This is a genomic window from Streptomyces sp. NPDC041124, from assembly GCF_055592385.1.
This window is the reverse complement of the sequence record NZ_JBVIYR010000004.1, coordinates 1-114,068: the sequence shown is the minus strand read 5'-3', so window position 1 is coordinate 114,068 and position 114,068 is coordinate 1. Positions and strand designations below refer to the sequence as shown.

The 114,068-nt window shown below is 72.5% G+C and carries 101 protein-coding genes, 2 pseudogenes and 2 riboswitches (1 of these 105 running past the window's edge); of the genes and pseudogenes, 59 read left to right on the top strand and 44 right to left on the bottom strand.

Annotated features, from left to right (window positions below; all coding sequences use genetic code 11):
• Positions 1–782, top strand: partial view of an 8-oxoguanine deaminase gene (locus tag ACZ6A9_RS12220; protein WP_468983289.1) — the 3' portion only. Its footprint begins 598 nt before the window's first position; 782 of the gene's 1,380 nt are visible here — the last part of the coding sequence; the start codon falls outside the window, past its left edge; the stop codon is at positions 780–782.
• Positions 783–868: 86 nt separating this feature from the next.
• Here the strand turns inward: ACZ6A9_RS12220 and ACZ6A9_RS12215 are convergent, their stop codons facing one another.
• The 7 genes from ACZ6A9_RS12215 to ACZ6A9_RS12185 all read right to left on the bottom strand — a co-directional run bounded on the left by ACZ6A9_RS12215 (position 869) and on the right by ACZ6A9_RS12185 (position 6,237).
• Complete coding sequence (locus ACZ6A9_RS12215) at positions 869–1,528, bottom strand: peptidoglycan recognition protein family protein (protein ID WP_468983287.1); 660 nt, start codon at positions 1,526–1,528, stop codon at positions 869–871.
• Positions 1,529–1,640: 112 nt separating this feature from the next.
• Positions 1,641–2,525 (bottom strand): lysozyme, encoded by an 885-nt coding sequence (locus ACZ6A9_RS12210; RefSeq protein WP_468983285.1) that lies wholly within the window; start codon positions 2,523–2,525, stop codon positions 1,641–1,643.
• A 465-nt stretch (positions 2,526–2,990) separates the two neighbouring features.
• Positions 2,991–3,902: a DUF1963 domain-containing protein gene (locus ACZ6A9_RS12205; protein WP_468983282.1), complete on the bottom strand. Its 912-nt coding sequence runs from the start codon at positions 3,900–3,902 to the stop codon at positions 2,991–2,993.
• Positions 3,903–4,100: 198 nt separating this feature from the next.
• A complete protein-coding gene (locus ACZ6A9_RS12200) occupies positions 4,101–4,523 on the bottom strand; it encodes an acyl-CoA thioesterase (RefSeq protein ID WP_468983280.1) in 423 nt (140 codons plus the stop codon).
• Positions 4,524–4,586: 63 nt separating this feature from the next.
• Positions 4,587–5,216: a hypothetical protein gene (locus ACZ6A9_RS12195; RefSeq protein ID WP_468983277.1), complete on the bottom strand. Its 630-nt coding sequence runs from the start codon at positions 5,214–5,216 to the stop codon at positions 4,587–4,589.
• Positions 5,213–5,410, bottom strand: a complete 198-nt coding sequence (locus ACZ6A9_RS12190) for a DUF397 domain-containing protein (RefSeq protein WP_468983275.1) — start codon at positions 5,408–5,410, stop codon at positions 5,213–5,215. Before ACZ6A9_RS12190 ends, ACZ6A9_RS12195 begins: the two co-directional genes overlap by 4 nt.
• Complete coding sequence (locus ACZ6A9_RS12185) at positions 5,407–6,237, bottom strand: helix-turn-helix domain-containing protein (RefSeq protein ID WP_468983272.1); 831 nt, start codon at positions 6,235–6,237, stop codon at positions 5,407–5,409. Before ACZ6A9_RS12185 ends, ACZ6A9_RS12190 begins: the two co-directional genes overlap by 4 nt.
• A 158-nt stretch (positions 6,238–6,395) precedes the next feature.
• Here ACZ6A9_RS12185 and ACZ6A9_RS12180 point away from each other — a divergent pair, with 158 nt between their 5' ends.
• Together ACZ6A9_RS12180 and ACZ6A9_RS12175 are read left to right on the top strand one after the other, a co-directional pair.
• Positions 6,396–6,848, top strand: coding sequence for an ATP-binding protein (locus tag ACZ6A9_RS12180; protein ID WP_468983268.1), 453 nt, complete (start codon positions 6,396–6,398; stop codon positions 6,846–6,848).
• Positions 6,849–6,888: 40 nt separating this feature from the next.
• The gene (locus tag ACZ6A9_RS12175) at positions 6,889–7,458 is read left to right on the top strand and encodes an SMI1/KNR4 family protein (protein ID WP_468983265.1); all 570 of its coding nucleotides are present in this window, start codon (positions 6,889–6,891) and stop codon (positions 7,456–7,458) included.
• A gap of 66 nt (positions 7,459–7,524) precedes the next feature.
• On the opposite strand, the gene ACZ6A9_RS12170 is transcribed toward ACZ6A9_RS12175, so the two are convergent.
• Both ACZ6A9_RS12170 and ACZ6A9_RS12165 read right to left on the bottom strand, forming a co-directional pair.
• On the bottom strand, positions 7,525–7,851 hold the full coding sequence (locus ACZ6A9_RS12170) for a hypothetical protein (protein ID WP_468983262.1): 327 nt from the start codon (positions 7,849–7,851) through the stop codon (positions 7,525–7,527).
• A 46-nt stretch (positions 7,852–7,897) separates the two neighbouring features.
• Positions 7,898–9,106 (bottom strand): pyridoxal phosphate-dependent aminotransferase, encoded by a 1,209-nt coding sequence (locus ACZ6A9_RS12165; protein ID WP_468983259.1) that lies wholly within the window; start codon positions 9,104–9,106, stop codon positions 7,898–7,900.
• A gap of 81 nt (positions 9,107–9,187) precedes the next feature.
• On the opposite strand from ACZ6A9_RS12165, the gene ACZ6A9_RS12160 reads away from it, so the two are divergent.
• Positions 9,188–9,817, top strand: coding sequence for a winged helix-turn-helix transcriptional regulator (locus ACZ6A9_RS12160; protein WP_468983256.1), 630 nt, complete (start codon positions 9,188–9,190; stop codon positions 9,815–9,817).
• A gap of 52 nt (positions 9,818–9,869) precedes the next feature.
• Here the strand turns inward: ACZ6A9_RS12160 and ACZ6A9_RS12155 are convergent, their stop codons facing one another.
• Genes ACZ6A9_RS12155 through ACZ6A9_RS12145 form a run of 3 tightly spaced genes read right to left on the bottom strand, consistent with a single transcriptional unit; the run spans position 9,870 to position 13,504 of the window.
• The gene (locus ACZ6A9_RS12155; protein ID WP_468983252.1) at positions 9,870–10,679 is read right to left on the bottom strand and encodes a hypothetical protein; all 810 of its coding nucleotides are present in this window, start codon (positions 10,677–10,679) and stop codon (positions 9,870–9,872) included.
• A complete protein-coding gene (locus tag ACZ6A9_RS12150; RefSeq protein ID WP_468983249.1) occupies positions 10,679–11,953 on the bottom strand; it encodes a VWA domain-containing protein in 1,275 nt (424 codons plus the stop codon). Before ACZ6A9_RS12150 ends, ACZ6A9_RS12155 begins: the two co-directional genes overlap by 1 nt.
• A gap of 45 nt (positions 11,954–11,998) precedes the next feature.
• Positions 11,999–13,504, bottom strand: coding sequence for an IucA/IucC family protein (locus tag ACZ6A9_RS12145; protein WP_468983247.1), 1,506 nt, complete (start codon positions 13,502–13,504; stop codon positions 11,999–12,001).
• Between the two features lie 107 nt (positions 13,505–13,611).
• Here ACZ6A9_RS12145 and ACZ6A9_RS12140 point away from each other — a divergent pair, with 107 nt between their 5' ends.
• From ACZ6A9_RS12140 to ACZ6A9_RS12125, 4 genes are all read left to right on the top strand, one after another.
• Positions 13,612–15,171, top strand: a complete 1,560-nt coding sequence (locus ACZ6A9_RS12140) for an IucA/IucC family protein (RefSeq protein WP_468984570.1) — start codon at positions 13,612–13,614, stop codon at positions 15,169–15,171.
• A gap of 81 nt (positions 15,172–15,252) precedes the next feature.
• Positions 15,253–16,206: a TerC family protein gene (locus ACZ6A9_RS12135; RefSeq protein WP_468984567.1), complete on the top strand. Its 954-nt coding sequence runs from the start codon at positions 15,253–15,255 to the stop codon at positions 16,204–16,206.
• A gap of 138 nt (positions 16,207–16,344) precedes the next feature.
• Positions 16,345–16,512 carry a hypothetical protein gene (locus ACZ6A9_RS12130; RefSeq protein WP_468983245.1) on the top strand — a complete coding sequence of 56 codons (168 nt, stop codon included), beginning with the start codon at positions 16,345–16,347 and terminating at the stop codon, positions 16,510–16,512.
• A 72-nt stretch (positions 16,513–16,584) separates the two neighbouring features.
• Positions 16,585–17,520 carry a HipA family kinase gene (locus ACZ6A9_RS12125; protein ID WP_468983243.1) on the top strand — a complete coding sequence of 312 codons (936 nt, stop codon included), beginning with the start codon at positions 16,585–16,587 and terminating at the stop codon, positions 17,518–17,520.
• Positions 17,521–17,551: 31 nt separating this feature from the next.
• On the opposite strand, the gene aceB is transcribed toward ACZ6A9_RS12125, so the two are convergent.
• Both aceB and ACZ6A9_RS12115 read right to left on the bottom strand, forming a co-directional pair.
• Positions 17,552–19,177 (bottom strand): malate synthase A, encoded by a 1,626-nt coding sequence (aceB, locus tag ACZ6A9_RS12120; RefSeq protein WP_468983239.1) that lies wholly within the window; start codon positions 19,175–19,177, stop codon positions 17,552–17,554.
• Positions 19,178–19,385: 208 nt separating this feature from the next.
• Positions 19,386–19,985, bottom strand: coding sequence for a nucleotidyltransferase family protein (locus ACZ6A9_RS12115; RefSeq protein ID WP_468983237.1), 600 nt, complete (start codon positions 19,983–19,985; stop codon positions 19,386–19,388).
• A 241-nt stretch (positions 19,986–20,226) separates the two neighbouring features.
• Here ACZ6A9_RS12115 and ACZ6A9_RS12110 point away from each other — a divergent pair, with 241 nt between their 5' ends.
• On the top strand, positions 20,227–20,514 hold the full coding sequence (locus ACZ6A9_RS12110) for a DUF5955 family protein (protein WP_468983234.1): 288 nt from the start codon (positions 20,227–20,229) through the stop codon (positions 20,512–20,514).
• Positions 20,515–20,555: 41 nt separating this feature from the next.
• Here ACZ6A9_RS12110 and ACZ6A9_RS12105 read toward each other — a convergent pair whose 3' ends face one another.
• The gene (locus tag ACZ6A9_RS12105; RefSeq protein ID WP_468983232.1) at positions 20,556–21,362 is read right to left on the bottom strand and encodes an IclR family transcriptional regulator; all 807 of its coding nucleotides are present in this window, start codon (positions 21,360–21,362) and stop codon (positions 20,556–20,558) included.
• Between the two features lie 263 nt (positions 21,363–21,625).
• On the opposite strand from ACZ6A9_RS12105, the gene allB reads away from it, so the two are divergent.
• Both allB and alc read left to right on the top strand, forming a co-directional pair.
• On the top strand, positions 21,626–22,966 hold the full coding sequence (gene allB, locus ACZ6A9_RS12100; protein WP_468983229.1) for an allantoinase AllB: 1,341 nt from the start codon (positions 21,626–21,628) through the stop codon (positions 22,964–22,966).
• Positions 22,967–22,997: 31 nt separating this feature from the next.
• Positions 22,998–24,101, top strand: coding sequence for an allantoicase (gene alc / locus ACZ6A9_RS12095; RefSeq protein WP_468983226.1), 1,104 nt, complete (start codon positions 22,998–23,000; stop codon positions 24,099–24,101).
• A 45-nt stretch (positions 24,102–24,146) separates the two neighbouring features.
• Here the strand turns inward: alc and ACZ6A9_RS12090 are convergent, their stop codons facing one another.
• The gene (locus ACZ6A9_RS12090; protein WP_468983223.1) at positions 24,147–24,923 is read right to left on the bottom strand and encodes an SDR family oxidoreductase; all 777 of its coding nucleotides are present in this window, start codon (positions 24,921–24,923) and stop codon (positions 24,147–24,149) included.
• Positions 24,924–25,069: 146 nt separating this feature from the next.
• On the opposite strand from ACZ6A9_RS12090, the gene ACZ6A9_RS12085 reads away from it, so the two are divergent.
• Together ACZ6A9_RS12085 and ACZ6A9_RS12080 are read left to right on the top strand one after the other, a co-directional pair.
• Positions 25,070–25,696 carry a dihydrofolate reductase family protein gene (locus ACZ6A9_RS12085; RefSeq protein ID WP_468983220.1) on the top strand — a complete coding sequence of 209 codons (627 nt, stop codon included), beginning with the start codon at positions 25,070–25,072 and terminating at the stop codon, positions 25,694–25,696.
• Positions 25,697–25,785: 89 nt separating this feature from the next.
• Positions 25,786–26,673 carry a universal stress protein gene (locus ACZ6A9_RS12080; RefSeq protein WP_468984565.1) on the top strand — a complete coding sequence of 296 codons (888 nt, stop codon included), beginning with the start codon at positions 25,786–25,788 and terminating at the stop codon, positions 26,671–26,673.
• 4 nt (positions 26,674–26,677) lie between these two features.
• Here ACZ6A9_RS12080 and ACZ6A9_RS12075 read toward each other — a convergent pair whose 3' ends face one another.
• A complete protein-coding gene (locus ACZ6A9_RS12075; RefSeq protein ID WP_468983219.1) occupies positions 26,678–26,878 on the bottom strand; it encodes a hypothetical protein in 201 nt (66 codons plus the stop codon).
• Between the two features lie 212 nt (positions 26,879–27,090).
• On the opposite strand from ACZ6A9_RS12075, the gene ACZ6A9_RS12070 reads away from it, so the two are divergent.
• The 3 genes from ACZ6A9_RS12070 to ACZ6A9_RS12060 all read left to right on the top strand — a co-directional run bounded on the left by ACZ6A9_RS12070 (position 27,091) and on the right by ACZ6A9_RS12060 (position 29,566).
• Positions 27,091–28,341: a sensor histidine kinase gene (locus ACZ6A9_RS12070; RefSeq protein ID WP_468983217.1), complete on the top strand. Its 1,251-nt coding sequence runs from the start codon at positions 27,091–27,093 to the stop codon at positions 28,339–28,341.
• Positions 28,342–28,423: 82 nt separating this feature from the next.
• Positions 28,424–29,098, top strand: coding sequence for a response regulator transcription factor (locus tag ACZ6A9_RS12065; protein ID WP_468983214.1), 675 nt, complete (start codon positions 28,424–28,426; stop codon positions 29,096–29,098).
• Positions 29,099–29,137: 39 nt separating this feature from the next.
• Complete coding sequence (locus ACZ6A9_RS12060) at positions 29,138–29,566, top strand: PaaI family thioesterase (RefSeq protein WP_468983211.1); 429 nt, start codon at positions 29,138–29,140, stop codon at positions 29,564–29,566.
• Positions 29,567–29,581: 15 nt separating this feature from the next.
• On the opposite strand, the gene ACZ6A9_RS12055 is transcribed toward ACZ6A9_RS12060, so the two are convergent.
• Complete coding sequence (locus ACZ6A9_RS12055) at positions 29,582–30,604, bottom strand: Gfo/Idh/MocA family protein (RefSeq protein WP_468983208.1); 1,023 nt, start codon at positions 30,602–30,604, stop codon at positions 29,582–29,584.
• Positions 30,605–30,720: 116 nt separating this feature from the next.
• Here ACZ6A9_RS12055 and ACZ6A9_RS12050 point away from each other — a divergent pair, with 116 nt between their 5' ends.
• The 5 genes from ACZ6A9_RS12050 (at position 30,721) to ACZ6A9_RS12030 (ending at position 38,563) form a co-directional block, all read left to right on the top strand.
• Positions 30,721–31,470 carry a GntR family transcriptional regulator gene (locus ACZ6A9_RS12050; RefSeq protein WP_468984563.1) on the top strand — a complete coding sequence of 250 codons (750 nt, stop codon included), beginning with the start codon at positions 30,721–30,723 and terminating at the stop codon, positions 31,468–31,470.
• A 185-nt stretch (positions 31,471–31,655) separates the two neighbouring features.
• Positions 31,656–32,804, top strand: a complete 1,149-nt coding sequence (locus ACZ6A9_RS12045; protein WP_468983205.1) for an ROK family glucokinase — start codon at positions 31,656–31,658, stop codon at positions 32,802–32,804.
• A complete protein-coding gene (locus ACZ6A9_RS12040) occupies positions 32,801–33,379 on the top strand; it encodes a sugar kinase (protein WP_468983203.1) in 579 nt (192 codons plus the stop codon). Before ACZ6A9_RS12045 ends, ACZ6A9_RS12040 begins: the two co-directional genes overlap by 4 nt.
• Before the next feature lie 94 nt (positions 33,380–33,473).
• Entirely contained in the window at positions 33,474–36,368 is a 2,895-nt protein-coding gene (locus ACZ6A9_RS12035; protein WP_468983200.1) for an SNF2-related protein, read from the top strand.
• Entirely contained in the window at positions 36,365–38,563 is a 2,199-nt protein-coding gene (locus tag ACZ6A9_RS12030; RefSeq protein ID WP_468983198.1) for an SWIM zinc finger family protein, read from the top strand. The genes ACZ6A9_RS12035 and ACZ6A9_RS12030 overlap by 4 nt, the downstream gene beginning before the upstream one ends.
• Before the next feature lie 27 nt (positions 38,564–38,590).
• On the opposite strand, the gene ACZ6A9_RS12025 is transcribed toward ACZ6A9_RS12030, so the two are convergent.
• Positions 38,591–39,001, bottom strand: a complete 411-nt coding sequence (locus ACZ6A9_RS12025; RefSeq protein WP_468983195.1) for an ArsR/SmtB family transcription factor — start codon at positions 38,999–39,001, stop codon at positions 38,591–38,593.
• Between the two features lie 203 nt (positions 39,002–39,204).
• On the bottom strand, positions 39,205–39,579 hold the full coding sequence (locus tag ACZ6A9_RS12020) for a roadblock/LC7 domain-containing protein (protein WP_190097696.1): 375 nt from the start codon (positions 39,577–39,579) through the stop codon (positions 39,205–39,207).
• A gap of 334 nt (positions 39,580–39,913) precedes the next feature.
• On the opposite strand from ACZ6A9_RS12020, the gene ACZ6A9_RS12015 reads away from it, so the two are divergent.
• The 5 genes from ACZ6A9_RS12015 (at position 39,914) to cbiE (ending at position 46,698) form a co-directional block, all read left to right on the top strand.
• Positions 39,914–40,366, top strand: a complete 453-nt coding sequence (locus tag ACZ6A9_RS12015) for a hypothetical protein (protein WP_468983192.1) — start codon at positions 39,914–39,916, stop codon at positions 40,364–40,366.
• A gap of 13 nt (positions 40,367–40,379) precedes the next feature.
• On the top strand, positions 40,380–42,611 hold the full coding sequence (locus ACZ6A9_RS12010) for a DUF6571 family protein (protein WP_468983189.1): 2,232 nt from the start codon (positions 40,380–40,382) through the stop codon (positions 42,609–42,611).
• Positions 42,612–42,614: 3 nt separating this feature from the next.
• Positions 42,615–43,196, top strand: coding sequence for a hypothetical protein (locus tag ACZ6A9_RS12005; RefSeq protein WP_468983186.1), 582 nt, complete (start codon positions 42,615–42,617; stop codon positions 43,194–43,196).
• A 217-nt stretch (positions 43,197–43,413) separates the two neighbouring features.
• The gene (locus ACZ6A9_RS12000; protein WP_468983183.1) at positions 43,414–45,300 is read left to right on the top strand and encodes an ABC transporter ATP-binding protein; all 1,887 of its coding nucleotides are present in this window, start codon (positions 43,414–43,416) and stop codon (positions 45,298–45,300) included.
• A 111-nt stretch (positions 45,301–45,411) separates the two neighbouring features.
• Entirely contained in the window at positions 45,412–46,698 is a 1,287-nt protein-coding gene (gene cbiE / locus ACZ6A9_RS11995) for a precorrin-6y C5,15-methyltransferase (decarboxylating) subunit CbiE (protein WP_468983179.1), read from the top strand.
• A 67-nt stretch (positions 46,699–46,765) separates the two neighbouring features.
• On the opposite strand, the gene ACZ6A9_RS11990 is transcribed toward cbiE, so the two are convergent.
• Entirely contained in the window at positions 46,766–47,884 is a 1,119-nt protein-coding gene (locus tag ACZ6A9_RS11990; protein ID WP_468983175.1) for a cobalt-precorrin-5B (C(1))-methyltransferase, read from the bottom strand.
• A gap of 45 nt (positions 47,885–47,929) precedes the next feature.
• On the opposite strand from ACZ6A9_RS11990, the gene ACZ6A9_RS11985 reads away from it, so the two are divergent.
• Positions 47,930–48,700, top strand: coding sequence for a cobalt-precorrin-6A reductase (locus tag ACZ6A9_RS11985; protein WP_468983173.1), 771 nt, complete (start codon positions 47,930–47,932; stop codon positions 48,698–48,700).
• Between the two features lie 18 nt (positions 48,701–48,718).
• Here ACZ6A9_RS11985 and ACZ6A9_RS11980 read toward each other — a convergent pair whose 3' ends face one another.
• A complete protein-coding gene (locus tag ACZ6A9_RS11980) occupies positions 48,719–49,351 on the bottom strand; it encodes a precorrin-8X methylmutase (protein ID WP_468983169.1) in 633 nt (210 codons plus the stop codon).
• Positions 49,352–49,530: 179 nt separating this feature from the next.
• Positions 49,531–49,626: riboswitch (cobalamin riboswitch) on the top strand.
• Between the two features lie 380 nt (positions 49,627–50,006).
• Between ACZ6A9_RS11980 and ACZ6A9_RS11975 the strand changes: the two genes are divergently transcribed.
• From ACZ6A9_RS11975 to ACZ6A9_RS11965, 3 genes are read left to right on the top strand one after another with little or no spacing between them, the layout of a single operon-like run.
• The gene (locus tag ACZ6A9_RS11975) at positions 50,007–51,107 is read left to right on the top strand and encodes a FecCD family ABC transporter permease (RefSeq protein ID WP_468983165.1); all 1,101 of its coding nucleotides are present in this window, start codon (positions 50,007–50,009) and stop codon (positions 51,105–51,107) included.
• Complete coding sequence (locus ACZ6A9_RS11970) at positions 51,107–51,880, top strand: ABC transporter ATP-binding protein (RefSeq protein ID WP_468983162.1); 774 nt, start codon at positions 51,107–51,109, stop codon at positions 51,878–51,880. The genes ACZ6A9_RS11975 and ACZ6A9_RS11970 overlap by 1 nt, the downstream gene beginning before the upstream one ends.
• 39 nt (positions 51,881–51,919) lie before the next feature.
• Positions 51,920–52,939 carry an ABC transporter substrate-binding protein gene (locus tag ACZ6A9_RS11965; protein WP_468983158.1) on the top strand — a complete coding sequence of 340 codons (1,020 nt, stop codon included), beginning with the start codon at positions 51,920–51,922 and terminating at the stop codon, positions 52,937–52,939.
• Positions 52,940–52,953: 14 nt separating this feature from the next.
• Here ACZ6A9_RS11965 and ACZ6A9_RS11960 read toward each other — a convergent pair whose 3' ends face one another.
• From ACZ6A9_RS11960 to ACZ6A9_RS11945, 4 genes are all read right to left on the bottom strand, one after another.
• The gene (locus tag ACZ6A9_RS11960; RefSeq protein ID WP_468983155.1) at positions 52,954–53,406 is read right to left on the bottom strand and encodes a hypothetical protein; all 453 of its coding nucleotides are present in this window, start codon (positions 53,404–53,406) and stop codon (positions 52,954–52,956) included.
• A 69-nt stretch (positions 53,407–53,475) separates the two neighbouring features.
• Positions 53,476–54,123 carry a class F sortase gene (locus ACZ6A9_RS11955; protein ID WP_468983152.1) on the bottom strand — a complete coding sequence of 216 codons (648 nt, stop codon included), beginning with the start codon at positions 54,121–54,123 and terminating at the stop codon, positions 53,476–53,478.
• Positions 54,116–54,955, bottom strand: coding sequence for a DUF4397 domain-containing protein (locus tag ACZ6A9_RS11950; RefSeq protein WP_468983149.1), 840 nt, complete (start codon positions 54,953–54,955; stop codon positions 54,116–54,118). The genes ACZ6A9_RS11955 and ACZ6A9_RS11950 overlap by 8 nt, the downstream gene beginning before the upstream one ends.
• A 107-nt stretch (positions 54,956–55,062) precedes the next feature.
• On the bottom strand, positions 55,063–55,683 hold the full coding sequence (locus tag ACZ6A9_RS11945; protein WP_468983147.1) for an RNA polymerase sigma factor: 621 nt from the start codon (positions 55,681–55,683) through the stop codon (positions 55,063–55,065).
• A gap of 93 nt (positions 55,684–55,776) precedes the next feature.
• On the opposite strand from ACZ6A9_RS11945, the gene ACZ6A9_RS11940 reads away from it, so the two are divergent.
• From ACZ6A9_RS11940 to ACZ6A9_RS11925, 4 genes are all read left to right on the top strand, one after another.
• Positions 55,777–56,778, top strand: a complete 1,002-nt coding sequence (locus tag ACZ6A9_RS11940) for a MerR family transcriptional regulator (RefSeq protein WP_468983144.1) — start codon at positions 55,777–55,779, stop codon at positions 56,776–56,778.
• 109 nt (positions 56,779–56,887) lie between these two features.
• Positions 56,888–58,174, top strand: coding sequence for an NAD(P)/FAD-dependent oxidoreductase (locus ACZ6A9_RS11935; RefSeq protein WP_468983142.1), 1,287 nt, complete (start codon positions 56,888–56,890; stop codon positions 58,172–58,174).
• Positions 58,175–58,280: 106 nt separating this feature from the next.
• The gene (locus ACZ6A9_RS11930) at positions 58,281–59,495 is read left to right on the top strand and encodes a lycopene cyclase family protein (RefSeq protein WP_468983139.1); all 1,215 of its coding nucleotides are present in this window, start codon (positions 58,281–58,283) and stop codon (positions 59,493–59,495) included.
• Positions 59,496–59,856: 361 nt separating this feature from the next.
• A complete protein-coding gene (locus tag ACZ6A9_RS11925) occupies positions 59,857–61,368 on the top strand; it encodes an FAD-dependent oxidoreductase (RefSeq protein WP_468984561.1) in 1,512 nt (503 codons plus the stop codon).
• 62 nt (positions 61,369–61,430) lie between these two features.
• On the opposite strand, the gene ACZ6A9_RS11920 is transcribed toward ACZ6A9_RS11925, so the two are convergent.
• The 9 genes from ACZ6A9_RS11920 to ACZ6A9_RS11880 form a co-directional block, all read right to left on the bottom strand.
• Complete coding sequence (locus ACZ6A9_RS11920; RefSeq protein ID WP_468983137.1) at positions 61,431–62,441, bottom strand: DUF5914 domain-containing protein; 1,011 nt, start codon at positions 62,439–62,441, stop codon at positions 61,431–61,433.
• Positions 62,438–63,433 (bottom strand): phytoene/squalene synthase family protein, encoded by a 996-nt coding sequence (locus ACZ6A9_RS11915; protein WP_468983134.1) that lies wholly within the window; start codon positions 63,431–63,433, stop codon positions 62,438–62,440. The genes ACZ6A9_RS11920 and ACZ6A9_RS11915 overlap by 4 nt, the downstream gene beginning before the upstream one ends.
• A complete protein-coding gene (gene crtI, locus ACZ6A9_RS11910; RefSeq protein WP_468983131.1) occupies positions 63,420–64,994 on the bottom strand; it encodes a phytoene desaturase family protein in 1,575 nt (524 codons plus the stop codon). Before crtI ends, ACZ6A9_RS11915 begins: the two co-directional genes overlap by 14 nt.
• On the bottom strand, positions 64,991–66,133 hold the full coding sequence (locus ACZ6A9_RS11905) for a polyprenyl synthetase family protein (protein ID WP_468983128.1): 1,143 nt from the start codon (positions 66,131–66,133) through the stop codon (positions 64,991–64,993). The genes crtI and ACZ6A9_RS11905 overlap by 4 nt, the downstream gene beginning before the upstream one ends.
• A gap of 148 nt (positions 66,134–66,281) precedes the next feature.
• Positions 66,282–67,688, bottom strand: coding sequence for a cryptochrome/photolyase family protein (locus ACZ6A9_RS11900; RefSeq protein WP_468983126.1), 1,407 nt, complete (start codon positions 67,686–67,688; stop codon positions 66,282–66,284).
• Positions 67,689–67,750: 62 nt separating this feature from the next.
• Positions 67,751–69,322: an SDR family oxidoreductase gene (locus tag ACZ6A9_RS11895; RefSeq protein ID WP_468983124.1), complete on the bottom strand. Its 1,572-nt coding sequence runs from the start codon at positions 69,320–69,322 to the stop codon at positions 67,751–67,753.
• 158 nt (positions 69,323–69,480) lie between these two features.
• Positions 69,481–70,377, bottom strand: coding sequence for an SDR family oxidoreductase (locus tag ACZ6A9_RS11890; RefSeq protein WP_468983121.1), 897 nt, complete (start codon positions 70,375–70,377; stop codon positions 69,481–69,483).
• Positions 70,378–70,646: 269 nt separating this feature from the next.
• Complete coding sequence (locus ACZ6A9_RS11885) at positions 70,647–71,459, bottom strand: DeoR/GlpR family DNA-binding transcription regulator (RefSeq protein WP_468983118.1); 813 nt, start codon at positions 71,457–71,459, stop codon at positions 70,647–70,649.
• A gap of 120 nt (positions 71,460–71,579) precedes the next feature.
• A complete protein-coding gene (locus ACZ6A9_RS11880) occupies positions 71,580–73,316 on the bottom strand; it encodes a VanW family protein (protein WP_468983116.1) in 1,737 nt (578 codons plus the stop codon).
• Positions 73,317–74,006: 690 nt separating this feature from the next.
• Here ACZ6A9_RS11880 and ACZ6A9_RS11875 point away from each other — a divergent pair.
• From ACZ6A9_RS11875 to ACZ6A9_RS11810, 14 genes are all read left to right on the top strand, one after another.
• Positions 74,007–74,735, top strand: coding sequence for a YybH family protein (locus ACZ6A9_RS11875; protein WP_468983113.1), 729 nt, complete (start codon positions 74,007–74,009; stop codon positions 74,733–74,735).
• 261 nt (positions 74,736–74,996) lie between these two features.
• Positions 74,997–76,205, top strand: coding sequence for a 3-deoxy-7-phosphoheptulonate synthase (locus ACZ6A9_RS11870; RefSeq protein WP_468983111.1), 1,209 nt, complete (start codon positions 74,997–74,999; stop codon positions 76,203–76,205).
• Positions 76,193–76,816, top strand: a complete 624-nt coding sequence (locus ACZ6A9_RS11865; RefSeq protein ID WP_468983108.1) for an isochorismatase family protein — start codon at positions 76,193–76,195, stop codon at positions 76,814–76,816. The genes ACZ6A9_RS11870 and ACZ6A9_RS11865 overlap by 13 nt, the downstream gene beginning before the upstream one ends.
• Positions 76,813–78,717 carry an anthranilate synthase family protein gene (locus ACZ6A9_RS11860; RefSeq protein WP_468983105.1) on the top strand — a complete coding sequence of 635 codons (1,905 nt, stop codon included), beginning with the start codon at positions 76,813–76,815 and terminating at the stop codon, positions 78,715–78,717. Before ACZ6A9_RS11865 ends, ACZ6A9_RS11860 begins: the two co-directional genes overlap by 4 nt.
• Positions 78,714–79,061 carry a hypothetical protein gene (locus ACZ6A9_RS11855; protein ID WP_468983100.1) on the top strand — a complete coding sequence of 116 codons (348 nt, stop codon included), beginning with the start codon at positions 78,714–78,716 and terminating at the stop codon, positions 79,059–79,061. The genes ACZ6A9_RS11860 and ACZ6A9_RS11855 overlap by 4 nt, the downstream gene beginning before the upstream one ends.
• Positions 79,058–79,678 (top strand): phenazine biosynthesis FMN-dependent oxidase PhzG, encoded by a 621-nt coding sequence (phzG, locus tag ACZ6A9_RS11850; RefSeq protein WP_468983098.1) that lies wholly within the window; start codon positions 79,058–79,060, stop codon positions 79,676–79,678. Before ACZ6A9_RS11855 ends, phzG begins: the two co-directional genes overlap by 4 nt.
• 43 nt (positions 79,679–79,721) lie before the next feature.
• Entirely contained in the window at positions 79,722–81,578 is a 1,857-nt protein-coding gene (asnB, locus tag ACZ6A9_RS11845) for an asparagine synthase (glutamine-hydrolyzing) (protein ID WP_468983094.1), read from the top strand.
• Between the two features lie 119 nt (positions 81,579–81,697).
• Positions 81,698–82,189, top strand: a complete 492-nt coding sequence (locus tag ACZ6A9_RS11840) for a PhzA/PhzB family protein (protein ID WP_468983091.1) — start codon at positions 81,698–81,700, stop codon at positions 82,187–82,189.
• Positions 82,190–82,275: 86 nt separating this feature from the next.
• On the top strand, positions 82,276–82,686 hold the full coding sequence (locus ACZ6A9_RS11835) for a VOC family protein (protein WP_468983088.1): 411 nt from the start codon (positions 82,276–82,278) through the stop codon (positions 82,684–82,686).
• A 76-nt stretch (positions 82,687–82,762) separates the two neighbouring features.
• Entirely contained in the window at positions 82,763–83,773 is a 1,011-nt protein-coding gene (locus tag ACZ6A9_RS11830) for a methyltransferase (protein WP_468983086.1), read from the top strand.
• Between the two features lie 76 nt (positions 83,774–83,849).
• Entirely contained in the window at positions 83,850–84,335 is a 486-nt protein-coding gene (locus tag ACZ6A9_RS11825) for a DUF488 family protein, N3 subclade (RefSeq protein ID WP_468983083.1), read from the top strand.
• The gene (locus tag ACZ6A9_RS11820; RefSeq protein ID WP_468983081.1) at positions 84,335–86,008 is read left to right on the top strand and encodes an asparaginase domain-containing protein; all 1,674 of its coding nucleotides are present in this window, start codon (positions 84,335–84,337) and stop codon (positions 86,006–86,008) included. The genes ACZ6A9_RS11825 and ACZ6A9_RS11820 overlap by 1 nt, the downstream gene beginning before the upstream one ends.
• 15 nt (positions 86,009–86,023) lie before the next feature.
• Positions 86,024–86,875, top strand: coding sequence for a PhzF family phenazine biosynthesis protein (locus ACZ6A9_RS11815; protein WP_468983079.1), 852 nt, complete (start codon positions 86,024–86,026; stop codon positions 86,873–86,875).
• A gap of 128 nt (positions 86,876–87,003) precedes the next feature.
• Positions 87,004–88,380, top strand: coding sequence for a replication-associated recombination protein A (locus ACZ6A9_RS11810; RefSeq protein ID WP_468983076.1), 1,377 nt, complete (start codon positions 87,004–87,006; stop codon positions 88,378–88,380).
• A 149-nt stretch (positions 88,381–88,529) separates the two neighbouring features.
• On the opposite strand, the gene ACZ6A9_RS11805 is transcribed toward ACZ6A9_RS11810, so the two are convergent.
• Entirely contained in the window at positions 88,530–88,925 is a 396-nt protein-coding gene (locus tag ACZ6A9_RS11805; RefSeq protein WP_217245961.1) for a RidA family protein, read from the bottom strand.
• 137 nt (positions 88,926–89,062) lie between these two features.
• On the opposite strand from ACZ6A9_RS11805, the gene ACZ6A9_RS11800 reads away from it, so the two are divergent.
• The 4 genes from ACZ6A9_RS11800 (at position 89,063) to ACZ6A9_RS11785 (ending at position 92,299) form a co-directional block, all read left to right on the top strand.
• On the top strand, positions 89,063–90,037 hold the full coding sequence (locus ACZ6A9_RS11800; protein ID WP_468983070.1) for a helix-turn-helix transcriptional regulator: 975 nt from the start codon (positions 89,063–89,065) through the stop codon (positions 90,035–90,037).
• A gap of 273 nt (positions 90,038–90,310) precedes the next feature.
• Positions 90,311–91,291 (top strand): ferric reductase-like transmembrane domain-containing protein, encoded by a 981-nt coding sequence (locus ACZ6A9_RS11795; protein ID WP_468983067.1) that lies wholly within the window; start codon positions 90,311–90,313, stop codon positions 91,289–91,291.
• A 32-nt stretch (positions 91,292–91,323) separates the two neighbouring features.
• Positions 91,324–91,472, top strand: a riboswitch (cobalamin riboswitch).
• A gap of 88 nt (positions 91,473–91,560) precedes the next feature.
• Complete coding sequence (locus tag ACZ6A9_RS11790) at positions 91,561–91,938, top strand: (2Fe-2S) ferredoxin domain-containing protein (RefSeq protein WP_468983064.1); 378 nt, start codon at positions 91,561–91,563, stop codon at positions 91,936–91,938.
• Positions 91,939–91,963: 25 nt separating this feature from the next.
• Entirely contained in the window at positions 91,964–92,299 is a 336-nt protein-coding gene (locus tag ACZ6A9_RS11785; RefSeq protein WP_468983060.1) for a transposase, read from the top strand.
• A gap of 54 nt (positions 92,300–92,353) precedes the next feature.
• Here the strand turns inward: ACZ6A9_RS11785 and ACZ6A9_RS11780 are convergent, their stop codons facing one another.
• The 3 genes from ACZ6A9_RS11780 to ACZ6A9_RS11770 form a co-directional block, all read right to left on the bottom strand.
• Positions 92,354–92,635 carry a hypothetical protein gene (locus ACZ6A9_RS11780; protein ID WP_102637709.1) on the bottom strand — a complete coding sequence of 94 codons (282 nt, stop codon included), beginning with the start codon at positions 92,633–92,635 and terminating at the stop codon, positions 92,354–92,356.
• Position 92,636: 1 nt separating this feature from the next.
• Positions 92,637–97,820 (bottom strand): DUF6531 domain-containing protein, encoded by a 5,184-nt coding sequence (locus tag ACZ6A9_RS11775; protein WP_468984558.1) that lies wholly within the window; start codon positions 97,818–97,820, stop codon positions 92,637–92,639.
• Positions 97,821–98,909: 1,089 nt separating this feature from the next.
• Positions 98,910–99,896, bottom strand: coding sequence for a glycoside hydrolase family 6 protein (locus ACZ6A9_RS11770; protein ID WP_468983056.1), 987 nt, complete (start codon positions 99,894–99,896; stop codon positions 98,910–98,912).
• Between ACZ6A9_RS11770 and ACZ6A9_RS11765 the strand changes: the two are divergent.
• A pseudogene (locus ACZ6A9_RS11765) lies at positions 99,778–100,227 on the top strand (glycoside hydrolase family 27 protein); the annotation flags it as partial. The gene ACZ6A9_RS11770 and the pseudogene ACZ6A9_RS11765 overlap by 119 nt on opposite strands.
• Positions 100,228–100,243: 16 nt before the next feature.
• Positions 100,244–100,765, top strand: a complete 522-nt coding sequence (locus ACZ6A9_RS11760; protein WP_468983053.1) for an SDR family oxidoreductase — start codon at positions 100,244–100,246, stop codon at positions 100,763–100,765.
• Between the two features lie 378 nt (positions 100,766–101,143).
• Here ACZ6A9_RS11760 and ACZ6A9_RS11755 read toward each other — a convergent pair whose 3' ends face one another.
• From ACZ6A9_RS11755 to ACZ6A9_RS11740, 4 genes are all read right to left on the bottom strand, one after another.
• Entirely contained in the window at positions 101,144–103,795 is a 2,652-nt protein-coding gene (locus ACZ6A9_RS11755) for a DUF7825 domain-containing protein (protein ID WP_468983050.1), read from the bottom strand.
• A complete protein-coding gene (locus ACZ6A9_RS11750; protein WP_467074392.1) occupies positions 103,792–105,156 on the bottom strand; it encodes an SWIM zinc finger family protein in 1,365 nt (454 codons plus the stop codon). The genes ACZ6A9_RS11755 and ACZ6A9_RS11750 overlap by 4 nt, the downstream gene beginning before the upstream one ends.
• A gap of 104 nt (positions 105,157–105,260) precedes the next feature.
• Positions 105,261–106,199 carry a DUF2071 domain-containing protein gene (locus ACZ6A9_RS11745; protein ID WP_468983047.1) on the bottom strand — a complete coding sequence of 313 codons (939 nt, stop codon included), beginning with the start codon at positions 106,197–106,199 and terminating at the stop codon, positions 105,261–105,263.
• A gap of 319 nt (positions 106,200–106,518) precedes the next feature.
• Positions 106,519–106,890 carry a winged helix-turn-helix transcriptional regulator gene (locus ACZ6A9_RS11740; RefSeq protein WP_061441704.1) on the bottom strand — a complete coding sequence of 124 codons (372 nt, stop codon included), beginning with the start codon at positions 106,888–106,890 and terminating at the stop codon, positions 106,519–106,521.
• 79 nt (positions 106,891–106,969) lie between these two features.
• Here ACZ6A9_RS11740 and ACZ6A9_RS11735 point away from each other — a divergent pair, with 79 nt between their 5' ends.
• The 4 genes from ACZ6A9_RS11735 (at position 106,970) to ACZ6A9_RS11720 (ending at position 111,435) form a co-directional block, all read left to right on the top strand.
• Positions 106,970–107,380 (top strand): RidA family protein, encoded by a 411-nt coding sequence (locus ACZ6A9_RS11735; RefSeq protein ID WP_467074388.1) that lies wholly within the window; start codon positions 106,970–106,972, stop codon positions 107,378–107,380.
• Positions 107,381–107,839: 459 nt separating this feature from the next.
• Entirely contained in the window at positions 107,840–108,175 is a 336-nt protein-coding gene (locus tag ACZ6A9_RS11730; protein ID WP_468983044.1) for a beta/gamma crystallin domain-containing protein, read from the top strand.
• A gap of 287 nt (positions 108,176–108,462) precedes the next feature.
• Positions 108,463–110,190 (top strand): protein kinase domain-containing protein, encoded by a 1,728-nt coding sequence (locus ACZ6A9_RS11725; protein WP_468983042.1) that lies wholly within the window; start codon positions 108,463–108,465, stop codon positions 110,188–110,190.
• 336 nt (positions 110,191–110,526) lie between these two features.
• Entirely contained in the window at positions 110,527–111,435 is a 909-nt protein-coding gene (locus tag ACZ6A9_RS11720; protein WP_468983037.1) for a DUF1963 domain-containing protein, read from the top strand.
• 393 nt (positions 111,436–111,828) lie between these two features.
• Here ACZ6A9_RS11720 and ACZ6A9_RS11715 read toward each other — a convergent pair whose 3' ends face one another.
• Complete coding sequence (locus ACZ6A9_RS11715) at positions 111,829–112,767, bottom strand: DUF1963 domain-containing protein (RefSeq protein ID WP_468983034.1); 939 nt, start codon at positions 112,765–112,767, stop codon at positions 111,829–111,831.
• 248 nt (positions 112,768–113,015) lie between these two features.
• Here ACZ6A9_RS11715 and ACZ6A9_RS11710 point away from each other — a divergent pair.
• Positions 113,016–113,717, top strand: a pseudogene (locus ACZ6A9_RS11710) (transposase); the annotation flags it as partial.
• Positions 113,718–114,068: the final 351 nt, after the last annotated feature.

Here is a 114,068-nt window from a genome sequence, read left to right as displayed (position 1 = left end):
CCATGACCCAGGTCGCCGTCGCCCCCTGTTCCCCGTTCTCCGTCTCCACCGAACTGATGCGTGAGGGCGCCGGCTCGGCCCGTCGTCTCGGCGTGCGTCTGCACACCCACGGCTCGGAGACGGTGGAGGAGGAGAAGTTCTGCCACGAGCTGTTCGGCGTGGGCCCGACCGACTACTTCGAGTCGACCGGCTGGCTCGGCGAGGACGTGTGGATGGCGCACTGCGTCCACATGAACGACTCCGACATCGCCGCCTTCGCCCGCACGGGCACCGGCGTCGCCCACTGCCCCTCCTCCAACGCCCGCCTCGCCGCGGGCATCGCCCGCGTCCCCGACATGCTCGCGGCGGGTGTCCCCGTCGGCCTCGGCGTGGACGGCACGGCCTCCAACGAGTCCGGCGAACTCCACACCGAGCTGCGCAACGCCCTCCTCGTCAACCGTCTCGGCGCCCACCGGGAGGCCGCCCTGACCGCCCGTCAGGCGCTGCGCCTGGGCACCCACGGCGGGGCCCGCGTGCTGGGCCGCGCCGGGGAGATCGGCTCCCTGGAGCCGGGCAAGCTCGCCGACCTGGTGCTGTGGCGGATGGACACCCTCGCGCACGCCTCCATCGCCGACCCGGTGGCCGCGCTGGTCCTCGGCGCGGCGGCCCCGGTCACCGCGTCGTTTGTCGACGGCCGGCAGATCGTGGAGAACGGCCGTCTGCTCACCGCCGACGAGGACGAGATCGCCCGCTCCACCCGCGCCGAGGCCCGGCGGCTGGCCCGGATCACCGCACAGGGCTGAGCCCGCCCGATTCTCCGGCCGGAGGGGACGGCCCCCGGCCCTCCGGGGCGCGAGTGCGCCGACCTCCGGATGCGCCGCGGACGGCGTCATGCGGACCGGGCCGCCGCCACTTCCTGCCGCAGCCGGGGCAGCATGTCGTGGTAGACGCCGGGGCACAGGGTGTCGCCGTAGTCCTTGTGGCCGTAGAGCTGGGTGGAGGGGATGCCGTAGCGGTCGCACGCGTACGCGCACAGGGTCACCAGGACGTCCCACTGGGCGGTGGGCGGGACCGCTCCGGCGTGGTAGGCGCCCTCGCACGCGATCCCGACGGCGTAGTTGTTCTGCCCGGAGGTGTGGGAGCCGAGGACGAAGTTCCGGCCTCCGGTCAGTGCCTGGAGGCTGCCGTGCCGGCCCTCGGTGATCCAGCCGCCCCGGCTGACCAGGAAGTGGTATCCGGTGTCCACCCAGCGGTTCTTGTCCAGGTGCAGGTCCTGCACCCAGTGGGCGTGCGCGTGTGCCTGGGCGCGGGAGAAGTCACCGGAGTTGGTGCTCACCGTGTGGTGGATGACGATCCTGCTCGGCCGGTACTGGAGGAGGCTGATCGTGCCCTGCGGGGCGCGGGCGCCCCAGACCGCGGTGGAGTCGATGTCCGGTTCGACGGCGTCGGTCTCCCGTGCCTGCGCGAAGCCCGGGAGGGCGGTGGCGGCGGCCAGGCCGGCCGCGCCGGCGATCAGCAGGCGGCGTCGTGAGGCGTTCTCGGGGTGCACGGTCACTCCTCGTCGGAGGGGAGAGGGTGGGGGGACGTGGGGCGCGGGGGAGCGGACGGCGGACCGCCGCCGGCTCCCCCGCGAGATCGCGTGCGGGAGGGGCCCGGTGCCGTCAGGTGTTGTTGGCGAGCGCCAGGAGCCGGTCGCGGGAGCCGTTGAACTTGTTGCGGTCCACGTTGCCGGCGACGCCGCCGACCGAACCGGTGCTGGTGTACTGCCACACCGTCCAGGTGGGGAAGCCGCTCGGGATGGTCGGGGCGGAGGCGGAGGTCCAGTGCGCCACCCACAGCGGGCTCTTGGTGGACATGCCGGTCCAGTTGCCGGTGCAGGTGTTCCACCAGCTCGCCGTCGTGTAGATGACGACGTCACGGCTGGTGCGCGCCTTGTACGTGGTGTAGAAGTCGTTGATCCAGGTGCGCATCTGCGTGGTGGACAGGCCGTAGCACATGGCCCCGTAGGGGTTGTGCTCGATGTCCAGCACGCCGGGCAGGGTCAGGTTGTCGCGGGACCAGCCGCCGCCGTTGGTGGCGAAGTAGTTCGCCTGGGTGGCGCCGCTGGAGGCGTTGGGGAGCGCGAAGTGGTACGCGCCGCGGATGACGCCCGCGGCGTGGGCGGCGGGGTAGTTGGTGTTGAAGCGAGGGTCCTTGTAGCCGGTGCCCTCGGTCGCCTTCATCCAGGCGAACTGGATGCCGGAGCCGCGGACCGACGTCCAGTTGATGGCGCCCTGCCAGTGGGAGACGTCGATGCCCTGGACGCCGTCGGTCGGGGCGAGCACGCCCATCGACGGCTCACCGGCGGGGGCGCCCTCGTGGACGCGGGTGCCCGCGCCCATGTACGCCTCGCCGGGTTCGATGGTGACGCGGTCCCGGTCGGGCCGGGGTGCGGCGGTCGCGCCGCCGACGCTGGTGGCCGTCAGGGCGAGGGCGGTACCGAGGACGCCGAGTGCCGTGACGGTGCGTCTGCGGGTGCCGGTCGTAAGGCGGGGGAGAGAGAACATGGGACTGCCTCCTGGGACACACATGTGGGGATGAGCGAAGGAGGTGACGTCGGCCGCTGCCACCTGGGCAGATCCGTGCTGCGAGACATGTCTTTGACGTGCGCGCGTCATTAGTTACGCACGTAGATTCCGGGCCTGTAAAGAGCCTTCGTTCCTCTCTGGTGGTCTGGTCCACTGTAGGAGTGGATGGCCTGGAAACTTGGGATCCGGGCGGCGGAAACTTTCAGTGCGGAAACAAGGACGACGGCTTACCGAGGTCGGCAATCAGCCGCACGCCTTCGTGGTGACCTCGCAGACGTGCGGCACCTCGTCACGCTGGTCCCGGACGCGTCTGCCCGCGACTGCGGAGCGGTGGACTCGCGCAGCGTGACGTCCGACGCCGGCCTCGCCGGCCCTCCGCTGCGGCCGCGGACCGACGTCAGCAGTCCGTCGTGTTCGAGCTCGCCGACGCTGCGGCGAACCTGATCACGGGGCCTCGAAAGTGGTCACGGACAGCGCCTTGTCCATCCGAGTGGCGGTCAAGTCGTCGTGGCGGATGACGAAACTCGTGCAGTACGCCTCGTAGACCCCGGCTTCACTGGCGAGCGACACCCATTCGCCCGTCAGCCGGTGCTTTTCCTTCTCCAGGTGGGAATACCACGTCGCCACCGGGATGGCCGGGATCTCGCCCGCCTTCTCGCGTCCCGCGAGGGTCTGCTCGGCAATGCTGTTGATCACCTCGTCGTCGGCATACCCGCCGATGAAGACGCCGGCGTCGGAGGACCAGAGGCCGTGGGCCAGATCCCGGAGTTCGTCCAGGTGCGGCAGGTCATTCTCCATGTACCGGGCCAACTGCTGCTGGAAGGGTGACATGTCCTCCCGGTCGAGATCCTCCCAGTACTCGTGCCAGTCCTCGTCGCCCTCCTGGAGCCAAAGGGGCAGTTCGGCTCTGAGCTCGGCGCCGACGTCGACCCGGTCGCGGACACGCACGGAGCCGGGGGCTTGTGCGACGGCGGTCTCGGTGCCGTCCGGTACATACACGACGCGCGCATACCTCCCGGACCGGTCCTCATGGTCCATCTCCTGGTCCACGAAGAAGAGCAGCGTCCCGTCCTCCGGCAGGCCGAAGCCGTCGACTCTCGGCAGCGCCCCGCAATCGACGGAGAAGAGCAACGGCAGCGGACTGTCCCCGGCGGCCGGCCACTCCATGCCCACCGGCAGCCGGGGCAACCCACCGAACTGCCCGACCGGAGAACCACCGCCCGCCCCGGACAACCCGATCGACAAACGAAGGTGCCGGCTGAACCGGCTGACCTCGGCGTCCGGGATGCCCGACTCGAGCGCCGCCCGGCGAAACTCTCCCTGGTGATCCATGCCCGAGACGATAACCGCGTCCAACGCGGCGCTGTCAGCGGGGTGTTGGTGGGCGTGGCAGGGCGTGAGGGAGCGCGGTCGGTCGAGTCCGTCACCGCCCTTGCGGTCCCTGGCACGGGTGTCGGTGAGCTGCCGGGAACGACTGGAACAGGGGTCGCGCGGGTGGGACGGAGAAGCGCCCGCTCCGGACCTGCACGCGCATGTTCCGCCGCCGCCAACCGGTTACAGTCCGAAGAGGCTCGGGTCTTTCGCCAGATCCCGGAAGACGGCCGCCGGATCCGGCAGGAGCTTGCGCTGCTTCAGGTCCATCAGCCCGCCGACGCCCGTGAGTTCGGCGGCCACGGTGCCGTCGGCCCTGGTGATCGTCTGCTCGATGGTGAAGATCTTGCCGCCGCTCCAGAGGAAGGCGCAGCTCACGTCGGCCTCGTCACCGGCGAGCAGTTCCCGCCGGTAGCGGATGGTGGTCTCCAGGGCGACCGGTCCGACGCCCTGGGAGAGCAGAGCGGACTGGGTGATCCCGGCCGCCTGGAGCAGCGACCAGCGCGCGTGCTCCGCGTAGTTGAGGTACACGGCCTGGTTGAGGTGGCCCTGCACATCGGTCTCGTATCCGCGCACGGTCACACGGACGGAAAACGGCTCGCTCATCCCGGCTGTCCCCTTCATGCCTGTTCGGTTGCCTGGCCCCACGCACCGATCTTGGCATGTGCCTCACACGCGGCGCGGAGAGGCCAGCAGATAGCGCGCCTGCGTCCTCGGCTCCGTGTACTCCCCGGCCTGCCAGCCCGCCCCCTCCAGCGTGGCCGCGCAGGCCCGCAGCGCCTCGCCGTCCGGCTCGTACACGGCGACCGCATCCGGCTGCGGCGTCTCCCGCACCCGGTAACCGCCGTCCCCGGAGTCCGCACCGCCCGGGCGGTGTCCGGCGGCCTCCAGAGCGAGCGCGGCGGCCCGCACCAGGTGCGAGCGCTCCCAGGCGCAGGGCCGGTCCGTCGCACCGTCGGAATTGGTCATCCGGCGCAGCTCCAGCATGCCCTGCCAGGCGCCGCGCACCTCCCGAAGACGGGCGGGACCGTCTCCGGGAGCCGTCTCCTCACCGCCCACCCGCGCCGCGAACCCGCCGGTCGTGGCCGGCTGCTCCGTCCGCTCGGGCTCCGGCTCCGCCTCCCGGACGCGGTGCCCCGCCGGTGTCAGGAAGTGATCGTGCGGCGGCCTCGCATGCCGGAACGCCAGCCCGCGCTTCACCAGCGCCGCGAGCTGCGCCTCCGACCCCTTCAGCCGCCCGGTCACGGGATCGGCGGCCTCGATGAGACGGCGCTGCGCGGCGGTGGGCGGTCGGTTCATCGGCGTCCGGAGGCGTAGGGGAGGAAGGCGGTCCACTGGCGGGGGGTGAAGGTGAGACGGGGGCCGTGTATGTGCTTCGAGTCGCGTACGTGGACGGTGTCCGAAGTGGTGGCGACTTCGACGCAAGCGGGGCCGTCGTCTGTGCTGTAGCTGCTCTTGGACCAGGTGAGTTCGGTACCGGGCTGCGCGGTCATGTCTCTCCAAGGATCTTTTCGATGAGGGCCAGCGACTCTCGTGGCGGAAGGGCCTGGGCCCGGATGACTCCGTACCGCAGTTCCAGAATCTGGATCTCCCTCCTCTCCGAGATCAGTCGGCTGGTCCGCTGAACCTCGTTGTGCGCCACTGTGCTGCCCTCCGTGAGCCGCAGCAGATGGAAGGGTCCGCCGAGCCCGGCGTTGTCCTCGCGATCCAGGGGAAGGACCTGGATCTCCACATTCCGCCTCTGCCCCACATCCAACAGCCGTTCGAGCTGGCGGCGCAGCACCATTCTGCCCCCGACCCGCCGTCGCAGCGCAGCCTCATCATGCACGAAGCTGAAGGACGTGCTCAGCCGTGTGCCCTCGATGATCTGCTGACGGGAGAGACGCGCAGCGACCAGTTGGTTCATCTCATCCTCGGAAAAGGCCGGCCGCCGTGACCTGAACACCGCCCGCAGGTACTCCTCGGTCTGCAACAGCCCGTTGACCACGGAGTTGTCGTAGGCGCAGATCTCGACCGCCTCCGCCTCCAGCTTCGCCAGGTCCCGTACCTTCTTCGGGAAGCGAGCCTTCTCCACGTCCTTCTTCAGCCCCGCGATGAGGCCGCCCGCGTCGAGGACCCGGTCGGCCGCGTCCAGGAACTCCTCCATCGGCGCCCGCCGTCCGCGCTCGACGGACGACACCTGCTCCTCGCTGTACCCGATCGCCGATCCGAGACCGGCCTGGGTCAGCCCTCCCCGCTCCCGGCACATCTTGATGACCCGCCCGACGGTCCGCAGGACCGCCGCCGACTCCTCGTCCGCCCCGTAGGGTTCCACGCTCATGTCCCCACACCTCCGTGCTCCACCCGGTGTCCAACACACCGCCGGTGCGGAACGTCACGCGTCGCGACCCGGACAGGCCCGGACAGCTTCCGTACGACGCGCCCGGGTACGGCCGCCGGGACTGTTCACGACGGAATCGCGCGACCACGCTGAGTGACATGAACGTCGAGATCGCCCCCGTGGACGAACACACCGGCCCCGCCCGCCACTTCCGCATCCGCCTCTCGCCCACGGCCCGGGGCGCCCGGCTCGCCCGTCACCTGACGGCCGGGCAACTCGATTCGTGGGGATGGCCGTACGACTCCGACGGCAACCGCACCGCGTCGCTGCTGGTGGCCGAACTCGCCGCCAACGCCGTACGGCACGGGCGCGCACGGGGCCGTGACTTCGGACTGCGCCTGACCCTCTACCCGCCGGACACACTCCGCATCGAAGTCACGGACGCCCGCCCCGACCGTCGTCCCCCGGCCCCCGGCACGCTCACCCTCGCGGACGTCGATACGGAGTCCGGCCGCGGCCTCCTCCTCGTCGAGGCCCTGTCCACCCACTGGGGCACGACCGCCGGAGACCCGTACACCAAGACGGTGTGGTGCGAAGTACCGTTGCAGTGACGGCTGTCAGGGATCCGGTCGAAGGGGCAGGGGCAGGACGATGAGCGTGGTGGAAAGCTGGTCCCGCGTGATGAGTCTGCTCAGGGATCACGCCCCGGCCGATCACGCGGATATGTCCGGACCCGCCACCGAGGAGGTGCTCGCGTCCGCCGAGGAGCGGATGGGGCTCTCCTTCCCCCAGGACCTGCGGGCGTGGCTGCTCCGCAACAACCTGGATCTCGCCGAGGAGGACGTGGACGACGACGTGCAGTGCTGCGGCTTCGCCGGCTTCACCGACGAGGGGAGCTTCTTCCTGGGCGTCCGTGCGATGGAGAGGCTGTACGCGAACCGCGTGACGTCCGTGGGCTTCGACCCTCCGGACCAGCCGGACCGTCCCTTCTGGCGCAACGAGTGGATCCCGTTCCAGTCGGACCAGGACGGCTGGACGGGCAAGTTCATCGACGCGCGGGACGGGCGCATCGGCAGGTGGTTCGTGGGCGAGAACACGGTCACGGGCGAATACGAGTCCCTGGCCGGCTACTTCGACTCCGTGGCCGAGACACTGACCGCCATCACCGACGGAAGCCACCCGGTGTGCCGGGTGGCCGAAGGCCGGCTCGTCTGGTCATGACCGCGGCTCGGGGCCACTCACCGCCGTCAGGTCCGATGCTGCGACCCGGTAGTACCGGTCTTCCGGTCAACCTGTGAACTCCGGTCGCTGGTAGGGCGTCCACCAGCTGAGCAGCCCCCAGAGCCCGAGCGCGAGCGCGCCCACGGCGAACACGGCCGCGAACCATGGGCGGCGGGACGTGCGCAAGGCCAGCAGCCAGGCGGCGAGCGGGACGAGCGCGCCGCCGGCGGCGATGAGGGGGAGATCGAGGTAGAGAACGCTCAGGTCCCGGTGCATGCCCTCGAACCCGCCGTGGACGCTGACCCGTGCCTTCGGTGCCCAGACGAGCAGCGCCGTGATGGCGCCCGCTGCCGCCAGGAGCAGCCCGCAGCAGCCCGCTCCGTGTTCCCTCATGCCCTGAACCGACGCGATCGTCGTCTCGGCGGTTCCCCCGGACACCTCACTGCCGGTACCCGCCCAGGAACCGCCCGATCCGGCCGATCGCCGTCTCCAGGACGTCCGCGTGGGGGAGGGTGAGGATGCGGAAGTGGTCGGGGGAGGGCCAGTTGAAGCCGGTGCCCTGGACCACCTGGATCTTCTCGCGGAGCAGCAGGTCGAGGACGAACCTCTCGTCGTCGTGGATCCGGTGCACCTTCGGGTCCAGGCGCGCGAACGCGTACAGCGCGCCCTTGGGTTTCACGCAGCTCACGCCGGGGATCTCGTTCAGCTTCTCCCAGGCGACGTCCCGCTGTTCGCGCAGCCTGCCGCCCGGCGCGGTCAGTTCACGGATCGACTGCCGTCCGCCGAGGGCGGCCTGGATGGCGTACTGGGCGGGCGCGTTGGCGCACAGCCGCATGGAGGCCAGCATGGTCAGGCCCTCGAGGTAGTCCTTGGCGTGCTGCTTCGGGCCGGTGACCACCAGCCAGCCCGAGCGGAAGCCCGCCACGCGGTAGGTCTTGGACAGGCCGCAGAAGGTGAGGACGACCAGGTCGGGGGCGAGGGCGGCGGCCGAGTGGTGCACGGCGTCGTCGTAGAGGATCTGGTCGTAGATCTCGTCGGCGAGGACCATCAGGCCGTGGCGGCGGGCCAGGTCGAGGATGCCCTCGACGATCTCCTTCGGGTAGACCGCGCCGGTCGGGTTGTTGGGGTTGATGATGACCACGGCCTTGGTGCGGTCGGTGATCCTCGCGGCCATGTCGTCCAGGTCCGGGTACCAGTCGGCCTGCTCGTCGCACAGGTAGTGGACCGCCTTGCCGCCGGAGAGAGTGGTCACCGCCGTCCAGAGGGGGAAGTCCGGGGCGGGGATGAGGATCTCGTCGCCGTCCTCCAGCAGTGCCTGCACGGCCATCGACACCAGCTCGGAGACGCCGTTGCCGAGGAAGACGTCGTCGACGTCGACCTCGAGGCCCAGCGTCTGGTAGCGCTGGGCGACCGCGCGGCGGGCGGAGAGGACACCGCGGGAGTCGGTGTAGCCGTGTGCCCGGGGGAGCATGCGGATCATGTCCTGGAGGATCTCCTCCGGCGCCTCGAAGCCGAACAGGGCCGGGTTTCCGGTGTTCAGGCGCAGCACGCTGTGCCCCGCCTCCTCCAGGGCGTTGGCGTGCTCGATCACCGGACCGCGGATCTCGTAACAGACCTCGCTGAGCTTGCTCGACTGCCGGAACTCCATGCGCCCCTCCGGATTCTGGTGTTGCTTGGTTTTACCAAGTGGAAGCTTGGAAAGTCCAACGACATGTCTAGACTGCGTCGCATGTCACCACGCCGAAGCTACGACCAGTACTGTTCCGCCGCCCGCGCGCTCGACGCCGTCGGTGACCGCTGGACGCTGCTGATCGTCCGCGAACTCCTCGCCGGCCCGCGGCGCTACACCGACCTGCACGCGGACCTGCCGGGCGTCAGCACGGACATGCTGGCCTCGCGGCTGAAGGACATGGAGCGCGACGGTCTCGCCACCCGCCGCAGGCTGCCCCCGCCCGGCGCGGCCTACGTCTACGAACTCACCGCCCGTGGGACCGCGTTGCTGCCCGTCCTGCAGGCCCTCGGCGCCTGGGGCGAGGCGGAACTGGGGGAGCGGCGCCCCACGGACGCGGTCCGCGCCCACTGGTTCGCGCTGCCCCTGCTGCGCGCCCTGGGGGACGAGACGGGACTCGTCGAAGTCCGGCTCGACGAGGGGGTGTTCCACGTGCACGCCGGTGCCGCTGCCGGACCCGTCTACGGGGACGGCCCCGCACCGGGTGAACCCGACGCCCGGCTCTCCCTGGACACCGGCACCTGTACGGCGATCGGCCGCGGCGAACTGACCCTGGCCGACGCGGTCCGCGCCGGACGGGTCGAGGTGGCCGGTGAGACTCCGCTGGCCAAGGAGCTGCGGGAGGGGTGACCGGGAACGCGGAAGGCCCGCACAGGGCGGGCCTTCCAAGGGAGTTGTCGTGTCACGCCGTCGGCGGCACCCCGGGCGGACGTCCGGAACCCCTCGTCAGGCGGTAGCCGGCGACACCGGCGAGCGCGGCCAGCGCGCCGCCCGCGGCCGTCCAGATCCAGCGGTCGGACCACCAGCCGGAGGTCCAGCCGTCCTCCGGTTCCAGGCCGGCCAGGACCGCGGTGGGCGAGTCGTCGTCCTCCGCCAGGTCCTGCTCGGCCGGGGTCGCGATGCCCGGCACCAGCGGCTCGGACAGCGTGCCGTCCACCGCCGCGGCACCGCCCATGTCCTGGGACTCGACCCGCAGTTCCGCGGAGACCGGCTGCCCCAGGTCGGACGTCGACAGCCGCAGCGCGGTCAGGCGCACGTAGTAGGTGCCCGGCAGCGGGTCGTCGGCCCACGGCTCCGACCAGGCGCGGACCGTGCGCAGCACGCACTCCAGCTCCAGCGAGGGCGCGTCGGCGCCCGCGGTACGGGTCTGCGCCCCGTACTGGCAGGCCTGGCGGCGGCGCAGACCGTCGTACACGTCGACCTGCCAGGTCTCGGCCGCGTGGCTCTCCGGCAGTTTCACCGTCGCCCGCACCGTGGGGCGCTGTCCGGCGTCCGCGGGGAACGACCAGTACAGGTAGTCGCCCGTGGAGGCGCGCGCGGTGGCGGTCCGCCCCTGCTCGACCTCCGTCGCGGTACGGAAGGACGTGCCCGCGCGGGTGGGGCCCTCACTCTCCCCGGACGCCTCCGGGGAGGGTGAGGAGTCGGCCGCCGCGGGGGCCGCGGCCAGTCCGAGCGTCAGCAGGGCCGCGCCCAGTACACGTATCGCGCGCATCAGTGGGTCCTCCAGACAGCGAACCGCCAGCGGGACAGCCAGCCCCAGAGCAGACCGGCGACGAAACCGGTCACGATCAGCGCGCCGAGCAGCCACCAGCCCCGGCCCAGACCGAAGGACGCCACGTCACTCGCCCCGTCCGGGCCGTCCACGACGTCGACGGTCAGCTCCAGCGGAAGACCGGGGGTGGTCTTCACCCCGGAGTCCGCCGAGAAGGAGTGGGTCACCACCAGGCACACCACCTCGGCGGCCGGCTTGTCGGCGTCGTCGTCGTCCCGCTCCGGCTTCGGATAGCGCAGGCCGGTGGAGAGGACGTCCGTACGGCCGTTGCCCGCGGCCTCGCCCCGCACGATCTCCCGGCCGTGCACCGTGACGGCCCGCAGCAGCACGCCGTGGTCCGGACGCACCGCCCGGTCCGCCGCCACGCTCACCGAGGCCCGCAGCTCCTGCCCGGCGATCAGCTCCACCCGGTACCAGCGCTGCTGCCCGAACTCCTCGCGGTCGGTGTAGAGGCCGGACTCCACCGCGGGCGCCTTCGCGCACGAGTCGGCGCCCCGCACCGCCACCGGGGTCACCACCGGCTCGGCCGCCCGGTCCACCAGTTCGTTGACCCGGTCGGTGAGTTCGTCCTGGTGCTCGACCGAGGCGTACGTACCGCCGGTCGCCTCCGCGATGCAGCTGAGCTGCCGGCTGAGCTTGGCGTTCGGGACCAGGCCCAGGGTGTCGATGGTCAGGCCGATGCCCTTGGCCGCGATCTCCCGGGCCACCTCGCACGGGTCGAGCGGGGCGCAGGTGTCCTCGCCGTCACTGATCAGAACGATGCGCTTGGAGCCGTCGCCGTCCCCGAGGTCGTCGGCGGCCTTCAGCAGCGCCGGGCCGATGGGGGTCCATCCGGTCGGCGCGAGCGTGGCCACCGCGGTCTTGGCCTCGGTGCGGTCCAGCGGGCCGACCGGGTAGAGCTGGGCGGTGTCCTTGCAGCCCTCCTTGCGGTCGTCACCGGCGTAGTCGGCGCCGAGCGTCCGGATGCCCAGTTCGACCTCCTCCGGTGTCGCGTCCAGCACCTCGTTGAACGCCTGCTTCGCCGCCGCCATCCGGGACTGGCCGTCGATGTCCTTGGCCCGCATCGAGCCGCTCACGTCGAGGAGCAGGTTGACCTTGGGCGCGTCCCGGCCCGTGGGTTCGTCGGCGGCCGCCCCGGCCGGGAAGGCGAGCCCGGCCGTCAGTGCGGCGAGCAGGACGCAGGCGCCTGCCACCGGCCGTTTTCTTCTGATCATCGGCGGATCCTATTGATCCGGCGTGCCCCGCTCCAAAACGGGGTGTCACAGAGACCCGGCCTGGAAGGGATTGGGCAGTTCCGCCCACTGGTCCCCGGCCGTGCGCGGTGACAGCCGCATCAGCGTCAGCGCCTTCGCCGGCAGCGGCCCACCGGTCAGCGCGGCCAGGTCCGGGGTGCGCGGCAGCTCCCGCACCGCGCTCTCCAGCGCCGCCCGCAGCACCGGCCCCGACCCCGCCGTCCCCGCCAGCGCACCCGCCACGAGCGAGCCGAACAGCTTGCGCCGCAGGGTGCGTTCGTCGTCCGTGACCATGCGGGCGGGCAGCTCGGGGAGCGGGACACCGTGCCGGGCCAGCCGCGCCGGTCCCACCCGCAGATCGGCCAGGTCGCGATAGACCAGCCGCACCGGATCCCCGTCCGCCGACAGCACCACGAGCAGATTCTGACCGTGCGCCTCCAGCGCCACCCCCAGCTCCAGCAACCGCAGCCCGACGGTCAGGGCGAGCACGGTGAAACGGGTCAACCAGCTTGGCGAGTCGGGCAGTTCGGTGGTGGCCAGCGCCGCCACCGGTACGACCCGCTCCCCGGCCGCCGCGTACACCCCGGGCGACTCGCGCAGCACCGCCGCGAGATCGGGCGACCCGGCCGCCACCGCGCCCAGCGTGCGGGTGATGTGCAGCAGTCCGTCCGTCCGCGCCGCCACCGCCTCCCCGAAGTCAGACAGCACCGCCGACGCGGCGACCGAACCCAGCGAGATGTCCCGCACCGAGGACGTCAGCCGGGCGCTCAGCGCCGTCTTGACGTGCGGCCCGTCCGGCAGTGCGAGGGTACGCAGCGCCATCAGCGGATGCGCCGGGAGCCGCCCCTCACCCGTCCGCTTCAGCACGTGGGCCGCCTGCCAGGGATGCACCGGGACGAGCAGCCGCCCCGCCTCCCGCAGCCACCGCGGCCACACCCCCGCCACCAGGCACTCCCCGGCCGGCACCGGCACCAGCCCCAGCTCCACCACCGGCCGGTGCTCGGGTCCGTAAGCGAGCTGCTCCGCCACCGAGAAGCCGGGCCGGGAACGGCAGCCGGGGTGGAACGGGTGACCGTCGCTCACCCGCTGCTCCCACTCCCAGTCCCGCGCCGGCCACTCCCGCGGGGGAGCGTCCCGCCCCGCCCGCGACAGCGCCAACGACGCCACACTGTGCCCGAGTTCGGCGGCGAACACCGCCGAGTGCGGTACGGCCAGCTCCGTCATCAGCCGCGCCGGGTCCTCGTACGCCGTCCCGTCCAGCCGTACGGCGGTGACGTGGGCGCCCGTCGCGTACGGGTCGGACCGCGGCCCGTGCAGCAGGCGCCCGTCCGCCAGCCGCAGGGTGAGCCCGTCGCCACCCGGTTCACGGCGCGTGACCCAGGGCAGCGGCTCGTGCGCGAGACCGCGCCACAGCCGGGACAGCACGGCCGCGCGGGCACCGGGAAGCCCTCCCGCGTACCCGGCGACGAGACCGGGCCGTACGGCGGCCAGCTCGTCGGCGACCTCGGCCTCGGCGGTGGGGGGACGGTGCACGGGCGGTCTCCTCGGGTACGTACGGAACGCGACGAACGGGGGGACGACGACAGACATACTGATCGTCTCCGCCGGACAGACGTAGGGAACCAGAACGCGTGGACCTCATGCCCCCGCCCGCAGACGACCACGCGGCGAGCCGCGCCGGCCCGGCCGGACGTGCCGACGCCTACGCGGCCGTACCGCTGCTGAACTGCCTGCTGCGCGAAGTGGCCGAGCCCCTGCCCGGACCGGAACCCGCCAGGGACGCGGACGCCCGCCGGACGTACCGGCTCCCCGGTACGGGCCGGCTGCTGAGGGTGTACGGCACCCGCCGCCCCGCCGCCCCCGAGGTGCTCACCGCGCACGCCTGGCACCGCCTCGGCCACCCGGAACTGGTCGAACTCGTCGCCGGGGAACTGCGCCGGCACACCGGCCTGTCCAATCACGAACTGCCCGCGGAGATGCTCGACAGCCGGGACGCGGTGGCCGCCCTGCTCGACGCCCGTGCGCGGGCCGCCCCGCCCGCCGACCCCTACCTGCGCTCCGAGCAGTCCCTGCTCACCGGCCACCCCCACCACCCCGCCCCGAAGGCGAGGGGCGGCGGCCCCGCGGCCGGCTGGCTGCCCTACGCGCCCGAGGCACACGCCCGCTTCCCGCTGACGCTGCTGGCACTGCGCGAGGACACGGTGGTGGAGGAGGGCGACACCGCCGCCCTCGACCGTCTGGGCGCCGCCCCGCCCGGCTACCGCCTGCTGCCCGCGCATCCCTGGCAGCTCGACCTCGCCGCCCGCGACCTCGCCCCCGCCTTCGCCGACGGCCGCCTCCTCCGGCTGGGCACGACCGCCTTCCCGGTGTGGCCCACCGCGGCGATCCGTACCGTGTACGCGCCCGGCGACGACCTGTTCCTCAAGTTCAGCCTCGACGTGCGCATCACCAACGACATCCGCCGGCTGTGGCGCCACGACCTGCGGAGACTGCACGGGACCGACGCGGCCGTGCGCCACGCCTTCGCCGCGTTCGACGGCCCGGCCGCCCCCGCCTGGCTGAGCGACCGGGGCCACCGCACCGCGGACTTCGCCTTCGAACAGCTGGCCGTGGTCGTCCGTGACGGACTGCGCGGCCACGTCGTGCCGGGCGCGACCCCCTGCCTCGCGGCGGCGCTGGCCGAGGGCTTCGACGGGAGCCCCCTCGCCGGCACCACCCGTCCGGCGCAATGGTGGGAGAGCTACCTGAACCGTGTGGTGCCCCCGCCCCTGACGGCGTTCGCCGAGCACGGCGTCGTCCTGGAGGCCCACCTGCAGAACACCCTGATCGCGATCGGCCCGGACGGCATGCCCGTACAGGCCCTCTTCCGGGACGCCGAAGGCGTCAAACTCCTCCCGGAGGCGTCCGGGACGGCCTCGCTGCCCACGGTGTCCCGGGCGGCCGGCTGGGAACGCCTGGTGTACTGCCTGGTCGTCAACCACCTCATGGAGATCGCCGCCGCCCTGGCCGAACACCACCCCGGCCTCGACCCCTGGCCGGCCGTCCGCCGGGAACTGGCCCGCCACGACCTTCCCGAGATGCCCGCCCTCCTCGGCGCCCCGACCCTCCCCGCCAAGACCAACCTCCTCCTGCGCTGGACGGCGGCGGACGGCGCCGACGCCCGCTACCGGCCGCTGCCGAACCCGCTGGCCGCCGGGTGAGGACGAACAGGCGACAACCCGGCACGTGCCCCACACTCTGAGAGGAGACTGCCGGCGGATCGCGCCCGAGGAGGCGTGCTTGTGCATGACGTGCCGTTGTGGCTGTGGATCGTGTTCGTTGTCGTCGTGCTGGTGTCACTCGCGGTCGACCTTCTCGCGCACCGCACGGCACATGTCATCGGCTTCCGTGAGGCGGCCGCCTGGAGCGCACTCTGGATCGGGCTGGCCATCGCCTTCGGAGGCGTCGTCTTCCTCGTGGTCGGCACGGACGCGGGGGTGGAGTACACCACGGCCTGGCTGCTGGAGAAGAGCCTGTCCGTCGACAACCTGTTCGTCTTCGCGCTCATCTTCAGCTACTTCAAGGTGCCGAGGGCCTACCAGCACCGCGTGCTGTTCCTCGGCGTCCTGGGCGCCCTGGTCTTCCGCGGCATCTTCCTGGCCGCCGGTGTGGCCGTGGTCAACCGCTTCACGGCCGTGCTGTTCGTCTTCGCGGCGATCCTCTTCTACAGCACCTACAAGATCCTCAAGGGTGAGGACGAGAGCTTCGACCCGGGCAAGAGCTTCGCGGTCAGACTGCTGCGCAAGTTCATCCCCGTCCGGGACGAGTACGCGGGCCCCCACTTCTTCGTCAAGGAAGCGGGCAAACGGGTGGGGACGCCGCTGCTGGCCGTCGTGGCCGCGATCGAGGCGGCCGACCTCGTCTTCGCCGTCGACAGCGTGCCCGCGGTCCTGGCCGTCAGCAGTGACATCTTCATCGTGTACACCAGCAACGCTTTCGCCATCCTCGGTCTGCGCGCCCTGTACTTCATGCTCGCCGGCCTGCTGGACCGCTTCCACTACCTCAGCGTCGGCCTCGCCCTGATCCTCGCCTTCATCGGCGTCAAGCTCGTCCTCCAGGCGTCCCACAAGACGATCAGCACGTCCGTGCCCGAGATCCCGTCCCTCCTCAGCCTCGCCGTCATCGTCGTGGTGCTGGGCGTGTCCATCGGGCTCAGCATGCTGCGTCCCCCACCGGAGAAGAAGAAGTCCGAGTAGGGGTGACCGGGACAGCCAGCTACCCCGAAAGGTGCAAAGCGGGCGTAACGTGCTGGTATGAGCCCTGACCGGAACCGCGACGGGACCCAGCCCTCCGGGCGGGTGTGCGGCTCGTGCCGACAACCGGTGGAGACCGTCGTGCGACGACACAAGACCTTCGGGATCTACGTCCCGCAGTGGACCGCGGGTCCCTGCCACAACCCCGACTGCGAGCACTGCGTCCCCGAGTGGGTGCCCGTGTACCCGCCGCGCGCCGCGCACGCCGGGACAGACCGCCGCCGGAAACAGACCGGGCCGCCCGCCTGACCGCCCGGGCCCTCATCACGCCCGGTTAGGATGCCCATTCGACGCCGGACGAGGACGGGGTGGACCGGGAGCATGCTGAAGCAGGTCACCGCCGTCCGCTACGTCGAACCCCTGCACTCCGGCGGCTCCGTCCCCGGCCTGTTCGAGACCGACGACCTGGGCACGTACGTCGTGAAGTTCACCGGGTCGGCGCAGGGGCGCAAGGCGCTGGTCGCCGAGGTGATCGTGGGGGAGCTGGCGCGGGCGCTCGGACTGCGCTTCCCCGAACTGGTCCTGGTGCACTTCGATCCGGTGGTGGCGGACAGTGAGCCGCACCAGGAGGTGCGCGATCTGCACACCGCCAGCGCCGGGGTCAATCTCGGCATGGACCATCTGCCCGGGGCCCGGGACTTCACCCCGGAGGTCGCCCAGGACTTCCCCGTGGACCCGATGGAGGCGGGGCGGATCGTCTGGCTGGACGCGCTGACGGTGAACGTGGACCGCACCGTCCACAGTTCCAACCTGGTGGTGTGGCCGACGCTCGGCGTCGCGCCCCCGCGGCTCTGGCTCATCGACCACGGTGCCGCGCTCGTCTTCCACCACCGCTGGGAGGGCTCCGACCCCTCCAAGGCGTACGACTTCCGCCACCACGCCCTCGGCCGGTACGGGCCCGACGTCCGCGCGGCGGACGCCGAGCTGGCACCGAAGGTCACCGGGGAACTGCTGCGGTCCGTCGCCGCGGAGGTCCCCGACGACTGGCTGGCCGGCGACCCGCGCTTCGCCACGCCCGACGAGGTCCGGGACGCGTACGTGGCGTACCTCCACGCACGCGTGCGGTCCTCGCAGTCCTGGCTGCCCACCGACTTCCCCGGCGCGCGGGAACTCGCCGAGGAGAACGCCCGGCGTGCGGCGCGGACCCGGCGGGGGCGTCCGGACTGGCTCAAACGCGTCCCGGACCTGCACGGCAAGCCCGCGGCGGAACAGGACTGGTCGGTCCACCTGGGCGGACGGCCGCGCCCGGGCGGGTGATCTCAAGGACCCACCCGCCCGGGCGCGCGGCTCAGCCCCTGAGCTGCTCGTACGCCGGAAGGGTGAGGAAGTCGGCGTACTCCTCGTCGAGGGCGACCTTCAGCAGCAGGTCGTGGGCCTGCTGCCAGGTGCCCGCCGCGAACGCCTCCTCGCCGAGCTCGGCACGGATGTCCGCCAGTTCCCGCGCGGCGATCTCGCGGGCCAGCCCGGCGGTGACCCGCTCGCCGTTGTCGAGGACGACACCCGCGTTGATCCACTGCCAGATCTGGGAGCGGGAGATCTCGGCGGTGGCCGCGTCCTCCATCAGATGGAAGATGGCGACCGCGCCGAGGCCGCGCAGCCAGGCCTCGATGTAGCGGATGCCGACCTGCACCGCGTTGACCAGGCCCGCGTACGTCGGCCTGGCGTCCAGGGAGTCGACGGCGATGAGGTCCTCCGCCTTCACGTCCACGTCCTCGCGGAGGCGGTCCTTCTGGTGCGGCCGGTCGCCGAGCACCCGGTCGAAGGACTCCATGGCGACGGGCACCAGGTCGGGGTGGGCGACCCAGGAGCCGTCGAAACCGTCGTCCGCCTCGCGGTCCTTGTCGGCGCGGACCTTCTCGAAGGCGACCTTGTTGACCTCCGGGTCCCGGCGGGAGGGGATGAACGCCGCCATGCCGCCGATGGCGTGCGCGCCGCGCTTGTGACAGGTGCGCACGAGGAGTTCGGTGTAGGCGCGCATGAACGGGGCGGTCATGGTGACCGCGTTGCGGTCCGGGAGGACGAACCTCGCGCCGCCGTCACGGAAGTTCTTGACGAGGGAGAAGAGGTAGTCCCAGCGGCCCGCGTTCAGGCCCGAGGCGTGCTCGCGCAGCTCGTAGAGGATCTCCTCCATCTCGTACGCGGCCGTGATCGTCTCGATCAGGACGGTGGCGCGGACGGTACCGCGGGGGATGCCCAGGTACTCCTGGGCGAAGACGAACACCTCGTTCCACAGCCGGGCCTCCAGGTGGGACTCCGTCTTGGGGAGGTAGAAGTACGGGCCCTTGCCGCGCTCGGTCAGCCGCCCCGCGTTGTGGAAGAAGTACAGACCGAAGTCGACGAGCGCGCCGGGCACCGGGGTGCCGTCCGGGTCCGTGAGGTGCCGCTCGTCCAGGTGCCAGCCGCGCGGGCGCACGACGACCGTCGCCAGCTCCTCGTCGGGGCGCAGGGCGTAGGACTTGCCGGACGCCGGGTCGGTGAAGTCGATGGTCCGGGTGAAGGCGTCGATCAGGCCGATCTGGCCGGTGACCACGTTCTCCCAGGTGGGCGACGAGGCGTCCTCGAAGTCCGCCAGCCACACCCGCGCACCGGAGTTGAGGGCGTTGACGGTCATCTTGCGGTCGGTGGGGCCGGTGATCTCGACACGGCGGTCGTTCAGGGCCTCGGGGGCCGGCGCCACCCGCCAGGAGTCGTCGGCGCGGATCGCGGCGGTCTCCGGGAGGAAGTCGAGCGTGCAGGTGCGCGCGATCTCGGCGCGGCGCTCCGCGCGGCGGGCGAGGAGCTCGTCACGCCGGGGCGTGAACCGCCGGTGCAGCGCGGCCACGAAGGCGAGGGCCGGCTCGGTGAGGACCTCCTCCTGCCGGGGCAGGGGCTCGGCGTCGACGATGGCCAGCGGGGACGGCGCTGGTGCGGACATCGGCTGTCACTTCCTTCGGCGTGCGGGGCGAGGGGCCGGTCGGCCCGGTGCGGCTCGGGACGCTCGTACGGACAGGTGCGCTTGCGGTGGGCGGGTGGATACTAATTTCCTCATGGTGGAAGTTCAATGTTCTGTTGAGGGCGAGGTGCTCCCGGGGCGGGGAAGGCGGCGCCCGGTGTTCCCGTCCCCTGCCCGCGGCCGGCCCGGCTCACTCGAGGTGCGCCAGATCCGCCTCGGTGTCGATGTCGTACGCCTCGGCCACGTCACCGCACTCGACGAGCGTGACCCGGTCCGCGTGTTCCGCCAGGTAGGCGCGCGCTCCCCGGTCGCCCGACGCGGACGCGGCGACACCGGCCCAGTGCGCGGCGCCGAACAGGACGGGATGGCCGCGCACGCCGTCGTAGACGGCGGAGGCGAGCGACGCGGGCGACCCGTACGCGCCGAGTACCCGGGAGACCGCCCGGGGCCCGATGCCGGGCTGGTCGACCAGGAGCACCAGCGCGGCCCGTACGCCCGTGCCGGCCAGGGAGTCCAGCCCGGCCCGCAGGGAACCGCCCATGCCCCGCTCCCACGCCGGGTTGTCGACGACCACACAGCCGGGCAGCGAGACGCGGGCGCGCACCTCCTCCGCCCGGGCGCCCAGCACCACGTGCACGCGCGCGCAGCCGCCGGCGCGCAGCACCCCTGCCGCGTGCTCCACCAGCGGCCGTCCGCGATGGGTGAGCAGCGCCTTGGGGCGCCCGCCGAGACGCCGCCCGCCCCCGGCCGCCAGCAGGATTCCCGCGATCCGGTCCTCGTCGTCCGCCATGGGTCCTGCATACCCCATCCGCCGTGCCGTGACGGGACGGCGGATGGGGTATGCGAGTGCCCCCGGCGCCCGGCTGTCACGCTGTGGAGCAAGCCGATGACGCAGCGGACTGGCGCAAACACCCCGTGGTGGCGTTTACTGGCGCGCACCGACCGGCGGCGGGGGTGCTGGGGCCGGGCGGGGAGGCGCGCGACGGCATGCCAGGGGGAGGACCGTGTTGCGGAGCGTTGAGCAGAGGCGTGTGCCCGGCAGTCAGGTGGATCCACGGGTGGCGGGGCTGCGCTCGGCCGTCGCCCGGTTACGTCGTCAGCTCGCCGCCCATCCCGCGGAGTTCCGGGACCGCGCCATCGCGGAGGAGGAACTCGCCGCACTGGCGGACCTGGCCGCCGGCGCCCCTCCCGACATCCCCGGCCTGCGCCGCTCCCTGCTGCTGGTCGCCGGGGCCATCGGCTCGGTGAGCGCCCTGGGGCCGGGCGTGCGCGAACTGCGTGAGGCGGTCGACCTGTTCGGCCGGCCGCCGCGCGGCTGACGCCCTCCGTCCGCCCCCGCGCCGGTCCGCGGCGCGTGCCGTCAGACGGCCGGCGCGGTGCCGGGGGTGGCGAGAGCCCGCGACAGGTCCACGGCGGCCTGCTGGAGCACCGGGACGATCCTCTCCGTCGCCGCCTCCGTGACCCGGCCGGCCGGACCGGAGATGGAGATCGCGGCCGCCGTGGGGGAGTCCGGCACGGGCACCGCGAGACAGCGGACGCCGATCTCCTGCTCGCTGTCGTCGATCGCGTAGCCCTGGCGGCGCACCTCCTCCAGCGCCGCGAGGAAGCCGTCCGGAGTGGTGATGGTCCTGTCGGTCGCGGCCGGCATGCCCGTGCGGCCGAGCAGGGCCCGTACGTCCTCCGGCGGGAAGCCGGACAGCAGGGCCTTGCCCACGCCGGTGGAGTGCGGCAGCACGCGCCGCCCGACCTCGGTGAACATCCGCATGCTGTGCTTGGACGGCACCTGGGCCACGTACACGACCTCGTCCCCGTCGAGCAGCGCCATGTTCGCCGTCTCCCCGGTCTCCTCCACCAGCCGGGCCAGGTACGGCCGCGCCCAGGTGCCCAGCAGCCGGGAGGCGGACTCGCCGAGCCGGATCAGACGGGGGCCGAGCGCGTACCGGCGGTTGGGCTGCTGGCGCACGTAACCGCAGGCGACGAGGGTGCGCATCAGGCGGTGGATCGTCGGCAGGGGCAGTCCGCTGCTCGCCGACAACTCGCTGAGGCCGACCTCGCCCCCCGCGTCCGCCATCCGTTCGAGCAGGTCGAAGGCGCGCTCGAGGGACTGCACGCCGCCGCTGGGGGCGGACCGGGCGGAGTCGGTGGTGCTGGCGCTGGACGTCGGCACGGCGCGTTCCTTTCGGGACTGGCGGGGAGGGCAGAGCCTACCCGGCAGCCGGTCGACCGCCCGCCGGCGCTCAGCCGCCTTCTGGTCATGGAAATGGTCGTTCCGCGGCGTGGAAATGTCGAGAGGGTGTCCGGTGGGCCGTCCCGCCGGGAAAGGTGCCCTTGACGGGGTGCGACCCGAGGGGAACACTCCTTCAACAGAACGTTGAAATCCGGCTTCGTGCCCATGTTCCCGCGCACCTGCGGAAGTCCAGGAGGATCCGGGTGTCCGACGCCGAACTCGTGCTGCGCTCGACGCGCGTCATCACTCCCGGGGGAACCCGGGCCGCCTGCGTCGCGGTCGCCGGCGGCACGATCACGGCCGTCACCCCGCACGACGCCCCCGTCCCCTCAGGCGCCCGCCTGGAGGACCTCGGCGACGACGTCCTGCTGCCCGGCCTCGTCGACACCCACGTGCACGTCAACGAGCCGGGACGCACCGAGTGGGAGGGCTTCTGGACCGCCACCCGCGCGGCGGCGGCCGGCGGCATCACCACCCTGATCGACATGCCGCTCAACTCCCTGCCGCCCACCACCACCGTCGGCCACCTGCGCACCAAACAGCGGGTCGCCGCCGACCAGGCCCACGTCGACGTCGGCTTCTGGGGCGGCGCCCTGCCGGACAACGTCCAGCACCTGCGCCCCCTGCACGAGGCCGGCGTCTTCGGCTTCAAGGCCTTCCTGTCGCCCTCCGGCGTCGACGAGTTCCCGCACCTCGGCCCGGACCAACTGGCCCGCTCCCTCCAGGAGATCGCCGCCCTCGACGGACTGCTGATCGTGCACGCCGAGGACCCGCGCCACCTCGCCGCCGCCCCGCGGCACGGCGGACCCAGGTACGCCGACTTCCTCGCCTCCCGCCCGCGCCGGGCCGAGGACACCGCCATCGCCCACCTTCTCGACCAGGCGAAACGCCTGAATGCGCGGGTGCACGTCCTGCATCTCTCCTCCAGCGACGCGCTGCCCGTGATCGCCGCCGCCAAGGCCGACGGCGTACGCGTCACGGTCGAGACCTGCCCCCACTACCTCACCCTCACCGCGGAGGAAGTCCCGGACGGCGCCAGCGAGTTCAAATGCTGCCCGCCCATCCGCGAGGCCGCCAACCGGGACCTGCTCTGGCAGGCCCTGGCGGACGGCACCGTCGACTGCGTCGTCACCGACCACTCCCCGTCCACCGCCGACCTCAAGACGGACGACTTCGCGACCGCCTGGGGCGGCATCTCCGGCCTCCAGCTCAGCCTGCCCGCCGTGTGGACCGAGGCCCGCGGACGCGGCCACGGCCTTCAGGACGTGGTGCGCTGGATGGCGGCGCGCACGGCCCGGCTGGCCGGCCTCGGCACCCGCAAGGGCGCCATCGCGCCCGGCCACGACGCCGACTTCGCCGTCCTCGCCCCCGACGAGACCTTCACCGTCGACCCCGCGGCGCTCCAGCACCGCAACCGCGTGACGGCGTACGCGGGCCGCACCCTGCACGGCGTCGTCAAGTCCACCTGGCTGCGCGGCCGGTGCGTCCTGGCCGGCGGCGAGTTCACCGAGCCGAAGGGCCGACTCCTCACCCGCTCCCCCTGACAGCGACACCGAGAGGCAGGACCGGAACACCGTGACGGCGATCCAGAGATTCACCGGCGACGCGCACCCCTACAGCGGCGGTGACCCGTACGCGGACTACCGCACCGCCGACTTCCCCTTCACCCACCACGTCGACCTCGCCGACCGCCGGCTCGGCGCCGGGGTCGTCGCCGCCAACGACGAGTTCTTCGCCCAGCGCGAGAACCTCCTGCTGCCCGGGCGCGCCGAGTTCGACCCCGGGCACTTCGGGCACAAGGGCAAGATCATGGACGGCTGGGAGACCCGTCGCCGGCGCGGCACCTCCGCCGCACACCCCTGGCCGGCGGACGAGGACCACGACTGGGCGCTGATCCGGCTCGGCGCGCCCGGGATCGTCCGCGGCATCGTCGTGGACACCGCCCACTTCCGCGGCAACCACCCCCAGGCCGTGTCCGTCGAGGGCACCTCCGTCGCGGGCACCCCGTCCCCGGAGGAACTCCTCTCGGACGACGTGCGGTGGACGACGCTGGTGCCGCGCACCCCGGTGGGCGGCCACGCGGCCAACGGCTTCGCCGTCGCGGCGGAGGAACGCCTCACCCACCTGCGCCTCAAGCAGCACCCCGACGGGGGCGTCGCCCGGCTGCGGGTGTACGGCGAGGTCGTCCCGGACCCGGCGTGGCTGACGGCGCTCGGCAGCTTCGACGTCGTCGCCCTGGAGAACGGCGGCCGGGTCGAGGACGCGTCCGACCGCTTCTACTCACCGGCCGTCCACACCATCCAGCCGGGGCGCTCCCGCAAGATGGACGACGGCTGGGAGACCCGGCGCCGCCGCGACCGGGGCCACGACTGGATCCGCTACGCGCTCGTCGCCCAGGCGCGGATCCGGGCCCTGGAGATCGACACGGCGTACCTGAAGGGCAACAGCGCGGGCTGGGCTTCGGTGTCGGTCAAGGACGGCAAGGACGGCGAGGACGGCGACTGGCGGGAGATCCTGCCGCCGACCCGTCTCCAGCCGGACACCGACCACCGCTTCGTCCTCCCGGAACCGGTGACCGCCACCCACGCCCGCCTGGACATCCACCCCGACGGCGGAATCTCCCGCCTGCGCCTCTTCGGCACCCTGACGGAACAGGGCACCGCCGGCCTGCGGACCTGACCCCCCGCCCGCGGCGCACCCGCGCCGCGGGCGGCGGGGCGCACGTCACGCCGCGTGGCCACCGTCCACGGAGAACTCCGCGCCGGTGACGTACGACGCCCCCGCCAGGTGGGCGATCGTCTCCGCCACCTCCTCGGCCGTCCCGAACCGACCCAGCGCGGTCATCGCCGCCTGCCCCGGCGCGTACGGCCCGTCCGCCGGGTTCATGTCCGTGTCGATCGGCCCCGGGTGGACGATGTTCGCCGTGATCCCCCGCTCGCCCAGCTCCCGGGCCAGCGCCTTCGTCAGCCCCACCAGCGCCGACTTGCTCATCGCGTAGAGCGTCCCGCCGGGCCCGGGCACCCGCTGGGTCATGCACGTACCGACGGTGATGATCCGGCCCCCGCGCGGCATGACGGCGACCGCCGCGCGGGAGGTGAGGAACACCCCGCGCACGTTCACCGCGAGCACCCGGTCGACATCGGCGGGGGTCAAGGTCTCCACCGGGCCGAGCAGACCGACGCCCGCGTTGTTCACGAGGACGTCGAGCCCGCCCAGCTCCCGCGCGGCGGCCGCCACCGCCCCCACCGCGTCCTGCGGGTCACCGGCGTCCGCCCGCACGGCCACCGCGCGGCGCCCCAGCGCCTCCACGGCCCGTACGACCTCCTCGGCCGCCTCCTTGCCGTTCACATAGGTCACCGCGACGTCCGCGCCCTCCCGCGCGAGCCGCAGTGCCGTCGCCGCGCCGATCCCGCGGCTGCCGCCGGTGACCAGGGCCGCCTTGCCGAGCAGGTTCATCTCCGTGTTGTGCGTCGTTGTGCCGTGTGTCGTTCGTTGCGTCATGCGTCCATCCCAGCGCGCCCGGCCTCCCGTCGCTGGCGGCGAACGGACGTCGACCTGGCCCGGCCGGCGATGAGTCGCGGGACCCGCCCCGGTCTGAACACGTGAGGGGACCACCCCACCCGACGCACGAAAGGCAGGAACCGGTCATGGGCAAGCTCGTAGTCACCGCCTTCGTCACCCTCGACGGCGTCCACCAGGCGCCCGGCGGCCCCCGGGAGGACACCAGGGACGGCTTCGACCAGGGAGGCTGGAGCGTCCCCTACGGCGACGAGGACTTCGGACGGTTCGTCGACGAGGTGTTCTCCCGCGTGGGCGCCTTCCTCCTCGGCCGCCGCACGTACGACATCTTCGCCTCCTACTGGCCGAAGGTGACCGACCCCGCCAACCCGGTCGCCGGGAAGCTGAACACGCTGCCGAAGTACGTCGCCTCCGCCACCCTCACCGACCCCGGCTGGGCCGGCACCACCGTGATCGGCGGTGACCTCGCCAAGGAGGTCACCGCCCTCAAGGAGCGCACCGACGGCGAACTCCAGGTGCACGGCAGCGGAGCCCTCGCCCGCTCCCTGTTCGCCCTGAACCTCGTGGACACCCTGCACCTGCTGACCTTCCCGGTGATCCTCGGCGCCGGACGCCGGCTGTTCCCGGAGGGCTCGCCGCCGACCGCCCTGCGGCACACCGGCGGACGGATCACCTCCGCGGGCGTGTCCGTCCAGTCCTACGACCTCGACGGACGCCCCCGGTACGGGGAGTACCCGCTCCCGGAGAACGCCTGACCGACGCGGGCCGAAGGGCCCAAGACAAGTGCCGGGGCGCGGGCGCCATACTGAGACCTGACAGCCGGAACGAAGCTTGGGGAGTCATGGTGAGCGGTCTCGTGGTCGTGGGCGTGGACGGATCGGCGTCGGGACTCGCCGCGGTGGAGGTCGCCGCGCGGGAGGCCGCGCTGCGCAAGGCGGGGCTGCGCGTGGTGCACGCCTGCGTCTGGCCGGCCATGCACGTGCCGATGGGGCCGTCCCCGATGGGACCGCCGGAGGGCGGCCTGCAGAACATGGTCGACCGCCTCATGGCCGAGGCCGTCGAGCGCGCCCGCGAGGCGGCGCCCGAGATCACCGTCGACCAGGTCGTGGTGACCGGCGACGCCCTCACCGCCCTCGAGGCGCAGTCGCGCGGCGCCGAGTTGGTCGTGGTCGGGACCCGCGGCATGGGCGGGTTCGTCGGACTGCTGGTGGGCTCGACCGCGGTCCACCTGGCGGCGCACGGCCGCTGCCCGGTCCTGGTGGTGCGCGAGGAACCGCAGGCGGACGGCCCGATCGTGCTGGGCGTCGACGGTTCCGCCGCCGGGCAGCGCGCCGTGGAGTTCGCCTTCGCCGAGGCCGCCCTGCGCAAGGCGCCGCTGGTGGCACTGCACACCTGGACCAACTGGAACGCTCCGATGCCCGCCCCGCAGGACGCCTCCGCGCCCTACGCGAACGAGCCGGGAGCGCTGGTGGGCGAGGAGGAGAGCCTGCTGTCCGAGGCGCTCGCCGGCTTCCAGGAGCGCTACCCGGACGTCACGGTCGAGCACCGGACCGTGCAGGGCGGCGCGCGGGAGGAGCTGATCGAGGCGAGCCGCTCCGCTCAGCTCGTCGTCGTCGGCGCCCGCGGGCGCGGCGGCTTCACCGGGCTGCTCCTGGGTTCGGTCAGCCAGGCCCTGCTGCACCACGCGCACTGCCCGGTCGCCGTGGTACGGGGCACGGGCGAGCGCACCTGAGGGATCAGCCGGCCTTCTGGCTCTCGGCGGCTGCGAACAGGGCACCGGCCAGCACCAGCAGGGCGATGCTCGCGTAGATCTCGTAGCCGTCGAGGAAACCCCACCGGTGCACGAGCCCCCAGTTCCAGTCGGTGAACTCGGTCACCAGGCCGGCCACCCCCTGCACCAGGGCGAGGAATCCCAGAACCTCCAGCGTCTGCTTCATGCCACCGACTCTCCTCCCGCGGCCACCGCGCCCGCGTCGGCCGCGGGGCGCGAACCGGTCCGCCGGAAGACGGTGACGGGGGCCGGCGGGAGCGCCGGAAGACGGTGACACCGGGCGGCGGGAGCGCCGAAGGTCTGCGCCGCCGCGACGTCGGTAGGCGATCCGTCCCGTGCGGCACCGCGCCGGACCGGCCGGACGTAGATTCGTCGACCGTGACTGGTGACAAGGCGGCGCAGACCGCCCCGGTGTTCACGGGGCGCCGGTGGTTCTTCCCCTCCGCCCTCCTCCACGAACTCGACCCCGCCGCGAGCCGCTCCGGGCGCCGGCCCCGGCGCACCGCACGCGACTGGATCGTCGACTTCGCCTGCTTCCTGCTGGCCGTCCTGGTGGGACTGCTCGGCGCCGAGACGCTCAGCGACAGCCCCCACCTCTCACCGGCGCTGGTCGCCGCCGACCAGCTGGTCGGCGCGCTGTCCTGCGGCGCCCTCTGGCTGCGGCGGCGGTGGCCGCTCGGACTGGCCGCCGTGATGGTCCCGGTGAGCTTCCTCTCGGAGACCTCCGGCGGCGTGGCCGTGATCGCCCTGTTCACGCTCGCCGTGCACCGGCCCTTCCGGTACGTGGCCTGGGTGGCCGGGGTCCAGACGCTGCTCGTCCCGCTCTACTTCTGGTGGCGCCCCGATCCCGATCTGCCGTACCTCGCCGCGGTCGTCCTCGTCGTGGTGCTGACCGTCGCGACCGTCGGCTGGGGCATGTTCGTGCGCTCCAAGCGGCAGCTCATGCTGAGCCTCAGGGACCGGGCCCGGCGTGCCGAGACGGAGGCGCGGCTGCGGGCCGAGCAGGCGCAGCGGCTCGCCCGGGAGGCCATCGCGCGGGAGATGCACGACGTGCTCGCGCACCGGCTGACGCTGCTGAGCGTGCACGCGGGCGCGCTGGAGTTCCGGCCCGACGCGCCGCGCGAGGAGATCGCGCGGGCGGCCGGTGTGATCCGGGAGAGCGCGCACGAGGCGCTCCAGGACCTGCGGGAGATCATCGGGGTGCTGAGGGCGGGCGAGTCCGAGGACACGGGCCGGCCGCAGCCGACGCTCGCGGCGCTCGGCACGCTGGCCGCCGAGTCCCGGGAGGCCGGTACGAGGGTCACCCTGGAGCAGCGGGTCACGGACCCGTCCGCCGTGCCCGCCTCCGTCGGCCGCACCGCCTACCGGATCGCCCAGGAGGGCCTGACCAACGCCCGCAAGCACGCCCCCGGCACGGAGGTCACCGTGACGGTCACCGGCGGGCCGGGGGAGGGGCTCACCGTGACGGTGCGCAACCCGGCACCCAAGGGGGAGGTACCGCACGTCCCCGGAGCCGGGCAGGGCCTGATCGGCCTCACCGAACGGGCCACCCTCACCGGCGGCACCCTGGAGCACGGGCAGGACCCCGACGGAGGGTTCACGGTACGGGCGCGGCTGCCGTGGGGGTGAGCGGGCTCCGGCGGCGCGGCCCCGCGGACCGACCGGGCGGCCCGGTGTTCCCGTCCCGCGCCGTCGTGATTACGTACCGCCCATGACTGCGATCAGACTGCTCCTCGTCGACGACGACCCGCTGGTGCGGGCGGGGCTGTCCCTCATGCTGGGCGGCGCCGACGACATCGAGATCGTCGGGGAGGCGGCCGACGGCGGCGAGGTCGGGGCGCTCGTGGACCGCACCCGCCCGGACGTCGTCCTGATGGACATCCGGATGCCGACGGTGGACGGCCTCACCGCGACCGAGTCGCTGCGCCGCCGCGAGGACGCCCCGCAGGTGGTGGTGCTCACCACCTTCCACGCGGACGAACAGGTGCTGCGCGCGCTGCGTGCGGGTGCCGCCGGTTTCGTCCTCAAGGACACCCCGCCGGCCGAGATCGTCGCCGCGGTCCGCCGGGTCGCGGCCGGTGACCCGGTGCTGTCGCCCGCGGTCACCCGCCAGTTGATGGCACACGCCGCCGGAACCGCCGGCGACACCCGGCGCAGCCGCGCGCGGGCGCGCGCCGCCGGCCTGGGCGACCGGGAACGCGAGGTCGCCGTCGCGGTCGGCCGGGGCCTGGCCAACGCCGAGATCGCCGCGGAGCTCTACATGAGCGTCGCCACCGTCAAGGCCCACGTCTCCCGGATCCTGGCCAAGCTGGACCTCAACAACCGCGTGCAGATCGCCCTGCTCGCCCACGACGCCGGCCTCCTGGAGGAGACCGACACGCCCTGACCCGCCGTCACCCCGTCGCCGACCCGAGGAGACCCGCCCATGACCGCGACCCCCGCACTCGACCTCGCCACCGCCCGGCGGACGCTGGACAGCCAGCCCTTCAGCAGACTCCTCGGCGCCCGCCTGGCCGCCTTCGGTGACGGCGCGGCCACCCTGGAGATCGACATCCGCGAGGAACTCCACCAGCAGAACGGCTTCCTGCACGGCGGCGTCCTCTCCTACGCCGCCGACAACGCCCTCACCTTCGCCGCCGGCGCCGCCCTCGGCCCGTCCGTGCTCACCGGCGGTTTCTCCGTCCAGTACCTGCGCCCGGCCACCGGCCGCACCCTGCGCGCCCACGCGGAGGTCGTGCACGCGGGCCGGCGGCAGGCCGTCGTGCGCTGCGATCTGCTCACCCTCGCCGAGGACGGCACGGAAACGCTGTGCGCGGTCGCCCAGGGGACGGTCCTGCCCGTCCAGGCTCCCTGAGCCGCCGCCCGCGCGTCAGGTCAGCGTCGCCTCCGACCCGCTCAGCAGCTCCGAGGGACGGACCGGTCTGCGCTCCCGCCGCGACGTCTCGCAGGCCTCCGCGATCAGCAGCGCCTGGAGGGCCTCACGCCCGTCGCAGGGATTGGCCCGCTCGCCCCGCACCACCTCCACGAACGCGATCAGCTCGGCCTCGTACGCGGGCCCGAACCGCTCCAGGAACCCCGTCCACGGCTTGTCCGCGGCCGGCGGTCCGGTCGGTTCCGTGGACGCGATCGGCGTGCGGTCGTCCAGGCCCACCGCGATCTGGTCCCGTTCCCCTGCGAGTTCCATCCGCACGTCGTAGCCGGCGCCGTGCAGCCGGGTCGCGGTGACCGTGGCGAGCGTGCCGTCGTCGAGGGTGAGCAGCGCCGCACCCGTGTCGACGTCGCCCGCGTCCCGGAACATCGCGGGCCCGGCGTCGGAGCCGGAGGCGTAGACGTCCACGACCTCCCGGCCGGTCACCCAGCGCAGCATGTCGAAGTCGTGGATCAGGGTGTCCCGGTACAGTCCGCCGGACTGCGCCAGGGCCCCGGCCGGTGGCGGCTCCGCGTCACTGGTGAGCGCCCGTACGGTGTGCAGCCGCCCGAGCCTGCCCGAGCGCACCGCCTCACGCGCGCCCGTGTAACCGGCGTCGAACCGCCGCTGGAAGCCCATCTGCAGCACCGTTCCGGCGGTCTCGACCTCCGTGATCGCCTGTAACGTGCCCGCGAGGTCCAGGGCGATGGGCTTCTCGCAGAACACCGGCAGCCCCGCGCGTGCCGCCCGGCCGATCAGCTCGGCGTGGGCGGACGTGGCCGCCGTGATCACCACGGCGTCCACTCCCCAGGTGTAGATCTCGTCCACCCCGGGTGCCGCCGTCTCACCGAGCCGGTGGGCGAGGGCCTGCGCCCGCGCCGGATCCACGTCCGTGAGGATCAGGGAGCCGACGTCGCGGTGCCTGCTGAGTGTGTGGGCGTGAATGGTGCCGATGCGGCCCGTACCGATGACCCCGATGCGCATGGAATCAAAGTGGGCCCCGCACCGCCCCCTGTCAATCCGTATGTCCGGACAACCGAACTACACGACTTCCCGTCAACAGCGCACGCGGCTACGCTCGGCCCGTGCCGAAACCAGAAGTGGACCCGACCGTACAACTGGAGCTGAGCGTCGACCGCGGCTCTCCCGTGCCGTTGTACTTCCAGCTGTCCCAGCAGCTGGAGTCGGCGATCGAGCGCGGCGTGCTGACGCCCGGCACCCTGCTGGGCAACGAGATCGAGCTCGCCGCGCGCCTCGGCCTGTCCCGGCCGACCGTCCGCCAGGCCATCCAGTCGCTCGTCGACAAGGGCCTGCTCGTCCGCCGCCGCGGGGTCGGCACCCAGGTGGTGCACAGCCAGGTCAAGCGCCCGCTGGAACTCAGCAGCCTCTACGACGACCTGGAGTCGGCCGGCCAGCGCCCCGCCACCCGGGTGCTGGTCAACACCGTCGTCGCCGCGCCCGCCGACGTCGCGGCCGCGCTCGCCGTGGCCGAGGATAGCGAGGTGCACAAGCTCGAACGGCTGCGGCTCGCCCACGGGGAGCCGATGGCGTACCTGTGCAACTACCTGCCGCCCGGGCTGCTCGACCTGGACACCGGACAACTGGAGGCCACCGGCCTGTACCGGCTCATGAGGGCGGCCGGCATCACCCTGCACAGCGCCCGCCAGACCATCGGCGCCCGGGCCGCCACCGCCGCCGAGGCCGAGCGGCTGGGCGAGCGGACCGGCGCCCCGCTGCTCACCATGCAGCGCGTCACCTTCGACGACACCGGCCGCGCGGTGGAGTTCGGCACCCACACCTACCGCCCCGACCGCTACTCCTTCGAGTTCCAGCTCCTCGTCCGCTCCTGACCGCACTTCGTCGCAATGTCCGGACAAGGGTGACCGGCATTCGGCAACCGTGTGTCGCAGCGCTCCCCAGGGGCGCGGGGAACCGCGCGACCAGCCACGACCGGCCCGCACCCGGCGGCGATCCACGCCGTTCCACACGGGATCCGTTCGGCTCCCGGCGCGAGCGTGCGGCAGAATCGCACACGATGAGCACCTACCGCGACTTCACCGCCCCCATCGGCTCCCGCCGCGCCCCGGTCCTGAGAACCGTCGGCACCCGGGAGCGCCGCTCCCACCTGACGGCGCCCCGCGTCCCGACGGTGGGCATCGACATCGGCGGCACCAAGGTGATGGCGGGCGTCGTCGACGCCGACGGCACCATCCTGGAACGGCTCCGCACGGAGACCCCGGACAAGTCCAAGAGCCCGAAGGTCGTCGAGGACACCATCGTCGAACTGGTGCTGGACCTGTCCGACCGGCACGACGTGCACGCGGTCGGCATCGGCGCGGCCGGCTGGGTCGACGCCGACCGCAACCGCGTGCTGTTCGCCCCCCACCTGTCCTGGCGCAACGAGCCCCTGCGCGACCGCCTCGCCGACCGTCTCGCCGTCCCGGTCCTGGTCGACAACGACGCCAACTCCGCCGCCTGGGCCGAATGGCGCTTCGGCGCCGGACGCGGCGAGGACCACCTCGTCATGATCACGCTCGGCACCGGCATCGGCGGCGCGATCCTGGAGGACGGCCAGGTCAAGCGCGGCAAGTACGGAGTGGCCGGCGAGTTCGGCCACATGCAGGTCGTCCCCGGCGGACACCGCTGCCCCTGCGGCAACCGAGGCTGCTGGGAGCAGTACAGCTCCGGCAACGCGCTGGTCCGCGAGGCGCGCGAGCTGGCCGCCGCCGACTCGCCCGTCGCCTACGGGATCATCGAGCACGTCAAGGGCAACATCGCCGACATCAGCGGCCCGATGATCACCGAGCTGGCCCGCGAGGGCGACGCCATGTGCGTCGAGCTGCTCCAGGACATCGGCCAGTGGCTCGGCGTCGGCATCGCCAACCTCGCCGCCGCCCTGGACCCGTCCTGCTTCGTCATCGGCGGTGGCGTCTCCGCCGCCGACGACCTGCTGATCGGCCCCGCCCGGGACGCCTTCAAACGCCACCTCACCGGCCGCGGCTACCGCCCCGAGGCCCGCATCGTCCGCGCCCAGCTCGGCCCCGAGGCCGGCATGGTCGGCGCCGCCGACCTCGCCCGCCTGGTCGCCCGCCGCTTCCGCCGCGCCAAGCGCCGCCGGGTCGAACGCTACGAGCGCTACGAGCGGTACGCGGAGGCCCGCCGCACCACCCAGGAGTCCCTGTGACCGGCGATCTCCCCCAGCGGCCGGGCGCACCGGGCGAGCCCCACCCGGCCGAGGACCGGCGCCACCGCATCCGCCGCCGGGCACTCACCCTGCTGATCATCGTGCTCCTCATCGGCGTCCCGGCCGGCTATCTGGTGATCTCGGCGAACCAGAGCCGGGCCAGCGGCAAGGACAAGGAGGCGAAGTACTCCGCGACCGGCCTCACCGAGGGCTGGCCTTCCAAGCTCCAGCGCCGCATCTACCAGGTCCCCCTGCCGCACCCGGCCTGGTGGGTGGCCTACTACGAGACCAACAACTGGAAGACCAGCCGCCTGTACGTCGAGTTCGAGACGACCGACGCCGGCCTGAGCGCCTTCCTCACCGGCATCGGTGTGCAGGAGAGCGAGCTGAAGCGGGGCGACCTCCCCATCGGCGCGCGCGACCGGGAGGTCACCGGCTGGACCTTCGACGGCCCCGGCACCTGGTCCGGACTGGTCCACGAGCAGGAGGACCCCGCACCCACGCACGACGTCGTCGTCAACCACGACAAGCCCGGCTACCCGCGGGTGTACGTCGTCTCGCGCACCGTGCCCTGATCCCGCACGCACCGGCCGCCGGGTCCGGTTGTCAGACCCCGCCCGTACAGTCGAAGACGACGGAGCGACACGCGGGCGGGAGGTGACAGGACGCATGGGCGGGCGGACCCCGACAGCGGGACCGGACACGGTCACCGGGCCCGGCGGCGCTCGCGCGGCGGACGTCCCCGTCCGGCTCGCGGCCGTCTTCCTGCCCGCGCCGCTCCCGCGCGACGGGCGGATCGCCTTCTACGACCCCGACGGCCCGGATCTCCCGCCGTTCCCCGAGGACCCCGACGCCCACGCGTATCGCACCGACCTCACCGTCGTCCGCGCGCACGGCACCGGGGTGCGCCGCCGGCCCGTCACCGCCCTCGCCCTCCCCGTCGACGAGGCACTGCCCCTGCTGGTCCGCGCCCGGCACGACCCCGCAGCCCACCCGGCCACCGCCTGCTGGGGCGCCGCCGCCCTGCACGCGCTGCGGCTCACCGCCCGCGGCCGGCTGCTCCCCGGCCTGACCGCCGCCGGCCACGACGCCTGGCGGGCGGGCCCGCTCGACCCGGACGACGTGGCACACCTGCGCGCGGTGGCCGCCGCCCTGCCCCACGAGGGGCACGCCGTCCCGCTGCCCGGACCAGGCCCGCTCCGGCTGCCCCGGCCGGAGGCACTGGTGCGCGCCTTCCTGGACGCGGTCGCCGACACCCTGCCCCGCACCCCGGCCGCGCCGTACGCGTCGGGCCTGCCGTTCGCCGCGCGAGCGCCGCAGCGGCTGCCCGGCGCCCACGACTGGGCCGCCGAGGTGGCCGCCGGAATGGACGCCGGGGTCCGGATCTCGCTGCGCCTGGACCTGTCCGCGTACGACCTCTTCGACGCCGGCGGGGGAGCGGGCGGCCAGGAGGGCGGCGCACGGAGCGCGGGCGCGGCGGTCGTGCAGGTGCACAGCCTCGCCGACCCGACCCTGGTGACCGACGCCGCGGCCCTCTGGACGGGCGCGGCGGACAGCGCGTTCGGCCCCCGCGCGCGCGTGGACACCGCCCTCGCCGTGCGCCGCGCGGCCCGCGTCTGGCCGCCGCTGGACCGGCTCTCCGGCCAGGACGTGCCCGACGTCCTGGCCCTGTCCGAGGACGAGCTGAACGACCTGCTCGGCGTGGCCGCCACCCGGCTCGCCGCGGCCGGGGTCGCCGTGCACTGGCCCCGCGACCTCGCCCAGGACCTCACCGCCACGGCCGTGGTCCGCCCGGCGCCCGGCTCGGCGACCGACGGCACCGCCTTCTTCGAGAGCGGGGACCTGCTCCGCTTCGGCTGGCAGATCGCCCTCGGCGGCGACCCGCTCACCGAGACCGAGATGGACGCCCTGGCCGAGGCCCACCGTCCCGTCGTCCGCCTGCGCGACCAGTGGGTGCTGGTCGACCCCGCCCTCGTCCGCAAGGCCCGCAAACGGGAGCTCGGGCTCCTCGACCCCGTCGACGCGCTCTCCGTCGCCCTCACCGGCCACGCCGAGATCGACGGCGAGACGGTCGAGGCGGTGCCCGCCGGAACCCTGGCCGCCCTCCGCGACCGTCTGACCGCCGGGGTACAACCCGCCGAACCACCGCCGGGACTGGACGCCACCCTGCGCGACTACCAGCTCCGGGGCCTGGCCTGGCTCGACCTCATGACCTCCCTCGGCCTCGGCGGCTGCCTCGCCGACGACATGGGCCTCGGCAAGACGATCACCCTCATCGCGCTGCACCTGAAACGCGCCCGCAGCGAGCCGACCCTCGTGGTCTGCCCCGCCTCGCTGCTCGGCAACTGGCAGCGGGAGATCACCCGGTTCGCGCCCGGCGTCCCCGTGCGCCGCTTCCACGGCCCCGACCGCACGCTGGACGGGGCGGACGGCGGCTTCGTCCTCACCACCTACGGCACCATGCGCTCCGCCGCGCCCGCCCTCGCCGGGCACGCCTGGGGCATGGTCGTCGCCGACGAGGCCCAGCACGTCAAGAACCCGCACTCCGCGACCGCGAAGGCACTGCGCACCCTCCCGGCCCCCGCACGGGTGGCCCTCACCGGCACGCCCGTGGAGAACAACCTCTCCGAGCTGTGGGCCCTCCTCGACTGGACGACCCCGGGACTCCTCGGCCCGCTGAAGTCCTTCCGCGCCCGGCACGCCCGCGCCGTGGAGACCGGCGAGGACGAGGAGGCGGCCGAGCGTCTCGCCCGACTGGTGCGTCCCTTCCTCCTGCGGCGCAAGAAGTCCGACCCCGGCATCGTGCCCGAACTGCCGCCCAAGACGGAGACCGACCACCCCGTACCGCTCACCCGGGAACAGGCCGCGCTGTACGAGGCGGTGGTGCGCGAGTCGATGGCCGCCATCGAGACGGCGCAGGGCATGGGGCGGCGCGGGCTGGTGCTGAAGCTGCTCACCGCGCTGAAGCAGATCTGCGACCACCCGGCGCTGTTCCTGAAGGAGGAGGCGCGTGCCGGGGGTGACCGGCTCGCGGCCCGCTCCGGCAAGCTCGCCCTGCTGGACGAACTGCTGGACACGGTGCTCGCCGAGGACGGCTCCGCCCTCGTGTTCACGCAGTACGTCGGGATGGCCCGCCTGATCACCGCGCACCTCGCCGAGCGCGCGGTCCCCGTCGACCTGCTCCACGGCGGCACGCCGGTGCCGGAGCGGGAGCGCATGGTGGACCGCTTCCAGAGCGGCGCGACCCCGGTCCTCGTACTGTCCCTGAAGGCCGCGGGCACCGGCCTGAACCTCACGCGGGCGGGCCACGTCGTGCACGTCGACCGCTGGTGGAACCCGGCGGTCGAGGAGCAGGCCACGGACCGCGCCTACCGCATCGGGCAGACCCAGCCCGTCCAGGTCCACCGTCTCGTCACCGAGGGCACGGTCGAGGACCGGATCGCCGAGATGCTGGAGTCCAAGCGGGCCCTCGCCGACGCGATCCTCGGCTCGGGCGAGTCGGCCCTCACGGAGCTCTCCGACCGTGACCTGTCCGCTCTAGTCTCCCTGCGGAGGCCGGCATGACGCCCCGCCCGTCCGACGAGGCCCGCGAGGCCCTGCGCGCGGCTCGCGAACGGGCGGCGCGCGAGCCGGCGGCCGGTCCGCCGTCCGGTCGGGCGCACCGTCCGGGCGACGCGGCCCGCGAGGCCCTCCGCCGCGCCCGCCGCGAAGCCCGGCCGGCCGACGACACGCCCGAGGAGGCGCGGCCGGGGGAGACGGCGGCCGAGGTGAGCGGCGGGACGCTTCCTGCCGGCCCCTCGCCGGCGGCTCGCGCGGCCGGCGCCGCCGGCGAACCCGCCGACAGCGCTCCGTCCGGCGGAGTGGAGGCGTCCGACGGCACGGGCGCCGCCGAGGCGGTGGATGACGCCGGGACGGACGGGGTGGGAGGGCGGAGCGCGCCCTTGACCCGTCGGGCGGCGTCTCGCGGCACACCCCCCGAGGCGTCCCGCGCCGACCAGCCCGCGCAGGCGGAGCAGGTCACGGCGCCCGAAACCTCCCGGCCCCACGCCCCGGCGCCGCCCGGTTCCGGGAGGGACACACCCCCGGCCGGGTCCGACACCTGGGCGGACGCCGGTGAGGAGGGGGCGGGCAGCCCGGTTCGGCGGCCCGGTGACGTAGTGCGGGAGGCGCTGCGCTCGGCCCGCGCGGAGGCGGAGCGCGCCCGTGCGCAGGGGGAGGACCGGGGCGGGCCGGTGCGACGGCGTGCCGTGTCGCCGGCGTCCCCGGTTTCCCGCACCACGCGCGGCGACCGTGTCGCCGACGCGCGGGCACGCGAGGTACGCGCGGTCCTCACGGACGCCTTCCGCATGCCCACCGACGAGGACGCCCCCCAGCCGGAGCCGGTGTCCGACGCGCGCACGCACCGGGAGAACCCGGCCGCCGCGCCGGCTCCGCCGGCCCCCATCGGCCCCCTCCCGCCGGAGACGCCCCCCGCCCCGCACGCCGTGCCCCGCTCCATGGCCGCTCCCGCCCGCGACAGCGACCTGCGCCGCACGTTCCCCGCGTTCCCGCCGCGCACCGCCGACGCGGAGGGCTTCGCCGGGACGTGGTGGGGCAGGGCGTGGGTCACCGCGCTGGAGGACGGCGCCCTGGACGCCGCGCGGCTCGCCCGCGGACGCGGGTACGCCGAGCAGGGGCACGTCGACGCCATCACCGTCACACCGGGGCTGGTCCTCGCGTACGTACGGGGCAGCCGCCCCCGGCCCTACCGTGTGCAGGTGCGGCTGCGGACGTTCGGGGACGCCGGCTGGGAGCGGTTCCTGGACGCCGCCGCCGAGCGGCCCGGACACATCGCGGCGCTGCTCGACAACGAGATGCCCCAGTCCCTCGCCGACTGCGGGGTCCCCCTGCTGCCCGGCCCCGGCGAGCTCGCCCCGCACTGCAGCTGCCCCGACTCCGGCCACCCCTGCAAGCACGCGGCGGCCCTCTGCTACCAGACCGCCCGGCTCCTCGACGCCGATCCGTTCGTGCTGCTCCTGCTGCGCGGACGCGGTGAACGCGAGGTGATCGACGCGCTGTCGAGGCGGAGCGCCGCCCGCGCGGCCCGCGCCGCCCAGGAGAGGGAACCGGAGCCCCTGCCCGGCGTCCGCGCCACCGAGGCGATCGCCCGCCGCGAACTCCCGGCCCTGCCGACCCCCTTGCCTCCGCCGCCGCACCCCGAGCAGCCGCCCGCCTACCCCGCCTCCCCCGGCGGCCCCGACCCCCTCGCACTGGACCAGCTCGCCACCGACGCGGCCGCCCGCGCCCACGCCCTGCTCACCACCGGCCGGGACCCCGTCGGAGGGCTCACCCTGTGGCAGGACACCGTGCGCCTCGCCGCCGCCCGCCCCGGTTCCGGCCTGACCGCGGCGACCCGCGCGCTGTACTCCTCCCTGGCCCGGGCCGCCGGCCGCACCCCCGCCGAACTGGCCCGCGCGGTGGCCGCCTGGCGCCAGGGCGGACCCATGGGCCTCGCCGTCCTCGAGGACCCGTGGGACCCGCCGGCCGGCCGCTTCGACCGCGCCCGCCCCCTCCTCCTCGCCGCCGACCTGCCCGCCTTCCGCCCCTGGCGCAACCGCCTCACCCACCCCCGCGGCCACATCCAGCTCCGCCTCGGCCGCGATCACCTCTGGTACGCCTACGAGTCCGAAGCGGGCCACGACGACTGGTGGCCCCGCGGCACGCCCGACGTGGACCCGGTGGGCGCCCTGACCGGCCTGGACACACCCGGCGACCTGTGACGGGCGGCCCGGGCGAAGCCGTGCCGTTCAGCCCTGCCTGCTCCTGGGCACCGAAGGCACCGGCGGTACCGAAGACACCGGCGGTACCGAGGCAACCGGCGGGACCGGCGCGTCGGTCTGCCGCAGTTCGGCCAGCAGCTCGCTCTGCCCGGCCAGCAGCTCGGTGAGGATCCGGCGGGCCGCGCGGAGCAGCTCGGCGACGTCACCGCCCGCGAGGGCGTACCGGACGGTGGAGCCCTCGCGGACCGAGACGACGATGCCGGACCTCCTCAGCACGGCCAACTGCTGCGACAGGCTCGACGGTTCGATGTCGATGTCGGCGAGCAGGTCCCGCACCGGCACGGGCCCGTGCTGCAGCAGCTCCAGGACCCTGATGCGGACGGGGTGTCCCAGCATCCGGAAGAACTCCGCCTTGGCCTGGTAGAGGGGGACTTGCATGGGTGCGCGCTCCCTGCCGCATCGGGAATGTTCTGCATGGCGCGGCGGCGCCCCGAGAGCGCGCCGCCGCACGATGTGCCGTCCTTCGTCACCGATCCTTCTCGCTCCCCGGGGCGCACACCCATGGCTTGGGACCATGTTGATGTGGTGACTTGAAGAAGTCTTCACATCATGGGCGTGCGTCGGCCGGGAACGCGGGCCGGTCACACCTCCAGCTGTTCCTCGATGCGCTTGAGCTGGTGGCGGGCCATCGCCAGGTTCGACCGGGACTTGTCGAGGACGAGGTACAGGAACAGGCCGTTGCCGCTGCGGCCGGTGACCAGCCGGATCAGGTGGTACTGGGTTTCGAGCGTGATGAGGATGTCCTCGATCTGGCCGGTCAGACCGAGCAGTTCCATGGTGCGCACCTTGGCGCGGATCACGTCCGTGTTGCCGGCCGCCGCGACGGTGAGGTCCAGGTCCTTCCCTCCGCCCAGCGTCCCCAGCGCCATGCCGCTGGAGTAGTCGACGAGGGCCGCTCCGACGGCCCCTTCGATGGCGGTCATGATGTCCTTCAGCGACACTTCCACGGTTGCCATGGACGTCTCCCTCTTCAGTCGAATCGTGGGTTGCGTCGGCCGGACGCGGCAGCACTCCTCGCCCTTGGCCGCGGTGGCACCGTAGGCAGGCGGCCCGCCCCCGGGGGCACGGGTTTCCGGGGATGGCCGTCGATGATCGAACGCCCCCTCATCGAGGCGCTGTGTGACCGGTTTCGGATCGAAAAGGTGCCGGAGTGCTCCGCCGGGCCACGTGGTGCGGCCGCCTGCGGTGCCCGCGTCCGAGCCCGCACAGGTGAGCGACCGGCGGTGGCATGTTGTTGATCAAGCAGATAACTTGGTCCGCGCAGTTCTCACGTACACGGGGGTGTCGGCAGTGTCGTTCGACGACGAGTGGGCCTCGGCGAAGACAGCCGCCATGCATCTGAACGGTGCCGGCGGCGACGGCGGGGCGAAGCCGGGGACCACGGATTACGTGGTGGAGGACGACGAGCTCGGTGACATCGGTCACGCCGCCTTCGACCTGTTCAACGGCCTCGACTCCGGCGGGAAACACGCCGCCGCGGCGAGCGGGACGGCCGGGACGAGCCTGAAGGGCGACGGCTTCGCCTCCGGTGCGGCGCTGACCGAGGTGAACAAGACCTGGGAGACACAGGTGAGGACCCTGCTCCAGGCCTGCGCGCACATATCCAACCACCTGGACCACACCAAGAAGTCCCGCAAGGCGGACGACGACTGGATCGGGGCCCGGCTCCGCATCGTCGGCCCCGTGGCGCCCGGTGACGACGGTGCCGTGTCCGCGTCCCAGATCGACACGTACTTCCGCTGAGGAGCCGGCCGACATGCCCACCTTCGAGCAGCTCCTGAACGCGAAGCTCGGGCCCCTCGACACCGCGGTCACCGACTGGACCGAGATGATCACCAAGCTGAAGCGGCTCCAGGCCGACGCCAAGGCCATGAAGTCCAAGGCCGACAAGGCCACCTGGAAAGGCGAGAACGCCAGCGTCACCAAGGAGTTCGTCGTCAAGACGGCCAAGGAGTTCAGCGACGCCGTCACCGAGGCCGAGTCCGTGCGCGACCTCCTCAAGGACGCCCACACCCTGCTCAAGACCGCGCAGAGCGACCTCAAGGCCGCCGTCGAGAACCCGCCCCCGGGCATCACCATCCACCCCGACGGCGTGATCAGCCACCGGGTCCACCCCGACCGCCGTTCCAAGGACAGCACCGAACCGGTCGCCACCGAGGCACAGTTCGACGCGCTGCGCGACAAACTGGAGGGCATCCTCAGGCGCGCCGCCGAGGCGGACGAACTGTGCGCCTGGGGCTTGCGCGCCCTGATCAAGAACCACCCCAACGACTTCGGCAGCACCGACCTCGGCGGAATCGCCGACGCCCGGCGGCTGCGCGAGGAGGAGAAGCGGCAGGCCGCGAACGGCCGGGAGGCCGCGAAGCTGTACGCGCGCTGGGAGCACCTCGACGACGAGGAGCGCGACCGGCTACTGCAACTGGCCGAGGGCGGCAAGGACTCACCGGCCTTCGCCGAGCAGCTGATGACGAACCTCAGCTACCGGGGCCGCGACCAGCAGGAGGCCGTACTCCTGCTCGCCGGCGGACTCGAGAGCGGTGGCCGCGACGGCCACGTCTCCGGTACCGACGCCCGCCTCTACAAGGCCCTCTCCGGCTCCCTCGCCACCGCCACCGGCCCGGACTCCGCGATCGGCTCGCCCGGCGGAGTCACCTCGGCCTGGACCGACAAGCTCATCACCATGGCCCGTGACGGCAACGGCCTGCCCGGCCGCCACCCGGGCCGGCTGGAGGGCGGCGCCGCCGGACTGAGCGACCTCACCAACCTGATGGCCGCCGACGCCGGTGACCCGCAGAGGAAGGCCGACGACAAGGCCCCCTACGCGCGCGACAAGGACGACCCGCGCTACAGCGAGGCCTTCCTGACCGAGGTCGGCGACACCATCCGCGCGTGGGAGACGGACAACGACGACGCCTACGACGGCCCCATGAAGAACTGGCAGGGGACCCAGCACGACCCGATGAAGGGCCTGCTGAACGCCATGAGCCGCAACCCCGAGGCCGCCACCGCCTACTTCGACCCCCACACCACCGACAACCTCGACTACTTCCTCAAGCACCGCGACTGGCCCGGCGGCGATGTCGAGGACAAGATGCCCGAGGACCTGCAACGCACTTCCGCGCGTGCCGAGTTCGGTTCCGCGCTGGAGGCCGCTGCCACCGGACGCGAACCCGGCAGCCCGCTGAACACCGTCCCCGCCCACCACGACGGCGCCCAGAGTGCGATCTTCACACGGATCGTGGACGAGTACAGCGGCAAGGACGACCAGAAGGTCCAGAGCCCCGTGCCCGCGTCCATGCGCACGAGCATGGGCTACATGATCGGGGACTACGCCTCGGACGTGCACCAGATCCTCGGCAAGAACATGGACGGGCCCACAGACTTCAACAACCTCGACATCGACCGGGGCGACCTCACCCGGGTCATGCGCGGCGTCGCCGACGATCCCCAGGCGTTCGCGGTCATGCACCAGTCGCAGACGATGGTCATCGCCGAGGGGATGAGCCACTTCCCGGCGGACTCGTACCGCAAGGAGGACCCCGAACTGCACGCCTGGGTCAAGCAGTCCGCCTCGGTCCTCGGCCACCTGGACGGGGTGCGCGGCGACGTCGTCTTCGACCTCGGGCAGGCGGAGAAGGACGCCAACGCCTGGAACAAGATGATGAACTACCACGTCTACGGCGCGCCCTTCACGAACATCCCCTTCGTCGGCGACGTGATCCAGCGCTCGGTCGACGTGGGGACGGCCGCGTACATGAACGACCTCAACTCCCAGGTCGACGCGGAGACCCGGAACAACATGATCAATCATTTCGAGAACGGCGAGAACCAGATCTACGCCATGCTGCGGGAGTCGGCGGAGGCCAGGGGCATCACGAAGGACGAACTCGACGCGAGCCCGGGCGAGTACGAGGACGGCCTCCAGCCGACGGCGGAGCAGTGGTACAAGAACGGGATCGAGGACGCCGACATGAAGATGGGGCAGTGACCGATGGACCGCAAACGCCTCGTTCTGCCGGCCGTGCTCGTGGCCGCGGCCGCCGTCGTGGCCACGGTCACCCTGTGGCCCGACCCGCAGGACGACCTGCGGGAGCAGAACCTCTGCTGGGGTTCCCTCACCGGGAAGACCGCGGGCCTGCTCGACGACGGCGGGGCGGGCCGGACGGCCGCCGACGTCAGGGACGCGGGCAGCGGTGAGGTGGTGAAGGACGACCGGGTCTTCGGCACGGTCTGCATCGTCACCCGTGAGGATCCCGGAGGAAAGACCGGCCAGGACCAGTACGCCCTGACGGCTGCCGCCGGCGACGCGACCACCGACGCCCCGAAGGACGCCACGCCGATCGGTGACGGCCACGAGGGCTGGCTCACCCTCCGGCAGGCGGTGCTGCGGCTCTCCGACGACTGCGTGAGGGCGATCGGATCGGACAGCCCGCATGGCGAACTGAGGCTGTCGGTCTATTCCCGGGTGACGGTCCACGAGGACTGGGACGCGGAGTCGGTGACCGCCGCGAGCCGCACCATCCTCCTGGAGAGCGCCGCCAACCTGGCCGAGCGGTACGACTGCGCCCCCTGACCCCGCGGATCAGCACCGGCCGGCGTCCACCGTCACCGTGAGGCCGACGGGGACGACCTGCTCGTAGTCGCCCTCCCACCCGCCCACCTGTCGCACATCCGTTCCCGTTGCGTACGCGAACACGGAGGTGTCCGGTTCTCGCCGGTCCGCGGTAAATGCCTGGACCGGGAAACTCCGCGGACGGGAGACTGCCGACCTCCGAACCTCCGGGAGTGTGATGGGGACGACAGACACCCGCGGGCCGGCGCCGGGCAGGAGCGCGGTCCTTCTGGCACTGCGCCGTTACGGCCGTGAACTGCTGCGCCTGCGCGCCCTCGCCCTGCCCGCCCTGCTCCTGCCCGCCGTGGGCAACATCGGCATCCGCTACGTGGCTCCCCTGCTGATCGCCAAACTGGCGGGCCAGGCCGCCGGCGAGGGGGGCCTGACCCTCTCCTCGGCGCTGCCGTACGTGCTGGCCTTCGGCGCGGTGCTGCTGCTCGCCGAGACCCTCTGGCGGATCGGGCTGCACTGCCTGAACCGCGTGGACGCCCTCGGCATGGAACACCTCTACGTGAGCGGCATGGACGAACTCCTCGCCAAGGACGCGGCGTTCTTCCACGACAACTTCGCCGGCTCCCTGACCAAGCGGGTGCTCAGCTTCGGCAAGCGCTTCGAGGACTTCGTCGACACGCTGACGTACCGGATCGTGGGCAGTCTCGTGCCGCTGGTGTTCGGCGCCGTGGTGCTGTGGAGCTACGAACCGATGCTCGTCGCGGGCCTCCTGCTGATGATCGCGCTGACCGTGGTGGCGGCGACACCGCTGATCCGCCGCAGGCAGCGGCTCGTCAACGAGCGCGAGGCCGCGATCGCCCGGGTCTCCGGGCACGTCGCCGACAGCCTGGCGAACATGGAGACCGTCCGGGCGTTCGCGGCCGAGCGGCGGGAGGCGGACGAGCACCGCGGCCGCGTCGCGGAGTCCCGGCGCCTGACGCTGAGGTCGTGGGACTACGGCAACCTGCGCGTCGACGTCCTGATCGCCCCCCTGTCCGTGCTGACCAACGTGCTGGGCCTGCTCGTCGCCGTCGCCTTCGGCGGCCCGGGGCAGGGGGTCGAGGAGATTGTTGTCGCCTTCACCTACTACTCCAACGCCACCCAGATCATGTTCGAGTTCAACCAGATCTACCGGCGTCTGGAGAGCTCGATGACCGAGGCCGCGCAGTTCACGGAGCTGCTCCTCGACCCGCCCACCGTGCTCGACCCGGCGGATCCCGAGCCGCTCGCACCGCGCGACAGCGGCGTCCGCTTCGAGGCCGTGACCTTCGCCCACGCGGGTGCGAAGCCGATCTTCCGCGGTCTCGACCTGGACGTGCCCGCGGGCGCCCGGATCGGTCTGGTGGGCAGGTCCGGCGGCGGCAAGACCACCCTCACCCGGCTCCTGCTGCGGATGTCGGACATCGACGCGGGACGCATCCTGATCGGTGGTCAGGACATCAGCCGGCTGCGCCAGAGCGACCTGCGCTCCCTGATCGCCTACGTCCCGCAGGAACCCGCCATGTTCCACCGCAGCCTGCGGGACAACATCGCCTTCGCCCGGCCCGGCGCCACCGACGAGGAGGTCCACGCGGCGGCCGCGGCCGCCCACGTCACGGAGTTCGCCGGTCAGCTCCCCGACGGCTTCGCCACCCTGGTGGGGGAGCGGGGCGTCAAGCTGTCGGGCGGTCAGCGCCAGCGCGTCGCCCTCGCCAGGGCCATCCTGCGCGACGCCCCGATCCTGCTGCTCGACGAGGCGACCAGTGCCCTGGACTCGGAGAGCGAACTCCTCGTCCAGGACGCCCTGTGGCGGCTGATGGAAGGACGCACCGCCCTCGTGGTCGCCCACCGCCTGAGCACCGTCGCCGGCATGGACCGTCTCGTCGTCCTCGACCGCGGAAGCGTCGTCGAGCAGGGCAGCCACGCGGAACTGCTCGCGGCGGACGGTGCCTACGCCAAGCTGTGGCAACACCAGTCGGGCGGCTTCCTCGGCGAGAACACCGAGAAGACCGAGAACACCGAGAACACCGAGAGCACCGAGGCGCGTTCCGCGGACCCGCTCCCGCACGCCCGTACGAGCACGGGCCCCCCATGAGCGATCCGCTTCCGGTCAACTCCGAGGCCGCCCGTACCCGACCCGCACCGCTCCCGCCACCGCCCCGTACAGTGCCTCCCGAACGTCCTTCCGAACTCGAGGTACTGAGCCGTGAACGCCGCCCGAACCACCCCGACCCCAGCCGTCACCGTCGTCGGGATCGGCGCCGACGGCTGGGAGGGCGTCCCGGACGCCTCACGGGCGGCCCTGCTCGACGCGCAGGTCGTCATCGGCGGCCCGCGCCAGCTGGAGCTGCTGCCCCCGGAGTGCGGTGCGGAGCGCGTGTCCTGGCCCTCGCCCCTGAGGCCGGCGGTACCCCACCTGCTCGCCGCCCACGCCGGCCGCCGGATCGCCGTACTGGCCAGCGGGGACCCCATGTTCTACGGCATCGGGCGCGCCCTCACCGAGGTCCTCGGCCCCGGCTCCGTGCACGTCCTGCCGCACCCCTCGTCCGTCTCCCTGGCCTGCGCCCGCCTCGGCTGGCCGCTGGAGGACACCGAGGTCGTCACGCTGGTGGGCCGCCCCGCCGCCCGCCTCGCTGCCGCCCTGCACCACGGCCGGCGTCTGCTGGTGCTCAGCGCGGACGCCACCACCCCCGCCGATGTCGCCGCCCTGTTGCGCGACCGGGGCTTCGGACCGAGCCGGATCCGGGTCCTGGAGCAGGTCGGCGGCGCGCGGGAGCGGGCGGCCGAGCCGGTCACCGCCGACGACTGGCCGGTGCCGTACGCGCCGGGCGACCCGCTGAACATCGTCGCCGTCGAGTGCCGCCGCGCACCCGGCGCCCTGCGCGTCGGCGCCGTACCCGGGGTGCCGGACGCGGCGTACGAGCACGACGGACAGCTCACCAAGCGGCACGTGCGCGCCGCCACCCTCGGCGTGCTCGCCCCCGCCCCCGGCGAACTGCTGTGGGACGTCGGAGGGGGCTCCGGTTCCATCGCCGTGGAGTGGATGCGCGCCCACCCCTCCTGCAGGGCGGTCACCGTCGAACGCGACCCCGAGCGGGCGGCACGCATCACCCGCAACGCCGACCGGCTCGGCGTGCCCGGGCTGCGGGTGGTCACCGGCACCGCACCCGACGCCCTCACCGGACTCGACCGGCCGGACGCCGTGTTCATCGGCGGCGGGCTCACCACACCCGGACTTCTCGACGCCTGCTGGCGGGCCCTTCCCGCGGGCGGGCGCCTCGTCGCCAACACCGTGACCCTGGAGTCCGAGGCCGTGCTGGCCGACGCCCACCGCCGGCACGGCGGTGAACTGGTGCGCCTGGCCGTGGCGCACGCCGTGCCCGTGGGCGGCCTCACCGGGTGGCGGCAGGCGATGCCGGTGACCCAGTGGGCCGCCGAGAAGCCGCCCGCCCCCACCGGTCCGGTCGCGGGAACGCCGGCAGCGCCCCGATGACCGTGCGGTCCCGCGGGGCCGGCCCGAGCACCGTGCCCGGCTCGACGACGCCGCCGGGACCTCGCGCTCAGGCCACCGCGCTGCGGCCCACCACCGCTCCCGCCCGGTCGATGCAGAGCACGTCCACCGCGACGGGCGCCCCGCGCAGCACGGCCAGGGCCTCGTCGCGCGCCGCCGTCGCGACCAGGTCGCCCAGCGGGACCCCCGCCGCCCGGCAGAGCCGGAGCGCGGCGAGGCCGGTCTCGGCGTCCGCCACCCGGGCGGCCAGCGCCTCGTCCGCACCGCCGCGCCGGGCGAGTCGGGCCAGGAACCCCCTGTCGACCTGCGAGCGGGCCGAGTGCAGATCGAGGTGGCCGGCCGCGAGCTTGGACAGCTTGGCGAAACCCCCGCAGACGGTCAGGCGGTCCACGGGGTGACGGCGGACGTACTTCAGCACGGCGCCCGCGAAGTCACCCATGTCGAGCAGGGCGTCCTCGGGCAGACCGTACTCGGCGACGACCGTCCGCTCGGAGGTGGACCCCGTGCACCCGGCGACATGGGTGCGCCCGGCCGCCCGCGCCACGTCGACCCCGCGCCGGATCGAGTCGATCCACGCCGAGCACGAGTAGGGGACGACGACGCCGGTGGTGCCGAGGACCGACAGACCGCCGAGGATGCCGAGCCGGGGATTCCAGGTGGAGCGGGCGATCTCCTCACCGTGGTCGACGCCGAGGGTGATCTCGACGTCGCCGCTTCCGCCGTACCGCTCGGCGACGCGGGCCACGTGGTCGCGCATCATCTGCCGCGGAACGGGATTGACGGCCGGTTCGCCCACCGGCAGCGGCAGACCGGGCCGGGTGACCGTGCCCACCCCCGGGCCCGCCCTGAAGACGACCCCGCTCCCGGCGGGCAGCCGCCGCACCGTCGCCCGGACCAGCGCCCCGTGCGTGACGTCGGGGTCGTCACCGGCGTCCTTCACGATGCCCGCCGTGGCGTTCGAGCCGGTCAGCTCCTCGATGGCGAGCGCGAACGACGGAGTCTGCCCCTTGGGCAGCGTGATGGTCACCGGATCGGGGAAGCGGCCGGTCAGCAGCGCGGTGTACGCGGCCGTCGTCGCGGCGGTCGCACAGGCGCCGGTGGTCCAGCCGGGCCGCAGACCGGTGTGCTTGAGTTGGGCGCTGCGACCGCCCGTGGCTTCGCTGCTCATGCCTCGCTCGGGAAGAGGGAACCGGATGAAGGGAACGGATCCGCCGTGCACGTGCTGATCCTGGGCGGGACGACGGAAGCCCGGCGTCTCGCCGAACTGCTGGCCGCCGACGCCCTGCCGGGACTGCGGGTCACGAACTCGCTGGCCGGCCGGGTGGCCGCGCCCCGGCTGCCGCCCGGCGCGGTGCGCGTGGGCGGCTTCGGGGGCGCCGACGGGCTCGCCGGCTGGCTGCGGGAGCACGGGGCGGACCTGGTCATCGACGCCACCCACCCTTTCGCCGCCACCATCAGCCACAACGCGGCGCGGGCCGCCGCCACCGCCCATGTTCCCCTGCTCGCGCTGCGGCGCCCCGGCTGGGTGCCCGTCGAGGGGGACCGCTGGCACGAGGCGGGAACCCTGGAGGAGGCCGCCGCACTGCTGCCGGGGCTGGGCCGGCGGGTGTTCCTGACCACCGGCAGGACGGGCCTCGCCGCCTTCGCGGACCTGCGCGGGCTGTGGTTCCTCCTGCGGTCCGTGGACGCGCCGGGGAGCCCGCACCCGGCCCGCATGGAGACGCTGCTGGACCGCGGCCCGTTCACCCTCGACGGGGAGCGGGAGGTGCTGCGGCGGCACCGCGTCGACGTCGTCGTCACCAAGGACAGCGGAGGCGCGGCCGCCGCGCCGAAGCTGACGGCCGCCCGCGAGGCGGGGCTGCCCGTGGTCGTGGTCCGCCGGCCGCCGGTGCCCGCGGGGGTGCGCGTGGTGGCCGGGCCCGCACAGGCGCTGCGGTGGGTCCGGGAGGCGCACGCGAGGCGTCCTGGCCAAGACGGCGGCTGAACCGCCGTCCCGCTCATCTCACTCTTCCTCACTCGCGATCGCGTTCACCGCGGCGGCGGCGATGGCGCTGCCGCCGCGACGGCCCCGGACCACCAGGTGTTCCAGCGCGGACGGGTGCGCGGCCAGGGCGTCCTTGGACTCGGCGGCGCCGACGAAACCGACGGGGACGCCGATGACGGCGGCCGGACGCGGCGCGCCTTCCTCGATCATCTCCAGCAGACGGAACAGCGCGGTGGGCGCGTTGCCGACGGCGACCACGGCCCCGTCGAGACGGTCGCGCCACAGCTCCAGCGCCGCGGCGCTGCGGGTGGTGCCCAGCCGCGCCGCCAGCTCCGGCACGGCCGGGTCGGAGAGGGTGCACAGCACGTCGTTGCCGGCGGGCAGCCGCTTGCGGGTCACCCCGCTGGCCACCATCTGCACGTCGCAGAGGACCGGTGCCCCGGCGCGCAGCGCCTCGCGGGCGCGGGCGACCACACCGGGGGAGAAGGACAGGTCGCGCACGAGGTCGACCATGCCGCAGGCGTGGATCATCCGGACCGCGACCCGGCTGACGTCGGCGGGCAGGTCCGCGAGGTCCGCCTCCGCGCGGATGGTGGCGAAGGACCGGCGGTAGATGGCCGCTCCGTCCTTCTCGTAGGCGTAGGTGGTCACGGTGTTCTCTCACTGCTCCCGGTCGTCGAACGGCTCAAGGGTCGAAACGGTGCCCCCGCGAGGCCGCACGGGACGGGAGCCGTGGAATGGCGGCGAGCATACCCACCGTCACAGGGGATGTGTGCCGCGCCCTTTCCGCCGCCCCTTACTATGCTCTCGGTGGACCGTCCGGTCCGCCATCGCCGTGACGGCGACAGGGGAGGAAGCCCGGTGCGAATCCGGCGCGGTCCCGCCACTGTGAACCCGGCCCCTCCGGCCGGGTGAGCCAGGAACTCCCGCCGTCCAGACCGCCCGGGGCGCGGACACCCCGAGGAAGGCCGACGCCGCATGCTGCCATCTTCCGGGGAGCGCCCCCCGCACCGCCCGCACCACGGCGTCCCGCTCGGCGAGCGCCCGTCCGCCGAGGGCGGGGACTGAACGACCGGCGCAGCCGAGTGCTGCGAGCGCCTCGTGGGGGAAGTCCGGTCGAAGTCCGGCGCTGACCCGCAACGGTGGGCGGATCCCGGTGGAGGGACCCGCGAGCCCGATCACCCACGGTGGCGAAGCTCCTGACGATCGCCGTGGACTGCGAGAGGGTGCTGCGTACGGCGCACCGCGCCCGGAGCCGCCCCCACGACCCCGCAGGCGCACGGCCCGACGCGAAGGCGACCAGCCCGTGGCCACGCTCCACGACCGCACACCCGCACCCCACTCCGCCCCGCCCCGTACCGAACCGCCGTCCCGGCGCGTCCCGTTGCCCCTGCTCGTGGCCGGCCTGTGCGTCGCGCTCCCCGTCTCCCTGGTCTGCGGGGCGGGCATCGGTGCCTCCGGCATCACCTGGAGCGAGACCCTGCGTCACCTGTGGGCGGGGACGAGTGGTGGCTCCCTGGTGGCGGACGAGGTCTCCTCCTACACCATCGTGTGGGAACTGCGCTTCCCGCGCGCCGCGCTCGCCGCGGTCGTCGGCGCCGGTCTGGCGTCCGTCGGCGTCGCCGTCCAGGCCATGGTCCGCAACGCCCTCGCGGACCCGTTCGTCCTCGGCATCTCCTCCGGCGCGGCCGTCGGCGCGAACGCCGTGCTCATCTTCGGGGCCTTCGGGGCCCTCGGCGTCTGGGCGCTGTCCACGGCGGCGTTCCTCTCCGCGCTCGCGGCCATGGCGCTGGTGTACGCGATCGCTCGGACCCCGCGGGGACTGACGCCGCTCAGGCTCGTGCTGACCGGCACCGCGCTCTACTACGGCTTCTCGGCCGTGACCACGTTCATGGTGTTCGCCGCCGAGCACGGCGAGGCGGCCCGGTCCGCGATGATGTGGCTGCTCGGCAGTCTGGGCGGCGCGAGCTGGTCCTCCGTACCCATCGCCGCGTGCGCGGTCCTCGGTGGTCTCCTCCACCTCGGCTGGTCGGCCCGCCGGCTGAACGCCCTCGCCATGGGCGACGAGACCGCCGCCGCGCTCGGCGTGGACCCCGGCCGGCTGCGCCGGGAACTCTTCCTCTGCGCCGCCGCCGTCACCGGGGCGGTGGTCGCGGTGAGCGGGGCGATCGGCTTCGTCGGCCTGATGGTCCCGCACGCCGCCCGGATGCTGGTCGGGGCGGACCACCGCAGGCTGTTGGCCGTCGCCCCCCTGGCCGGTGCCGTCCTGCTGATCTGGGTCGACATCCTCTCCCGCGTGGTGCTCGCCCCCGCCGAACTGCCCCTGGGCGTCCTGACGGCCGCGATCGGCGTGCCCTGCTTCCTGCTGCTCATGCGCCGCCGCACCTACACCTTCGGAGGCGTGTGATGCGGGTCGACATCGACAGGGTCACGGTCGAGATCGCCGGCGCGCGCGTGCTGCGGGACATCTCCCTGCGCGCGGACAGCGGCCGGTTCGTGGGAGTCGTCGGACCCAACGGCAGTGGCAAGTCGACCCTGTTGCGCTGCGTCTACCGGGCCCTGCGTCCCACGGCCGGGGCGATCCGCCTGGACGGCGACGACCTGCTCGCGATGAAACCGCGCGACAGCGCGCGCCGCCTCGCGGCCCTCCCGCAGGAAGCGGTCGCGGAGTTCGACTTCACGGTGGCCGAGGTCGTCGCCATGGGCCGGCTGCCGCACCAGCGGGCGGTGGCCAGGGAGAGCGAGGCGGACCGGCGCGCCTGTGCCGCCGCACTGGAGGGCGTCGGTGCCGCCCATCTGGCCGACCGAGGTTTCCTCACGCTGTCCGGCGGCGAGAAGCAGCGGGTGCTGATCGCCCGCGCGCTCGCCCAGCAGCCGCAGGTCCTGGTGCTGGACGAGCCCACCAACCACCTGGACATCGCCCAGCAGCTGGAACTCCTGGCCCTCGTCCGCGCCGGCGGGCCCACCGTGCTCACCGCGCTGCACGACCTCAACCTGGCCGCGCTCCACTGCGATGTCCTCCACGTCCTCGACGGCGGGCGGATCGTCGCCTCCGGCGCCCCCCACGACGTCCTCACACCCGGCCTGCTCGCCGACGTGTTCGGCGTCCGGGCGCACCGCGTCGTCCACCCGGGGACCGGCGCGGTCCAGCTGCTCTTCGACCGGCTCCCCCGTCCGTAGTCCGCCGCTCAGGCCCCGTCGTCCAAGGAGTCATCCCCCATGCCCCGTCCCGTACGCCCCGCCGCCCTCGCCCTCGTCCTGGCCCTCGCCGTCACCGGCTGCGGCGCGCAGGTACCGCCGGACGGGAAGGGGGACGGAGGGCGGGCGTCCGGCGGCCACTACCCGGTCACCGTCGAGAACTGCGGCGAGAAGAGGACCTTCGAACGCGCCCCGCGGCGCGTGGTCACCAACGACGTCGGCATCACCGAGATCATGTTCGCCCTCGGCCTCGAGGACCACATGGCCGGATACGTCATGCCCGACGACAAGGGCGACCTGACGTCGGTGCCGTGGAAGGACGGCTACCGGAAGACCGCGTGGCTGTCGAAGCAGCGGATCACCAAGGAACTGGTCCTCGACGCCCGCGCCGACCTGGTCTTCGCGGGCTGGAACTACGGCTTCGACGAGGGGGAGGGCTTCACCCCCGCCGCGCTGCGACGCGTGGGCGTCGACTCCTACCTGCTCAGTGAGTCGTGCCGCAACGGCCGGGGCAAGGCGCGCGGCGTGATGGCTCCGCTCGACGCGCTCTACACGGACCTGCTCAACCTCGGAAAGGTGTTCGACGTCGAGGACAGGGCCGAGGCCCTCGTCGCCTCGTTCCGCGCACGGGTGGCCGCGGCACAGGCGACGGCACCCAAGGGCACCGACCGTCCGCGGGTGTTCCTCTACGACAGCGGGGAGGACAAGCCATTCACCTCCGGCGCCTTCGCCGGACCGCACGACATCATCACCAGGGCCGGCGGCGACCACGTCATGAAGGACCTCCGGGACAGCTGGACCGCCGTCGGCTGGGAGACGGTCGTCGCCCGCGACCCCGAGGTCATCGTGATCAACGACTACGGGGACGTCACCGCGGAACACAAGCGCGCGTTCCTCACGTCCTACGAGCCGCTCGCGAACGTCTCCGCCATCAGGAACGACCGGATCGTCGTCCTCGACTACGTCGACCTCGTCGAGAGCCCCCGCAATCCGGCGGCCGTCGAGTCCCTCGCGGCACAGCTGCGGAACGCCGGCTCCTGACCCCGGCCGGGGGCTCAGCACCAACGGCGCCACCACGGCGACCGGGGCCGCGGCCCGTCCCCCCGGCGGCCCCTGGCCCGGAGCCGGCGGAGCAGGAGAACGGCACCGGCGGCCAGGGTGAGCGCGAGGCACCGCGCGCGCCGTGCGGCGCGGGGTGCCCGCGCCCCGTCGGCCGCGCGCGCGACCCCGGGTGAGGTCCGCCCGTCGATCCGCCCGCCGGGGCGCGGCGGCGCCGCGGTCCCGTGCGTCAGTTCCTCGACGATCCGCTGCCAGACACGGTCGGGGGGAGCGGCCGGAAGGTCCGCTGCCTCGGCGCCGCGCGCCGACGTCACCACGCGGGTCGTACGCCTCAGCTCCTCCCGGCAGCGCGGGCACGAGGCGATGTGCCGCCAGGCGCCGGCGTCCTCGTCACCGGTCGCGTGACCGAGCGCCAGCTCCACCAAGTGCGCCGGATCCACATGGTCCACCGCGACCTCCGGTGTCTCGGGTGCCGTACCGCCGCGGGTACGGCCTGGTCGGACTCACGAACGGTGCGGTCAGCCGTTCACCGGCTCCGCGGTGACGACGAGGTTCGCCGTGTAGCCTCCCCGCTCCGGCTCGAACGGCGGAGCGCAGGTGATCAGCGTGAGGGCCGGGGCGCCCGCCCGGCGGAAGACGGACGGCGGCAGCTCGTCCTTCGGGACGGTGGTGCGCGAGACGACACGGTAGACCGCGGGGTCCGCCCCCGCCCGCCGCACCTCGACGGTCTCGCCGCGCCGTACCTCGCGGAGCGCGGCGAACTCGCCCAGGTCACCCGTGTCGCTGTCGACGTGCCCCACGAGCACGGCCGAGCCCCGGTCACTGCCGGGGGCCGGGCCGTAGCGGTACCAGCCGGCCACCGCCGGGTCGTCGGGGACGGTCATGTCGCCCTCCGGGGTCACACCGACGGCCTCGACCCGGGCGTCGAGACCGATACCGGTCACCCGGACCCGCTCGGGCGGTGCCTCCGCTGCAGGGACGCCGGCCTGTCCCGCCGAGCCGGGCGTGCCGGCGACCGCGGCCGTGCGGACCGGCGGCGCGGCGCCGAAGTCGGCCGCCGGGGCCGCGCCCGACCCCGACGGCAGGAGGACGACGCCGAGGACGGCCGCCGTGGCGGTTGCCAGAACGGCAGCCGCCACGGCCGGGCGCCGCACGCTGTCAGCCACGCCGGCCCGCGACCCGGCGGGCCACCAGGACACCCGTCACCGCGACCGCTCCGCTCGCGGCGGCCCAGGCGAGCCACGTGTCGGAGTCGTTCGGGGTGACGGCGGCGGCACCGCTGCCGCCCGCGTGCACGGCCTTGGGCGTCGACTCCATGCCGCTGAACTTCTGGGTGGCCAGGGCCAGGCTCTCGTCGTCGGCACTGCCCCAGGCGTAGACGACGTTGCTCGTGCCCTCCTCCAGGTTCAGGTCGGCCGGTCCGATGGCCACGGTGTCCGTCCCGGCCAGGACGACATCGGCCTCGACCGTGCCCGCGTCGACCGCGCCGGTGTCCTCGTTCGGGTTGGTCAGGTCGCTGAAGACGGGCTGCCCGCCCGCCCGTACGTCCACGGCGGGCGCCGCGGCGACATGGCGGACCGTCAGGCGCGACTTCCCGGCGTCGACCTTGGACACGTCGTTGGAGAAGGCCGTCAGCCGGGGCTTGCCGTCGGCGGAGAGATGGGCGGCGATCGTGGCGTTGCCGCCCTCGGGCACCTTCACCTCCTCCTGGAGGGCGGGGGTGCCGTCGGGGCTCTGACCGGCCTCGAAGACCTGGATGTCGTAGGTGCCGGCGTCGAGGGACTGCGGCTCGGTCACGGTGCCCGGCTCGAAGTCGCTGAGCAGCTCGTCGCCGTTGGCGTAGACGTCGACCGTCATCCCGGGGATGCCGTGGAAGACGGACACCATGGCCTCTTCCTGCGCGGCGGCGGGAGCCGCCATGGCGGGTGCGCCCACCCCGAGGGCGAGTGCGCAGGCGCCGGCCGAGGCGGCGATGACGAGGGGGGTCCGGGAGGTCATGGGGATCATCCCTTTCGAAGGAGTCTTCGCGCGGTGCGGAGTCTCGGTCCTGTTTCCTGGTCGGGGAGTGCCGCGGATGCGTCCGGGGCACGGTTTCTTCGGTTCGCTCAGGCGTCCGCGCCCGTGCCCGCGTCCGTCGCCGGGCTCTGCTCGATCACCCGGCGCAGCCGGTGCAGACCGCGGCGGGCGTGACTCTTGACCGTCCCCAGGGGCACGCCGGTGCGCTCCGCGATCTGGGCCTGTGTCAGGTCCTCGTAGAAGGCCATGCACAGCACCTCGCGCTGGGCGTGCGGCAGCCGGGACAGGGCCTGGACGACCAGCACCCGGTCCAGCACGTCGTCCGGTGCCCCCGCGGCCGGCCCGGTGGGCGCGGCGCCCCGGGCGGCCGAGTCGGCGAGGGACAGGCGCCTGGTCCTGGCGGCCAGCGCGTCGACGATCTTGCGGCGGGTGATGCCGACCAGCCAGGCGCCGAGCGGGCCCCGGTCGGGACGGAATCCGTGCCGTCCGCGCCAGGCGCCGATGAAGACCTGCTGGGTCACGTCGTCCGCCTCGTGGGCGTCACCGAGGGACCGGGCGGCCATGGTGTGCACGAGGGGGCCCCAGCGCCGGTGGATCGCCGCGAACGCCTCCTCGTCGGCGGCGACGAGCCCCCGGGCCAGTTCCTCCTCGTACCGGGTCTCTTCCACGGGTGGGGCAAGGGCGGTGGTGGGTCGCGTAGGGGTGCTCATGGCCTGACTCCTCCTGCCGAGCGCGTGGCCCCAGTGTTGGACGCACAAACGACGCAGACAACGTGCGTCGTTTGTGCGTCGTACGATGGGGTCATGAGCGAGCTGACGGAGAGCGGCGGACACGAGGCCGGCGAGGGCGCCCCGCCGGGTGGCGGGCTGACCACGGGGGAGGTGGCGAGGCGCCTGGGCGTGGCCCCCACCACGGTCCGCACCTGGGACCGCCGCTACGGACTGGGCCCCGACCTGCACACCGGTGGCCGGCACCGGCGCTGGACCGCGGCGGACGTGGCGCGGCTGGAGCGGATGTGCGCGCTGACGGCGACCGGGCTCCCGCCGGCCGAGGCCGCGCGCCTGGCCCGCGGCGAGGAGCCGCCCGGCGCGGCCCCGGCCGGCCCGCCCGCCGTCCCGGCACGGCGCCCGCCGGCCCGCAGCCGGGCGGGCAGCGGACTGCGGCTCGGTGACGCGCGCCAGGAGTGCAAGGGCATCGCCCGCGCGGCCCTGCGGCTCGACGCCGCCGCACTGGACCGGCTGCTGCTCGACGCGATCACCGAGCACGGCCTGGTCGCCGCCTGGACCGAGGTGATCGTGCCCACGCTCCAGGCCGTCGGCCGCAAATGGGAGACCTCGGGCGAGAGGTACGTCGAGGTCGAGCACTTCCTGTCCTGGCACGTCTCCGGCGCACTGCGCCGCACCGTGCACGACACGGTCGCCGACCGCCCCGGCGCCACCACGGTGCTCGCCTGTGTGCCGGGGGAGAACCACACGCTCGCGCTGGAAGTGCTGTCCGCCGCACTGACGGAGCGGGGCGTCCCGGTGCGCATGTTCGGCGGTGCCCTGCCGGTCGAGTCGCTCGTCGCGGCGGTGCGCAGGACCGGCCCTGCCGCCGTCGGGCTGTGGGCCCAGTCCCGCACCACCGCCAGCCGGCCGCTCGCCCAGCACGTGGCCGGCATGGAGTGGGGCGTGCGCGGCGCCCGCCGCAAACCGGCCGTCCTCACCCTCGGGCCGGGCTGGGCCGGGCGGGCGGTGCCCGGCGTGGCCCGCCCGGTGGGCCTCGCCGAGGCCGTCGCCGCCCTGGAGTCGGTGCTCGCCCGGTGAGACGCCCTCGTCCGGGGCACTCGGCCGTGGTGCCTGGCATCGGCCCGGGGAACGTGGTCCGCTGGGCCGGCGGTCCCCGTCCGCGGTCCGCCGCCGAAGGAGGAGCAGCATGACCGACGCACACCGCGGGACACCGGACGCCGTCGTGGTCGGCGCGGGCCTGGCCGGCCTGGCCTGCGCGCTGGACCTGTGCCGCGCCGGAGCGCGGGTGACCCTGCTGGAGGCGTCCGACCGGGTGGGAGGCCGGATGCGTACCGACCGGCGGGACGGGTTCCTGCTGGACCGCGGCTTCCAGGTCTTCAACACCTCCTATCCGCAGGTGAAACGACGCCTGGACCTGAGGAGCCTGGGCCTGCGGCCGTTCACCGCGGGCGTCGTCGCCCACACCCCGAGCGGCCCGCTGCGCCTCGCCGATCCGACCCGGAGCCCGGGCGCGGCACGCGGGCTGCTGCCGGGGCACGGTCTGACGGCCCGTGACCTGGCCGCGCTCGCGGTGCTCACCGCCCGGGACGCGGCGCTCCCCGCGGACGTGCTGAAACGCCGTGCGGACCGCTCGACCTCCGCGGCCCTCTCCCGCGCGTTCCTGTCGGACGAGGTGATCGCCCACGTCCTGCGGCCGTTCCTGTCCGGCGTCTTCCTCGAGGACCGGCTGGAGACCTCCGCACGCTTCTTCCACCTGGTCTGGCGGAGCATGGCCCGCGGAACCCTGTGCCTGCCCGCCGTCGGCATCGGAGCGGTCCCGGCCCGGCTCGCCGACGGCCTGCCCGACGGCGTCCTGCGGCCGGAGACGCCCGTCGCCGAAGTCACCGACGCCGGAGTGCTCCTGGGGGACGGCACCGAGGTGGCCGCCGCCACCGTGGTGGTCGCCACGGACGCGGTGACCGCGGCCCGCCTGCTGCCGGGCCTGCCCGTCCCGGACGGACGCACCGTCACCACCTACTACCACGCGACCGACAGCACACCACTGGCGGAGCCGACCCTGATGACGGACAGCACCGGCGCGATCCTGAACACCTGCGTGCTGAGCGAGGTCGCCCCCACCTACGCCCCGCCCGGCACCGCGCTCGTCTCCACCTCGGTCCTGGGAGCGGACCGGCCCGGCACCGCGGACGCGGTGCGCCGCCGGCTGGCCGACCTGTACGGCACCGACACGAGCGGCTGGAGCCGGCTCGCCGCCCACACCGTCGAGAACGCGCTCCCGGCGATGCTCCCGCCCTGGCCGCTGAGCCGCACGACCCGCTTCGGCCCCGGCCGGTACGTGTGCGGGGACCACAGGGCGACCGGATCGGTGCAGGGAGCCCTGGCGTCGGGCACCCGTGCCGCACGGGAGGTCCTCGCCGACCTGGGACGGCGGGGCGGACACCGCCGGACCGAGGTCCGCCCACCGCATCCATGACGGGCCGTCGGCCCGAATGAGTGAACGACCCGTACCGAATCCGTCGACCCCGTCCCCGGAGCGAAGCGTGGAAGTGAGCGGCCATGAGCGCCGAACAGCGGGCCCGGTGGCACGCCCCCCGGCCGACACGTCCGACGTGGTCATCCTCGGTGGTGGCGCGGCCGGTCTCAGCCTCGCCCACCGGCTGACCGGGACGGACGGGCTCACCGTCACCGTGGTCGAACCGCCCGACGGTCCGCTGCGCCCGGCCGAGCGGACCTGGTGCTACTGGGACCGGGGCGGCCAGGACCTGGACGACGTCGTCTGCGCGTCCTGGCCCCGCCTGCGCGTCCACGGTGCCGACGGCCGGGACGTCACCGTCGACCCGGCCCCGTTCACCTACCGCATGGTGCGCTCCACCGCCTTCGAACGGCACGTCCACGCGCTCCTCGACCGTTCCCCGGGCGGACGGCTCCTGCGGGCGACGGCGGACTCGGTGCACGACGAGCCCGGGGGCGCGGTGGTCCGGTGCACCCTTCCCACGGGCCGGCCCCTGCACCTGCGCGCCCGGCACGTGTTCGACTCCCGACCGCCCCGCGACCTGCCGCCGGCCCGCACCCGGCTGCTGCAGCACTTCCGCGGCTGGTTCGTACGCACCGACACCGAACGGTTCGACCCCCGGGTCGCCGACCTGATGGACTTCCGGGTGCCCCAGCCCGCACACGGTCTCGCCTTCGGCTACGTCCTGCCGCTGGCCCCGGACCGGGCGCTGGTGGAGTACACCGAGTTCTCACGCGCCGCCCTGACCACCGACGCCTACGAGGCCGCCCTCGGCCGCTACTGCCGCGACGTCCTGGGACTCGGCGCGTTCACCGTGGAACGGACGGAGCAGGGCGTCATCCCCATGACCGACGCCCGCTTCCCGCACCGGACGGGGACGTCCGTCTTCCGCATCGGGACCGCGGGTGGCGCGACCCGTCCGGCCACCGGCTACACCTTCGCCGCCGTGCAACGCCAGAGCAGGGCCGTCGCCGCGGCCCTGCGCGACGGGCGCGGGACCTTTCCCGCACCCCACGGGCGGCGCGCCCTGGCCATGGACGCGATGCTGCTGCGCGCCCTGGACACCGGACGGATCGACGGACCGGACTTCTTCACCGGCCTGTTCCGCCACGTCCCGCCCCAGCGCCTGCTGCGCTTCCTCGACGGAGCCACCTCACCGCTGGAGGAATGGGGCATCGGACTGCGCACCCCCGTACTGCCCATGCTCCGCACGGCGGCCGAACTTCCCTTCCTGCCCCGCCGCTCCCGGCCCCTCCCACGAAACGGAGAAAGCCACCGATGACCCTCCCGCGCGCTCGCACCCCGCGAACCGGCCCCCCGCGCCCGGCCCGTCGTCGTCCACCGCTTCCCGGACCGCACGGTCTCCGGCCCGGCGGCGGCGCACCCGGGGAGCGCACCCCGGCCGAGGCCGCGTCCGGGGCTCCCGCCACGGCGGTGGGCGCCCCGGCGTGCACGGGCACGCGGCGCCACGCCCGCACCGGACCGCGGCACCCCCGGGTGCGGGTCCCGGACCCGGCCGCCGGCACCGGACGGCAGCCGGGCGCCGTCCGCGACGGCTCGGTCACCGGGAAGGAGCACGGCCGGTGAGCACCCGTTCCGGCGGTGGCGCGCGGCGGGGCCGCGACCGCAAGGCCGAGATCCTCATGCCCAGGCCCGGCGGGCCCCGGTTCCGGCGCGGGGACGAGCCGTCCGTCGGGGTGATCGGCGGCGGCATCGCCGGTCTGGCCGCGGCCACCCTGCTGGCCGAACGCGGCGCCCGCGTCACCCTCTACGAACGCCAGGACTCGCTCGGCGGCCGGCTCGCCGGCCATCCCACCCGGCTCTCGGACGGCTCGCGGGTGACCATGACCCGCGGCTTCCACGCCTTCTTCCGTCAGTACTACAACCTCCGGGGCCTCCTGCGCCGTACCGACCCCGCCCTCGACCGGCTCACCCCCCTGCCCGACTACCCCCTGCGGCACAGCGGCGGTCTGACCGACAGCTTCGCCCGCGTGCCGCGGACCCCGCCGTTCAGCGCGCTCGGATTCGTCGCCCTGAGCCCCACCTTCGGCTGGCGGGACCTGGCCGCCATGGACGCACGGGCGGCGCTCCCGCTCCTCGACGTGCGCGTGCCCGAGGTGTACGAGCGCTTCGACGACGTCACCGCCACCGACTTCCTGGAACGCGTGCGCTTCCCGGAAGCAGCCCACCACCTCGCCTTCGAGGTGTTCTCCCGCAGCTTCTTCGCCGACCCGCGCGAACTGTCCGCCGCCGAACTGCTGCTGATGTTCCACATCTACTTCCTCGGCTCGTCCGAGGGACTCCTCTTCGACGTGCCGGACGAGCCGTTCCCCCAGGCGCTCTGGGAGCCGCTCGGCGACTACCTCCGGCGTCTCGGCGCCGACGTCCGCACCGGGACGGCGATCGAGGAGATCTCCCCCCTGGAGGGCGGGGGAGCGGAGGTGCGCACCGGCGCCGGCGCCGGCCGCCACGAGGCCGTGGTGCTGGCCGCCGACACCGGAGGGCTGCGCCGGATCGTCGAGGCGTCACCCGGTCTGGGCACCTCCGCCTGGCGCGAGGACGTCGCGGCCCTGCGCACCGCCCCGCCGTTCCTCGTCTCCCGGCTCTGGCTCGACCGTCCGGTCCGCTCCGACCGGCACCCCTTCCTCGGAACCAGCGGCTACGACGGCCTGGACAACATCAGCGTCCTGGAACGGTACGAGGGCGAAGCCGCACGCTGGGCGGCGCGCACCGGCGGTTCGGTGGTGGAACTGCACGCCTACGCCGTGGACCCGGGGGCGGAACGCAAGGAGGTGCAGGACATGCTCGTCGACCGGCTGCGCCAGGTCTACCCGGAGACCGGGGACGCGCGGGTGGTCGACGCCCGGCACGAGTGGCGGTCGGACTGCCCGCTCTTCCCGGTCGGATCACACCGCCGCCGCCCCTCCGTGCGCACTCCTCACCCGTGGCTGGTCCTCGCCGGTGACGCGATCCGCTGCGACCTGCCGGTCGCCCTCATGGAACGGGCCGCCACCACCGGCTTCCTCGCCGCCAACGCTCTGCTCGGCGACCGGGGCGTACGGGGCCAGGTGCTGTGGACCGTGCCGCGGGCGGGCCGCTCACCCCTGCTCCGTGCGCTCGGCGGCGCCCTGGCGGAACACCGGCCGGCCCACTGACCGGCGGGCCCGGCCGCACCCCGCGGGGTGCCGCCGGGCCCGCCGGCCCCGGGTCCGGCGGATCAGCCGGGGAAGCGTCCGGTGCTGCGCAGCGCCCAGCGGCGTTCGGCGTAGGCCAGGTCGTCGCGCCACAGACGCCCGGCCGTCCGGCGCATCAGGGGACGCAGCGCGGGGGCCGCCGCCCGGGCCAGCGCGAAGCCGCGCCGGTCGGAGGCGGCGACGACCGCCTCGACCACGGCCGTCCTGGGCCGCTCCTCGCCCGCGCCGGTCAGGGGCGTCGCGTGGGTCTCCACCACGGACGTGGCCCCCTCGCCGTCGGTGATGCGCATGACGACCGTGCGCGGCTCCGGCGCGGTGAACTCGGCCCGCACCGGCACCACCAGACGCCCCGCCACCCGGAAGGAGACGTCGACGACGAACGCGTCGTCCTCCTCCCCCTCCGGTTCGCGCGCCACCGACAGGTCCACGAACGAATAGGGGTGGAACCACGAGCCGTGCCACGGATCGAGCCGGTTGGCCACCACGTCCTGCGGCTCGCACCGCCCCACCCCGGTGTACACGGCGTCCACCCCGGTGCCCGCCGCGGGCCGCGGGGGGACGACGGGACGCTCGGTGGGCTCTTCGCCGCCCACCTCGTCCAGACGCACCCAGACCAGCACGCCGTCGTCGTGCACCGGGAACGGCTGCCATCCGGCGAACGGCGAGCCGTCCAGGGCCAGTCCGTGCCAGTGGCACACCAGCGTGCCGCACACCACCCGGCTGTCCCGCAGGGGAGCGCCGAGATGCGGACACACGCCCGCTCCCGCACGCAGCTCACCGGTGTCGGAGCGCCACAGCACGACCTCCGTGCCGCCGACCGTCCTGCCGTACGGGCTCCCCGCGGCGCGGACGCCCCGGGACGCGCCGACGACGAACCAGTTGCCCGAAGGACGGGCGGACGCCCGCTTGAGCGCGTCCGCGATCAGCGCCGGCCGTGCCTGGCGCCAGGTCGGCGTCTGCGTCGCCCAGTCCGGGCCGGAACGCCGGCGCCGCAGCGGCGGCGTCCAGCGTGCCCTGCCGTCTCGCCCGCTCATCGCACCGACCCCTTCCGGTGGAGCACGGGAACGCCGGCCGGGGTGGCACGGCGTGCGCCGCGGGCGTCCCACCGCGCGGCGGCCACGCCCAGCGCACCGGCCGCGGCCGTCGCCGCGCGACGCCGGCGGGAGACCACCGCGCGGCGGTGCAGCACGGTGTAGTCCTGCGCGGCGATCGCGTCGAGGATGCCGCCGTACAGGGTGAACGCGGTACGGATGCAGGGACGCACCCGCGGATCGAGCATGGCGATGCCCGGCTCCGCCTCCCGGTACACCTCCCTCGTCAGGGAGTCCGCCGCGACGAAGGCCGCGCGGATCCGCGGGTCGCGGCGCCCGGTGCGCCGGCTCCACTCCAGGAGCGGCCGGTCCACGCCGTGGGCGGCGAGCAGGTCTCCGGGCAGGTAGACGCGGCCGCGGTCGAGGTCCTCGCCCACGTCCCGCAGGAAGTTGGTGAGCTGGAAGGCCACACCGAGGGCCGCCGCGTGCGGCGCCGCCTCCTCGCGGGGCACGACCGTCCCGAGGACCGGCAGCATCTGCAGACCGATCACCTCGGCCGACCCGCGCACATAGCCCAGCAGGTCGGCGTAGGTGGGGTAGTCCGTGACGGTCAGGTCGGCACGCATCGAGGACAGGAAGTCGGCGAACAGCTCGTGCTCGATGTCGTACCTGCGGGCGGTGTCGGCCACGGCCCGGACCACGGGCTCGTCCCCGCCGCCGGTCCGCAGCCCGTCGGCGAGGTCGGACTCCAGACGGCGCAGCAGCCGGTCGCGTTCGTCGGGTGTCCGGTGCCGGTCGAGGTCGTCCACGATGTCGTCGGCCCAGCGGGCGAAACCGTACAGGGCGTGCACGGCCGAGCGGTGTTCCAGTGGCAGCAGACGGGTGGCCAGGAAGTAGGTTCTGCCGTGGCGGGCGTTGAGCCGCCGGCACCGGGTGTAGGCGGCGCGCAGCGCGGGATCGGTGATCCCCGCGGCGTCCAGTTCACGACGGGTCATCGGCACCTGCCGGAGTAGGGGTGGTGGAGGGGGCGGGCACGGCTGTCAGGGGAGTGCGTGCCCGTGCGGGGCGCCGGCCGGCGCCGCCGGTCACACGGGTGGCGGCGAGCTTGCCGCTGATGAGCACCGTCGGCACACCGACGCCCGGAGTGGTTCCGCAGCCCGCCAGGACCACGTTCTCCACCTCGCGCACGAGGTTGCGCGGCCGGAAGGGGCCGGTCTGGGCGAACGTGTGGGCGACCGAGAAGGGACTGCCCGCCGCGTGGCCCTGCGCCGTCCAGTCGAGCGGGGTCACCAGGAGTTCCTCCCGCACGCTGTCCCCGAAGCCGGTCAGGCCCCGGCGCTCCAGCTCGGCGACCAGACGGTCCCGGTAGCGGGGCCCGAGATCCCGCCAGGCCGCGGCGCCCGGTCCGACCGTCGTGTTCGGGCAGGGGGCGAGCACGTAGTGCAGGTGGCCGCCCGGCGGGGCCAGGCCGGGGTCGTGCGTGGTCGGACGGGTGATCAGCAGCGACGGGTCGCTCATCAGCTCACCCGAGCGGGTCAGCTCGTCGAACGTGCCCTCCCAGGAGGCGCCGAAGGACAGCGTGTGGTGCGCCAGCTCGGGCCAGGTACGGTCGGTCCCGGCGTGCAGGATCACCGCGGACGGCGAGTGGCGCAGCGGTGCCGGACGCCGCGGCCGGCGCCCCAGCAGCCGGTAGGCGGCGGGCAGTTCACAGGTCAGGACCACCGCGTCGCACGGGATCCGCTCGCCCGAGGCCAGCCGGACGGCCCGCACCCGCCCCGCCGACCGCTCCAGCGTGCTCACCCCGTCGCCGAAGCGCAGGTCGGCACCGGCGTCGGCCGCCGCGTCGGCCATCGCCCGGGGGAGGGCGTACATGCCGCCCTTCGGGAACCAGACGCCGGCCACGGTGTCCATGTACGCGATCACCGCGTACGCCGCGAGCGCCCGGGCCGGGGCCACACCGGCGTACAGGGCCTGGAAGGTGAAGACGCGGCGCAGGCGGTCGTCGGAGAGGAAGCGGCCGATGCGGCCGTCCAGCCGCCCGAAGCCGCCCAGCGCCGCCAGGCGGGCCAGGTCCGGGTGCAGCAGCTGGAAGGGGGAGTCGAAGTTGGTGTCGATGAAGCGGCCCATCTGCGCCCGGTACAGACGCTCCAGCCACTGCCGCAGGTCGCGGTAGCCGGCCGCCTCCGCCGGTCCGGCGAAACGCCGCACCTCCGCCTCCATCGCCTCGCCGTCGGTGTGCACGTCGAGGGAGGAGCCGTCCGCGAAACGCGCCCGGTAGGCCGGGTGCAGGGCCGTCAGCTCGACGCGGCGGTACAGGCTGTCGCCGACCGCCGCGAACGCCTCGTCGGCCAGGTGCGGCATGGTCAGCACCGTGGGTCCGGTGTCCACCTGGTGGCCGCCCAGCAGGACGCGGCCGGCGCGGCCGCCCGGGCCGCCGTCCCGTTCGACGACCGTGACCCTGCGGCCCGCGCCCAGCAGGTGCAGGGCGCAGGCCAGGCCGGACAGACCCGCACCCACCACGACCACGTGGTCGGTGGGCCCCGGTACCCGCCTCACGCGACCCCCTCGGCACGGCGCGGAGCCACGTCCGACGCGCGGGCGACCAGCGCGGCGAACTCCTGCCGGACGGCCGGCGCGGCGCCCGTGCGCTCGAAGTGCCGCACGCTCAGGTTCGTCAGCTCCACGATCTTCGCCTCCACCACCTCCCGGGCGCCGGTGCGCTCCAGCGCCGCCCGCATCCGTTCGACCGCACGCTCCGCGCGTGGGTCGGCGTCCGGGGCGAGCATGGCGGCGGCGTGGTGGTCCCCGGCGGCGTCCGCGAGCCGGAGGGCGACGGCCAGGAGGTAGGTGAGCTTGCGCGAGCGCAGGTCGTCGTCGGCGGGCTTGCCGGTCTGTGCCGGGTCGCCGAAGGCGCCGAGGAGGTCGTCGCGGAGCTGGAAGGCCAGGCCGGCGCACCGGCCGGCCGCCCGCAGCGCGTCCAGGGTCCCCTCGTCCGCTCCGGCCAGCGTCCCGCCGAGGGCGAGGGGGCGGGCGACGGTGTACAGGGCGCTCTTCAGGGTGGCGATGTCCAGTGCTTCGTCGACGTGCGACGAGCGGGTGGCCTGGGCGTGCAGGTCCCGGTACTGCCCGGCGACCATCTCGGTGCGCATCGCCCGCCATTCCTCGTGCAGACGCCGGCCGTGCGGGGTGCCGAGCGCGGTCTCCGTCAGCAGGTCGTCCGCCCACGCGAGGGCCAGGTCACCGGCGAGCACCGCGGAGGAGGTCCCGTACCGCTCCGAGGAGCCGTGCATGCCCGCGGCCCAGTGATCGCGGGCCAGTTCGACGTGCAGCGCCGGGCCTCCGCGGCGCCGCAGTGATCCGTCCATCACGTCGTCGTGCACGAGGGCGCACACCTGGAGCAGTTCGAGGGCGGCCCCGGTGCGCAGCACCGCGGTGGCGTCACCCGTGCCGCCCGCCGCGCGCCAGCCGCAGCACGCGAAGGCCGTGCGCAGCCGCTTCCCGCCCCGCGCGACCAGCGCGCCCACGCGGTCGGCCAGGTCCCGGGCGAAGACCGCGTCGACGGCGCGGGCGTCACGCAGTCGCGTGTCGAGGACCTGTTCGAGGACGGCGGCGGCGCCGTCGGCGGCGCCGGACGCGGTGAGGGGGTCGTCGGCCGGTTCGCCGGGTACGGCGACGATCGGCGGCAGTCCAAGCATGCGCGGCCCCTTCTCACAGTCAGTTATCTGCACACCAGTGCTTCCGCCGAGTGCCCTCTTCCGGATGCGCTGATGTCTGCCCGGTACGGCGGCCGGCCCGGACAGACTCACCTCAGCGGCCGACGGACGCCCGTTTGGTGATGGTATGTCACGCTTCCGTCGTGGTGCGGTGCCGGACTCCTCCGTCACGGCCGCGGGCCCGCTGGAAACGGGCGAGCCCGTCGGCGAGGTCGACGAGCGGAGCGGGGTAGCCCAGCGCGTCGCGCCGCTCCGCCGGGAGCCGCCAGGGCTCGTGCACCGCCCTGCCCTCCACGCCCCCGAGCTCGGGGACCCAGCGGCGCACATAGGTGCCGTCCGGGTCGAACCGCTTCGCCTGGACGAGGGGGTTGAGCACGCGGTGCGGACGGGTGTCGGTGCCGGTGCCGGCGACCCACTGCCAGTTGAGCTGGTTGTTGACGACGTCGCCGTCCACGAGCAGGTCCAGGAAGTGCCGGGCGCCGATCCGCCAGTCCACGTACAGCGTCTTGGTCAGGAAGCTGGCCACCAGCAGCCGCGCCCGGTTGTGCATCCAGCCCTCGTGACGCAGCTGGCGCATGGCCGCGTCGACGACGGGATACCCCGTACGTCCCTCCCGCCACGCGGCGATGTCGTCGGCGGCGTCCTCCTCGTCGCGCCAGCGGTCGTGGCGCGTGCGGTAGTCCGCCCGGGACGCCGCGGGCCGCGCCGCCAGCACCTGGTGGTGGAAGTCCCGCCAGCACAGCTGGCGCACGAACGCCTCCGCGCCGGGCCCGCCCTGCCGGCGGGCACGGTGGACGAGTTCCACCGGCGACAGGGCCCCGAAGTGGAGATACGGCGACAGCCGCGAGGTCCCGTCACCGGCCAGGTCGTCGTGCCGGGCCTCGTACGACGACAGCCCCGCGCGCAGCCACCGCGAGAACCGCTCCCGCCCCGCCGTCTCCCCTCCGCCCGGAATGCCCGGGGACGTGCCGGACACCTCGGCGCGTGAGGGCACCGGCCCGCCGCGCACCCCCTCGGGGACGGGCACGGCGCGCGGCGCGGCCAGGGGCGTCCGCAGCGTCTCCCGCTCCCAGCGGCGGAAGTAGGGCGTGAACACCGCGAAGTGGTCGGAACCGGCGGGTGTCACCGCACCGGGGGCGACGGCGGTGATCACCGCCTCGTGCACCCGCAGTGCCACGCCGCCGTCGCCGAGCTGCCCGCGCAGCCGCTCCTCGCGGTGCCCGGCGTAGGCCGTGACGCCCGCGGCCATGTGCACCTCGGTGGCCCCGCACTCGTCCACGACCGCACGGACCTCCCGGGCGACCGGCCCCGCGCGCACGACGAGCCGGCCGCCGCGGCGGCGCAGCGACGCGTCGAGATCCCCCAGACAGTCGGCGAGGAACGCCCGCCGGTTCGGGGCGTCGAAACCGGCCGCCCGGATCCCCGGGTCCAGCACGAACAACGGCACCACCTCGTCCGCCGACCGCAACGCGGCACGCAGCGGCGGGTGGTCGTGCAGACGCAGGTCCGAGGTGAACAGGACGACCGCGACGGTCATGGCGTCACTCCTGGTGCGGTGGTGCGGTGGTGCGGTGGTGCGGTGGTGCGTGGACGCGGTGCCTATCGGGAGGCACTTCGCCGGCCGCTCGCGCCGCGGACCCGCCCGGCGCGCCGACCACCCTTGCGGGCGGTCAGGCCCCTGGCGGCTGCCTGGGTGATGTTGCGGGCCATACCGCCGAAGACGACCGCGTGGAAGGGGGAGACCGACCACCAGTAGGCGTGACCGAACAGACCTCGCGGGTGGAACAGGGCACGCTGCCGGTAACGGGTGCGGCCCCGCTCGTCCGTCTCGACGCACATCTCCAGCCACGCCAGACCCGGCAGCCGCATCTCCGCCCGCAGCCGCAGCAGACGGCCCGGTTCGATCTCCTCGACGCGCCAGAAGTCCAGTGAGTCGCCGACGCGCAGATGCTCCGCGTCACGCCGCCCGCGGCGCAGTCCGACACCGCCGACGAACCGGTCCAGCCAGCCGCGCACCGCCCAGGCCAGGGGGAAGGAGTACCAGCCGTTGTCGCCTCCGATCCCCTCGATCACCTTCCACAGCTCCTGCGGTGACGCGTCGACGGGGAGTTGCCGCTCGTCCTCGTACAGGCTGCCGCCGGCCCAGTCGGGGTCGGTGGGGAGCGGGTCGCTGGGAGCTCCGGGGACGGACGCGGACGACCAGCGGGTGGCGACCTCGGCCTGTCGCACCTTGCGCAGCGCCAGGGACAGGGCTTCCTCGAACGGCAGGGGGTGACCCGGTGGGTCGGGGACGTACCGGGCGATGTCGTGTTCGTGGCAGACGACCTCGTGGCGCAGGGACTCCGTCAGGGGGCGGGCGATGGAGGCCGGTACCGGGGTCACGAGGCCGATCCAGTGACTGGACAGCCGTGGGGTGAGCACCGGCACCGGCACGATGAGCCGCCGCCTCAGGCCGGCCACGGCGGCGTAGCGGCGCATCATGCCCTCGTAGGTGAGGACGTCGGGTCCGCCGATGTCGAAGGCCCGGTCGACGTCGTCCGGCATGGTGGCGGAGCCGGCCAGGTAGCGCAGCACGTCGCGGACCCCGATGGGCTGGGTGCGGGTCTGCACCCAACTGGGTGTCACCATGACCGGCAGCCGCTCGGTCAGATAGCGCAGCATCTCGAAGGAGGCCGACCCCGAGCCGATGACGACCGCGGCCCGCAGCACGGTCGCGGGCACCGGGGACTCCAGGAAGATGCGGCCGACCTCGGCGCGGGAACGCAGGTGCGGGGAGAGGTCACTCTCCGGGACGTCGCGCGGGGTGAGACCGCCCAGGTAGACGATCCTGCGCACACCCGCCGCGTGCGCCTGCTCGGCGAAGATCCGCGCCGCACGGCGATCGGTCTCCTCGAAACCGGCACCGGTCCCCAGGGCGTGGACGAGGTAGTAGGCGACGTCGACCCCGCGCATGGCCTCGGCGACCGAGTCCGCGTCGGTGACGTCCCCCCGTACGATCTCCGCGTCCGGCGCCCAGGGGTGATCGCGGAGCCGGTCGGGGGAGCGGGCGAGGCACCGCACCCGGTGACCGGCCTGAAGCAGCTCCGGCACCAGACGACCGCCGATGTACCCGGACGCACCGGTCACCAGACACAGTGTCCCCTCCGTGTCCCGCAGTCCGTTCGTTCCCACGGTCTTTCCCTCCGGCTCGTCCCACGGCACCGGGCCGCGGCGCGACGGTCACTCGGACGGCGGGGCCCCGTCGGCGCGGGCACCCCGCACGGTGCGATCGTCCCTGCTTCCCGCCCCGCGCCCGCGGCGGATGCGCCGCGCCTGCGCGGGGCGGCCGTTCAGCCGCGCGGCGCGTCGGTGCCGGCCTCCTGGTCGGCCCTGCCGCCGGCGCCGAGCAGTCCGGTCGCCGCGAACGGCTCCCCGGCGCCGAGCCGTGGCAGCTCCCGCCGCGACAGCGACGTGACGACCAGTGGCATCGCGCCCCGCACGAGCTGGGTCGCACGCAGCCATCGCGGCACGTAGACGGCCCGGCGGCGTCGCTCGACGGCGTCGACCAGCCTGCCCGCCACGTACGAGGCGGGGTACATCTTGCGCGCGGGCGGCGGCATGTGCCCGCGCAGCTCCCGCAGCACGGGGTGCCGGTCGGCGTCGCGCACCATGTCGGTGTCGGTCCAGTTGATGTAGGCGATGCCCACACCCACGCGCCGGTGGGCGACCTCCGCCTGCAGTGCGTGGGCGAACGACTCGACCCCCGCCTTCGACGCGCAGTAGGCGCTCATCATCGGCGCGGCCCCGATGGAGGCCAGCGACGCCACCTGGAGGAAGTAGCCGTGCGTGTCGAACAGGTCGGGCAGGAACGTCCGCGCGGTGACCGCGCTGCCGATGAGATTCACCTCGACCACGCGCCGCCAGACGGCGGGGTCCGACTCCGCGAAGGGACCGCCCTCCGCCAGTCCGGCGTTGGCGACCACCACCGAGGCCGGTCCGAGCCGCGCCCGTATGGCGGAGGCGGCCCGGCTCATGCCCCGGTCGTCGGTGACGTCGACCTCCCAGCACACGGAGCGTCCCGCCGGCAGCGAGTCCCTGACCGCCGCCAGCGTTCTCTCCTCGCGGCCCAGCAGCGCCACGGTCGCGCCCCGTTCGACCAGGATCCGGGCCATGGCCGCTCCGAGGCCGCGTGCGGCTCCGGTCACCACGGCGACGCGGCCGTGCAAGGGGTTCCGGGCGACCGGCATGGGCGGTTCCTTTCCGCGAGGCGCCTGCCCGGCCCACGCTAGACGCGCCACGGCCCAGGGGCATGTCAGCGGAGGCTCCGCCCACCGCCCGCGGCGACGCGCGGAGGGCACCGCGCGCCTGCGGGTCACCGCTGGACGGGACGCTGTCGTGCACGGTGTCCGCCGCTCGCTCCTGGCCGGCGCGCGGTTCCCGGGTGCCGCGGGCCGGGCCGGCCTGGGTGATCGACGTGCGTTCGAGGCGCACGGGGCCGTCCGGGTGGGTCCGGCCGTCAGACGGTGTGGACCTCGACCCCCGCCTCGGTGAGCCGGGCCGACATGTCGGACGACAGCCCGGCGTCGGTCACCAGGACGTCGACGCGGTCCAGTCCGCAGATCCGCGCGAAGGCGCGCCGCCCCATCTTCGACGCGTCGGTCACCACGATCACCCGGCGTGCCCGCTCCGCGAACAGCCGGCTCACTCCGGCCTCGTCCTCGTGGTGGGTCATCAGCCCCCACCGCGGATCGACGCCGTCGACTCCCAGTACGGCCACGTCCAGAACGACCTCATCGAGCACGCCCGCGGTGAGCGGGCCGACGAGTTCGTACGTCTGGGGACGGGCCACCCCGCCGGTGACCACGATCTTCACCTGCGGGCGTACCGCCAGCTCAGCGGCGATGTTCAGGGCGTTGGTGACCACCGTGAACACGGGCGGCGAGGTCTCGGCCGCGTCCCGCCGCCCCCGTCCGTCGCGGCTGCCGCCCGCCCGCAGCGCCAGTGCCCGTGCCACCTCGGTCGTCGTCGTCCCGCCGTTGAGGCCCACCACGTCGCCGTCGGCGAGCATCTCGGCTACGGCCGTCGCGATGCGCTGCTTCTGCGAGGCGTGGCGGGAGGACTTGTAGCGCAGGGGCAGCTCGTAGGAGACGCCGTGCGCGACGGCTCCGCCCCGGGTGCGGACGAGCATCTGCTGTGCGGCCAGCTCGTCGAGATCACGGCGAATGGTCGCGGGGGAGACCCCGAGGGCGGTGGCCGCGTCGTCGACGTCGATCCTGCCCGCGCCGGCCAGCAGCTCCAGCAGCTCGCTCCACCGCTCGTGCTTGGACATGTGTCGGGCTCCCTCGGACCTCGGTGCTGCGCTCCCGACACGGTAAAGGACGCCACGGAGCGCGGTGCCGGAGGTGACCGGGCCGGGGAACGGCGAGCGGGGCCGCGGCCCCCGGGGCGTTCAGGTCCCGCTCGGCGGTTCCTCGCAGACCACCTCGTCGCGCGGGGTGTAGCGCGTGCGGAACGGCTCCCGCCCCACCTCCCGGCCGCCGTCGCGGAAGACCCGCTCCACGGTGACGTCGAACCCCTCCAGCGGGGTCTGCGGCACGCACTCCTTCGCGGTGCTCACCTTCCGCGACGGCTGCCGCACCTCGGTGCGGGGCCCCTTGACCGACGTGACCTCGTCGTACTTCTTCGTGCCGAGGAAGGTGACGGTCACCGACGTGTCGGTGGACTCGGCCTCGATGTAGAGGGCCTTGCCGGAATCGTTGGCGAACCTCAGGTCGAGGCTGCCCCAGGCCACCGTCGCCTCGCGGCCCTCCGGGTAGCGCTCGATGTAGAAGGAGTGGGCGCCGTACTCGACCGGCTCGACCCCGGCGAAGAACATCGCGTTGAAGACGGTCGTGGCCACGGCGGAGACTCCGCCGCCGGGCGCCTTCTTGTACTGGTCGTCGTAGATCATGATGCCGTCGACGAACCCGTTGGCCTCGGTGCGCTCGCCGACGGTCCTGTTGAAGCTCCAGGTCTCGCCGGGCATGACGACGGAGCCGTCGATGAGGTCCACGGCCCGGCCGACGTTCGTCGTGCGGTAGGCGGCCGGTTCGAAGTCGACGGTGAAGGAGGACATCTTCTCGGTCAGTCCCAGGCGCGCCGCGTTCTCGCGGGTGACCTCCGGCTGGACCTCCCGGGTGTCGACCTCCCCGGTGCGGGCGGAGCCCGACCTGGTGAGCAGGGGCAGTACTGCCTTGCCCAGGGCCTTGTCGGTGACCTGCACACCGGCCCGGGCGTCGGCGGCCACGACGACCCGGTCGCCCTGGGACGTCAGCCGGGCGTTGCGGGGCGTGCGGGGCAGGTCGTTCAGGGGGCCGGCCACCGCGGGCGCGGCACGCAGGCCCTTGCTGTCGAGTTCCGGGGTGAGTCTGCCGGTCTTGTCGGGCCGCATGGTCAGGTACTCGCCCAGCACGGCCGGGGAGAGCGTGAAGCGTTCGCCGCCCGCGGTGAGCGTGACCGGCGCCGACATCGCCGGGTCCGCGAACGCGCGCACCGCCCGCCGCACCTCGTCGGCCGTGACCTTCGGTGTGCTCTTGCGGGCGGGCAGCACCGTGACCGGGTCCGCGGCGCCGCGCAGGAAGGGCTCGCGCAGCGCGTCGACGGAGGCGTCCACGTCCATCGCGTGCCCGGTGCGCGGGGCGACCTGCTCGACGCGGCCGTCGGAGAAGGCGACGGCACCGTCGCGGACCTTCGTGTCGAGCGTCCCCGCCAGCTTCCCGAGGGCGGCCCGCGCCTTGCCCTCGTCGACCCGCACCACCGGCTCGATGTCACCGCCCGAGCGGAACAGACCTCCGATCACGCCGACCGGATCGGTGCCGGTGGTCGTCGCCCGGTCCACGGTCCCTTCGATGTCGAAGGCGTACCCCGCCTCCCGTGGGTCGACGGCGCCCCTGCGCTCACCGACCTGCACGGCCATCTCCCGTGAACCGGCCGCCGCCAGGTGCCGCTCGAGCTTCGCGGTGGCCTCCGCACGGCTCAGACCCCCGATGTCCGCACCCCGCACCGTGGTCCCGGCCTCGATCTCACCGCCGGTGAGCAGCAGCCCGGCGAGGTACAGACCTCCCACACCGACGGCCAGCGCACCGCCCGCCAGGGCGACGGGCGGGAGCGACACGATGCCGGGGACGGCGGGTATCCGGGGGCGCATGGGTCTCCTGATCGATCCGGGTGACGCGCACCCGAGGTCAGGACACGGTGTGCGGGAACAGTCGCCCAGGCTAATGCACCACCAGCCGCCAAAGGGTATATCCCATGTCACATCGGGCCTTCTGGATCAAGAGCCGCCCGGCCCCGCGGGGCGCGTCCCGGCGCTTCCGTGCGGCGGATGCCGGCCACGGTCCGGCGTGGCCGACACCGGACGCCGATTTTCGGTCAGGTGGCGGCTGAAAGTGCACCGGCCGCGCTATTCATTTTCCATTGAACAATTCGATGGCCGTGTCTGGAATCCCTCTTTCCTCTTTCTTTACTCCGTGTCGAACCGCGCGGGGCATTGTTATTACGCACAGTGACCATTCGCCTCCATGGAGGCGTCGCCCGTGGTGGAGTCGGTCGATGAGGGGCGCCAAGAGCGTGGATACCGCAGCGAAACGGTCACGCATCGGCAGGGGTATCTCCTGGAGTGGGCGATTCCGGTCGCTCGCGGCCGGATCCGCGGTGCGACGGTTTCTGCCGGTCGGGGTTCCGCTGTCCATGAAGGGGCGCAGATCACCGCGGTGTCGTCGCAATTCCGCTTTCCCTGCCGGTCGGCGGCAGAATCCCAGCGATATCGCCCGCATTCTCTAAGGCGTTGACAGGAACCAGTTCCGGACTGTTGTATGACTGTCATCCAGGGGGAGAGATGGCACAGGGTGACCGGCCGGAAGGCCCGACGCCGTATCGGCGTCGTATTGACCCGCTGCCGTCTCCGGTAGGGGGAGACCACATGAGTAAGATCAAGCACACACTTCCGATCGCGGCCGCGGCCATTGTCCTGACGGCCGGAAGCATCGCCGGCCCCAGAATCATCCAGACCGAGCCGGTGGCCGCCGCCGCGTCCACCACCGCCGGAAGCCCGTCGACCACCGAGGCTTCGTCCGGCGCCGGGACTCCCGAGAAGACCGCGGCCGAAACGCAGACAGGAATCCGGGCCGTTGCCACGTCCCCCGAGCAGCTGCTGAAGCTCCTGGGTGAGCGCATCGTGGCCAAGGACATCGACGGCATCATCGCGCTGCACGAGCCCGAGGCCGCGATCGTCAACTGGGACGGGTCGATCATTCGGGGCCGCGCGGCGATCCGCACCTTCTACCTCGACTGGTTCAACTCGAATCCGGTGCTCACCGTGAACCCCCGCCAGACCGTCGTGGCAGGCGGATGGCGCACGTGGGACAACAAGCTCCGCCAGCGTACGGCGTCCATCATGGGCGACTACAGCCTCGAGCAGGACGCGGCGGACGGAACGCGCGAGAGCTTCACCGGCAATTTCTGCGACACCGTCGAGGAACAGCTGGACGGCACCTGGCTGTACGTGCAGGACAACCCGTACCCGCCGCACGGCGACTCGGCTGCGCCGACGACCGCCCACCACTGATCCGAATCACTCGACAGTCCTCTCCGCATTGACCGGCAGTCGGCCGACCGGTGAATTCGCCATGCCCGCGCACATGTGATGCGCGGCATTCCCAGAATTCACCGATCGGTCGCTCTGCGGCCCCGGCATGCCGAAATCGAGAAACTCCGGGGGAGTTCAGCCGCCCATGGACGGGTCATCCTCGGGCATGGGTGGTCGGGCGTCGGCCGCATAAACGCGCCGAATCGGTGTGCCGGCATGTCGGAGAGTTGGGGAGCAGAATTGAATGCCACATCGCTCCACGATTCACCAGCCCTGATCGCACAGCAGCAGCCCCAGTGGGAAGACCCGGCCGAGGTCGAACGGGTCCGGGACACACTGGCGGGCCTCCCCGCACTGGTGGAGACCGAATCGCTCAGCAGACTCCGCAGCAGGCTCGCCCAGGTCGCCGCCGGCCGGGCACAGGTGGTGCAGGCAGGCGACTGCGCGGAGGACTTCGCCGAATGCACCGCCGGTGACGTCGACCGGAAGACCGGACTCCTCGACGTACTCGCCGGAGTCATGACCGCGATCACCCACCAGCCGGTCCTCAAGGTCGGCCGGATCGCGGGCCAGTACGCCAAACCCCGGTCGGCGCGCACCGAGTCGGTCGGCGGCGTCGAGATCCCGGTCTACCGGGGACACATGGTGAACGGCCCCGAGCCGCACCCCGAAGCGCGACGCCCCGACCCCCGGCGCCTGCTGGCCGGCTACCGGGCCGCGCACCAGGTCGTCGCCCACCTCTGTCCCACGCCGCGGGACCGCGCCGACCCGGCCGTCTGGACCAGTCACGAGGCCCTGCTCCTCGACTACGAGATCCCGATGCTGCGAGCCGACCGGGACGGCCGGCTCGCGCTCACCTCCACCCACTGGCCCTGGATCGGCGAGCGGACCCGCGGGCTCGACGGAGCCCATGTCGCCCTGCTGGCCGACGTGGTGAACCCCGTCGCCTGCAAGGTCGGTCCCCGCATGACCACCACGGAACTGCTCGGCCTGTGCGAGCGGCTCGACCCCGGGAAGACACCGGGCCGGCTCACCCTGATCGCCAGGATGGGCGCCGACGCGGCGACGGATCTGCTGCCGCCGCTGGTCCGGGCGGTACGCGCGGCGGGGCATCCCGTGATCTGGCTGGTCGACCCCATGCACGCCAACACCGTGACCACCGCGGAAGGACGCAAGACCCGAGTCGTGGAAACCCTCGTCCGCGAGGTCACCGCCTTCCAGGCGGCCGTGCGCGCGGGCGGCGGGACACCGGGCGGGATCCACCTGGAGACCACCCCCGACGCGGTGACCGAGTGCGCCGACGTCCCCGACGCCACCGACCGCGTCGGCGCCGTCTACCGGACGTTGTGCGACCCGCGACTCAACCCCCGCCAGGCCGTGTCGGTGGTGTCGGCCTGGCAGCCGCAGACGATGACGGACCGAGCCGAGGGAGAACCGTGCCGGGCATAGCCCCGATCCCCGCCTACCCGCTGCCCACGGCGGCCCAACTGCCCCCCGGCACGGCGCGCTGGACACCCGATGCGACCCGCGCGGCCCTGCTCGTCCACGACATGCAGCGCTACTTCCTCGCCCCCTTCCCCCCGGCCGTACGGGACCCGCTGGTGCGCCACTGCGCACAGCTGCGGGAACGGTGCGCCGCACTCGGGGTCCCCGTCTTCTACACCGCGCAGCCCGGCGGCATGACGGACGAGGAGCGCGGACTGCTCAAGGACTTCTGGGGCCCCGGCATGCGCGTGGATCCCGCCGACCGCCAGATCGTCACGGAGCTCACGCCCGGGCCGGCGGACCAGGTGCTCACCAAGTGGCGCTACAGCGCCTTCTTCCGCTCCGACCTGCTGGAGCAGCTGCGCGCCCTGGGCCGCGACCAGCTGATCGTCTGCGGGGTGTACGCGCACGTCGGCGTGCTGGCGACCGCCCTCGAGGCGTTCACCAACGACATCCAGCCCTTCCTGGTCGCCGACGCCCTCGGTGACTTCTCCGCCGACCACCACCGGCTGGCCCTCGACTACGCGGCCGCTCGCTGTTCGGTGGTCACCACCACCGAGGAGGTCTTCCGATGAGCGCTTCGCAGCTGCTCGAGCACGTGCTGGGCCCCGAACCGGGTGCCTTCGCCCTGCTGCACCGCCCCGAGACCGTGGGTCAGGACCGCGTGGAGATCCTGCTGGGCCGGATCTCCACCCCGGCACGGCTCGCCGACATCCCGTCGGCCGAGGGGGCCGGACGGCCCGGTGAGGCCCGGCACGAGACGCTGGTCCTGGTGCCCCACCGGCAGATCACCGAACGCGGCTTCGCCGCCGCCGAGGACGGCTCACCGCTGCTCGCGATGGAGGTGATCCAGCAGGCGGTGACCGGCACCTCCGAGGTGCTCGGGGCGCTCCCGGACGAGCCGATCGCCCTGGCCGAAGGACGCTTCGACACCGACGACGAGGCCTACGCGGACACCGTACGCGCGGTCCTCGACAACGAGATCGGCACCGGCGAGGGCTCGAACTTCGTCATCAAACGCTCGTTCGTCACCAGCATCACCGGCTACTCCACACGCAGCGCGCTCAGCCTCTTCCGCCGGCTGCTCACCCGGGAGAGCGGCGCCTACTGGACGTTCATCGTGCACACCGGCACCCGCACCTTCGTCGGTGCCACACCGGAACGCCACGTCAGCCTGCGCGACGGCGTCGCCGCGATGACCCCGATCAGCGGCACCTACCGCTACCCGGCCACCGGACCGGTCCTGTCGGAGGTGATGGAGTTCCTCAGCGACGGCAAGGAGACCGACGAGCTGTACATGGTCCTCGACGAGGAACTCAAGATGATGGCCCGGGTCTGCCGGGGCGGCGGCCGGGTGAAGGGGCCGTACCTGAGGGAGATGTCCCGGCTCGCGCACACCGAGTACACCATCGAGGGGAACAGCGACCTCGACCCGCGGGACATCCTGCGGGAGACGATGTTCGCCCCCACCGTGACCGGCAGCCCGCTCGAGAACGCCTGCCGGGTGATTGCCCGCTACGAGCCCGGCGGTCGCGGGTACTACGGGGGAGTCGCCGCACTGATCGGCCGCGACGCCGCCGGCGCGCACACCATGGACTCGGCCATCCTCATCCGCACCGCCGACATCCGTTCCCCGGAGACCGGCGACACCGGACACGTCCGGGTCGGTGTGGGCGCCACCCTCGTCCGGCACTCCGACCCGGACGCCGAGGTCGCCGAGACCCGCACCAAGGCGGCGGGCGTCCTCGCGGCCCTCGGCGCCCAGGAGCGGCTCGACGCACACCCGCTGATCCAGGAGGCCCTGGAGGGACGCAACAAGACGATCGCGAACTTCTGGCTCAGCGGGGCGGAGCGGCGGGTACGGCCCCACCCGGTACTGGACGGCCGCCGGGCGCTGATCGTCGACGCCGAGGACACCTTCAGCGCGATGCTCGCCCACCAACTGCGCTCCATCGGGCTGACCGTGGAACTCGGCCGCTTCGACGCGGCCCACCGCTTCGGCGACCACGACCTCGTCGTCATGGGGCCCGGACCCGGTGACCCGCGCGAGAGCGACCATCCCAGGATGGCCCGGCTCACCTCCGCCATCGAGGAGTTGCTGGACCGCCGCATCCCCTTCCTGGCCGTATGCCTGAGCCATCAGCTGCTCAGCCGGCACCTCGGACTCGAAGTGCGGCGCCGGGACGTCCCGAACCAGGGCACCCAGCGCGAGATCGACCTGTTCGGCTCGCGCGAACGGGTCGGCTTCTACAACTCCTTCTCGGCCCGTGCCCGGACCGACAGGCTGGAGTGTCCCGGCATCGGCGAGGTGAGGGTCTGCCTCGACGCCGGCACGGGCGAGGTGCACGCCCTGCGCGGCCCGCACTTCGGCTCGGTGCAGTTCCACCTCGAATCCGTACTGACCCGGGACAGCGAGCGGGTCCTGGCCGAGCTGCTCGTACCGCTGATGGAGACCGCGGAGGTACTGAACGCATGAAAGCCACCATCTCCTGGTGGGACCTCACCGGGTCCGGCCAGACCATCGACTCCTTGCGGGTCTACCTGCGCGACGAGGGCGTCGAGCCGTGGACGGAGGTCCACGGCATGCGGTTGAAGTTCTGGATCTCCGACCGGGAGACCAACCGGTGGGGCGCCGTGATGCTGTGGGACTCGGACGCCGACCTGACGGCGCCGATGCCCCCGAACCGGGCCACCGAACTCATCGGACACCCACCGACCGTCCGGATGCTGACCGACGTGGAGGCCTTGGTCGAAGGCATCCACTCCGGCGGGCCGGCCGAGCGTGGCCTGGCCTTCGAAACCATCGGGAAGTCGTCGTGAACGCACCGCACCCCGCCATGACCACCGACGAGTTCACCGCCCCGCCCGCGGACCCGATGGAGCTGCTGCGGACCTGGTTCGACAGCGCGGTCGCGGACTCCGTCGTCCAGCCGGGCGCGCTGGCACTGGCCACCGTCGACCCCCGCGGCCGGATCTCCAACCGGATCGTCCAGGTCCTCCACGTGCGGGGGACGGGCCTGGTGTTCGCCAGCCACTCCGACAGCCGCAAGGGCCGCGAACTGGCCGTCACACCCTGGGCGTCCGGGCTCTTCTACTGGCGCGAGGCATCCCGCCAGGTGAGCGTGAGCGGACCGACCCGCCCCCTGCCCGCCGAGGAGTCCGAAGCCCTCTGGCACGCCCGGCCCGTCAGCACCCACCCGATGTCGGTGGCGGCGCACCAGAGCGCACCGCTGCCCGATGAGGAGGAACTGCGCGAGCGGGCCCGGGAACTGGGCCGGGACGGCTCGGCGCTGCCCCGCCCGGACCGCTGGATCGGCTACCTGCTGGAGCCGGCGTCGGTGGAGTTCTGGCAGTCCGACCCCGAGGACCGGCTGCACCGCAGGCTGCGTTACGAGCGCGACGGTTCCGGCTGGCTCACCAGCCGGCTCCAACCCTGACCCGCTCAAGAACCGGGAACTCGAGAGGAAGAAAGGCAAGTCGATGTGTGGAATCACGGGCTGGGTCTCGTTCGACCGGGATCTGACGCAGCAGCGCGCGCAACTGGACGCGATGACGGAGACCATGGCCTGCCGGGGACCGGACGCCGGCGGCGCCTGGCTCGACCGGCACGCGGTGCTCGGCCATCGCAGGCTGGCGGTCATCGACATCGAAGGCGGGACGCAGCCGATGGTGCTGCCCACCGACGACGGGCCGGTGGCGATCACCTACAGCGGTGAGGTCTACAACTACACCGAGCTCAGGAGCGAACTGCTGCGCCGCGGCCACCGCTTCGAGACCCGCAGCGACACCGAGGTCGTGCTCCACGGCTACGTGGAGTGGGGCGAGGCGGTCGCCGAGCGGCTCAACGGCATGTTCGCCTTCGCCGTCTGGGACTCACGGGTCGAGAAGCTGGTCATGATCCGCGACCGGATGGGCGTCAAGCCGCTCTACTACTACGCCACCGACGACGGCGTGATGTTCGGCTCCGAGCCGAAGGCCATCCTCGCCAACCCGCTCGCGGAACGTGCCGTCGACCTCGCCGGGCTGCGGGAGCTGGTCAGCTTCACCCAGACGCCGGGCAGCGCCGTGTGGTGCGGGATGAACGAGGTGGTCCCCGGCGGCCTGGTCACCGTCGACCGCTCGGGCCTGCGCGAGCACCGCTACTGGACGCTGCCCACCCGACCGCACACCGACGACCGGGAGACCACCGTCGCCACCGTGCGGGAGCTCCTCGAGGACATCGTCAGCCGCCAGCTGGTCTCCGACGTCCCCCGCTGCACCCTCCTCTCCGGCGGCCTCGACTCCAGCGTCATCACCGCGCTGGCCGCGGCCAAGCTGGGCCGGCCGGGCGAGCACGGCGAGGCCGGCGAGAAGGTCCGCAGCTTCGCGGTCGACTTCGTCGGCCGGGAGAACGACTTCGTCGCCGACGAACTGCGGGGCACCACGGACGCCCCGTACGCCCGGGAGGTGGCCGCGCACGTCGGCTCGCAGCACGAGTCCATCGTGCTCGACCACGCCTCGATCGCCGACCCGGACGTGCGCCGGGCCGTCATCACCGCCCGGGACAGCCCGCTCAGCCTCGGCGACATGGACGCCTCGCTGTACCTGCTGTTCAAGGCGATCCGGGAGCAGTCGACGGTCGCCCTGTCCGGCGAGTCCGCCGACGAGGTCTTCGGCGGGTACCGGTGGTTCCACCTGCCGGAGGTGCAGGCCGCCGAGACCTTCCCCTGGATGGCCGTGTTCGTCAGCGGCGCACGGGCCCAGGTGTCGGACCGGTTCAACGCCGACATCACCGCCGCCCTCGACCTGCCCTCCTACATCAAGGACCGGTACTCCGACGCGCTCCGCGAGGTGGAGCGGGCCGAGGGCGAGAGCGACCACGAGATGCGCATGCGGGAGCTGTGCTACCTGCACCTGACGCGCTTCGTGCGGATGCTCCTGGAGCGCAAGGACCGCATCAGCATGGCCGTCGGCCTGGAGGTCCGGGTCCCCTTCTGCGACCACCGCCTCGTCGAGTACGTCTACAACACCCCGTGGTCGCTGAAGACCTTCGACGGCCGGGAGAAGAGCCTGCTGCGCGCCGCGACCGCGGACCTGCTGCCCAAGTCGGTGCTGGAGCGGGTGAAGGCCCCCTACCCGGCCACGCTGGACCCGCACTACACCAGTTCGCTGCTCCAGCAGTCCAAGGAGCTCCTCACCACCGACGACCCGGTCTTCGACCTGGTCGACCGCGGCTGGCTGGAGAACATCACGCGGCAGGACCCGGCCACCATGCCGATCGACGTCCGCAACGGCATGGAGCGCGTGCTCGACCTGAGCACCTGGCTGGACATCTACCGGCCCGAACTCCGGCTCTGAGCGCCGGAGTTCCGGACGGTCCCGGAACACGTCGCCGCCTGCGTCCCGAGACGGGCGCGGGCGGCCGGCCGCCCGCCCCGCGGCGGCCCGCACCCGCACCACGGATCGAGGGAGACGAGATGGGAACGGAAAACGCCCGGTCGGAGGGCACCGACGCCGGCCTCGACCTGCGCGCCCGGCACCGGGCCGTCGTCGCGGACTACATGACCCGCAAGGGCGAGAACCGGCTGACGCGCTACCTGCTCTTCACCGAGGACGGCAGCGCCGGCCTGTACACCAGCGACACCGGCGAACCGGTCGTTTCGCAGGGACACGTGAAGCTCAAGGCCCACGGCGAGTGGTCGCTGCGCATGTTCCCGGACTGGGAGTGGAAGAACGTCGAGATCTTCGACACGCAGGACCCCAACAGGTTCTGGGTCGAGTGCGACGGCGAGGGGCAGATCCTGTACCCGGACTACCCGCCCGGCCACTACAGGAACCACTTCATCCACTCGTTCGAACTGGAGGACGGCAGGATCAGGCGGCAACGCGAGTTCATGAACCCGTTCCAGCAGCTGCGCGCGCTGGGCATCGAGGTACCGAAGATCAACCGCGGCGGCATCCCCACCTAGTCACCGGTCGTCATCGCGTCTCCACGGCACCGCCTCCACGTCGTCCGCACCACAGCGGTCGTCCGCACAGACAGCAAGGGCAACAGATGGCATCCCAGCTCAACCCGTACCTCGCCTTCGACGGCAACGCGCGTCAGGCCATGGAGTTCTACCAGGAGGTCCTCGGCGGCACGCTGGAACTGGGCACGTACGGCGACTTCGGGTCGGCGGAGATGCCCGACGACCCCGACAAGATCATGCACGCGACGCTCACCACACCCGACGGCTTCACGGTGATGGCGTGGGACGTCCCGGAGCGGGTCCCCTTCGACCCGGGCACCAACGTCGCCCTCTACCTCGGCGGCGACGACGCCCGCCTGCGGGAGTACTTCGAGAAGCTGTCCGCGGGCGGCACGGTGGCCCTGCCCCTCAGGGAGCAGATCTGGGGCGACGAGGCCGGCACGCTCGTGGACAGGTTCGGGATCACCTGGATGTGCAACATCAAGCAGCCGTCGTGACCGGCGGCTCCGTGTCCTGCCGCGGAACGGCCGCGGCCGGGTGGGCAGACCGGCAGACCGGGATGGAGAGGTCTCAATGACAGTCGACGTGCAGGCCACCCGAGACGTGGTCGACATCATCACCGGCGGATGGCGGGCGCAGGCGCTCTACACCGCGGTCAGACTCGGACTGCCCGACCACGTCGCGGCCGGCTGCGCCGACGACGCCGAACTCGCCAAGGCCACCGGCGCGAGCGAGCAGGGCGTCCACCGCCTGATGCGCCTGCTCGTGGCCCTGGGCGTCTTCGAGGGCAGCGACTCCCAGGGCTACCGCGGCACCCGCGTGAGCGCGGCACTCCTCGACGGCCCCCAGTCGCTGCGCGACATGTGCCTGCTGTACGGCGAGGAGTTCTACTCCGCCTGGGACCACGCCCACCACGCCATCAGCACGGAGAGCTCCGGCTTCGAAGTCGCCTACGGCCAGTCGTTCTACGACTACCTGGGCGAGCACCCGGCCACCGCCCGGCGGTTCCAGCTCACCATGAACGCCGCCAGCATGTTCTTCCACCAGGTGCCCGGGATCTTCGACTTCGCCGGCAAGAAGGTCGTGGACGTGGGCGGCGGCGGCGGACACCTGCTCGCCACGATCCTCGCCGCCACGCCGGACGCCACCGGCACGCTCTTCGACCGCGACCACATGATGCCCAAGGCACGCGAGCACCTGTCCGCCACCGTCGGCCCGGACCGTGCCGAGGCCGTCGGCGGCGACATGTTCGAGGGCGTCCCGGAGGGCGGGGACGTCTACATCCTGTGCCGCGTGCTGGCCGGCCACGACGACGAGGACGTCGTCGGTGTCTTCGAGCACTGCCGCCGGGCCATGGCAGGCCCCTCGTCCCGGCTGCTGATCCTCGACCGCTTCGTCGAGGACGAGAACTCCACCGTGCTCCCCGCGCTGTGGGACCTGCACCTGCTGGTGACCACGGGCGGCGAGCACCGCACCCTCGAACGGATCACGCGGCTGCTGGACCGGGCCGGGCTGTACGTCGAGAGCGCCGAGGACTTGCCGATGGAGACCACGGCCCTGATCGTCGCGCCGCGCACCCCGTAGCGGCACCGGGCACGGCCCGGCGGCGGGCCGCCCCTTCGAGCGGAGTACGAGCGGCAGCGCGAACAGGAGAGGTCACGTGCTCAAGCTGGCAACGATCGGCGTCTACGGCTTCGACGGCGATTCCCACCTCGAACGACTACGGCAGGCCGACGTACGCCTGCTGATCGACGTACGACAGCGCCGCGGGGTCCGCGGCCCCGACTACGCCTGGGCGAACTCCCTGCGGCTCCAGGCGGCCCTCGCCGAGGCCGGGATCGCCTACGAGCACCGCCGGGAGCTCGCCCCGACGACCGAGCTGCGGCAACTCCAGTACGCCGAGGACGACCGCCAAGGGGTGGGCAAACGCTCACGCCGTGAGCTCGCCGCCGAGTACACCCGCCGCTACACCGCCGAGATCCTCGAGCCGGCCGACCTGGACCCGGTCGTGGCCGCCCTGCCCGGCAACGGGACCGCGGCGCTCTTCTGCGTCGAGCGCGACCCCGAGGCGTGCCACCGGTCGCTGGTCGCCCGGCGGCTCGCCGAGGAATACGGCATCACCGTCGAACACCTGAGGCCCCTGTGATGAGCGACATGCGTCCGGCCGGCGCACCACGACCCCGGATCGCGGTCTTCGCCGGACCGACCGCGACGATCCTGAACACCCCGGACCTGGTCACGTCGAACAAGGCGCGCGCACGCCACGGCCTGCCGCTCCGGCCCGGCCGGTTCGACACCCTGCGGCCCCAACGGCTCGCCGCACCGGCGACGCTGTACGTCGAGGCGTTCAGCGCGCACCCGCTCGAACAGGACGCCGCCGGCCTCTACGCCCCGCCCGACGGCTGGCTCGACGAGGACGGCACGCTCCACGCCGAACGGCCGCCCGGCGACGCCAAGCCGGTCCACGTCGTCGAACTCGACCCCGCCGACGGCCTCTACCCCCTGCCCTACATGGGGAGACAGGCGGACGGTTCCGCCTGGGAGGAGACCTCGGCGGCGCCGTACGCGGCCCCGGCCGAGGCCCGCCAGACCTTCTACCCGGACGCCCGGCGCCTCTACGAGGAGATCGAGCGGTTCGGCCTCGCCGACCACGGCACCCCCGTCGAGCTGGGCTCCCTCGCCGACTTCGAGTTCTTCCGCGCGGCTCCCTCCGGCGGGTACACCACGGGTGCCGCATCCGAGCGTCTCGGGCAGGACTTCTTCGTCTACTACCCGTACCACCTGCAGAGCGAGCCCGGCCTCGCGCACCTGGCCCGGGCCACCAACCAGGTCCAGTCCGTCCTCGCCACCGGGGAGTTCACCGGCGTGCAGTGGCTGGAGGGGAGCCCGACCGTCGACGAGACCCTGTACTGGCTCGGCCTCCTGATCGACACCGGGGTGCCGCTCGTCGGACACGCCGCGCAGCGCCGCCACCAGTCACTGAGCGCAGACGGCGACCGCAACGTGGTGGACGGCGTCAAGTTCATCGCGTCGGGCGTCGCCCTGGACGAACGGGGCGAGAACCGCATCGGTGCCTGCGTGATCGTCGACGAACTCGTCTACTCCGCCCGGGACGTGACCAAGGTCGACGCCCGGCCGGGCGGTTACGAGGTCACCGGCGGCCACGGGGGAGTCGTCGCCGACCTCGGCGGCTACGGCCCCCCGCAGCTCACCTACCTCCCCGCCCGCAGGCACACCCACTGCTCGGAGGTGCGCCTCACGGTGCTCCCCGAGAGCGTGACCGGCGTCGCCGGAAGCCTGGGCGCCGGCATCACCCCGGTCGACGTCCGCACCAAGGACGCCGACGGGCTCGTGCCCTCCGCCATGCCGCACGTCTCGATCACCAAGTACAGCCGGTACGCGGCGACCGGCACCGGAACCGACGACCCGCCCGTCGCCGAGGAGGAGGTCGAGATCCTCGCGCGGATCGACGCCAACCTCTCCCGCTCCCCGCTCTCCGGGTTCGTCTGCGAGGGCATGTCGCCGTTCGGGATGGCGGACCCGACGAAGAACGCCGCGCTGAGCGTCGCCGTCTTCGCCGGCATGCCGGTGGTCCGCACCGGACGCGGCACCACCGGGGGCATGGCGTACCGCACCGACCCGGCGTTCGTCTCCGGCAACAACCTGACGGCCACCAAGGCGCGCATGCTCCTCATGGCCGCGCTGCTCAGGTTCGGCGCCCTGCCCCCGGCCGCGGACCCGTTCGACCCGACCCCCGACGAACGAGCGGCCACCGAGAAGGCGGTCGCCCAGTACCAGGCCCTCTTCGACACGCACTGAACCGGACGGGAACCCATGGGCATGTACGAGTACGTGGTGGCCGACGTCTTCACCGACGTCCCGCTCGAAGGCAACCCCACCGCGGTCTTCACGGACGCCTCCGGCCTCTCCCCCGAGCGCATGCAGCAGATCGCGCGGGAGATGCACCTGTCGGAGACGGTCTTCGTCCTCCCCCCGGAGAACGACGGCGACGTACGGGTCCGCATCTTCACCCCCGTCAACGAACTGCCCTTCGCCGGGCATCCGACCCTCGGCACGGCCGTGGTGCTCGGCGAGTCGCACGAGGCGAAGGAGCTCCGGATGGAGACCGCCAGGGGAACCGTGGCGTTCGAACTGGAGCGGGACGGCGACGGCCGCACCGTCGCCGCCGGCATGTGGCAGCCCCTCCCGGTCTGGGAACCCTACGACCGGGAGGAGGAACTCCTCACCGCCCTCGACCTGGTGGACACCGGCAGCATCCTGCCCGTCGAGGTGTACGACAACGGACCCCGGCACGTGTTCGTCGGCCTGGACGGCGTGCCCGCCCTCTCCGCGCTCGAGCCGGACCAGCGCGTCCTCGCGAGGCTGCCCGACATGGCGGCCAACTGCTTCGCGGGCTCCGGGACCCAGTGGCGGCTGCGCATGTTCTCGCCCGCCTACGGGGTGGTGGAGGACGCCGCCACCGGCTCCGCCGCGGGAGCGATCGCGGTACACTTGGCCCGCTACGGACTGGTCCCCTTCGGGGAGTGGATCGAGATCCGTCAGGGGGTCGAGATGGGCCGTCCTTCGACGATGCGCGCTCGCGCGACGGGGACGCCGGAGCGGATCGAATCGGTCCAAGTGGCCGGAGCCGCCGTCGTTGTCGCCCGGGGCACGCTGTACGCGTGACCACCGGGACGTACGAGTGACCGATCCACCGAGGAAGGGCCGCCACGCGTGTCCAGCAGAGCACCGTCCCCCGACCACCCCGCCGGACGGCCGGCCGTCCGGCGCCCCACCGAGGGGCGGGTGGCCTGATGAGGGCCGAGGACGACGGTCTGTTCGCGTTACCCGAACCGGACGACGCTCCGCCCCACCCGCCCGGGACGGCCACCGAGCCCGAACGGCCGGGCGCCCCGCTGGCCGTACGGATGCGGCCCCGGTCGCTCGCCGAGGTCGTCGGCCAGGCGCACCTGCTGCGCCCCGGCGCACCCTTGCGGCGGCTGGCCGAGGGCGGCGAGGCCGCATCGGTGCTGCTGTACGGCCCGCCCGGCACGGGGAAGACCACCCTGGCGCGCCTGATGGCCGCCGTCGCCGCCCGCCAGTTCGTCGCCCTCTCGGCGCTGACCAGCGGCGTCAAGGAACTGCGCGATGTGATGAACGAGGCGCGCCGCCGCCGCGACCGCCAGGGCCGGCGGACCGTCCTGTTCATCGACGAGGTGCACCGCTTCTCCAAGACCCAGCAGGACGCGCTGCTCGGAGCAGTCGAGGACGGGCTGGTCCTGCTCGTCGCCGCCACCACGGAGAACCCGTCGTTCTCCGTGGTCTCCCCGCTGCTCTCCCGCCTGCTGGTCCTGCAGCTCCAGCCCCTGACCGAGGACGACGTCCGCGAACTGCTGCGCCGGGCGGTGAAGGACGAGCGCGGCCTCGACGGCGCGGTCACCATGACACCCGGCGCCGAGGACGCCCTGGTGCGCCTCGCGGCCGGTGACGCCCGGAGCGCACTGACCGCACTGGAGGCGAGCGCCGACGGGGTGACGGGCACCGGCGGCACCGAGGTCGACGTCCCGGCGGTGGAGCGCGCCGTCGCCGGGACCACGGTGCGCTACGACCGGCAGGGCGACCAGCACCACGACGTCGTCAGCGCGTTCATCAAGTCGATCCGCGGCTCGGACCCCGACGCGGCGCTGCACTACCTGGCCCGCATGCTCGTCGCCGGCGAGGACCCGCGCTTCATCGCGCGGCGCCTGGTGGTGCACGCGAGCGAGGACGTCGGACTTGCCGACCCCACGGCCCTCCAGGCCGCCGTCGCCGCGGCCCAGACGGTCCAGCTCATCGGCATGCCCGAGGCCCGCCTGGCCCTAGCCCAGGCGACCGTGCACCTGGCCGTGGCACCGAAGTCGAACTCGGTGATCGTCGGGATCGACGAGGCCATGTCCGACGTCCGGGCCGGCGCCGTCGGCGAGATCCCCGCACACCTGCGTTACAGCCGCTACACGGGCGCCAGGGAACTGGGCAACGGGATCGGCTACCGCTACCCGCACCGTGTCCCCGAGGGAGTCCTGGCGCAGCAGTACCCGCCGGACGACCTCGTGGACAGGGACTACTACCGTCCCACACGGCACGGCGGGGAGCGCGACCTGCACGAGCGCCTCACCAGACTCCGCCGCACCGTCCGGGGCGAGGAGCGGTAACGCCGGGCGGGCGCGGCACGCGCCGCGCACACCGCGGCGCCGGCCTCACGGGTGTGAGGCCGGCGCCGTGGTGCGTCGCGCGGCAGGCGGGTGACCGCCCGCCCGCTGCCCGTACCGGTCCGGCGGGCAGCGGGGGAGACGGGGTCACGTCACGCGACGGCGGTGCCCTCGAGCTCGATCATCTGACCGGGGATCGCCAGCCGCGTCACACCGAGCATGGTGGTGGTCGGCGCGACGCCGGCCGCTCCCAGGCGGCCCGCCAGCACACCGTAGTGCTGGAAGAGCAGGTCCACGTCGGTCGTGTAGACGTTCAGCCGGACGAGGTTGGAGAGGGTCATGCCCGCCTCGGCGAGCACCGCCTCGATGTTGTCGACGGCCAGCGCCAGCTGCGCCGCCATGTCACCGTCGTGCTCGGGCTTGCCTTCCTTGCTCATCGCCGTCTGGCCCGAGATGTACAGGGTGCGCGAGTGCCCGGAGACGACCTCGCCCTGGTTGAAGCCCATCTCGACCGACCACGACACCGGGTTGACCGCGTTACGTTCCATTACCGCACCTGCTCCATTCGGTTCACTGACACTACGCACGCCCATCGCGTCGGCGACCGCCGCGCTCTGACGTCGTGCGATGAACCCTGCCAAGAAAACGTGACACCCTTGGTCATGTATTTCGTTAGGGTTTTCCCATGCGAGCCGACCGGTTGGTGTCCCTGGTGCTGCTCCTGCGTCAGCGGGGCCGGATGACCGCGGAGACACTCGCCCGAGAGCTGGAAGTGTCGACCAGGACGGTGCTGCGCGACATAGAGGCGCTCTCCGCGGCGGGCGTCCCGGTCTACGCGGAGCGCGGGCGGCACGGAGGGTTCGCGCTGCTGCCGGACTTCCAGACGGCGCTCACCGGCCTGAACCACGACGAGGCGCTCGCCCTCGTGGTCGCCGGCTCACGGCGCGGCGCGCAGCTGTTCGGGCTGGGGTCGGCGCTCGCCTCGGCCGTGCTGAAAGTGGTCGACGCGCTGCCCGAAGGGCTGCGGGACACCGCCGCCGGAGCGGCGCAGCGGCTGCTCGTCGACCCGGAGACCGATCTCCTCTCGCGCCGCGTGGCCCCCGAGGAGCTTCCCGACTCCCTCGCCGCCGAGGTCCGGCGCGCGGTGTTCGCCGGGCACCGACTGCGCATCTACTACGAGGCCGTGGGCCAGCCCCCGAAGTGGCGCACGGTGGACCCGATCGGTCTGGTCACCGTCAGGGACCAGGGCTACCTGCTGGCCAAGCGGGGCACCGAGGACCGCACCTACCGGCTGAGCCGGGTGCTGGCCGCCGAGGAGCTCGACGAACCCGCGCAGCGTCCGGAAACGGTCGACCTGGACCGGGCCTGGCGCGACCGCAACATGCGGTTCCGGACCGGCGGCGACACCACCGCCGTGGTGGTCCGCGTGGACCCCGCGCGCCGGGAGCACCTGGTCGCCACCGCCCTGGCGGTCCGCTCCGAGGAGACCGACGGGGACGGCCGGCTCCGGCTCCACGTCGTCTTCCAGGACGCCCGGCACGCCGAGTGGGCGCTGTGGCAGCACGCCATGTACGCGGAGGTCGAGTCCCCGCAGTGGCTGCGCACCACCCTGCACCGCCGCGCTACGGTGATCGCGGCCCGCTACGGACCCCCTGCCTGAACGCTCCGCCGGCCCCGCGAAGCCCGAGCCGCGGGACGTCCACGCTCTCCGTCGCAGCCCGGCCCGGCGCCGACCCGCCATATTCCAGCGGCAGTAGGGCTTCGGCGGTTGTCTTGAATGTGGAGGGGAGGCAGAAGCAGGTGTACCCGCACAGTTCTCATGGCGGCTCTGGCCGGATAACGCCTCCGGGGATCACTCCCTCATCAGCCAGACTTGTCGCCTCACGCCCCATGCGCACCGCTGCTGCGGTGGCCCGTGCCCGGGAGGCCCCTGATGACGTCAGACACGAGGCCGGACGAAGACGGGGCGGTGACCCCGCCCGGAAGGCAACGGCCTCCCGGTGACCGTGTCGCGCTGCGCGGCGACCTGCGGGCCGCCCTGCCCGACGCCACCGCGGCGGTGGTGGTCACCGTGCTCGTGTTCGCCCTCCTGTGGGCGCGCATGGAGTCGGGTGCTTCGGACACCGTCGCGGTCATGCCGTTCATGGACGACCCCGGCACCTACTGGATGTACCTGCTCAGCCAGGCGTTCGGCTGGTCGGGGCTGCTGTGGGCCTGGGGCACGGTCATGCTCGGTCTGCTGCTGTCGGGACCGCGCCCCGCCCGGCTGCCGGTCTCTCGGCAGGTACTGGAGCGCTGGCACCGCACCACGAGCCTGACGACCATGGCGCTGATGTTCGCGCACGCGCTGATGTTCGCGGCGGAACTCGTACGCTACGAGACGAAGGTGGACTGGGCGCAGCGGTTGTGGGTGGCCTTCGCCGACAGCTTCGTGCCCGGCTGGTACGACTCCGGCACCGGCGAGATCGCCATCCCGCTCGGACAGGGGGCCCTGTACCTGGCGATTCCGCTGGGACTGCTGTTCTACGTCCGGCACCGCATTGGCGCGAACACCTGGCGGCGGCTGCACCGGTTCGTGATCGTCGTGTACGTGCTGAGCGTGTGGCACACGCTGCTGTACGGAACCAACGTCTGGTACGGGGAGTGGCCGCGCACCGTCCTGTGGCTGCTGCAACTCCCGGTTGCGGCACTGCTGTTGCTGCGTCTACTGAGACCGGCCCGGCGGGCCGAACGGCTGGGCTCCCCCGGTGGGGGCGCGGCCCGGCCGGACTGGTGGGTGCGGGCGGCGGGACGGGCCGCCGTAGCGGCCGTCGTCGTCGGGCTGGTCGTCGTGGTGGTGTCGGGCCGTGACGGCGGACGGGACCGCCCGGACCACCCGCCCGTGACGGCCCCTCACGCCCAGGAGACGGACTGACGGCCGGTACGGCGCCCCGGGATGGGATGATGGCCGACGACAGGGCGACGGCGGAACGAGGAAGCCGGTGTGAATCCGGCGCGGTCCCGCCACTGTGATCGGCGAGCGAGTTCCGACAGGCCACTGCCCGGCAGCGGGTGGGAAGGGCGGGACGAGCATCGACCCGAGAGCCAGGAGACTCACGCGGTCGCCTCCTCGACGACCACCGGGGCGGATCTCCCCGGAGAGAGGGACGGCACCGCGTGCCCGCAACGCCCACCGGACGAACGATGGACGACAAGAGGCCCGCAACGGCCACCGACCCCGTGCCGTGCCGCATCGTCGTCTGCCGCGACTGCTGCTGCGGCAGCCCCAAGGTGACCGGCGTCGACCACACAGCTCAGACCGAACGCCTGCGCGCCGCGGCACCGGTACGTGTCTCCGACTGCCTCGACGCCTGCGAACACGCCAACGTCGTCGTCGTACAGCCCTCCGCCGAAGGCCGCGCCGCCGGCGCCCGGCCCGTCTGGCTCGGACTGGTCAACGACCCGGACGCGACCGAGGACATCGCCGCCTGGGCACGCGCCGGCGGACCGGGCGTCGCACCCCGGCCGGACATCCTCGACCTGTACGCCATCACGCCGCCACGACGGCGTACGGCCTCCTGACCGTACGGACGCGCACGGTGGTGGTGTGAGCGCGCCGGGCGTGACCGGTCCGGCTGCTGCTTCACGCCGGCTGCCAGACCTGGGACAGGTGCCCCGCAGCTACTCGAACCGTTGCGGAGTCAGCCCCATCGAGTACTCCTCCGGCCGGCGGAGCACGCGCCGGCTCAACTACGGCGGCGACCGGCAGGCCAACGCCGCCCTGCACCGCATCGTCATTACCCGCCTGCGCCACGACCCGCACACCCAGACGTACGGCAGGGGCTCGCACGCGGCAGCGTCGCGATCACCCGGGTCCGACTGCGTGCGCGCGGACTGCCGTGCCTTTCCAGTAGTCCTACAGCGGTGCTCACTCGGCCGTTGAGGCCAGAAGGCACGGCAATCCGCTACTTCACCGGGCTGACCCGCTTGCTCGAACTCAGAGCAGGTCACGCTCCATCAGGTCGTCCGCTTCCTCCCAGGTGACGAAGGAGCACGCTCCGGTATTCAGGTCGACGGCCACGGGCAGGTTCCCGCCGAGTTGCATGTCCTGACGTCCGTGATCGAGGTACTCGACATGGTCGTAGGGAGCGATGAACCGTCCCTTGTCCGTGAAGCAGTACTCGGGAATGATCCTCACGTTGGAGGACAGCCCCCATGCTCTGCTTTCCTCCGTGAGGAACTCCGCGGCCCTGCGCTCGGCTTCTTCCGGGTCGAGCATGTCAGTTGGTCCTCATCACGTAGTAGTCGCGGTATCTCTTGTGCGCCGGATTGGCCTTGCCCGACTGGAAGTCGAGGAAGACCACCTTTCCATCGATGTTCGCGACATTGAAGTAGTGGCCCACGCCCTTCCTCGGCCATGCTCCTATGATCGCCCGGGCACCGGGTCCCCAGCGCAGCATGTCGCTCACGATGACGTTGAGACCGCCGACCTTCCGGAACGGTAGCCCCGTCATCGCTGACACCTCGGCCCGCGTCAGCGGGCGGTCTGCTCCGGACACCCCGTTCGGATTCCGGCCGGCCATGAGGTCGTCGCCGGCGGTCGCACACAGTCCGCAGTTCCTCCGGCCGCCCTCCGGGTTGATGCGGCTCATGGACGACGGGGTCTCCGGTGTGTAGTAGGGGAGTCCGAACCGCGTCGAACTCGGTTCCCCGTAGTAGCGCCCCCCGCCCGGCTCGACCGCGGCTCTGCGCCATCCCGTCAGGCCGCCGATTCCGACGAGGGCGATCTGCTGGGTCAGTTCCTCGGCGGCTTCGGCGTACAGGTCGGCGAGGGCGTCGCAGCCCTGCTGGCGGAGCATGTATTCGGCGCGGTAGAGGCGGTAGGCGGGGCGGACGGGGAGGTACTTGTCGACGAAGGCGCCGGCGCCGCCGTTCTCGCCGGTGAATGCGTCGTGCAGGTCCCCGGCGAGGACGAAGGGGGACTTGAAGACGTCGACGAACGCGTCGCCGAAGATGCCCGCGGCTTCGCCGAGGCTGTCGACGCGGTCGTTGTTCGGGTCGTCGGGGGTCAGTCCGCTGGGGTCGGTCAGGAGGGTGGGGACGTTGTCGGCGTAGGCGTAGGGCGATATGTACGGCGTGGTCCGGGCGCGGGTGGCGGGGTCGGGTCGGGTGAAGCGGCCGGTGGCGGTGTTGTACTGGCGGGCGTGGAGGTCGAGGTTGCCGGTGGTGGTTTCGTAGCGGGCGCCGGTGTAGGAGGGAGGGCTTGCGGGGGCGCCGCCGGTGACGGTGCCCAGGACCCGGGTGCCGAACGGGTCGTAGGCCCAGCGCTGGTAGAGGGTGCCGGTGCCGTTGGTGACGTCGACCGGTGAGCCCTGGGTGTCGTGGTGGTAGAAGAAGAGCGCACCTGTGCCGGTCTCGACGGAGGTGGGCTGGCCGAGGGGGTCGTAGCGGAAGGACTGCTTGATGGTCCAGGCGCTGTCGTATTCGGTGGCCAGGACCGGCAGCGGGGCGTTGGGGTCCCACTGGGTGCGGTGGGTGACCGCGCCGTCCTTGAGGGTGGCGACCTGGTTGCCGCTGGCATCGTGGTCGTAGGTGTAGGCGGTGCCGCCGACGGTGGCGGCGGAGATCTGCCCGGCCAGGTCGTAGGTGTAGGTGTCGGCGCCCTTCTTGGTCTGGTTGCCTTCGGCGTCGTAGTCGTAGGCGGTGGTCGTGGTGCCGGTGGTGGTGGAGGTGAGCTGGTCGGCCGCGTCGTAGGTGTAACTGGTGGAGGTGGTGCCGAGGGTGGAGGTCAGGCGGTTGCCGACCTCGTCGTAGGTGTAGGACGTGGCGCGGCTCGCGGCGCAGCCGGCGACCCAGGGCTGGGGGAAGCAGCCGGAGGTGAGGCGGCCTGCGGTGTCGTAGGTGAGGTCGTAGCCGGTCGTGCCGACGTTGGCGCGGGTGATGTCGACGTGGGTGGGCAGGCCCGCGGGGGAGAGGGTGTGCGCGGTCTTGGTGACCGTGGTGCCGGCCTTGGCGGAGGTGACGGCGGTGAGGCGGCCGGCCCGGTCGTAGGCGCGGTCCTCGGTCTCGGTGTTGGGCAGCGCGGACTTGGTGAGGTTGCCGGCCGGGTCCCAGGTGTACGTGGTGGTCTTGCCGTCGGCCAGCATCGTGGCGGTGCGGCCGTCGTTGTCGTACGTGTACGTGATCGTGTTGCCGTCGGAGTACTTGCGGGTGAGCATCTGCCCGGCGGCGTCGTAGGTGTAGGCGAAGCCGCGGGTCTTGGTGAGGTTGCCGACCGCGTCGTAGACGAAGTCCTCGGAGATCTTCGAATTGGCGCGGGCGGTCAGCTGTCCGGCGTCGTCGTATCCGAACGTCGCGTCGGGGGTGGCGTCGGAGTGGTCGACCTTGGTGAGCAGGCCGCGCGGGTCGTAGAGGTAGCCGGTGGATCCGCGGGGCGTGGTCTTTTTGGTGAGGTTGCCGGCGGCGTCGTAGGCGTAGGTGGTCTCCCGCTTCAGCGGGTCGGTGACCGAGGTGAGGCGGCGGGCCGCGTCGTAGCCGTATGTGGTGACGTGCCCGTTGGCGTCGGTGCGCTCCGTGACGTTGCCCACCGTGTCGTAGCCGTACGTGGTGACTGCACCGCCCGGAGCGGTGACTTCGGTCAGCCGGTCCAGCTTGTCGTAGCCGTAGGCGGTGCCGCGCTTGTCGGCGTCCGTCTGCTTGACGACGTTGTTCACGGCGTCATAGGCGGTGGTGGTCACGCCGCCGAGCGGGTCGGTGACCGTGGTGGGGTTGCCGGCCGGGTCGTAGCCGTAGGTGGTCGTGTACGGGGCCGGGTCTGCGCCGGTGGTGTTGCCGCGCGGGTCGACAGCGGTGGCCTGGCGGCCGTCGGCGTCGTAGGTCCAGCTCTCCTTGTGGCCGAGCGGGGAGGTGCGGCTGAGCAGGTTGCCGTCGGCGTCGTAGGCGTTGGTGGTGGTCTTGCCCAGCTGATTGGTGCTGCTGGTCAGCCGGTTGTTCTTGTCGTAGACGGAGGTGACCGTCTCGCCTGCGGCATCGGTGATCTTGGTGACGTTGTCGTTGGCGTCGTAGGTGTAGCTGGTGGTGTGGTCCAGCGGGTCGGTGACCGTGAGGGGCCGGTTGACGGCGTCGTAGGTCGTGGTGGTGGACGCGCCGGTCGGGCCGGTGACCTCGATGGTGTTGCCGGCCGCGTCGTAGGTGTAACTCGTGGTGTGGGCGGCCGGGTCTGCGCCGGTGGCGTTGCCGCGCGGCGAGACGCTGCTCAGCAGGCGTCCCACTGTGTCGTAGGTGTAGGTGGTCTTGCCGCCGGTCGCGTCGGTCTGGGAGGACAGGCGTCCGCTCGCGTCGTAGGTGCGGGTGACGGAGTTGCCGGACGGGTCGGTGGTCCGGGTCAGGTGCCCGGCGTCGTCGTAGGCGAATGTGGTGGTGTCGCCCGCCGGGTTCTTTGCCGACGTCAGTTGCTCGGCCCCGTTGTACTCGTAGGTTGTGGTGCGGCCCAGCGGATCGGTGGCCGAGCTGAGCAGGCCGCGGCCGTCGTAGGCGTACGTCGTGGTGAAGTCGGCCGGGTCGGCGCCGGTGACGTTGCCGCGCGGGTCCGTCTTCGTCAGGATCCGGCCGGCCTTGTCGTAGGTGAACGTCGTCTTCTCACCCAGCGGCGTGGTGACCGAGATCCGGTTGCCGGCCGTGTCGTAGCCGTAGACGGTGACCTTGCCGCGCGGGGTCGTCACGGTCTCCAGCGAACCGAGCGGGGTGTACGTGTAGGCGGTTCTGCCGCCCAGCGGGTCCGTGGTCGACGTCAGCTGGTTCGACGTGTTGTAGGTGTATGTCGTCTTGTTCTTGCGGCCGTCGGTGTGGCTGGTGATGTTGCCCGCGCTGTCGTAGGTCCAGCTTTCCGTGTAGCCGAGGGCCGAGGGGGCGCTGCGGGTGAGCATCCGCCCGGCGCTGTCGTACGTCATCTCCGTGGTGTTGCCGCGCTGGTCGGTGATGGCGACGGGCCGCAGGTGACGGTCGTAGTCGTAGGTGATGCTCTTGCCGTACGGGTCGATCGTCTCCATCAGGACGTTGCCGGCGTACACATCGGTCCACACGCCACCGTCGGGCGCCGTGGTGTGCGACTCGTTCTTGCCGTCCCAGGTGAACGTGGTGGTCTTGTCGTTCGGGTCGGTCTGGGACGTGATGCGGCCCGCGGAGTCGTAGACGTTGGTGACCTCGCCACCCGCCGGGTCGGTGTAGGAGGACAGCCGCTTGTTCGCGTCGTAGGCGTACGACGACGTCCGGCCGGCCGGGTCGGTCACCGAGGTCAGCAGACCGCCGGTGTAGCCGTACGAGACCGACGTACCGTCCGGCAGGCCCACCTTGGACAGCAGCCCGTCGGCACCGGGCGTGAACGTGGTGGTGCGGCCGGCGGCGTCCTTGACGGAGGTGAGCGTGCCGGACGCGTACGTCAAGGTCAGTCCCTTGCCGGCTCTGTCGACCACGGACGTGAGCCGGCCGCTGCTGTTGAACGTCCGCTGGGTGTGGTCCGGCGTGGTGATCGTATAAGTGCTGGTGCCCTTGACCAGCTTGGCCGCCGACCCGGCCGGGGCGGCGTACGTGCCGTCACTGTTCTGTGTGAAGACGAACGACGCCCCGTCGTCCGTCCGGTAGGTCACCTTCCCCGTCGCCGCGGTCAGCTCGGCGTCGAACGGCGTCGCCCAGCCGCGCCCCAGCAGACCGACGGCACTTGAGTCGGAGCGGTAGGTACGCTCCAGGGTCAGCGGCACACCGGGGCTCACCAGGGAGGCGTCAGTGAGCTGTTCGAAGAACATGCCGGTCGCCGTGTTGACCGGGTCGGCGCGGTGCGCCTGGGCGTAACAGGTACAGATTCCCGCCTGCGCACCGGGGATCACCGGAGTGTAGAACGCCTCCACGAGCGGCGAGGTGGTGCCGCCCGGACTCGACGTCCCGTCGGCGCTGTTGAGGAAGACCCAGGCGTAGTACTCCTTGCCGTCCTCGAGGATTCCGCCCAGCGTGCTGCCGGCCCACCAGAAACACTGGTCCGTGGGATAGGAGTTGCTCGCCCACCAGTCGTAGCACCAGGCCCCGGTGCCCGGGGTGTCGCCGCTGGGATCGTCCGTGGACTTCTTGATCTCCTGCTGTACGACGGGGGAGCCGCCCTCGTCCAGGACGTACAGCCACATCCCGGTATACGCATCTCCCCGCTTGGGCAGCTTCACCTGCCCGCCGATCGACAGCATCCCCGGATACGCGGTGGCCCAGGAAGACACCCACGTCGGGTTCTCCGCCGCCGCCGCGAGAGGCTGCGAAGCCACCTTCGACTCGGCGGCGGGCCCGCGTTCTACGCGGTTCACGTCCGGTCGGCTGTGGGGCTTCCCCTTGGACATCCGCCCCGACGCGTTCATGTAGTCGCGCATCGGCGACCGTTCGTGCCGGTCCTCGCCGACCTGCTTGCGGCGCTCGGCCAGCGTCATGGCCTTGGGGGGCTTGGGCAGGTCGGCGGCTGTCCGGGCCTGCGCGGGTGTGATGGCCGTGGTGACCGCGGAGTGGGGCCGGTCCGCGGGCGACGCCCAGGAGGGGATGACCCCCGCTGGTGCCAGCAGAGCCAGGGCCAGAACGACCGTGACAAGTCTTCGCGCTTGTGTGCGCACAGTGCATCACCTGTGGGTCAGGAGTGAAGAGAGGTCGCGGTGATGCATGATCAGAAAAAATCTCGAACTAACGTGCCGTGGAAAGCGGGGCCGAAACGCGACGGAGTTCCCCACTCGCCCTGGCCATGAGACTGCAGGCTGAGCGGACGGAGGGCTCCGCCTGGCCGCGCGTTTTGGCGCGAAGGTGATCCAGAGCGCGAGGTGGCGCGGGTGAACGGACCCTTGACGGTGAGCCAAGGAAAGGCAGCGGACCCGGAAACGGAAGAACGGGCTGCCTGAGCGGGCACTACCTGTTCGTGCACGGCTGTCTGTCCATGCCGGTCACGAGTGAACGAGGAGTCAATTCCTTGTCAGCCCGTCCAGGCCGGGTCGGGCACTGGTTCGGACGGAGCCATCCGGCTGAGGTCGGGACGTGCCGGTGCGCCGGGATCGATGGGACGGTTGCGCGATGCCGTCCCGGGCGACGAGGACGCGGTGGCCCAGTCTTCCATCTGGTCGGACTGGTTGCCCGCGCCCCCGCGCCTCCGCGCTATCGGGGCGTCCGTGAGACGTGAGAGGGTCCGGGGCGTGAGCGAGACAACGTGACCCTTGTCCCCGATGATCCCTACGTCCTGCGCAAGGGCGTGGCCTGGTGCGACGTGCCAGGAGAAGTAGTGGGCCGGTCCGGCGTGACGGCCTGGCGCGGACTGCGGGACTGGACCGCGGCCGGAGTCTGGCCGCGCCTGCAGTCGTCCCTGCTGACCGGGATGCATCGTGCCGACCTGCTGGAACTGGACGACTGCTCTATGGACGGAATGAATGTCAGGCCCTCAAAGGGGGGATCACGTCGGCCCCTCTCCGGTGAGATGGCCGGGAAGTGCCCGCCGCCCGGGCGGACTGCCGGTCGCCTGTGCGGGCGGCGGGAGTCCCGGATCAGTAGCCGTAGATCATCTTGTAGGCGACCTCGGGGAGGAACTGGCCGGCCGTGGAGCCGGTTCCGACACCGCAGTTGCCGTCGGACTCGCCCGGGGTTTTGATCCACAGGAGCATCTCGGCGCCTCCGCCCGTCCGGGTGGGCGTGCCGATGCGGCGGCCGGAGGGGTTGCACCACTGGCCGTTGGAGCCGTTGCCGTTGCGACTGGTGTCCACGACGAACGGCTTGGTGTAGCCGTAGCGGGCGGACAGTTCGTTGTTGACGGCGTTGCCGTAGGCGGTGTTCTCGGCGGTGGTGATGTAGTTGGAGACGTTGAGCGAGAAGCCGTGGGCCTGCCGGAGGCCGGCTTCGTGGAGGCGCCGGGCCATGGTCGCCGCGTCGGCCCAGCGCGGGTTGCCGGCGTCCATGTAGACCCAGGTGTTGGGGGCTTGGCGGTTGAACTCGGCGAGGGCACCGGTGAGCATGGCCTCGCGTTCGTCGATCTGGGCCTGCGTCATACAGCCGTAGTCTCCGAGGGAGTCCGGTTCGAGGATGACGACCGCAGGGCGGGCCGCGATGCCTCCGGCGAACTGAGCGATCCAGCCGGCGTAGGCGGACGGCGAGGCGGCTCCGCCGGCGGAGTGCCCGCCGCAGTAGTCACGGTGGTAGATGTTGTAGGCGACCAGGATGGGCAGCTTGTCCCGGTGGTCCGCCGCTCCGACGTAGGCACCTGTCGCGGTGCTGATGGTGCCGCTCCAGGAGCCGAACCAGCGGGCCATCGGTGTGTTGGCGATGGAGGCGTTGATCGCGGCGGCCCGGCCGTCGCCGGGGTTGGCGGCCGCCCACCGCCTCGCGCTCGAGTCGGGGTCCACGTAGAACCCGTTGGTCATGGTGGTGGGGTCGGCCGCGTGGGCGGAGGGTGCGGCGGCGAACGCCAGCGGCAGAGCACAGAGCGCTGCCGAGGCCCAGGTCCGCCAGGCCGCCGACGCGATGGTGTCCTCGGGCATGCGGGACGCCGGCTACCGGTACGTGGTGGTCGACGACTGCTGGTTCGACCCGCAGCGTGACGCGCAGGGCAACCTGCGGGCCAACCCGACGAAGTTCCCGAGCGGGATGAAGGCCCTCGGGGACTACATCCACAGCAAGGGCCTGAAGTTCGGCATCTACCAGGTGCCGGGCGAGCGCACCTGCGCGCAGACCGTGGGCACTTACCCGGGCGCCACGGGCAGCAGGGGCCACGAGGTCCAGGACGCCGCCACGTTCGCCACATGGGGGGTCGACTACCTCAAGTACGACTGGTGTTCATCGAGCGGCACGCGTGACGAGCAGGTCGCGCGGTTCAAGCTGATGCGTGATGCCTTGCGCGCCACCGGTCGGCCGATCGTCTACAGCATCAACCCTCAACAGCTTCCACGCCATCACGGGGTCCACGTACAACTGGGGCGAGGTTGCCGACCTGTGGCGGACGACCGAGGACCTGCTCGACATCTGGCAGAACGGCAACACCAACAGCTACCCGATGGGCGTCGGCAACGTCCTGGACGTCAATGCGCCGCTGGCCGCACAGTCCGGCCCGGGGCACTGGAACGACCCCGACATGCTGGTCGTCGGCCGCCCCGGCCTGTCACTGACCGAGTCCCGCTCCCACTTCGCCCTCGCGGTCACCTCCGTCGCGCCCGGGTTCGTGGCCACCGAACGGCAGACGGGGAAGTTGTCCGGCCCGGAAGGAGAACGTCTGCGCGCGGAGAGCCCCTTCGGGCGCGTCGGCACCCCGGAAGAGGTCGCCGCCACGGTGCATTTCCTCGCCTCCCCGGCCGCGGCATGGGCCTCGGGAACCATCGTCGACCTCAACGGCGCGTCTCACCTGCGCACTTGACACCCAACCGCGCGAGAGAAGAACGGCGCGCGTGTGGGGCCCCGCCCACGCAGGGGACCAGCTCGGCCTGGAGGTGACGGTGCGCGGGAAACTGGAACCGCTGAGAACGAAGATGGCCGAGCTCGTCGATCGCGGCGGTACGGGCCCACGGCGAACGCAGCCTGACTCACCCCGCCGTCGTCGCCCTCGACCGACTCGGCATGACCGCTGCCCGAGCGACAGAGGTTGTCGCGCTCGGAGGTCCTGGGGCCGGCCTCGGCCGCACTCCGTGCCGCCGAGGCCGATCACCTCCCGCTCGAGCCGGCCGGCATCGGACCGTCCCTGCCGCGTTACGTGCCCCTGCAGCAGGATCTCCCGGGCGGATGCGCCTCTTCGGACCTACGTGCCGGCAAGTGCTGCGCGTAGGCGACGGGCCTGGCTCACCAGCCGTGAGCTGCCCCGCCGGGCGGCTATCGGGTCGAGTCCGGGTATTACGCCCTGGGCTCCGGTGCGTTCGGCGCACTCGGCGGCGACGGTGAGCAGTTCGCCGAAGCCACGGGACTCGGCGGGGGAGAGGTCTTTGGACAGGAGCGGTGGCAGCGCGTCACGCAGTACGGTCCAGACGGTGCGGTACGCGCCGGTGGACGCGGCCGTTCCCAGGGACTCCGCCAGGCGGCTCGGAGTGACGATCCCGATGAGCATCAGCGCACCGAGGTCGGTGGCGAGCGCACCGGCATCCAGCTTCTTCTGTGCCGCCAACAGCAGCAGTGCGTCGACCGCGGCGATTCTGTCCTCCTGGCGCTGGACGCCGAGCCCGCCGGCCACCACCAGGGACGTCGCGGGCCCGCTCGCGCCGGGTGACTGCGCGAGCAAGGGCAGGACAGAGCAGACGTCCGGATCTTTCTCGGGGTACTGGGCGCAGGGCAGGACGTGCTGTATCAGCCGCAGGGCTATGAGTTCGGGGTGCTCCGGCAGGAGGGCGGGCCAGTGGGTCTGCTGGACGGCCGCGGTGGCGGCGCACCAGCACCGGTGGTGGGAACCGAGTGCCGGACTCCCCAGCTCACGGAAAGCGAGTGGGAACATGTGCACGGCGGTGATCTCGCCGGACCGGACGACCGGTGTCGTCTGGTCCGTCACCGTGCGGTGCAGGACCGTGCCGGTGAGGCCGCCGGTCCGCAGCCAGTCGGCGAGCCGCCGCCCCTCGGGCGTGCCCAGCACCGCGGCCCGCTCGGCGGCGGCCTCGGCGGCCGCCCGGTCCGTGGTGCGCACCCGCAGCAGGGCCTGTGCGAAGTCGCACGCTCCGACGTGGGCGCCCAGCCGCTGGTACGTCTCCAGCCGGTCGGTCAGTTCTCCTGGCTCCAGCAGCCCGTTGTCCCAGCCCGGCGTCGACAGCAGGAACGGCTGCGGATCGGTGAGCAACCTGTGGGCGATCTCCCAGAAGCGGGCCCGGAAGGGGCCGTCCGGGAGGCATCCGGCATTCGCGCCCCCGCCGTCGAGCACTGCCTTCGCGGTGCGCGGTGTGATCCGCTGGTGGAGGCCGGCGAGGACCAGGTCGAGGGCGAGTCGCGGGGTGTAGCGGACATGGGAGGGGGCGAAGGCGGAGGGGACCGAGTCGTCGGGGAGAGGCCGGCGGCAGGTGCGGGACCACCACCGCGTCGCCGCTACCGGCTCGAGCGCCTCCAGCAGTGCTGCTCGATCCTCATGGGCCCAGCGCACCAGTCCGTCCAGGGTCCGCTCGAAGTCGGCGACGGGCAGGATGCCGTGGGAGGCCAGCAGCGCGCCGGTCTCCTCGGCCGTCTCCGCCACTGAGGCCGGCGGCGACGCGAGCGCGACCGGGGACGGAACGGGCGGCAGCGTGTCCTCGCCGGCCGCGTGCAGAGCTTCTTCCGCTCCGGTTCCCAGGGCTTCAACCACTCGGGTGCGCAGGCCGGGGGCGATGGGCGCGGCCGAGGTGAGGATCTCTTCACGCGAGGCGGCGTCGGTCAGATGTGTCCCGTGCCGCTCGATCAGCTTCAGGGCCCGTTCCTGGGCTTCGGTGTCCTCGTGGGTGAGGGCGTGGGACGCGGCCGGGAGCAGTGCGTCGGCTGTGGCGGTGTCGCGGGTGACCACTGTGTCCAGCAGTTTCAGCTGAGCTCGGACCAGGTTCTTCTCTGGCCGGGTGAGCACCGCTCGCGTCATGTCGGCCAGGTCATGCGTCGGCAGGGAGCCGGTCAGGGCGAGCTCGGCGAGGACGGACTGGGCGTGGACGGCGACGGGCTGGAGCGCGTCGGCGGCCAGGGCCCGCCAGTCGGCGGCATGGCCGGCGTGCTCCTCGGCGGACAGACCGAGGTCGAGCAGCAGCCGGTGGAACACCCGCTGGTCCACTGCCGTGCCGCCGCGCAACAGCCGCCCCAGACATCCGTCGACCATGGTGGCGCGGTCGAGCGTGCCTTCCGCGTTGAGCCGCGCGAGAGCGAGAAGCCAAGGGTTGTCCTTGTTGGAGTGACCGCTGTTCAGCGCCTGGCCGGTCCCCCCTGCCGTGAAGAGGCCGGCCACCATGGGCTTGAGGTAGGGCGACTGCCTCAGCCGCTCGGCGATCACGTCGGTGTCCCAGGCATTGCCGTAGATGTTGCGTATCCACGCGTCCACGGAGGCGTCGGTCACCGGCATCGGGCATCGGGCCGCCTGCACGATCGCTTCGAGAAGGTGATACCGGATGTCCGTGGAGGGCCTGCGGTCGGCGATCCGGTGCGCCAGCTCCGCCAGCCATTCGGCGGGGCGCTCCTCGAGCATGGAAAGGAATCTCTTCTCCGCCACCCACATGCGCTCCCAGCCGGAAGCAGTGAGCCAGGACGCGACGGCCGCCGCTCCGCTCTGGCAGGCGAGGCCCGCCACGAGCAGCGCAGGAGAGGCCGCTTGGAGCTGCGGCGTCACCCAGGCGTCGCGGAACTCCTTGCGCAACGCCTTCAGCGCCGGCAGTTCCCCGCGCCGTTCGGCGGCCGTCATGCCGTTCACGATCGTCACCACGTCGTCCGTCCGCCCGCCGCGCACCGCTTCGACCAGCTTGCTCAACTGTTCCTCTCCCGTCGTGCCATCCGTACCGCCAGCGCGTGCTTGCAGGGGCCGCGTCCGCCCCGGTATCTCGCCCACCACAGGCAACTGCACCTCAAGACGCCGGCGTCCTCGCGCACCCGGTGGGTGTGGCCGTCCTCGGCCGTGACGGTGCCCATCGCGCCGTCCAGCGTCACAGCACCGGCCGACAGCAGGGCACGGGCATGCCGCAGCCTCGGGTTGTGACGCTCGGCGAGACCGGAATCGTAGGGCAGCTGCCGGTGGAAATAGGCTGCTTCGGCCGTGTCGTAACCCACCCGGCCAGAGGTCGCCAGGCGCGTCAGCGCCGACCGGACCCGCGCGGTGGTCAGCCCGCAGGCCGCGGCCAGAGCACTCACGTCGATCCGCGGTTCCCACGCCAGCAGCACGGCCACCAGTTCCGCGTCCTGGACGGTCTCGTCGTCGGCCAGTGCCTCCAGTACGCCGCCCTCGCCGGAGAAACCCCTTGCGGGGTCCGGGGAGAGAGTGAGCGTCAGGCGTATGCCCGGCAGAACCGCTTCCCAGGCACTCGCGGTGGCCGCCCGGCCGTCCCCCACGGGACCGTAGACACGCAGCGCGGTAGCGTGCCGCAGCACACGGTGAAACGCGGCCAGCCGCTCCGGTCCGGGCAGGCACACCGCTCCTGGTGCGGGACACGTCGTGGGCCTGAGTCCCTGCCGGGCCGGCACGAACCAAACGGGGCCGCGCGGTTCTCTTCCACCGCTGCGAGGAAATGACCGCAGGAATCGGACTGCTTCGGACGCGGGCAGTTCGGCACGCAGGTCGAACTTGGCAGCGATCGCCTGCGCCTCCGCGAAGCCGCGCAACCACCGGTCGGGCAGGGGCACCTTCTTCTCCACCACCGCGCCGCCCAGTGTGGTCACCGCCAACTCGTCCGGCCCCACCCGCAGATGAACCGGATCGCGTGGGCCGACGCGCGTGAGCGCCTCACGTAACGGGTTGTTGACGTCGAAGTTGCTGGTGCCATGCCCGATCTCTCCCCCGTCGAGTGCGTCTGCCAGCACGTCGAGCCGTGCGTAGACACCGCAGCAGCCGGAGAACGACTCGAAGCGGAGCCGGTCGCCGTTGCCGGTCACCACCGGATCCAGCCAAGCCGGTAGGCGAGGCCGGTAGTAGCGGGCGGCGGCGATGTCGGCCACCGAGAGCAGGCCGGCGGCGGCTGCCTGGGGACTGGTGAGGAAACCCGAGAAGAACCGGGGATGGTCCTGGAAGCCGGAGGGCGTCGCGCCTCGGGAGGTCTCCAGCCCCAAGAGGCTTCCGTCCGTCGAGGCTTCGAACGCGGAGGAACGCGCATAGGCGAGGGTCCCCGATGATCGCGTCATGGAGGAGACACTAGAGGCGACCACCGACAATGCCCTGATCAAGCCCTCGCGGCCGGCACTCGAACGAAGAGAGCCCACCGGTCCGGGTCCGCCTTTGCCCCGATTCAGAGTGGATCGCGTTCTTCACTCTCGAGAAAGAACCTCACACGCGGTACCAGGAAAGCGAACGGTTCGGCGTTTCCGACGAGAGCACTGGCCGCTGCGGACACGACCGGCCCGGAAAGAGCTGTGCAGGAATCGAGTGGGATACCGAGAGAGATCTCCTGCCGGGTCACCTGTCCGTGCCACGGTTGAACCGAGAGCGCACGGTCCTGAGGCACGCAGTAGGCGAGCATCCTCCCGTAGTCGGGAAAAGCGCGTCGCCAGGGTCCATCCGTCGGCCACTCGGGCAGCGGAACGAGGTGGGCCTCGGCGTCCGGTGCGGTACCGCGCCCCGGAGCCAGAAGAAGATCGATCCGATCGTCCTGCGCAACGAGTACCGAAGCTCGATCAAGAACGTGCATGGGCAACCCCTCGGCGACCATGCGCGCACCGAGGGCGTGCATCGTACGGTCGACGGCGGTACTGAGGAAGTAGACGCCCAGGGAACCTGTGCGGGGGTGGCGCACGTAGATCCGCCAGTTGCTCTGCAACGGGGAGGGCAGGAGCCGCCGCCACCGGCCGAACAGCGCCGGCCCCAGATGCCCATGGCGGTAACTCAGGAAGGTCACCATCGCCTGGTCGCCGCTCTCACCGAGACGCTGCAGTTCCAGGCCGGGCGGGACCAGGGGCGCGATGCGGTGAGCATCGACCACGTAGTTGACGTAGACAACGTCGGTCACGTTGCTGACAAAGACCATTGAGGGGATGCGCTCACACAGCCTCCGCAGCAGTCGGCTGTCGGCCACCCAGTTCAGCGGTGCGGCGAGCCGGCCTCGCGGATGAACCCACGGTGCGTACCGCCCGTACCTGGTCTGCCGGCGCGTGCGACGCAATGAACGCTCAGCGACCCAAGCGGCCAGGCCGACCGACAGGACGGAGCCGAGCACGAGGAGCGTGAACATGAAGGCAGTATGACAACCGCGGCGAATCCGGCTTCGGCCGCCAGGGACGTGGCATGCGGTCTCACCCCAGTACTCGGGCCACGTTCGTGAGCCGGAGCCCGCGCCTGCCAGTGGCCGTCCGCGGTGAGCAATCCGGTACGGGTCCGCCTGCCGACGTTGTCGTCGGTCGACTGGGCCCCCAGCCGATTGCCGGTCTCCTGGGAGCTGCCGGTCACCTGTCTCCCGACAACGGACCCGGCGGGTAGGTCCGAAGGATTACGCCCCGCCGATGAAGGCAGAAACGTGTCGCGAAGCGCGGGCGGCCTTCCCGCTCCGCATGTCACCTGGCGTCGAAGGACTCCCGTGCCTTTTCGATCTGGGGCATGTATGTCCGTACCCAGTCCAGGAGGACATCGACGGGCGGGCGCATGGTTTTCCCCAGCGGAGCGACCCGGTACTCCACTGCGACCGGCCTGGAGCTCACGACCTCGCGCTCGATGATGCCGTTGCGCTCCAGTCTGCGCAGGGTGGCAGTCAGCGACTTCTGTGTGACCGAGGGGATCGCACGGCGCAGCTCGTTGAACCGGCGCGGTCCCTCGCACAGCTCGCTGAGCACGCTCAAGGACCACTTGTCCAGCACTTGGTCGAGCAGTTCGCGGTGCGGCGCCGGGATGCTCAGTTCGTCGTCGTGGGAAGAGGCGGTATCGGTCATGAAACCTGGTCTCGTTGAAGTGTCCTGTGACTCCTAGGTATCAAAGGTATACGAGGTCCGTCACCGGAAGGAGACCACCATGTCCGTCCAACGTTTCACCCCCGAGGGCTTGCTGCAGCCCGCGCCTTACCATCACGTCGCCGTCGGCACCGGCAGCAGACACGTCCACGTCAGCGGGCAGACTTCCAGCCTCGCGGACGGGACCCCCGTCGCGCCGGGAGATCTCTCCGGGCAGGTCGCGCAGGCGCTGCGGAACACCGCACGCGGTCTCGCCGGGGCCGGCGCGACGTTCGACGACGTGGTCCGACTGACCGTCTACGTCACCCAGTGGAAGCCGGAGAAGATGGGCGCCTTCATGGCGGGCGTCGAAAGCGTCGCGGACGAGATCGGGCTGCCCCAGCCCCTCCCCCCGGCGTCACTCATCGGCGTCGACTGCCTCTTCGACCCGGGCGTCCTCGTCGAAATCGAAGCCACCGCCCTCGCCGACTGACCGACCGCTTGCACAGGCCCGCCCACCTGTGGCAGGTCCAGAACTCAGCTCTCTACCGACGCGCTTGTGGAAGGGCTTCGCATATCCCAGCCGAGCGAGGACGCTCGGCCCGACCATCCCGGTTCAGCGTGGGAACACCCGCCCGACCGACGCTTTCGCTGCCCGAGGGCACACGGCGCGACGCAGCTGTGCGCCGTTCCAGCCCTGAAAGGGAGTAACCGCTACCGGGGCCGCCTGGTGCGAAGCGGACCAGTACGTGAACCAGTGCGGGCACGCCAACTCGTGGCTCACGTGCAGGGGCTGTCGGAACGCCCCACCGAGATGCCGCCCCGCTGCGGCATGCGAGGACCGGCGCATTCCCCACGAATGACCAGGACAAGACGGCCCCTCCCTGTACGAGGCGGTCGTCATCAGAGCGGCACACCGTGGCCGCACCTTATGGGAAAAGGATCAATAGCCATGAAGCGTTCCACTTCGCGCATCGCCGTCACCGTGATGGCGGCGGCAGCCCTGACGGCTCTCCTTCCGGCCTCTCCGGCTGCCGCGATCAACCAGACCGACTGCGGCGACAGGACCGACTTCGTCAAAGTCTGGTACGACGGCGGTGCACAGACCATGTGCTTCGCCAACGGGGGCACTGTGACCCTTCAGCTTCCCAACGTCACGAAGGTCACCTCCGGCGACAACAACGTCGCGATGTTCCTGAGCGGTCGAGCAGTCACCATGAACAAGTGGTCCACCCTGGTCGACACCGAAGGACTCAACGCGACGCTTCACGCCCTCCAGATCTACTGACCCACCGCCAGGGTGCCGGGCCACGCAGGCCCTTTCGGTGTACGACATGCTCCGTGACGCGCCGACAGCGTCCCCACGCGGCCCGGGGCATGCCCGCCTACCCTCGCAGCCCTACCGGGGGTACACCTCGTACCTTCTGGCACCTCCCCACGGCCGACCGGTAGCTGCCCCAACGATGGCCTCCGTCCTTAACGACGCATCGCGATACGGCAGTTGCCCGGCCGCCGGCAAGACTGCGCTCCCGTAAGCTGCGTCGGTCCGATGCGTGTGTACGGGAGGAGTTCGTCGTGGTGCAGCCGTTGGAACAGGAAGATCCGGACTCCCTGGGTGACTATCGGGTGGTGGGTCGACTGGGTGAAGGCGGCATGGGGCGGGTCTTCCTCGGGCGTTCGCCGAGCGGCCGGTCCGTGGCGATCAAGGTGGTGCACGCGTCGCTGGTGCATGAGCCGGAGTTCCGGGACCGGTTCCGACGCGAGGTGGAGGTGTCGCGTCTGGTCGGGGGAGCTTTCACCGCCCCCGTGATCGACGCCGACACGGAGGCCGAACAACCCTGGATGGTCTCCAGCTACATCCCCGGCCCCTCGCTCCACCAGGCGGTCGCCGAACAGGGGGTCCTGCCCCCGGTGACGCTGGCCGCTCTGGCCGCGGGTCTGGCCGAGGCCCTGGTCTCCATCCACCGGGCCGGCCTGGTGCACCGCGACCTCAAGCCCTCCAACGTGCTGCTCACCGACGACGGCCCGCGCGTCATCGACTTCGGCATCGCCCGCGCGCTCGACGCCACCGCCCTCACCAGGACCGGGGCCACCATCGGCTCGGCGGGCTTCATGTCCCCCGAGCAGGTAGCCGGCGGCGAGATCACCGCGGCCAGCGACGTCTTCTCCCTGGGCGCGGTGCTCGCCTTCGCCGCCACCGGGACCGGTCCGTTCGGCGTGGGATCGGCGCCCGCCATGCTCTACCGCGTGGTGTACGAGCCCCCGGACCTTCAGGGCGTCCCGGACCCCGAGCTGCGCGCCCTGCTGGCCGACTGCCTGGCCAAGGAACCGGCACTGCGCCCCACTCCGCAGCAGATTCTCCGCCGGGTGGCCCCGGCCGCTCCCTGGGCCCCGCACATGCCGCCGGCCGGCCGGCCGGCCACCACCGGAGAGACCGGTGGGCCCACGCGGCCCGCCACCCTCGCGGAAATGTTCACCCAGTACGCCGGGGCGCCGCTCTCCCCGCCGGAGTCGTCCGGCGGGCGGGCGTCCGCGACGGGCGACCCCCGCCGGTCCATTCGTCGCGACGTGATGGCCCCGGCCGTCGGCGTCCACACGGAGGAAGCGGTTCCCGCATCCGGGTTCGGTCCGGCGTCCGGGTACTCGCCGGTCTCCGCGGGAGCCGTGCCCGGCCCCGGTTCGGTGTCCGCAGCGCCTCGCCCCGTCGCGGCCTGGCGGCTCGACGAACGTTCCGGAACGCGGGCGACGGACGCCGCCGGACGCCACCACGCCACGGCCACGGCGGTCAGATGGGCAACGCGCCACGGTGAGGGCGCCGAGTTCAACGGGTTCAGCAGCGAAGTGGCCACCGAAGGCGCGGTGATCGACACGGCACGCGGCAGCTTCACCGTCGGTGCGTGGGTCCGGCTCGGTGTGATCCCTCCCCACTTCGTCACCGCGGTCAGCCAGGACGGCGAGGAAACCAGCGGCTTCTACCTCCAGTACTCCTCCGACGAGGGCCGATGGGCCTTCGCCCGCCCGGACCTGCGCGTCACGTCGATGTCCGTACCGGTCGCCGGTGCATGGACCCACTTGACCGGTGTCTGCGACAGCGTCGCCGGTGAGTTGCGCCTCTTCGTGAACGGCGTCCAGGAGGGCGCGATCCGTGACAGGATCCTGATCTGGTCCGAGGGGCCCTTCGTCATCGGCCGGGGCCGTTACGGCAGGAGGCCGGTCGATCACTTCCCGGGCAGCATCAAGGACGTCACGGTCTTCGACCGTGCCCTCACCGAGGGGGAGATCGTCGGCCTGCTTCAGCCATGACCCACCCAACAGCCCGAATGGCCGGCTCGGAGAACAGGGGGCACTGCCAGCTGTTCGCGGTGGGACTCGGCGTTCACAGCGGCGGGGCTGATGCAGGTCCGCGGTCGGCTGGTGGGACAGCGGACCTCGGCCACGGGCGGCGATGGCCGAAGGGTGACGCGGTGTGTGGAGAGCCGTAGGGCGGCTGGCAGTTGGCTACAAGGACGTTGTCGGAGGGGTGCCTTACCGTGTCGATCAGGCATCGGGCCCGCCCGCACGGTGCCGGTCACCGATCCCTCGTCAGAAAGCGACTTCGTGGACAACTGGACCAGCACCGTCGGCCCCTCCGGAGATCCTGTGGGGCAGACGTCCCGCAGCAGCGCCTTCCGGGCCTTCGCCCGGCGGCACGGGGTCTCCGACGACGCCATCACCCGCCTGCTGTGGAGCATGGAGCCGGCGGTGTACTTCGACTGGAAGGCCCCGGGGAGTGTCCGGCCCGATGACCGGGTGATCGGTTACATCGGAGGGGCGCCGGAGCTGCCCCTGGACATGGAGTGGGACATGGGCGACGTCTTCGTCGCCTCCTTCGACCTCGCGGCGGTGCCCCGGACGCTGTTCGACGACGGGCTGCCCCGGGAGGGGCATCTCCTGCTGTTCACCTGGTCGGACGCGGGCGGCGGCAAGGCGCTCTACATACCGCCCGGGACCGAGACGGCTGTGGCCCCAGTGCCCGTCCCGAGCGCACTGGACCTGCGGTTCGGGTCCTCCCACATGGTGCTGGAGCGCAGGACCATGGTGGCCTCCCGCGACGACGCCTGGGACGCCCACGCCTGGCTGATCGGCGAGGAGTACGGGGGCATCTGGGACGAGGTGGAGGACGAGGAGGCCGAGTGGCACGCTCGGCTGGAGGCCGCCGTCGAGGAGTACGCCGCCAAGGTCGGCGTCCGGCCGGCCATGAACAACAGCACCGACAAACTGCGGGGAGTGCAGCGGAACGTCCACGACAGCTGGGACTACGTCACCGAGGCGTTCCAGCGTCTGCGGGAGGAGGCGGTCCTCGCACTCCGGGACGACCCGGAGCGGTTCGACGAGGTGTACGACCGGGCGTGGCGGGAGCTGCCCGAACAACCGCTGTTGCACCTCGCGACCTTCAACATGGAGTCGCTGCAGTACGGCTGGATGGACGGCGACATCAGCTGGTTGATCAGCCGCGACGACCTCCACGCCAGACGGTTCGACAAGGTCGAGCACCACTGGCTGGGCTGACCCCGGCGGCTCGCGCACACGCCCCCGCGCGATCGCCTCGCATGAGACGGTCCGTCGCTGGTGTGTCACGTTCGGACAGACCTACGCCGACGCGCTCCGCCGTCGGCATCTCCGGTCCGGGGTGGCCGGCGCACGAACCACCGGTCCGTCGACGGCCGCCCCGCGCTCCGGTACCAAGAGCGGTCGAAGAGCGGTCGGCAGCGATGCTCGCCAGGCGGATGATGAGCACAGCGCCGACGCGGACGCCGGTGTCGAGTAGGGCCTCGACGGCGCCCGTCGGACAGTCGGCGAGATGGAGCAATGATGCGGGTCGGTCGGCTGCGCGAACTGAGCTTCCGACCTGGGCGCACGGCTCCGACACCCGCCCGGCGTAGCAGGGAGAAGAGGGAATGTTCAGCAGTAATAGGACTGCATGACGCGGTCGAAGCGCCGCGCCAGAAGGTCCTCACGGCGGATGATCCAACTCACCTCGCCGTCGCCGGTGTCGAACAGCTCGGACTCGCCGAACTCCAGGAGGTTCAGCCAGGGGCCGCCCTCCTTCCACCACGCTTTCTCCAGACCCTCGGCATGCAGCTCGTCGAACCTCTCCGGCGTATCCCTCAGCGTGACCACAGCTTCTTCGCACCGCTCCAAGAACTCCCTGCCGTACTGGCACCAGTAGTCCCGAGGACTCAACAACTCCCCCCGCAGGGTGCAGGTCCGGTGCACGAAGGGGATACTCCCGACTTGCTCGGCGTACTCCGTGATCGCCTCCAGAAGCGGACGGAGCGTCTCCCTGTCGTCCTCGTGGACGTCATCGAGGTCAGGCATCAGAGCCCGGGGATGGTCGTACTGGTGCTCGGGAGCCCATGTCCAGCCCAGGGGGTCCCATGATGTACCGGGGCGGTAGACCAGTGGCCGGCGCTTCAGGACCTGTGTCGTCCACGTGTTGTACGGGGCAATGACCGAGACGCCCGCGGGTGCGGGTCGTACGGTCGTCTCGGTGCCTGGCGGTACGTACACCACCGGTGCGGACTCGTCGTCCTCGTAGCCGACGTTCGTGAAGAACAACAGGTGTCCCTCACGGGGAAGATTGAGGGACAGGGGCTGCTCCGGTATCGCGGCCAGGTCCAGGCCGGCGACATAGACTTCCCCGCCCTCCCAGGGAACACTGGTGGGCAGCTCGGGCAGGCCGCCGGTGTGACCGACCACGATGTCGTGAGGGCCGACAGCCGCCGGATCGACCATGTCCAGGTGTACGGACGGCTGCATGCACCACATGATGCGGGTGATGGCGTCGTCGGAGACGCCGTGTTCACGGGCGAAAGTCCGGAACTCGTCTGTGTATGACATACCGTCATCCTCACACCTGCCATTGACATGCCATGCGCTCGGGCTTCGTCAGCGGACCGCGTGCGAGGCACCTTTCCGGTGCCGTCGGCATGCTCTCGGCCGGCTGGCAGCTGGGCAGTCGGCCAGTAGGGCCGTGCCATCGGCGTACCAGGCGAGGAATTGCCGCACTCAAAGCGGACCTGGCCGCGGAGGAGGGCGCAGCAGCCGAACCGGCCGTCTCATCATGCCCACCACATCCGGGCCGCGGCAGCACGATCACCCGCAGCCTGTCCGGCGTCCAGCTCGTCGCCTCCGGCGCCCGTGCCGGCCTGGTGGACGCGATCGACGCGGTCCTGCCTGGCGCCTCCTGACAGCGCTGCCGCACCCACTGAAGCCGTAAGGAATCAACCTGTCGGGGTGGCGCCTTCGTTTTGTGCTGCGGTGAGGAGATCAGCGGCGGATCGGTAGCGGGTACTGGCCGGGGACGGGAGGAGTCCGGCTTCGGCGAGCAGGGGGCGGATCTCGCGGACCGTGTTGCCGATCGAGGATCTGCTGACGTCGCCCAACGCCTCGGCGAGGACGTCCATAGTGCACAACTTGCGCAGAAAGTGGTGGTCCTCGACCTGGACCGGATCGCCCTTGGGTGCGTACTTGGGCGCCGCCCAGCACGACCTGCTGGCCTTCAGATCTAGCGACAGATCTGGTTGAACAACCCGCAGGAACGGCTACACGAGGAGATCCTCCCCCACGGCTGCGCCGCGGGAGGTGCCCCCAGCCGCACCGACGTGGTCGGCATCTTCTCCGACCGCACCGCCGTCATCCGGCTCGTCGGTGCGGTCCTGGCCGTGCTGAACGACGAATGGACCGAAGCCTGCCGTTATATGGGCCGCGAACTCCTCGTCAAGGCCCGACTCCAACCGATCGAGTCAGAAACCGACGACCCGGCCGTGCCTACCGAACTCACCGCATAGCCTCGCACGAGATCACCGAGGCCACCGAGTGGCCGTCGATACACCACTCCAGCGGACGTGACCCTCAGCGTGGCGCCGCTGCCTTCTGATGGCGGTGCCCTATTCGAGACGAGGGCAGCGGCCTGGTCGCAACAGGTACAGACGCCTTTTGTGGGTGGGTCCGCAGTCGATCCAGAACCAGGAGCCCCCTTGCGGTGAATGGGCCCCATCGGGGTGCTGATTACGGAGTGGGGCCGCTGCCGTAGCCGGTGAGGTCACTGAACCCCTTCCAACCTGACGGGTGGTTGAGCTGCGGGCCCCGGCGGCGGACATGAAGAAAGCTCCTGGTAGACGGGTTCACGACCAAGATCA

Bases quoted from the DNA above. Each gene is read 5' to 3' on its own strand.
- ACZ6A9_RS12210 (WP_468983285.1), bottom strand. From the start codon at position 2,525: ATGTTCTCTCTCCCCCGCCTTACGACCGGCACCCGCAGACGCACCGTC.
- ACZ6A9_RS12200 (WP_468983280.1), bottom strand. From the start codon at position 4,523: ATGAGCGAGCCGTTTTCCGTCCGTGTGACCGTGCGCGGATACGAGACC.
- ACZ6A9_RS12195 (WP_468983277.1), bottom strand. From the start codon at position 5,216: ATGAACCGACCGCCCACCGCCGCGCAGCGCCGTCTCATCGAGGCCGCC.
- ACZ6A9_RS12190 (WP_468983275.1), bottom strand. From the start codon at position 5,410: ATGACCGCGCAGCCCGGTACCGAACTCACCTGGTCCAAGAGCAGCTAC.
- ACZ6A9_RS12185 (WP_468983272.1), bottom strand. From the start codon at position 6,237: ATGAGCGTGGAACCCTACGGGGCGGACGAGGAGTCGGCGGCGGTCCTG.
- ACZ6A9_RS12180 (WP_468983268.1), top strand. From the start codon at position 6,396: ATGAACGTCGAGATCGCCCCCGTGGACGAACACACCGGCCCCGCCCGC.
- ACZ6A9_RS12175 (WP_468983265.1), top strand. From the start codon at position 6,889: ATGAGCGTGGTGGAAAGCTGGTCCCGCGTGATGAGTCTGCTCAGGGAT.
- ACZ6A9_RS12170 (WP_468983262.1), bottom strand. From the start codon at position 7,851: ATGAGGGAACACGGAGCGGGCTGCTGCGGGCTGCTCCTGGCGGCAGCG.
- ACZ6A9_RS12165 (WP_468983259.1), bottom strand. From the start codon at position 9,106: ATGGAGTTCCGGCAGTCGAGCAAGCTCAGCGAGGTCTGTTACGAGATC.
- ACZ6A9_RS12160 (WP_468983256.1), top strand. From the start codon at position 9,188: ATGTCACCACGCCGAAGCTACGACCAGTACTGTTCCGCCGCCCGCGCG.
- ACZ6A9_RS12155 (WP_468983252.1), bottom strand. From the start codon at position 10,679: ATGCGCGCGATACGTGTACTGGGCGCGGCCCTGCTGACGCTCGGACTG.
- ACZ6A9_RS12150 (WP_468983249.1), bottom strand. From the start codon at position 11,953: ATGATCAGAAGAAAACGGCCGGTGGCAGGCGCCTGCGTCCTGCTCGCC.
- ACZ6A9_RS12140 (WP_468984570.1), top strand. From the start codon at position 13,612: ATGCCCCCGCCCGCAGACGACCACGCGGCGAGCCGCGCCGGCCCGGCC.
- ACZ6A9_RS12125 (WP_468983243.1), top strand. From the start codon at position 16,585: ATGCTGAAGCAGGTCACCGCCGTCCGCTACGTCGAACCCCTGCACTCC.
- aceB (WP_468983239.1), bottom strand. From the start codon at position 19,177: ATGTCCGCACCAGCGCCGTCCCCGCTGGCCATCGTCGACGCCGAGCCC.
- ACZ6A9_RS12115 (WP_468983237.1), bottom strand. From the start codon at position 19,985: ATGGCGGACGACGAGGACCGGATCGCGGGAATCCTGCTGGCGGCCGGG.
- ACZ6A9_RS12090 (WP_468983223.1), bottom strand. From the start codon at position 24,923: ATGACGCAACGAACGACACACGGCACAACGACGCACAACACGGAGATG.
- ACZ6A9_RS12085 (WP_468983220.1), top strand. From the start codon at position 25,070: ATGGGCAAGCTCGTAGTCACCGCCTTCGTCACCCTCGACGGCGTCCAC.
- ACZ6A9_RS12075 (WP_468983219.1), bottom strand. From the start codon at position 26,878: ATGAAGCAGACGCTGGAGGTTCTGGGATTCCTCGCCCTGGTGCAGGGG.
- ACZ6A9_RS12065 (WP_468983214.1), top strand. From the start codon at position 28,424: ATGACTGCGATCAGACTGCTCCTCGTCGACGACGACCCGCTGGTGCGG.
- ACZ6A9_RS12060 (WP_468983211.1), top strand. From the start codon at position 29,138: ATGACCGCGACCCCCGCACTCGACCTCGCCACCGCCCGGCGGACGCTG.
- ACZ6A9_RS12055 (WP_468983208.1), bottom strand. From the start codon at position 30,604: ATGCGCATCGGGGTCATCGGTACGGGCCGCATCGGCACCATTCACGCC.
- ACZ6A9_RS12045 (WP_468983205.1), top strand. From the start codon at position 31,656: ATGAGCACCTACCGCGACTTCACCGCCCCCATCGGCTCCCGCCGCGCC.
- ACZ6A9_RS12035 (WP_468983200.1), top strand. From the start codon at position 33,474: ATGGGCGGGCGGACCCCGACAGCGGGACCGGACACGGTCACCGGGCCC.
- ACZ6A9_RS12030 (WP_468983198.1), top strand. From the start codon at position 36,365: ATGACGCCCCGCCCGTCCGACGAGGCCCGCGAGGCCCTGCGCGCGGCT.
- ACZ6A9_RS12025 (WP_468983195.1), bottom strand. From the start codon at position 39,001: ATGCAAGTCCCCCTCTACCAGGCCAAGGCGGAGTTCTTCCGGATGCTG.
- ACZ6A9_RS12020 (WP_190097696.1), bottom strand. From the start codon at position 39,579: ATGGCAACCGTGGAAGTGTCGCTGAAGGACATCATGACCGCCATCGAA.
- ACZ6A9_RS12010 (WP_468983189.1), top strand. From the start codon at position 40,380: ATGCCCACCTTCGAGCAGCTCCTGAACGCGAAGCTCGGGCCCCTCGAC.
- ACZ6A9_RS12005 (WP_468983186.1), top strand. From the start codon at position 42,615: ATGGACCGCAAACGCCTCGTTCTGCCGGCCGTGCTCGTGGCCGCGGCC.
- ACZ6A9_RS12000 (WP_468983183.1), top strand. From the start codon at position 43,414: ATGGGGACGACAGACACCCGCGGGCCGGCGCCGGGCAGGAGCGCGGTC.
- ACZ6A9_RS11990 (WP_468983175.1), bottom strand. From the start codon at position 47,884: ATGAGCAGCGAAGCCACGGGCGGTCGCAGCGCCCAACTCAAGCACACC.
- ACZ6A9_RS11970 (WP_468983162.1), top strand. From the start codon at position 51,107: ATGCGGGTCGACATCGACAGGGTCACGGTCGAGATCGCCGGCGCGCGC.
- ACZ6A9_RS11965 (WP_468983158.1), top strand. From the start codon at position 51,920: ATGCCCCGTCCCGTACGCCCCGCCGCCCTCGCCCTCGTCCTGGCCCTC.
- ACZ6A9_RS11950 (WP_468983149.1), bottom strand. From the start codon at position 54,955: ATGACCTCCCGGACCCCCCTCGTCATCGCCGCCTCGGCCGGCGCCTGC.
- ACZ6A9_RS11945 (WP_468983147.1), bottom strand. From the start codon at position 55,683: ATGAGCACCCCTACGCGACCCACCACCGCCCTTGCCCCACCCGTGGAA.
- ACZ6A9_RS11940 (WP_468983144.1), top strand. From the start codon at position 55,777: ATGAGCGAGCTGACGGAGAGCGGCGGACACGAGGCCGGCGAGGGCGCC.
- ACZ6A9_RS11935 (WP_468983142.1), top strand. From the start codon at position 56,888: ATGACCGACGCACACCGCGGGACACCGGACGCCGTCGTGGTCGGCGCG.
- ACZ6A9_RS11925 (WP_468984561.1), top strand. From the start codon at position 59,857: ATGCCCAGGCCCGGCGGGCCCCGGTTCCGGCGCGGGGACGAGCCGTCC.
- ACZ6A9_RS11920 (WP_468983137.1), bottom strand. From the start codon at position 62,441: ATGAGCGGGCGAGACGGCAGGGCACGCTGGACGCCGCCGCTGCGGCGC.
- ACZ6A9_RS11915 (WP_468983134.1), bottom strand. From the start codon at position 63,433: ATGACCCGTCGTGAACTGGACGCCGCGGGGATCACCGATCCCGCGCTG.
- ACZ6A9_RS11905 (WP_468983128.1), bottom strand. From the start codon at position 66,133: ATGCTTGGACTGCCGCCGATCGTCGCCGTACCCGGCGAACCGGCCGAC.
- ACZ6A9_RS11900 (WP_468983126.1), bottom strand. From the start codon at position 67,688: ATGACCGTCGCGGTCGTCCTGTTCACCTCGGACCTGCGTCTGCACGAC.
- ACZ6A9_RS11890 (WP_468983121.1), bottom strand. From the start codon at position 70,377: ATGCCGGTCGCCCGGAACCCCTTGCACGGCCGCGTCGCCGTGGTGACC.
- ACZ6A9_RS11885 (WP_468983118.1), bottom strand. From the start codon at position 71,459: ATGTCCAAGCACGAGCGGTGGAGCGAGCTGCTGGAGCTGCTGGCCGGC.
- ACZ6A9_RS11880 (WP_468983116.1), bottom strand. From the start codon at position 73,316: ATGCGCCCCCGGATACCCGCCGTCCCCGGCATCGTGTCGCTCCCGCCC.
- ACZ6A9_RS11875 (WP_468983113.1), top strand. From the start codon at position 74,007: ATGGCACAGGGTGACCGGCCGGAAGGCCCGACGCCGTATCGGCGTCGT.
- ACZ6A9_RS11860 (WP_468983105.1), top strand. From the start codon at position 76,813: ATGAGCGCTTCGCAGCTGCTCGAGCACGTGCTGGGCCCCGAACCGGGT.
- ACZ6A9_RS11855 (WP_468983100.1), top strand. From the start codon at position 78,714: ATGAAAGCCACCATCTCCTGGTGGGACCTCACCGGGTCCGGCCAGACC.
- asnB (WP_468983094.1), top strand. From the start codon at position 79,722: ATGTGTGGAATCACGGGCTGGGTCTCGTTCGACCGGGATCTGACGCAG.
- ACZ6A9_RS11840 (WP_468983091.1), top strand. From the start codon at position 81,698: ATGGGAACGGAAAACGCCCGGTCGGAGGGCACCGACGCCGGCCTCGAC.
- ACZ6A9_RS11835 (WP_468983088.1), top strand. From the start codon at position 82,276: ATGGCATCCCAGCTCAACCCGTACCTCGCCTTCGACGGCAACGCGCGT.
- ACZ6A9_RS11830 (WP_468983086.1), top strand. From the start codon at position 82,763: ATGACAGTCGACGTGCAGGCCACCCGAGACGTGGTCGACATCATCACC.
- ACZ6A9_RS11820 (WP_468983081.1), top strand. From the start codon at position 84,335: ATGAGCGACATGCGTCCGGCCGGCGCACCACGACCCCGGATCGCGGTC.
- ACZ6A9_RS11815 (WP_468983079.1), top strand. From the start codon at position 86,024: ATGGGCATGTACGAGTACGTGGTGGCCGACGTCTTCACCGACGTCCCG.
- ACZ6A9_RS11810 (WP_468983076.1), top strand. From the start codon at position 87,004: ATGAGGGCCGAGGACGACGGTCTGTTCGCGTTACCCGAACCGGACGAC.
- ACZ6A9_RS11805 (WP_217245961.1), bottom strand. From the start codon at position 88,925: ATGGAACGTAACGCGGTCAACCCGGTGTCGTGGTCGGTCGAGATGGGC.
- ACZ6A9_RS11800 (WP_468983070.1), top strand. From the start codon at position 89,063: ATGCGAGCCGACCGGTTGGTGTCCCTGGTGCTGCTCCTGCGTCAGCGG.
- ACZ6A9_RS11795 (WP_468983067.1), top strand. From the start codon at position 90,311: ATGACGTCAGACACGAGGCCGGACGAAGACGGGGCGGTGACCCCGCCC.
- ACZ6A9_RS11790 (WP_468983064.1), top strand. From the start codon at position 91,561: ATGGACGACAAGAGGCCCGCAACGGCCACCGACCCCGTGCCGTGCCGC.
- ACZ6A9_RS11780 (WP_102637709.1), bottom strand. From the start codon at position 92,635: ATGCTCGACCCGGAAGAAGCCGAGCGCAGGGCCGCGGAGTTCCTCACG.
- ACZ6A9_RS11775 (WP_468984558.1), bottom strand. From the start codon at position 97,820: ATGACGCTGGCCGAGCGCCGCAAGCAGGTCGGCGAGGACCGGCACGAA.
- ACZ6A9_RS11770 (WP_468983056.1), bottom strand. From the start codon at position 99,896: ATGCCCGAGGACACCATCGCGTCGGCGGCCTGGCGGACCTGGGCCTCG.
- ACZ6A9_RS11760 (WP_468983053.1), top strand. From the start codon at position 100,244: ATGCCTTGCGCGCCACCGGTCGGCCGATCGTCTACAGCATCAACCCTC.
- ACZ6A9_RS11750 (WP_467074392.1), bottom strand. From the start codon at position 105,156: ATGACGCGATCATCGGGGACCCTCGCCTATGCGCGTTCCTCCGCGTTC.
- ACZ6A9_RS11745 (WP_468983047.1), bottom strand. From the start codon at position 106,199: ATGTTCACGCTCCTCGTGCTCGGCTCCGTCCTGTCGGTCGGCCTGGCC.
- ACZ6A9_RS11740 (WP_061441704.1), bottom strand. From the start codon at position 106,890: ATGACCGATACCGCCTCTTCCCACGACGACGAACTGAGCATCCCGGCG.
- ACZ6A9_RS11735 (WP_467074388.1), top strand. From the start codon at position 106,970: ATGTCCGTCCAACGTTTCACCCCCGAGGGCTTGCTGCAGCCCGCGCCT.
- ACZ6A9_RS11730 (WP_468983044.1), top strand. From the start codon at position 107,840: ATGAAGCGTTCCACTTCGCGCATCGCCGTCACCGTGATGGCGGCGGCA.
- ACZ6A9_RS11715 (WP_468983034.1), bottom strand. From the start codon at position 112,767: ATGTCATACACAGACGAGTTCCGGACTTTCGCCCGTGAACACGGCGTC.